Source organism: Henriciella mobilis (genome assembly GCF_003576285.1).
Taxonomy (GTDB): domain Bacteria; phylum Pseudomonadota; class Alphaproteobacteria; order Caulobacterales; family Hyphomonadaceae; genus Henriciella; species Henriciella mobilis.
The window spans coordinates 568048-674042 of sequence record NZ_QWFX01000016.1; the positions used below are offsets into that span (position 1 = coordinate 568048).

Annotated in this window: 104 protein-coding genes (1 of these 104 running past the window's edge); 52 read left to right on the top strand and 52 right to left on the bottom strand. The window is 62.4% G+C overall.

The window, feature by feature from the left end:
• The 3 genes in view from D1223_RS18170 to D1223_RS18180 are tightly spaced (at most 60 nt apart) and all read right to left on the bottom strand, a layout consistent with a single transcriptional unit that may run on beyond the window.
• On the bottom strand, positions 1–721 hold the 5' portion of the coding sequence (locus D1223_RS18170; RefSeq protein WP_119377753.1) for a sugar kinase. The gene continues 278 nt to the left of window position 1, outside the view; the window shows 721 of its 999 coding nt (coding positions 1–721); the start codon lies at positions 719–721; its stop codon lies off the left edge, out of view.
• 60 nt (positions 722–781) lie between these two features.
• Positions 782–1438 (bottom strand): dethiobiotin synthase, encoded by a 657-nt coding sequence (gene bioD, locus D1223_RS18175; RefSeq protein ID WP_119377754.1) that lies wholly within the window; start codon positions 1436–1438, stop codon positions 782–784.
• Positions 1435–2556, bottom strand: a complete 1122-nt coding sequence (locus tag D1223_RS18180) for an aminotransferase class I/II-fold pyridoxal phosphate-dependent enzyme (protein ID WP_119377755.1) — start codon at positions 2554–2556, stop codon at positions 1435–1437. The genes bioD and D1223_RS18180 overlap by 4 nt, the downstream gene beginning before the upstream one ends.
• Before the next feature lie 89 nt (positions 2557–2645).
• Between D1223_RS18180 and D1223_RS18185 the strand changes: the two genes are divergently transcribed.
• The gene (locus tag D1223_RS18185; RefSeq protein WP_119377885.1) at positions 2646–3914 is read left to right on the top strand and encodes an adenosylmethionine--8-amino-7-oxononanoate transaminase; all 1269 of its coding nucleotides are present in this window, start codon (positions 2646–2648) and stop codon (positions 3912–3914) included.
• Between the two features lie 101 nt (positions 3915–4015).
• On the top strand, positions 4016–6931 hold the full coding sequence (locus D1223_RS18190) for a M16 family metallopeptidase (RefSeq protein ID WP_119377756.1): 2916 nt from the start codon (positions 4016–4018) through the stop codon (positions 6929–6931).
• 26 nt (positions 6932–6957) lie between these two features.
• On the opposite strand, the gene D1223_RS18195 is transcribed toward D1223_RS18190, so the two are convergent.
• The gene (locus D1223_RS18195) at positions 6958–10125 is read right to left on the bottom strand and encodes an efflux RND transporter permease subunit (RefSeq protein ID WP_233353229.1); all 3168 of its coding nucleotides are present in this window, start codon (positions 10123–10125) and stop codon (positions 6958–6960) included.
• Entirely contained in the window at positions 10122–11315 is a 1194-nt protein-coding gene (locus D1223_RS18200) for an efflux RND transporter periplasmic adaptor subunit (RefSeq protein WP_119377757.1), read from the bottom strand. Before D1223_RS18200 ends, D1223_RS18195 begins: the two co-directional genes overlap by 4 nt.
• Before the next feature lie 100 nt (positions 11316–11415).
• Between D1223_RS18200 and D1223_RS18205 the strand changes: the two genes are divergently transcribed.
• Positions 11416–12849, top strand: coding sequence for an efflux transporter outer membrane subunit (locus D1223_RS18205; protein WP_267896329.1), 1434 nt, complete (start codon positions 11416–11418; stop codon positions 12847–12849).
• A gap of 9 nt (positions 12850–12858) precedes the next feature.
• On the opposite strand, the gene D1223_RS18210 is transcribed toward D1223_RS18205, so the two are convergent.
• Together D1223_RS18210 and D1223_RS18215 are read right to left on the bottom strand one after the other, a co-directional pair.
• A complete protein-coding gene (locus D1223_RS18210) occupies positions 12859–13350 on the bottom strand; it encodes a flavin reductase family protein (RefSeq protein ID WP_119377759.1) in 492 nt (163 codons plus the stop codon).
• 119 nt (positions 13351–13469) lie between these two features.
• Positions 13470–14273, bottom strand: a complete 804-nt coding sequence (locus D1223_RS18215; protein ID WP_158586523.1) for a polysaccharide deacetylase family protein — start codon at positions 14271–14273, stop codon at positions 13470–13472.
• A 14-nt stretch (positions 14274–14287) separates the two neighbouring features.
• Between D1223_RS18215 and D1223_RS18220 the strand changes: the two genes are divergently transcribed.
• Positions 14288–15367 carry a GNAT family N-acetyltransferase gene (locus tag D1223_RS18220; protein WP_119377761.1) on the top strand — a complete coding sequence of 360 codons (1080 nt, stop codon included), beginning with the start codon at positions 14288–14290 and terminating at the stop codon, positions 15365–15367.
• Between the two features lie 119 nt (positions 15368–15486).
• Complete coding sequence (locus D1223_RS18225; protein ID WP_119377762.1) at positions 15487–16572, top strand: GGDEF domain-containing protein; 1086 nt, start codon at positions 15487–15489, stop codon at positions 16570–16572.
• Positions 16573–16581: 9 nt separating this feature from the next.
• Here D1223_RS18225 and D1223_RS18230 read toward each other — a convergent pair whose 3' ends face one another.
• The 8 genes from D1223_RS18230 to D1223_RS18265 are packed head-to-tail and all read right to left on the bottom strand — an operon-like array spanning position 16582 to position 22181.
• Positions 16582–16911 (bottom strand): hypothetical protein, encoded by a 330-nt coding sequence (locus D1223_RS18230; protein ID WP_119377763.1) that lies wholly within the window; start codon positions 16909–16911, stop codon positions 16582–16584.
• 2 nt (positions 16912–16913) lie between these two features.
• A complete protein-coding gene (locus D1223_RS18235) occupies positions 16914–17987 on the bottom strand; it encodes an EscU/YscU/HrcU family type III secretion system export apparatus switch protein (protein ID WP_119377764.1) in 1074 nt (357 codons plus the stop codon).
• Between the two features lie 9 nt (positions 17988–17996).
• Complete coding sequence (locus tag D1223_RS18240; RefSeq protein WP_119377765.1) at positions 17997–18752, bottom strand: flagellar biosynthetic protein FliR; 756 nt, start codon at positions 18750–18752, stop codon at positions 17997–17999.
• A complete protein-coding gene (locus tag D1223_RS18245) occupies positions 18752–20830 on the bottom strand; it encodes a flagellar biosynthesis protein FlhA (RefSeq protein ID WP_119377766.1) in 2079 nt (692 codons plus the stop codon). Before D1223_RS18245 ends, D1223_RS18240 begins: the two co-directional genes overlap by 1 nt.
• Positions 20831–20845: 15 nt before the next feature.
• Positions 20846–21109, bottom strand: coding sequence for a flagellar biosynthetic protein FliQ (locus D1223_RS18250; protein WP_119377767.1), 264 nt, complete (start codon positions 21107–21109; stop codon positions 20846–20848).
• 9 nt (positions 21110–21118) lie between these two features.
• Complete coding sequence (locus tag D1223_RS18255; protein WP_119377768.1) at positions 21119–21415, bottom strand: flagellar hook-basal body complex protein FliE; 297 nt, start codon at positions 21413–21415, stop codon at positions 21119–21121.
• A gap of 9 nt (positions 21416–21424) precedes the next feature.
• The gene (locus D1223_RS18260; protein ID WP_119377769.1) at positions 21425–21808 is read right to left on the bottom strand and encodes a flagellar basal body rod C-terminal domain-containing protein; all 384 of its coding nucleotides are present in this window, start codon (positions 21806–21808) and stop codon (positions 21425–21427) included.
• Positions 21809–21821: 13 nt separating this feature from the next.
• The gene (locus tag D1223_RS18265) at positions 21822–22181 is read right to left on the bottom strand and encodes a FlgB family protein (protein ID WP_233349533.1); all 360 of its coding nucleotides are present in this window, start codon (positions 22179–22181) and stop codon (positions 21822–21824) included.
• Positions 22182–22266: 85 nt separating this feature from the next.
• Between D1223_RS18265 and fliI the strand changes: the two genes are divergently transcribed.
• On the top strand, positions 22267–23655 hold the full coding sequence (fliI, locus tag D1223_RS18270; protein WP_119377771.1) for a flagellum-specific ATP synthase FliI: 1389 nt from the start codon (positions 22267–22269) through the stop codon (positions 23653–23655).
• Here the strand turns inward: fliI and D1223_RS18275 are convergent.
• The 6 genes from D1223_RS18275 to D1223_RS18300 all read right to left on the bottom strand — a co-directional run bounded on the left by D1223_RS18275 (position 23585) and on the right by D1223_RS18300 (position 27385).
• On the bottom strand, positions 23585–24418 hold the full coding sequence (locus tag D1223_RS18275; RefSeq protein WP_119377772.1) for a DUF1217 domain-containing protein: 834 nt from the start codon (positions 24416–24418) through the stop codon (positions 23585–23587). The two genes, fliI and D1223_RS18275, sit on opposite strands and share 71 nt — an antisense overlap.
• Before the next feature lie 5 nt (positions 24419–24423).
• Complete coding sequence (locus D1223_RS18280) at positions 24424–24846, bottom strand: flagellar biosynthesis repressor FlbT (protein WP_119377773.1); 423 nt, start codon at positions 24844–24846, stop codon at positions 24424–24426.
• The gene (flaF, locus tag D1223_RS18285) at positions 24846–25235 is read right to left on the bottom strand and encodes a flagellar biosynthesis regulator FlaF (protein WP_119377774.1); all 390 of its coding nucleotides are present in this window, start codon (positions 25233–25235) and stop codon (positions 24846–24848) included. The genes D1223_RS18280 and flaF overlap by 1 nt, the downstream gene beginning before the upstream one ends.
• 62 nt (positions 25236–25297) lie before the next feature.
• Positions 25298–26545 (bottom strand): flagellin, encoded by a 1248-nt coding sequence (locus tag D1223_RS18290; RefSeq protein WP_119377775.1) that lies wholly within the window; start codon positions 26543–26545, stop codon positions 25298–25300.
• Between the two features lie 140 nt (positions 26546–26685).
• Complete coding sequence (locus tag D1223_RS18295) at positions 26686–27066, bottom strand: hypothetical protein (RefSeq protein WP_119377776.1); 381 nt, start codon at positions 27064–27066, stop codon at positions 26686–26688.
• Entirely contained in the window at positions 27047–27385 is a 339-nt protein-coding gene (locus D1223_RS18300) for a hypothetical protein (protein WP_119377777.1), read from the bottom strand. Before D1223_RS18300 ends, D1223_RS18295 begins: the two co-directional genes overlap by 20 nt.
• A 119-nt stretch (positions 27386–27504) precedes the next feature.
• Here D1223_RS18300 and fliK point away from each other — a divergent pair, with 119 nt between their 5' ends.
• Together fliK and D1223_RS18310 are read left to right on the top strand one after the other, a co-directional pair.
• A complete protein-coding gene (fliK, locus tag D1223_RS18305) occupies positions 27505–29142 on the top strand; it encodes a flagellar hook-length control protein FliK (RefSeq protein WP_119377778.1) in 1638 nt (545 codons plus the stop codon).
• A gap of 12 nt (positions 29143–29154) precedes the next feature.
• Positions 29155–29832, top strand: a complete 678-nt coding sequence (locus tag D1223_RS18310) for a flagellar hook assembly protein FlgD (RefSeq protein WP_119377779.1) — start codon at positions 29155–29157, stop codon at positions 29830–29832.
• Between the two features lie 96 nt (positions 29833–29928).
• Here the strand turns inward: D1223_RS18310 and D1223_RS18315 are convergent, their stop codons facing one another.
• The 8 genes from D1223_RS18315 to D1223_RS18350 all read right to left on the bottom strand — a co-directional run bounded on the left by D1223_RS18315 (position 29929) and on the right by D1223_RS18350 (position 36699).
• Entirely contained in the window at positions 29929–30513 is a 585-nt protein-coding gene (locus D1223_RS18315; protein WP_119377780.1) for a flagellar basal body-associated FliL family protein, read from the bottom strand.
• A gap of 12 nt (positions 30514–30525) precedes the next feature.
• Positions 30526–31230 (bottom strand): flagellar basal body L-ring protein FlgH, encoded by a 705-nt coding sequence (locus tag D1223_RS18320; protein ID WP_233349527.1) that lies wholly within the window; start codon positions 31228–31230, stop codon positions 30526–30528.
• Complete coding sequence (flgA, locus tag D1223_RS18325) at positions 31227–31634, bottom strand: flagellar basal body P-ring formation chaperone FlgA (protein WP_119377782.1); 408 nt, start codon at positions 31632–31634, stop codon at positions 31227–31229. Before flgA ends, D1223_RS18320 begins: the two co-directional genes overlap by 4 nt.
• A 3-nt stretch (positions 31635–31637) precedes the next feature.
• Entirely contained in the window at positions 31638–32423 is a 786-nt protein-coding gene (gene flgG, locus D1223_RS18330) for a flagellar basal-body rod protein FlgG (RefSeq protein WP_119377783.1), read from the bottom strand.
• A 29-nt stretch (positions 32424–32452) separates the two neighbouring features.
• On the bottom strand, positions 32453–33166 hold the full coding sequence (locus D1223_RS18335; protein ID WP_119377784.1) for a flagellar hook-basal body complex protein: 714 nt from the start codon (positions 33164–33166) through the stop codon (positions 32453–32455).
• Entirely contained in the window at positions 33166–34854 is a 1689-nt protein-coding gene (locus D1223_RS18340; protein WP_119377785.1) for a hypothetical protein, read from the bottom strand. Before D1223_RS18340 ends, D1223_RS18335 begins: the two co-directional genes overlap by 1 nt.
• Before the next feature lie 89 nt (positions 34855–34943).
• A complete protein-coding gene (gene motA / locus D1223_RS18345) occupies positions 34944–35810 on the bottom strand; it encodes a flagellar motor stator protein MotA (protein WP_119377786.1) in 867 nt (288 codons plus the stop codon).
• Between the two features lie 46 nt (positions 35811–35856).
• Positions 35857–36699 carry a FliM/FliN family flagellar motor C-terminal domain-containing protein gene (locus tag D1223_RS18350; RefSeq protein ID WP_158587753.1) on the bottom strand — a complete coding sequence of 281 codons (843 nt, stop codon included), beginning with the start codon at positions 36697–36699 and terminating at the stop codon, positions 35857–35859.
• A gap of 246 nt (positions 36700–36945) precedes the next feature.
• Between D1223_RS18350 and D1223_RS18355 the strand changes: the two genes are divergently transcribed.
• The 5 genes from D1223_RS18355 to D1223_RS18375 all read left to right on the top strand — a co-directional run bounded on the left by D1223_RS18355 (position 36946) and on the right by D1223_RS18375 (position 42741).
• Positions 36946–37800 carry a flagellar motor protein MotB gene (locus D1223_RS18355; RefSeq protein ID WP_119377788.1) on the top strand — a complete coding sequence of 285 codons (855 nt, stop codon included), beginning with the start codon at positions 36946–36948 and terminating at the stop codon, positions 37798–37800.
• A 63-nt stretch (positions 37801–37863) separates the two neighbouring features.
• The gene (locus D1223_RS18360) at positions 37864–39168 is read left to right on the top strand and encodes a flagellar hook protein FlgE (RefSeq protein WP_119377789.1); all 1305 of its coding nucleotides are present in this window, start codon (positions 37864–37866) and stop codon (positions 39166–39168) included.
• 25 nt (positions 39169–39193) lie between these two features.
• Complete coding sequence (flgK, locus tag D1223_RS18365) at positions 39194–40642, top strand: flagellar hook-associated protein FlgK (protein WP_119377790.1); 1449 nt, start codon at positions 39194–39196, stop codon at positions 40640–40642.
• A 1-nt stretch (position 40643) separates the two neighbouring features.
• The gene (locus tag D1223_RS18370) at positions 40644–41624 is read left to right on the top strand and encodes a flagellin (RefSeq protein ID WP_119377791.1); all 981 of its coding nucleotides are present in this window, start codon (positions 40644–40646) and stop codon (positions 41622–41624) included.
• Positions 41625–41643: 19 nt separating this feature from the next.
• Complete coding sequence (locus tag D1223_RS18375; RefSeq protein ID WP_407647010.1) at positions 41644–42741, top strand: flagellar basal body P-ring protein FlgI; 1098 nt, start codon at positions 41644–41646, stop codon at positions 42739–42741.
• 66 nt (positions 42742–42807) lie between these two features.
• Here D1223_RS18375 and D1223_RS18380 read toward each other — a convergent pair whose 3' ends face one another.
• Genes D1223_RS18380 through fliF form a run of 5 tightly spaced genes read right to left on the bottom strand, consistent with a single transcriptional unit; the run spans position 42808 to position 47072 of the window.
• The gene (locus D1223_RS18380; RefSeq protein ID WP_119377792.1) at positions 42808–43905 is read right to left on the bottom strand and encodes a FliG C-terminal domain-containing protein; all 1098 of its coding nucleotides are present in this window, start codon (positions 43903–43905) and stop codon (positions 42808–42810) included.
• Positions 43902–44669 carry a flagellar type III secretion system pore protein FliP gene (gene fliP, locus D1223_RS18385; protein WP_119377793.1) on the bottom strand — a complete coding sequence of 256 codons (768 nt, stop codon included), beginning with the start codon at positions 44667–44669 and terminating at the stop codon, positions 43902–43904. Before fliP ends, D1223_RS18380 begins: the two co-directional genes overlap by 4 nt.
• Complete coding sequence (locus tag D1223_RS18390; protein WP_119377794.1) at positions 44662–44985, bottom strand: FliM/FliN family flagellar motor switch protein; 324 nt, start codon at positions 44983–44985, stop codon at positions 44662–44664. Before D1223_RS18390 ends, fliP begins: the two co-directional genes overlap by 8 nt.
• A 25-nt stretch (positions 44986–45010) precedes the next feature.
• Positions 45011–45550 (bottom strand): hypothetical protein, encoded by a 540-nt coding sequence (locus D1223_RS18395; RefSeq protein WP_119377795.1) that lies wholly within the window; start codon positions 45548–45550, stop codon positions 45011–45013.
• Positions 45543–47072: a flagellar basal-body MS-ring/collar protein FliF gene (gene fliF / locus D1223_RS18400; protein WP_119377796.1), complete on the bottom strand. Its 1530-nt coding sequence runs from the start codon at positions 47070–47072 to the stop codon at positions 45543–45545. Before fliF ends, D1223_RS18395 begins: the two co-directional genes overlap by 8 nt.
• Before the next feature lie 131 nt (positions 47073–47203).
• Here fliF and D1223_RS18405 point away from each other — a divergent pair, with 131 nt between their 5' ends.
• The 3 genes from D1223_RS18405 to D1223_RS18415 are packed head-to-tail and all read left to right on the top strand — an operon-like array spanning position 47204 to position 48849.
• Positions 47204–47713: a flagellar basal body-associated FliL family protein gene (locus D1223_RS18405; RefSeq protein WP_119377797.1), complete on the top strand. Its 510-nt coding sequence runs from the start codon at positions 47204–47206 to the stop codon at positions 47711–47713.
• A 5-nt stretch (positions 47714–47718) separates the two neighbouring features.
• Positions 47719–48222 carry a DUF6468 domain-containing protein gene (locus tag D1223_RS18410; RefSeq protein WP_119377798.1) on the top strand — a complete coding sequence of 168 codons (504 nt, stop codon included), beginning with the start codon at positions 47719–47721 and terminating at the stop codon, positions 48220–48222.
• Between the two features lie 3 nt (positions 48223–48225).
• The gene (locus tag D1223_RS18415; RefSeq protein ID WP_119377799.1) at positions 48226–48849 is read left to right on the top strand and encodes a MotE family protein; all 624 of its coding nucleotides are present in this window, start codon (positions 48226–48228) and stop codon (positions 48847–48849) included.
• On the opposite strand, the gene D1223_RS18420 is transcribed toward D1223_RS18415, so the two are convergent.
• Together D1223_RS18420 and D1223_RS18425 are read right to left on the bottom strand one after the other, a co-directional pair.
• Positions 48803–50050: a polysaccharide pyruvyl transferase family protein gene (locus D1223_RS18420; protein ID WP_119377800.1), complete on the bottom strand. Its 1248-nt coding sequence runs from the start codon at positions 50048–50050 to the stop codon at positions 48803–48805. The two genes, D1223_RS18415 and D1223_RS18420, sit on opposite strands and share 47 nt — an antisense overlap.
• 51 nt (positions 50051–50101) lie before the next feature.
• Positions 50102–50986 carry a glycosyltransferase family 2 protein gene (locus tag D1223_RS18425; protein WP_119377801.1) on the bottom strand — a complete coding sequence of 295 codons (885 nt, stop codon included), beginning with the start codon at positions 50984–50986 and terminating at the stop codon, positions 50102–50104.
• A gap of 140 nt (positions 50987–51126) precedes the next feature.
• Here D1223_RS18425 and D1223_RS18430 point away from each other — a divergent pair, with 140 nt between their 5' ends.
• Both D1223_RS18430 and D1223_RS18435 read left to right on the top strand, forming a co-directional pair.
• Entirely contained in the window at positions 51127–52347 is a 1221-nt protein-coding gene (locus D1223_RS18430; protein WP_119377802.1) for a glycosyltransferase, read from the top strand.
• 125 nt (positions 52348–52472) lie between these two features.
• Complete coding sequence (locus D1223_RS18435; RefSeq protein ID WP_119377803.1) at positions 52473–52847, top strand: hypothetical protein; 375 nt, start codon at positions 52473–52475, stop codon at positions 52845–52847.
• 48 nt (positions 52848–52895) lie between these two features.
• Here the strand turns inward: D1223_RS18435 and D1223_RS18440 are convergent, their stop codons facing one another.
• The 5 genes from D1223_RS18440 to D1223_RS18460 all read right to left on the bottom strand — a co-directional run bounded on the left by D1223_RS18440 (position 52896) and on the right by D1223_RS18460 (position 58859).
• Positions 52896–55136: a GumC family protein gene (locus tag D1223_RS18440; protein ID WP_119377804.1), complete on the bottom strand. Its 2241-nt coding sequence runs from the start codon at positions 55134–55136 to the stop codon at positions 52896–52898.
• 59 nt (positions 55137–55195) lie between these two features.
• Positions 55196–56455, bottom strand: a complete 1260-nt coding sequence (locus D1223_RS18445) for an outer membrane beta-barrel protein (protein WP_119377805.1) — start codon at positions 56453–56455, stop codon at positions 55196–55198.
• A 141-nt stretch (positions 56456–56596) separates the two neighbouring features.
• Entirely contained in the window at positions 56597–57238 is a 642-nt protein-coding gene (locus tag D1223_RS18450; protein ID WP_119377806.1) for a hypothetical protein, read from the bottom strand.
• A 93-nt stretch (positions 57239–57331) separates the two neighbouring features.
• Positions 57332–57808: a polysaccharide biosynthesis/export family protein gene (locus D1223_RS18455; protein WP_233353230.1), complete on the bottom strand. Its 477-nt coding sequence runs from the start codon at positions 57806–57808 to the stop codon at positions 57332–57334.
• Positions 57809–57941: 133 nt separating this feature from the next.
• A complete protein-coding gene (locus D1223_RS18460) occupies positions 57942–58859 on the bottom strand; it encodes a metallophosphoesterase family protein (protein WP_233352881.1) in 918 nt (305 codons plus the stop codon).
• Positions 58860–59314: 455 nt separating this feature from the next.
• Here D1223_RS18460 and D1223_RS18465 point away from each other — a divergent pair, with 455 nt between their 5' ends.
• Positions 59315–59980, top strand: a complete 666-nt coding sequence (locus tag D1223_RS18465; RefSeq protein WP_119377808.1) for a hypothetical protein — start codon at positions 59315–59317, stop codon at positions 59978–59980.
• Here the strand turns inward: D1223_RS18465 and D1223_RS18470 are convergent.
• Positions 59977–61065: a glycosyltransferase gene (locus D1223_RS18470; protein ID WP_119377809.1), complete on the bottom strand. Its 1089-nt coding sequence runs from the start codon at positions 61063–61065 to the stop codon at positions 59977–59979. The genes D1223_RS18465 and D1223_RS18470 overlap by 4 nt on opposite strands.
• Positions 61066–61173: 108 nt before the next feature.
• On the bottom strand, positions 61174–61761 hold the full coding sequence (locus D1223_RS18475) for a sugar transferase (RefSeq protein ID WP_119377810.1): 588 nt from the start codon (positions 61759–61761) through the stop codon (positions 61174–61176).
• A 446-nt stretch (positions 61762–62207) separates the two neighbouring features.
• Here D1223_RS18475 and D1223_RS18480 point away from each other — a divergent pair, with 446 nt between their 5' ends.
• Both D1223_RS18480 and D1223_RS18485 read left to right on the top strand, forming a co-directional pair.
• Positions 62208–63542 (top strand): O-antigen ligase family protein, encoded by a 1335-nt coding sequence (locus D1223_RS18480; RefSeq protein ID WP_119377811.1) that lies wholly within the window; start codon positions 62208–62210, stop codon positions 63540–63542.
• Positions 63543–63588: 46 nt separating this feature from the next.
• Positions 63589–64512, top strand: coding sequence for a ParA family protein (locus D1223_RS18485; RefSeq protein WP_119377812.1), 924 nt, complete (start codon positions 63589–63591; stop codon positions 64510–64512).
• A 24-nt stretch (positions 64513–64536) separates the two neighbouring features.
• Here the strand turns inward: D1223_RS18485 and D1223_RS18490 are convergent, their stop codons facing one another.
• On the bottom strand, positions 64537–65754 hold the full coding sequence (locus tag D1223_RS18490; protein WP_119377813.1) for a hypothetical protein: 1218 nt from the start codon (positions 65752–65754) through the stop codon (positions 64537–64539).
• A gap of 270 nt (positions 65755–66024) precedes the next feature.
• Between D1223_RS18490 and pabB the strand changes: the two genes are divergently transcribed.
• From pabB to D1223_RS18520, 6 genes are all read left to right on the top strand, one after another.
• On the top strand, positions 66025–68139 hold the full coding sequence (gene pabB / locus D1223_RS18495) for an aminodeoxychorismate synthase component I (RefSeq protein WP_233349525.1): 2115 nt from the start codon (positions 66025–66027) through the stop codon (positions 68137–68139).
• Positions 68136–68882, top strand: coding sequence for a chorismate mutase (locus D1223_RS18500; protein WP_119377815.1), 747 nt, complete (start codon positions 68136–68138; stop codon positions 68880–68882). The genes pabB and D1223_RS18500 overlap by 4 nt, the downstream gene beginning before the upstream one ends.
• 16 nt (positions 68883–68898) lie before the next feature.
• Entirely contained in the window at positions 68899–69753 is an 855-nt protein-coding gene (locus D1223_RS18505; protein ID WP_158586525.1) for a prephenate dehydrogenase/arogenate dehydrogenase family protein, read from the top strand.
• A 68-nt stretch (positions 69754–69821) separates the two neighbouring features.
• On the top strand, positions 69822–71594 hold the full coding sequence (locus D1223_RS18510; RefSeq protein WP_199288233.1) for an arylsulfatase: 1773 nt from the start codon (positions 69822–69824) through the stop codon (positions 71592–71594).
• A 1-nt stretch (position 71595) separates the two neighbouring features.
• Complete coding sequence (locus D1223_RS18515; protein ID WP_233353231.1) at positions 71596–72633, top strand: glutathione S-transferase; 1038 nt, start codon at positions 71596–71598, stop codon at positions 72631–72633.
• Positions 72634–72637: 4 nt separating this feature from the next.
• Positions 72638–74296, top strand: coding sequence for a sulfatase (locus D1223_RS18520; protein ID WP_199288234.1), 1659 nt, complete (start codon positions 72638–72640; stop codon positions 74294–74296).
• Here the strand turns inward: D1223_RS18520 and D1223_RS18525 are convergent, their stop codons facing one another.
• The 5 genes from D1223_RS18525 to D1223_RS18545 all read right to left on the bottom strand — a co-directional run bounded on the left by D1223_RS18525 (position 74297) and on the right by D1223_RS18545 (position 79602).
• Positions 74297–74917: a TetR/AcrR family transcriptional regulator gene (locus D1223_RS18525; RefSeq protein WP_119377817.1), complete on the bottom strand. Its 621-nt coding sequence runs from the start codon at positions 74915–74917 to the stop codon at positions 74297–74299.
• Positions 74918–74947: 30 nt separating this feature from the next.
• A complete protein-coding gene (locus D1223_RS18530) occupies positions 74948–76033 on the bottom strand; it encodes an MBL fold metallo-hydrolase (RefSeq protein WP_119377818.1) in 1086 nt (361 codons plus the stop codon).
• Positions 76033–76494 (bottom strand): DUF1330 domain-containing protein, encoded by a 462-nt coding sequence (locus tag D1223_RS18535; protein WP_119377819.1) that lies wholly within the window; start codon positions 76492–76494, stop codon positions 76033–76035. The genes D1223_RS18530 and D1223_RS18535 overlap by 1 nt, the downstream gene beginning before the upstream one ends.
• A 94-nt stretch (positions 76495–76588) precedes the next feature.
• Entirely contained in the window at positions 76589–77758 is a 1170-nt protein-coding gene (locus D1223_RS18540) for a DsbA family protein (RefSeq protein WP_119377820.1), read from the bottom strand.
• A 191-nt stretch (positions 77759–77949) separates the two neighbouring features.
• Entirely contained in the window at positions 77950–79602 is a 1653-nt protein-coding gene (locus tag D1223_RS18545; protein WP_119377821.1) for an acyl-CoA dehydrogenase family protein, read from the bottom strand.
• Positions 79603–79817: 215 nt separating this feature from the next.
• On the opposite strand from D1223_RS18545, the gene D1223_RS18550 reads away from it, so the two are divergent.
• The 18 genes from D1223_RS18550 (at position 79818) to D1223_RS18635 (ending at position 95028) form a co-directional block, all read left to right on the top strand.
• Positions 79818–80279: a (2Fe-2S)-binding protein gene (locus D1223_RS18550; protein WP_119377822.1), complete on the top strand. Its 462-nt coding sequence runs from the start codon at positions 79818–79820 to the stop codon at positions 80277–80279.
• A 2-nt stretch (positions 80280–80281) separates the two neighbouring features.
• Positions 80282–82582 (top strand): xanthine dehydrogenase family protein molybdopterin-binding subunit, encoded by a 2301-nt coding sequence (locus tag D1223_RS18555; protein WP_119377823.1) that lies wholly within the window; start codon positions 80282–80284, stop codon positions 82580–82582.
• Between the two features lie 225 nt (positions 82583–82807).
• Positions 82808–83263 carry a (2Fe-2S)-binding protein gene (locus tag D1223_RS18560; RefSeq protein WP_119377824.1) on the top strand — a complete coding sequence of 152 codons (456 nt, stop codon included), beginning with the start codon at positions 82808–82810 and terminating at the stop codon, positions 83261–83263.
• Positions 83264–83275: 12 nt separating this feature from the next.
• Positions 83276–85474 carry a xanthine dehydrogenase family protein molybdopterin-binding subunit gene (locus D1223_RS18565; protein ID WP_119377825.1) on the top strand — a complete coding sequence of 733 codons (2199 nt, stop codon included), beginning with the start codon at positions 83276–83278 and terminating at the stop codon, positions 85472–85474.
• The gene (locus tag D1223_RS18570) at positions 85471–85821 is read left to right on the top strand and encodes a c-type cytochrome (protein WP_119377826.1); all 351 of its coding nucleotides are present in this window, start codon (positions 85471–85473) and stop codon (positions 85819–85821) included. Before D1223_RS18565 ends, D1223_RS18570 begins: the two co-directional genes overlap by 4 nt.
• Positions 85818–87095 (top strand): NAD(P)/FAD-dependent oxidoreductase, encoded by a 1278-nt coding sequence (locus D1223_RS18575; protein ID WP_119377827.1) that lies wholly within the window; start codon positions 85818–85820, stop codon positions 87093–87095. The genes D1223_RS18570 and D1223_RS18575 overlap by 4 nt, the downstream gene beginning before the upstream one ends.
• Positions 87092–87562, top strand: a complete 471-nt coding sequence (soxX, locus tag D1223_RS18580; protein ID WP_119377828.1) for a sulfur oxidation c-type cytochrome SoxX — start codon at positions 87092–87094, stop codon at positions 87560–87562. The genes D1223_RS18575 and soxX overlap by 4 nt, the downstream gene beginning before the upstream one ends.
• Complete coding sequence (locus D1223_RS18585; protein WP_119377829.1) at positions 87559–88032, top strand: SoxY-related AACIE arm protein; 474 nt, start codon at positions 87559–87561, stop codon at positions 88030–88032. Before soxX ends, D1223_RS18585 begins: the two co-directional genes overlap by 4 nt.
• A gap of 11 nt (positions 88033–88043) precedes the next feature.
• Positions 88044–88361 (top strand): thiosulfate oxidation carrier complex protein SoxZ, encoded by a 318-nt coding sequence (gene soxZ / locus D1223_RS18590; protein ID WP_119377830.1) that lies wholly within the window; start codon positions 88044–88046, stop codon positions 88359–88361.
• The gene (gene soxA, locus D1223_RS18595; RefSeq protein WP_119377831.1) at positions 88358–89152 is read left to right on the top strand and encodes a sulfur oxidation c-type cytochrome SoxA; all 795 of its coding nucleotides are present in this window, start codon (positions 88358–88360) and stop codon (positions 89150–89152) included. Before soxZ ends, soxA begins: the two co-directional genes overlap by 4 nt.
• Entirely contained in the window at positions 89149–89511 is a 363-nt protein-coding gene (locus D1223_RS18600) for a winged helix-turn-helix domain-containing protein (RefSeq protein WP_119377832.1), read from the top strand. The genes soxA and D1223_RS18600 overlap by 4 nt, the downstream gene beginning before the upstream one ends.
• A 34-nt stretch (positions 89512–89545) precedes the next feature.
• Positions 89546–91042, top strand: a complete 1497-nt coding sequence (locus D1223_RS18605) for an NTP transferase domain-containing protein (RefSeq protein WP_119377833.1) — start codon at positions 89546–89548, stop codon at positions 91040–91042.
• Positions 91035–92066 carry a GTP 3',8-cyclase MoaA gene (moaA, locus tag D1223_RS18610; protein ID WP_119377834.1) on the top strand — a complete coding sequence of 344 codons (1032 nt, stop codon included), beginning with the start codon at positions 91035–91037 and terminating at the stop codon, positions 92064–92066. The genes D1223_RS18605 and moaA overlap by 8 nt, the downstream gene beginning before the upstream one ends.
• Positions 92067–92070: 4 nt before the next feature.
• Positions 92071–92319: a molybdopterin converting factor subunit 1 gene (gene moaD, locus D1223_RS18615; protein WP_119377835.1), complete on the top strand. Its 249-nt coding sequence runs from the start codon at positions 92071–92073 to the stop codon at positions 92317–92319.
• A 2-nt stretch (positions 92320–92321) separates the two neighbouring features.
• On the top strand, positions 92322–92774 hold the full coding sequence (locus D1223_RS18620) for a molybdenum cofactor biosynthesis protein MoaE (protein ID WP_119377836.1): 453 nt from the start codon (positions 92322–92324) through the stop codon (positions 92772–92774).
• Between the two features lie 15 nt (positions 92775–92789).
• The gene (moaB, locus tag D1223_RS18625; RefSeq protein WP_119377837.1) at positions 92790–93335 is read left to right on the top strand and encodes a molybdenum cofactor biosynthesis protein B; all 546 of its coding nucleotides are present in this window, start codon (positions 92790–92792) and stop codon (positions 93333–93335) included.
• A complete protein-coding gene (moaC, locus tag D1223_RS18630; protein ID WP_267896330.1) occupies positions 93332–93814 on the top strand; it encodes a cyclic pyranopterin monophosphate synthase MoaC in 483 nt (160 codons plus the stop codon). The genes moaB and moaC overlap by 4 nt, the downstream gene beginning before the upstream one ends.
• On the top strand, positions 93811–95028 hold the full coding sequence (locus tag D1223_RS18635) for a molybdopterin molybdotransferase MoeA (protein ID WP_119377838.1): 1218 nt from the start codon (positions 93811–93813) through the stop codon (positions 95026–95028). The genes moaC and D1223_RS18635 overlap by 4 nt, the downstream gene beginning before the upstream one ends.
• On the opposite strand, the gene D1223_RS18640 is transcribed toward D1223_RS18635, so the two are convergent.
• The 3 genes from D1223_RS18640 to D1223_RS18650 form a co-directional block, all read right to left on the bottom strand.
• The gene (locus tag D1223_RS18640) at positions 95013–95582 is read right to left on the bottom strand and encodes a c-type cytochrome (RefSeq protein ID WP_119377839.1); all 570 of its coding nucleotides are present in this window, start codon (positions 95580–95582) and stop codon (positions 95013–95015) included. The two genes, D1223_RS18635 and D1223_RS18640, sit on opposite strands and share 16 nt — an antisense overlap.
• A gap of 127 nt (positions 95583–95709) precedes the next feature.
• Complete coding sequence (locus D1223_RS18645) at positions 95710–97233, bottom strand: L,D-transpeptidase family protein (protein ID WP_119377840.1); 1524 nt, start codon at positions 97231–97233, stop codon at positions 95710–95712.
• A gap of 75 nt (positions 97234–97308) precedes the next feature.
• Positions 97309–97878, bottom strand: coding sequence for a MarR family winged helix-turn-helix transcriptional regulator (locus tag D1223_RS18650; protein ID WP_119377841.1), 570 nt, complete (start codon positions 97876–97878; stop codon positions 97309–97311).
• Between the two features lie 191 nt (positions 97879–98069).
• On the opposite strand from D1223_RS18650, the gene ectA reads away from it, so the two are divergent.
• The 7 genes from ectA to D1223_RS18685 all read left to right on the top strand — a co-directional run bounded on the left by ectA (position 98070) and on the right by D1223_RS18685 (position 105932).
• The gene (gene ectA, locus D1223_RS18655) at positions 98070–98630 is read left to right on the top strand and encodes a diaminobutyrate acetyltransferase (protein ID WP_233353232.1); all 561 of its coding nucleotides are present in this window, start codon (positions 98070–98072) and stop codon (positions 98628–98630) included.
• A 53-nt stretch (positions 98631–98683) separates the two neighbouring features.
• Entirely contained in the window at positions 98684–99982 is a 1299-nt protein-coding gene (ectB, locus tag D1223_RS18660; RefSeq protein ID WP_199288235.1) for a diaminobutyrate--2-oxoglutarate transaminase, read from the top strand.
• A 6-nt stretch (positions 99983–99988) separates the two neighbouring features.
• Entirely contained in the window at positions 99989–100390 is a 402-nt protein-coding gene (locus tag D1223_RS18665; RefSeq protein WP_119377842.1) for an ectoine synthase, read from the top strand.
• 93 nt (positions 100391–100483) lie between these two features.
• Positions 100484–101935 (top strand): aspartate kinase, encoded by a 1452-nt coding sequence (locus D1223_RS18670; protein ID WP_119377843.1) that lies wholly within the window; start codon positions 100484–100486, stop codon positions 101933–101935.
• A complete protein-coding gene (locus tag D1223_RS18675; RefSeq protein ID WP_233349519.1) occupies positions 101935–103278 on the top strand; it encodes an MFS transporter in 1344 nt (447 codons plus the stop codon). Before D1223_RS18670 ends, D1223_RS18675 begins: the two co-directional genes overlap by 1 nt.
• Positions 103275–104726 (top strand): sodium/proline symporter, encoded by a 1452-nt coding sequence (locus D1223_RS18680; RefSeq protein ID WP_119377844.1) that lies wholly within the window; start codon positions 103275–103277, stop codon positions 104724–104726. The genes D1223_RS18675 and D1223_RS18680 overlap by 4 nt, the downstream gene beginning before the upstream one ends.
• A gap of 67 nt (positions 104727–104793) precedes the next feature.
• A protein-coding gene (locus D1223_RS18685; RefSeq protein WP_119375279.1) for an IS3 family transposase occupies positions 104794–105932 on the top strand; the annotation gives its coding sequence in 2 pieces (ribosomal slippage) (positions 104794–105052 and positions 105052–105932; 1140 coding nt in all).
• Positions 105933–105995: the final 63 nt, after the last annotated feature.

Sequence of the window (105995 nt, forward strand, 5' to 3'; positions counted from 1 at the left end):
TGACCGAGGTCTGGGCCCTCGACGTGCAGGCGATGGCGGAGAGGCTGGGGAATACCTCGAAGGCGCGCGTCATGGCATCTGCGCGGCTGGCTGGCGTCTCACCCAGGATAAGGGCGATGTCGCGCTCATTGATGAAGGCTGCATCGGCATGGCCGAGAATGTCGCGCAGCACGTCCGGACCGTTGCCGCCCCAGGCCGACCAGAGCGCCTCTCGATAATTGCCGTCGAACGCCACGCTGATCCCCATCTCCCGGGCGGTGCGGACCGCATCGCGCGCGGCTTTCGAGGGTTCAGGACCAATAGCTGGCGTGATGCCTGACAGGTGCAGCCAGTCCGCGCCTTCCAGGAGCTTCGGCCAGTCATAGGCCGTGGCCGGTGTATTGGCGAAGACCGAATTTGCGCGGTCATACACGATCCGGGACGGACGGCGGACGGCGCCCGTCTCTAGGAAATAGATCCCCATCCGGCCGTCGCCGCGCGCCACACCCTTCGCATCGACCTGCTGTGCCCGGAGCGCCTCGATCGTGGCCTCACCGAACGGATTGTCCGGCAGGGCGCTCACCATACGGACATCATGTCCGAACCGGGCGAGCGATACGCCGACATTGGCTTCCGCGCCGCCGAAGTGGACGTCGAATTTCGGAGACTGCATCAGGCGCTCATGGCCGGGCGTGGTGAAGCGGAGAAGCAGTTCGCCGAAACAGATGATGCGCCCGGTCATGTTGCCTTGCTCCCAGCGTACGCGCCAGCCACGGCCAGCCGACAGATTGATCCCCCGCACCTAATCAGATGCGTGCCCAGCAAGGAAGCCCGCGCCGTGCCCGGCAAGCGACACCGGCACCTGGCGGAAGCGCAACACTTCCTCGGCCAGCGTGTCCGGGTCGGGGCTGGCCGGGTCTGGCTGCGATATGATGAGCGTCTCGATTTCAAGCCCGCGCGCCTTCAAGGCGTCGATAGCGGTCAGCGTATGGGAGACAGCGCCGAGATAAGGCGCCGCCACGAGGATGACCGGCAGGGCAAGGTCTGCCATGAAGTCGATCTGCAGCCGATCATCGGTCAGCGGTGACATCACGCCCCCGGCCCCTTCAACAATCATCCTGTGGGCACCGGCTTCCTCGATCTGGCGGCGCGTGAAATCGAGAATGGCACCATAGTCCTGCTCGACGCCGGCGCGGCGCATCGCGACATTCGGGGCGAGCGGTGCCTCGAAGCGGTGCAGGCAGATGCCGGAGACACTCTGCGGGCTGACCGTCTCGCCGCAGGCCTGCAGCAACTGGCCGGCATCGGACATGAGGAGGGCATCCTCGCCGAAGCCGCTCATCACAGGTTTGACGGCATGGACCCGGTGGCCTGCCTTGCGCCAGCCTTTCAGCAGGCGCGCGCTGACATAGGTCTTGCCGATCTCGGTTCCGATCGCGGTGACGAAGACAGCGCTCATGACCGGAGCGCCTTTTGCAGGGCGTCGGCCAGGCCGTCGACATCGGCTTGCGAATGACCGGCGCAGAAGGTGATCCGCAGCCGCGAGGTGCCCTGCGGCACGGTGGGCGGGCGGATCGCGGTGACGAGATAACCGGCTTCCTCAAGCTCGGCCGAGATTGCCATGGCGCGGGCTTCCTCGCCGATGATGAGCGGCACGATGACGCTTTCAGGCGCGGGCAGGCCGAGGCGCTTGCAGAAATGCGCCGCATGCGCTTTTGCCCGCCCGGCGCGCTCTGGCTCGGCATCCATGACGTCCAGGGCGCTGAGGGCACTGGCCAGGACCGGCGCCGGCAAGCCCGTCGTGTAGACCAGGCTGCGCGCCCGGCTGGTCAGCATGTCGATCACCGGCGCCGGGCCGCAGACATAGCCGCCATAAGCCCCGGCCGCCTTGGAGAGTGTCCCCATTTGCAGCGGGGCCGGATTGTCCTGTTCGAGCACGCCGAAGCCGTGGGCGTCGTCGGTCATCAGCCAGGCGTCGTGGCGCTCGCAAAGGGCCCCCAGGTCCGCCAGTGGCGCGAGGTCGCCATCCATGGAGAAGACCGTCTCGGTCAGCACCAGAAGCTGCCCCGGCGCATCACCCATCAGCGCTTCGGCATGGGCGAGGTCGTTGTGCCGGAAGATGCGGATCTCGGCTCCGGAGAGGCGCGCACCGGCATGCATGCAGGCATGCGAGAGCGCGTCCATGACGATCGTGTCGCCCTTGCCCACGAGCGCCGGGATCGTGCCGATATTGGCAAGGTAGCCCGAGCCGAAGACGCGGCAGGCCTCCAGCCCTTTCTTCGCCGCCAGCCGTGTCTCCAGCTGTTCGTTGAGCGGGCCGTCGCCGGTGATAAGCCGCGAGGCGCCGGCGCCGACGCCGAATTGCTCTGCCGCCTGCGAGGCCGCCGCGATGAGGCGCGGATCGCAGGACAGCGAAAGATAGTCATTGTCGCAAAAGGAAATGAGGCCGCGTCCGGCGCGCTCGGCACGGCCTTCGGCCATGCGTCGGGTCGGCTTCAGCGTGCGGTGCTGGCCTGCGTCCCGAAGCCGCTCAAGCCGGCCCTCGGCATAACGTGTCAGACTCCCTAAAGACCTCATGCAGACAGGCTTCCTCGAAATTGCTTCGGGCCTGTCCTAGTGAGATGCGCAATTGCCGCAAGCCTTGTCTTTCAATGAAGGGACCGAACATGCCGAACCGTAATGACTGGTTCAGGAAGGGGCTGGACCATATCTGGCTGCCCTATGCCCAGATGAAGACGCTGCCGGACCCGGCACCCATCCGCTCAACGGAGGGTTCACTGCTGCTCATGGAGGACGGACGCACGCTCATCGACGGTGTCGGCAGCTGGTGGACGAGCGTGCATGGCTACAACCACCCGGCCCTCCTGAAAGCCGCCCATGACCAGCTCGACGCGATGCCGCATGTGATGCTGGGCGGGCTCGCGCATGAACAGGCCTACCGTCTCGCCGCCCGCCTGGCGCAGGTGACGCCGGGAACGCTGTCGCGGGTCTTTTTCACCGAGTCCGGATCGGTCGCGGTGGAAGTGGCGATGAAGATCGCGGTGCAATACGCCATGAACCGGACCGGTGCCCGGCGCACGCGCTTTGTGTCCTTCAAGGGCGGCTATCATGGCGACACCTTCGCGACCATGTCCGTCTGCGACCCTGAGGAAGGCATGCACAGCCTGTTCGCCGGTGTCGTGCCGGAACAATATGTCGTCGACCTGCCGGACAGTGATGATCGCGCTGCTGCGCTGGACAGGCTGCTTGCCCAGCATGACGACATCGCCGCGGTCATCGTCGAGCCGCTGATCCAGGGCGCGGGCGGGATGCGGATGCATAGCCCGGCTGTCCTGCAGACGCTGCGCGCGGCCTGCGACCGGCATGGCGTACTGCTGATCTTTGACGAGATCTTCACCGGCTTCGGGCGGACGGGCGAGCTGTTCGCCGCAGACCGTGCCGGGGTGACGCCGGACATCCTCTGTCTCGGCAAGGCATTGACGGGCGGGGTGACGCCGCTCGCCGCCACCATCGCCAGCGATGAGGTCTACGCCGCCTTCCACACCGACTCCGCCGAACACGCGCTGATGCATGGGCCGACCTTCACCGGCCATGCGATCGCCTGCGCGGTCGCGAATGCCGGGCTGGACCTGTTCGAGCGCGAGCCGCGGCTGGCACAGGTGCGCGCGGTGGAAAAGCAGCTGCTCGACGAACTCGATCCGCTGGCCAGCCTTCCCCAGGTCGCCGATGTACGCGTCTGCGGCGCTGTCGCCGCTGTGGAGTTCCGTGAGGATTTCGATGTCGAGGCGGCGCGGCGCTGGTTCATCGAGCAGGGCACCTTCATCCGCCCGCTCGGCCGGGTTGTCTACCTGACGCCTTCCTATGTCATCGAGAGTCGGCAGCTGAGCCGGCTCACCGGCGCCATCGCTGACTTCGCCGGGACGCTGGCAGGGTAAACCACTCCGGGACGTGACATCGAAAAACAATATGCTACACCCATCGCAGATGGGCGTCTGCGAGGGGCGTCCGGTTTTCGTCCAAACCGGCAGGGTTTATCATGAAACTGACAGCATCCACCGCGATCGCCGCGGTGCTCCTTCTTGGCGCGTGCGCCGCGACCACCGAGGCCAGTGCGCCGGACCAACCTGTAGAAACTGCGGACGCCTCCGCCGGTGCAGACGCCGCCAGCGCACCGGAACAGGCCGCTGACTTCGACCTCGAATACGAGAAGTTCACCCTCGAGAACGGCCTCGAAGTGATCCTCCACGTCGACCGATCGGACCCGATCGTCGCCTTCTCGACCGTTGTCCATGTCGGCTCGAACCGCGAGAAACCCGGCCGCACCGGCTTTGCCCACTTTTTCGAGCATATGGCGTTCAATGATTCCGAAAACGTCCCGCGTGGCTGGAACCGCAAGGCCATCCCGGACTGGGGCGGCGAGCGCAATGGCGGCACCTGGTCGGACGGCACGATCTACTACGAGGTCGTGCCCAAGGACGCCTTCGACAAGATCCTCTGGATCGACAGCGACCGGCTCGGCTACATGATCAACACCGTCACCGAGGCCGCGCTGGAGCGCGAGAAGCAGGTGGTGAAGAATGAGAAGCGCGAGCGGGTCGACAACCAGCCCTATGGCTATACGCAGGAAGTCATCCGAACCGCGCTCTATCCCGAAGGCCACCCGTATAGCTGGACGGTGATCGGCCAGCTGCCTGACCTTCAGGCAGCAACGCTGGACGATCTGAAAGAGTTCTACGAGCAGTATTACGGCGCCGGGAATGCGACGCTCTCCATCGTCGGCGATATCGACATCGAGGAAACCAAGGAGAAGGTCCAGCGCTGGTTCGGCGAGATCCGCAAGGGCCCGGATGTCGAAGCGCTCGCCCCCATGCCGGTCAAGCTGGAAGAGACGAAATCGCTCTGGTTCGAGGACAATTTTGCCAAGCTGCCCGAGCTGCGCATGACCTTTCCGACCGTCGAGGCCTATCATGAGGACGAGCAGGCCCTCGACGTGCTGGCCCGCCTGATCGCCGGGACAAAGACCTCCCCGCTCTACCGCGGGATTGTCGAGACCGAGGCGCTGGCCCCGGATGTGTCGGCCTACAACAACTCAATGGAACTGGCCGGCGAGTTCGTCTTCCGCGTCCGCGCCAAGGAGGGTGTCGACCTCGACACTGTTCAGGCCGCCATCGAGGACGCCTTTGCCACGTTCGAGGAAGAAGGCGTCAACGAAACAGACCTGCAGCGCATCAAGGCCGAGCAGGAAACCATTCTCTACAACAATCTCTCGACGGTGCTCGGCAAGGCCAACCAGATGTCGAGCGACAATGAGTTCGCGGGCGATCCGTCCTATGCGATCACCGAAGCCGAACTGCTGCGCGCGGTCACGGCCGAGGACGTGATGCGCGTCTACGAGACCTATATCAAGGACAAGCCGGCCGTGGTCACGAGCTTCGTCCCGCAGGGCGAGGCCGACCTGGCCCTGGAAGGGGCCGAGAAGGCCGAGGTCTGGATCGAGGAAGTCAAAGCCGACGTCGCCGCGGAAGAGGTCAGCCAGGGCGAGGAAGCCGACTACGAGAAGACGCCGAGCCAGTATGACCGCTCCGAGCCGCCTTTTGGCGACCTGCCGCTGATCGAAATGCCCGAGGTCTGGACGGCCGAGCTCGCAAACGGAGCCAGCCTCTTCGGCATCGAGAACAATGAGCTGCCGCTGGTGACCTTCGACATCGTCTTCGATGCCGGCTCCTGGATGGACCCGGACGGCAAGGTCGGCACGGCCAGCCTCGTCGCCGACATGCTGAATGAGGGCACGGCCACGAAAACCGCCGCCGAGCTGGAACAGGCCATCGGCCTGCTCGGCGCCGGCATCAGCGTCAGCGCCGATTCCGACAGCGTCACGATCAGCGCCACGACGCTTGCGCGCAATTTCGAGGAGGTTGCTGCCCTGATCGTGGAAATGCTGACCGAGCCGCGCTGGGATGAGGATTACTTCGCCCGCGAGAAATCAGCGGCCCTGACGACCATCAAGGACCGCGAAGCCAGCCCGCCTTACATCGCGGCCAATGCTTTCGCCAAACTGCTCTATGGCGCCGACCATCCGAAAGGCCGGTTCAGCATCGGTACCGAGGAGAGCGTAAGCGCCATCGAGCTGGATGACCTGAAGGCCTATTTCGACGAGATGCTCGCGACCAATGTGCGCATGCACATCGCCGGGGCCGTCTCTCAGGAACGGGCCGAAGCGGTCTTCGGTGAGATTGCCGGCCTGCTGGACGAGGAAAAGGTCGCCCTGCCCGAATCCGCGATCCCCGAACAGGATGATGAGGGCAAGGTCTACTTCATCGATGTGCCGGGCTCGAAACAGAGTGTGCTGGCCATCGGCAAGCTGACCGTCGCCACCCCGCATCCAGACTACAACAAGATCGTCTTCGCCAATGAGAAGCTCGGCGGCGGGATCAGCGGCGACCTTGCTCAGGTGCTGCGCATTGAGAAGGGCTACACCTATGGCGCCTATTCCTATGTGACGGGCGGCCTGGTGCCCCAGCCCTTCCGCATCGGCACGAGCGTGCGTGCCAATGCGACCGAGCCGTCGCTGGAGGTGATCAGGGACATGCTGGTGCAGTACGGGCCTGACTTTGACGAGGCAGCCGTCGAGCTGACGCGTCAGAAGCTGGTCAAGGAAGACACCCGCGCCTTTGAAAGCCTCAGCGAGAAGCTCGGAACGCTCCGGGAGATCTCCAAGTACGGCAAGAGCCTGACTTTCGTCGAAGACGAACAGCAGGAACTCCTGTCCATGCCGCTGGAGGAATACAAGCGCGTGATCGCCGAATACCTCGCCGAGCCGGACATGACCTGGATCATCATTGGCGATGGCGAGACCCAGCTGGAACCGGTGAAATCCTTCGCCGGCGGCGACGTCACCCTGCTCGACATCTTCGGCGACCCGGTGGAAGCCGGCACGCCGTCAGAGGAGTGATCTACAAACCATGCGGGCGGTGCTGATCAGGCGCTGCCCGCACTGGCCTGCTCACGCGCTGCCTTCTGCCCCGTCGTTCCGAAGATGCGAAGATGCAGCATCAGCAACGCCGGCAGGATGAAGATCAGCATCGCGGTTCCGAACAGGATGCCGAAGCCAAGCGAAATGGCCGTCGGGATCAGGAACTGGGCCTGAAGGCTGGTTTCCATGATGATCGGTGTCACGCCCAGAAAGGTCGTCAGCGTGGTCAGCATGATCGCCCGGAAGCGGTCCAGCATGGCCGCAATAACGGCGTCGTGCGGGTCCTCACCCTGATCGAGACGCTCATTCAGGAAGTCCGTCACCATCAGGGATGTGTTGATGATCACGCCTGACAGGCCGATGATCCCGAAGAAGGACAGGAGGGTCAGGTCGGCGCCCATGATGCCGTGGCCCAGCAGGGCACCGACAAAGCCGAACGGGATGGCCGCCATGATGACGATGGGCTGGCTATAGGAGCGGAAGTTCAGCGCCAGCAGGAAGTAGATCCCGATCATGGCCAGCAGGAAGTTGCGGACGAGGACCGGTTCGGCCTCGGCCTGGTCTTCCTGGTCGCCGGACACGCGCATGGTCAGCCCGTCATATTGCTGCTGCAGGCGCGGCAGGACGACATCGAACATATGGTCGGACACGATATCGGCTGTCGTGACATCCTCGTCCACGAAGGCGCTCAATGAGTAGATACGGCGGCCATTCACGCGGTTAATGGAGGCCGGTGCCGGCGCGATGGAAAGCTCCGCCAGATTGTGCATCGGCACGAAACCATCACCGACTTTCACGCGCAGGCGCTTCAGGGTCTCCAGCGAGTCGCGCTCATTTTCGGGCAGAAGGACCCGGACGGGGATTTCCTCGCGGTCGCGCTGGATGCGCACCGCCTCGGCCCCGAAGAAGGCCGCGCGCACTTCGCGGGCAAGGTCGTTCTGGGTGATGCCGTAATTACGCGCCAGAGGCTTCAGGCGGATCTGCACTTCCTCGGTCGTGCGGAAGCGGTCATCGCGCACGTCATAGACGCCGGGACGGGATTCCAGCTCGCGGCGAAGGTCGAGAACGGCATCGCGGGTCTGCTCGTCGGTCCTGGCCGAGATCTGCAGCTGGATCGGCGCACCGGGGCTGACGAGGTCCGAGGTGAAGGTCAGCTTCTCCGCGCCGGGGATATTGCCGACAGCCTGGCGCCATTCGCGCTCGAAACTGCCGGCGCCGAAATCCCGGCTGGCGGACTCCTTGAGCTTGGCGACAACATAGGCGCGGTTGCCGGACGATCCGGGTCCGCCGCCGCCTTCAAGGGGATTGCCGCCCCCGCCGCCGATTGGCGAGCCGATCTGGTACAGCACGCCTTCAAGCGCGCCCTCGTCGGACGAGACATTTTTCGCTGCGACACTGGCCGCCTCGGAAATCGTTCCGGCAAAGCGCTGGGTCTGAACCTCGGACGTGCCTTCCGACAGCTCCAGCTCAGCGGTGACATAGTCGCCCTCAACGGCCGGGAAGAAGATGAATTTGAGATAGCCGCTCGATGTCAGCGACTGGGCTGCGAAGAAGATACCGACGCCAATCAGCACGATCATGGCCGGGCGCAGGACGACAAACTCCATCACGCGGCGAAGTGGGCCGTCTGTAAAACTGCGCAGGCGCGCGGCGACCCGGTCGCGCACCGGATCGGCAATCCGCCGGGGTGACCAGCGGCCCGGCTTCTTCTCTTCAAGATGCGAGAGGTGGCGCGGCAGGATGAAGAAACTCTCCACCAGCGAGATCACCAGCAGGATGATGACCACCGCAGAGACCTGTCCGAGGAACTGGCCGAACAGGCCGGGCACCAGGAGGATGGGCACGAAGGCGGTAATCGTGGTCGAGACGGAAAACAGGACCGGCCGGGCAACCCGCAACACGCCGAGGCGCGCGGCTTCCATTGGCGCATGCCCGCGCCGCCAGTTGGCGTGGATGTTCTCACCCACGACGATGGCGTCATCCACGATGATACCGATGGCCAGGATAAAGCCGAACAGGGAGAGCTGGTTGATCGTCACCCCGAAGAGGAACATCGGGAAGAAGGCCGCAACGAAGCTGACCCCAACCCCCAGCGCCACCCAGAAGGCGATGCGCAGGTCGAGGAAAAGCAGGAGCAGCAACGTCACAAGGACGAGGCCGAGAATGGCATTGCGCACCAGCAGGTCGATCCGCGAGCGCAAATTGACGGATTCATCGCGCCAGAGCTCGTGTGAAATGCCAGCCGGCAAGGCATCCCAGATCTCCGTATCGAGGTAATCCCGGACAATATCGGCATTATCCAGCGTCTTCTCGCTGCCGACCCTGAAGACCGAAACGATCGAGGCGGGCTGTCCCTTGAACACCGCTTCGATCGGATCGTCGGAGAGGTCATCGGTGATCGTCGCGATATCGCCCAGATAGATCGGCCGGCCATTGCTTCCCGCACCGACGACAATGTTGGCAAACTCGGCGCCGCTCCGTCGTTCGCCGACGGCCCGCACGCGAAGCAGCTGGCGGTCGTCCTCGATCTCGCCGGCCGACAGGTCGATGCTTTGCTGGCCGATCGCCTGCGCAATCGCGGTAAGGCTGATATTGCGGGCGCGAAGCTCCTGCTCGGGTATGGCAATCCGGATCAGGTAATCGGGCACGCCGCCGATCTCGACGAGCGACAGCCCGTCCTTGGCGGCGAGATCCCGGCGCACGCGGTCGGCCGCCTGCTTCAGCAGCCGCCGGTCGGCATCACCATAAAGGATGATCTGGGCGACCAGCTCATCCGGCTCCACCTCTGTGACCTGCGGTGACTCGGAATTCTGCGGGAACACGGTAATCCGGCCGAGCTCGTTCTTCACCTCGTCGAGCATGTCGGCCATGCTCTCGCTCTCGGGAATATCGACGATGACATTGCCGACGCCCGACGCAGCAAGGCCAGTGACCTTGTCGACGCCTTCCAGGCCTTCAAGCCGCTCTTCGATCGGCCGGACGATGGAGGTTTCGACATCTTCCGGCGTTGCGCCCGGATAGGGCACGGTGATAGAGATCTGGTTGGTCTCGATGGGCGGGAAGACGCGCACATTCAGCGCCGACAGCGACGCCACGCCGGCAATCACCAGGAAGACCATGAGGAGATTGGCAGCAACCCGGTTTGCGAGAACGCCTTCGATCCAGCGGTTCACGAGCCGGACTCCATGACGTGGACCCGCATGCCTTCGATTTCTTCCGACAGCACGGTCGTCATGACGCGCTCATCGCCTGTGAGGTCCGGGGCATGCACGAGAATGGCATCATCGGACTGGTCGATCGGGTCGACACTGACGCGGCGGGCCTGTTCGTCCTCATCGATCACCCAGATATAGGAATCCTGGCGAACCGCGCCCTTCGGCAGGCTCCAGACAGGGGTCTCGGAGACGCCCTGGACAACAATGTCCATGAAATCGTCGGTGAAGACTTCGCCTTCATTCTCGGGGATGAACGCGTCCGGAAAAACCGCGATCACGGTGGCCGTGCGCGAGCCCTGGTCGATGACGGGCGAGAATTCAGCGAGGTAGCCATCCAGCGTCTTGCTGCCGAGCGAACTGCCATTCGGCACGGCGCGAACCGGCAGGCGCCCATCCTCCGCCGCGCGCATGGCCGCCCGGACCGCCGCAATATCCTCAGCCGGCAAGCCGGCCTGGATTTCACCGGCACCGGCGCTGATCAGTGTGGCGAGAGGCTGGCCGGGCGCGACGAATGTGCCCGGCGCGACAGACTCGCTGGTCACGATGGCATCGAAGGGCGCAGTGATGACGGCCTTGTTCAGCGTGCGCTGTGCCACGACGAGTTGCGCTTCGGCCTGCTGGACGGCGGCCTGCGCATCTTCATAAGCCGCCAGCGCCTGCTCTGCTGCCTTTTCGGGGGATGCCCCAATCTCCGACAGCCTCTGCTGGCGGTTCTTCTCGGCCTCTGCCTGCTGCAGGCGGGCCTTCGCCGTGGAGAGCTGCGCCCTGGCGCGGGCCAGGTCGGCGCGGAAGTCGCCATCATCGATCTTGAGGATGGTTTCGCCCTTGGCGATACGGCCGCCGACTTCCAGGGCCGGGTTGAGCGCCGTCACCTTGCCGGAAACCTCGCCGACAAGGCTGAGGGAGTCGCGCGCCTGAAGACGTCCGGGCGCCGACACGTCATATGTCCGCCCGGCGGACTCGACGCTGGCCGTCTCGACATAGGGAATACTGTCTTCACGGGCCGTGGCGGTTTCGTTGACCCCGGACCGGGCGCCCGCAACCGTCATGATCGCGAAGCCGACAGCCGCGACAAGCAGCCCGGCCAGAATCCACACGCGGCTCGGTTTTTCTGCACGGCTCTTCTGCGAGCCCGTTTCGGACGTCATAACAGTTCCCAACACACCCTGGGGCAAATATCCGACTGGACCTCACCCTCTATGATTGTACATGGTGCCACCGACCCGTTTTGCCAGCAGACCCGTTTTGATGACCTTCCATCCCACAAAAGTATCAATCTTTGCTTTATGCGCTTTAACGATGACAGGCTGCCTGTCCGTCGGGCCGGACTATGAGCCACCCGCTCTCGACACCTATCAGGACGCATGGATCGCCGGAGAGAGCGATGTGCTGGCACCCGGTGCGGTTGCAGAAGCCGACTGGTGGCAGGCCTTCAACGACGCCCACATGACGCGCCTGGTCGAGGATGCGGCCAGCAGCAATCTCGATCTCATGGAGGCGAATGCCAATATCGAAGCGGCCCGTGCTGCTGTAAATGCAGCACGCGCGAGCCGGTTCCCGATGGGACAGCTGTCCGGCAGCGTTACCCGGCAGAAGCAATCCAGCGGTACCTTTGGCGCGGACCTGCCTTTCGAGTTCACAGCCCAGACCCAGTATTCGGCTGGTGCCGATGCGAGCTGGGAAGCGGACCTGTTCGGCCGCATCGCCAACAGTATCGGCCAGGCCGAGGCGGCGCTTGGCGGGCGCGAGGCGGTTGCAGCCGACGTCGCGCGGGCCGTTACCGCGCAGACTGCGACGACTTATCTCACCCTTCGCGAACTCGATGCCCGGATCAGCGTGAACACTGAAAGCCTCGCGCGCCAGGAGGAGGTACTCGACCTGACACGCCAGCTCAGGGATGCCGGCGAGATCGCCGACATGGATGTCGAACGCCAGAGCAATCTGGTGGAATCGACCCGCGCAGGCATCGTCGCGCTGAAGTCCGCGCGGTCCGAAACGCTGGCCGGGCTGGCGCGGCTGACGGGCAAGACCGTACCGGATTTCCTCACCACCTATCCGGACCTCGAATCCTATCAGACCGACAGGCTGCCGCCGGTCGAGGCATTCCAGCCGATTGCCATCGCTGCCCCTGTCGACCTGTTGCGCCGCCGGCCCGATATCCGCGCGGCCGAGCGCCAGCTTGCCGCAGCGAACTATGTCGTGGGCGCGGAAATGGCCGACCTCTACCCCCGCCTGACCCTGTCCGGACAGGCCGCATTCACCGCCAATGAACCCGGCAACCTCTTTTCCGACGAAGCGCTCGGTTACAGTTTCGGCCCGCGTCTCAGCTGGGGCATCTTCAACCTGCCGCTGACACGCGCCCAGATCGAGCAGGCCGAAGCCGAAGCCAGGGCCGCCGAAGCCAGTTTCGAAGGCGCCGTCATCCAGGCCCTCACGGAAACGGATGCGGCACTGGAAGCCTATAATTTCGCGGTCGAGGAGGCCGCGCTGCGGGTCAAGGCGCTGGGATCGGCCGAGCGGGCGCTCGACCTTGTCGAGCTTCGCTACCAGGAAGGCGCCGACAGCCTGCTCAGCCTGATCGATGCCCAGCGCCAGACCCTGTCGGCGAGCGATGCCGAAGTGCAGGCCCGGCATGAGGCGCTGCGCCGGCGGGTCACGGTGTATCGTGCCTTCGGCGGCTAGGTCCTGGCCTCAGCCGAACCCTTCGATCTTGTGGTAGGCGCGCCCCTGATAGATCAGGCAGGTGGTCGCCTGGCTGACCGAAATGTCGAGCGCCTTGCAGAAGAAGACCGTGTGGGTGCCGTATTCGACCGCCTTGTCGACCTCGCAATCGAAATAGGCCGCCGTTTCCGCAAGCACGGGATTGCCAATGGGGCTGTCCTGCCACTCGCCCGTATCGAAGCGCCTGGCCGGGACAACGGACGGATTTGAGAACGCCGCACTGACGGTTTCCTGGTCGCAGGACAGGACGTTCACGCACAACCGGCCATTGGTCTTGATCGCGGCGTTCGCGCCGGAATTGCGGTTCACGCACACGATCAGCGAGGGCGGATCGTCCGACACCGCGGTCACAGCCGAGGCCGTGATGCCGTAGCGCCCGGCGGGGCCGCCGGTCGACAGGATGCACACAGCTGAGCCGAGTTGGGCCATGGCGGCCCGGAATGACTGGCTGTCATTCGTCATGAAAGGTTTCGCTCCAGGCGATCTTTGAGGGTCTTGCTAGAACTTATTCACGATTTGCCGGATTTCGAGCGAAAAGCCGCAATTCACTGTCTTGAAGCCCATGAGTGCCCCAGCCGGCGTCAGCGTGCGCGCTTCATCCGCTCGAGCATGCCGGAAACGGGCACGACGTCTGCGCCCGACGCCTCGATGGCATCCAGCAGCTGCTCGAAAGCCCGCGGCGTGCAGCCCCAGCGGCTTGGATTGTCGGCGATATCGTGGGTGAAGATGATCAGCCAGTCGCGATCGCCCTTCATGCTGGCAAGCTGGTCCAGCGCGAGCGCCGTGCCGCCATTATGGTCTTCGATGCCGGTCGCCTTGAGCAGGCCGAGATCGGCGGCGTCATTGTGAACGCCGGGGCGCACACCGCGCAGGGCCGGCATCCGCCGCATCAGGAGACGCTTGGCCGAGACATCCAGACGGCCATAGGGAAAGGCAAAGCTCTTCGCGCGCGGCAGGTGGTGCTTGCGGAAGAAGGCGTGGTTGCGGCCAAGGTCGCGCAGCACTGCCTCGTCGCTCGCTGGCGCGCAGTCCATATGGCTGAACGTATGGCAGCCAATATCGTGCTTCTCGCGCTTGAGGCGCTGCAGGTCGCCCGCGTCGAACATGCGTCCGTGAATGTGATGGTCTGTGCCCATCATGCCGCCAGCGGCATACCAGGTCGCCTTCCAGCCGCGGCGGGTCAGCGCCGGCAGAGCCTCGGTCACCGCGGACTTCGGGAAGTCGTCGAAACAGATCGAGACATGGCGTCCACGCGGCAGCAGCCGCTTGTCAGTCGCGACAAACGCGGCGCAGCTTCGCGAATTTTCTGGACCGGCTTTTGTAAATAGTAACCGAGAGCAGTCATATTGCCTCCTGGGGACATGGAGTTGCCCCGGGCCATGCAAGTTCTTCGCCAGTCATGAGAAAAACCGCGACATGTCTGCCGATCGCCGCGCTGTCCACCGATGACAGGGCCGCCTGGACATCCATGCGCGCGCAGGACGACGCCCTGGCGAGCCCCTACTTCTCGCTCGATTACCTCACGGCGCTGGACAGCGTCTATCCGGGGGTCGAGGTGATCAGGGTCACCGAGGCGGGTGCGCCCCTCGCCTTCCTGCCCTTCCGGCGCGACATGATCGGCACGGGCCGTGCGCCCGATGGCCTGCTCGGGGATCTGCACGGAGTGATCGCAGCGCCGAACACAAGCATCGACCTGCCGGCCACGCTGCGCCAGTGCGGGCTCGGCGGCTATGCCTTCTCTGCGGTTCCCTACCAGCAGGCCCGCCATGGGCTCGCCGGCGCCGCAGGCGAAGGCAATCAGGTCATGGACCTCACCGGCGGGTATGCAGGCTATCTTGCCGAACGCTACGAGGCCAGCAGCTCATTCCGCCGCACCCACCGCAAGATCGAGAAACTGCTCGACAGCGGTGAGGTTCAGATCACCCATGACACGTTCGACGAAACCGCCTTCCGCCGGCTGATCGAGCTGAAGCAGGACGGCTATGCCAGCGCCGGACATTTCGACGTGTTCTCGCTCGGCTGGCCCGAAGCGCTGCTGCGCCGGCTCGCCGGATCGTCCACCGGCGATGTGAGCGGCGTCTTCTCGATCATGAAAATCGGCGGAGACTTCGCTGCGGCCTGCTTCTGCATGCGATCGCAATCGGTGCTCCACTACTGGTTCCCCGGTTATGAAAAAGCCTTCTCGGAGAGCAAGCCGGGCCATGCCATGCTGTTCAGCCTCGCCGAGTGGGCCGCAAGCCAGGGCATTCGCGAGTTTCATCTCGGCCTCGGCAATGTGCAGTACAAACGGCAGATGGCCAGCTACGCAGCCCCAGTGCGTGCCGGGGCGGTTGCTGTCGGCGCACCGCAGAAACTGGTCGCCGGCTTTCACGCCTGGAGCAGCCGTCGCGAAGCCCGCCGGCAGCGGCTTGGCCCGCTGTCGGCAAAGCTGGCGAGAAAGCTGGAGCGGGTCTCCATCGTAGGCCGTCTCGGCGCCTGAGACATTCTGTCCCGCAATCGCGTGACTTTCCGGCACGGCAAGTGTCTTTTGTTAACCAAATATCGAAGGTCTTCACTCATAAGCTCAAGCTATTGATTTTTCGGGGCGGAGACTTGGTCATGGACGCGAAAAGCAAAAAGGCTGTGGGGGCCGGAGAGGAGACGGGCGTACGCAAGTCTCACAAGGACGTATACGATCTGGCCGGTCAGGCCTTCCAGATGATAGACCGGTACGAAACACCGCCCTATCCCAGCACCTACGCCCTCTGGTACGCTTATGTCTCGCGCTCGAACGAGAAACTGGTCTCGACCGTCGAGGAGATGCTGGAGCGCGGCGGCGCTCTCAGCGCCTACGAAATCGACGAGGTCTGCAAGACTCACCTGTCGGACTCCGACGCACAGGCTGCGCAGCAGAATATCGGCCGGCAATTCGAGACGCAGCTCTCCGCCGTGCTCACCATGATCCAGAAGAGCGTCAGCGACAATGAGAGCTTCGCCGAAGTCCTCGACAAGATCGAGGAAGACCTGCCGCAATCGGTCACGGCCGACCATATCGACACCATCCTTCAAAGCCTGATGGTGGAAAACCGCCGGATGGCCGAACAGAGCCAGGCGCTGAATGACGGCCTTCGCCAGTCGCAGCGCCAGATCGAACAGCTCAACCGGGAGCTTGAGGAAGTCCGCAGCCAAAGCATGCGCGACCCGCTGACCGGTATCGCCAATCGCAGGGCCTTCGATGCCCGCCTCGCCGCGGAACTGAATTCAAGTTCGGAGGATAACAGCCAGCTTTGCCTGGCGCTGGCCGACATCGACCACTTCAAGAAAGTGAACGATACTTACGGCCACAGGGTGGGCGATGAAGTGCTGAAAGTCTTCGCCACGATCGTCAGCGAAAACATCAAGGGCCAGGACATGGTTGCGCGCTATGGCGGTGAGGAATTCGCCATCATCCTGCCGCGCACCGATGTACGCAGCGCCTTCAACCTGATCGACAAGATCCGCCAGCAATTCGCCAAGACGAACCTGATCTTCAAACAGTCCCGCCAGGGGCTCGGCCAGATCACCTGTTCCTTCGGCATTGCGAGCTACCGTCCGGGTGTCGATGCCAAGACCTTTGTCGAGCAGGCTGACCGCAAGCTCTATCTCGCCAAGGACCTTGGCCGGAACCAGGTCCAGGCTGACGGCCTCACACAGGCTGCGGCCTAGGCCGGGGGCTTAACCGGAGGCGAGCTGGCCTTCGGAATGGATTGCCTTCTTCAGCGCCTCGCGCGCCTCCTGCAGCGCCTGTTTCTTGCGCCCGATCACCTCACGCACCGCATCGGCCTGCTTCTTCAGGAAGGCCGCGCGGCCAAATTTCATGGCCAGCACGAAATCGGCATAATCGCCCTGTCCAGGATCCAGCGCGGACATCTCGGCTTCAAGTGCCGCCAGCCGGCGCTCCTCGGCGCGCAGTTCGGCGATGGCGAGTGCATGAACCTGCTCGGCCCGCTGGCGTTTCAGCGACACCAGCTTCTTCAGCGTCCTGTCAGCCTGGGGCCCGGCCATGCTCACAAATGCTCCTTGAGGCGTTCGGCGAAGCTGATCGCGGCGGCGACGGCGGCGAAGTGTTCAGGATGGATTTCCTCGTCAATCTCGACAAGGCGGTAGATCGAGCGTGTCGCGGGCGGATCGCGGTGGATCGGGATGTTGTTGTCCAGCGCGATCTCGCGGATCTTGGCGGCGAGATGGTCGACGCCCTTGGCGACACAGATCGGCGCGCGGCTGTCGTCCGGGTCCCATTTCAGAGCAACGGCATAGTGTTCCGGGTTGACCATGACGACCGTGGCATCCTTCACATTGCCGAGCATCTCGCTGCGGGAGATCTTGGTCGCCTTCTCGCGGCGCTGCTGCTTGAGCTGCGGGTCGCCTTCGGACTGCTTGACCTCCTTCTTGATTTCTTCGCGGGTCATTTTCAGCCGGTTGGCATGGAGCTGCTTCTGGAGCGGCAGGTCGATAGCGGCGAGCACGAAATAGAACGCGGCAAACAGGGTGAAGAGCAGCATCACCTGCGCGAAGGTGAACTCGAACATCTGGCCCTTCTGCACGGCGCTTGAGCCGTAATAGCTCTGCACGAAATGCCAGAGGAAGATGGCCGCGATCAGTCCCGCGAACAGCATCTTCGCGGTGTCCTTGAGGAAGTCGAGCAGGCCCTTGGGGCCGTATTTCTTCTTCAGGTTCTCGGCGGGCATCAGCTTCTTCATATCCGGCTTGATCTTCTTGGCCGAGAAGGCAATCGCCCGCTGTACGACAAGCGCGGCAAGAATGAAGGCGAAGACCAGGATGAAAAGCGGCGCGAAGCTCATCAGCACGCCGATGAGCCAGCCCTGCGCAGCCTGTCCGCCGCCAGCGAAAATGTCATTGGAGTAGCTGTCGGCATGATAGAACAGCGATGACATCTTGGAGAAGGCATCATTGGCGAAGGTCGCGCTGTAGGCGAAGGCTGCCAGGATGATCCCGGCGAGCAGCGCGAAGGCATTGGCCTCCTTGGACTGCGGCACATCCCCTTCCCGGCGCGCCTCGCGCAGGCGCTGCTCGGTGGCCTCAAACTCCTTTTCACCGCTCTGTTCGTTGTCTTCGGCCATCGCCTCCCCCTACAGCCAGCCGACAAGTCCGGGCACACGTTCCATCCAGACCGTGAGCATGGTGACAAGCGAGATTGTGAGCAGGATGAGACCCGCCCCGATCATGAAGGGCGCGCCGACAAAGGCGACCATCAGCGAAGGCAGCGCCTTGTTTATGAAGCCCAGGCAGATGTTGTATAGCAGGTTGATCGCAACGAATGGCCAGGCGAGCAGGATCGCGAAATTGAACGCGTTGAAGCTGCTGTTGATGAGGAATGTCACGTCGATCCCGGACAGCGCCCCGGCCGGTATCTCGGCATACATCTCGGCCAGCCTCGCAAACACGCTGAGATGGTAGTCGGCCGACAGCAGCAGCGCCGTCCCGGCCATGGACAGCATGTTGGCGGTCAGCGTCTGCGCCTCGGTCTCCAGCGCGATGCCCAGCATCTGCGACAGGCCGATGACCTGCGCGATGATGGTCCCGGCAATTGACAGCATCCAGATCGACAGGCGCAGCGCGACCCCGAGGAAGAGGCCGATAATGGCTTCGCTGAACAGCAGGCTGAAATAGTCCGAAAAGCCGTCCAGCTGCGGGCGCGGGATAACACCGGCAGCGGCAAAGGCGGTCGATATGGCCAGCAGCACAGCCACGCGCGCCCGCATCGGCACGACCTGCTCGCCAATGCCCGGCATCAGGAAGACAACAAAGCCCAGCCGCGCGACGATCGTCATGAAAAGCGCGATCCAGGCGGTGAATTCAGCGGTGAGATAGCCGCTATCTGGCATCAGACCACGCCGACAATGTACGGCTTGCTCTTCGACCCGATCTCTTCATAGGCGAGCACCGAATTGCGGATGCCCTTGCTGGCCAGCACGGTCTGCAGGAAGCGGCGCCGGCGCGAGGAGGTCGCGACCGCAGCGACGACGCCCTTCTGCGCGGCTTCGTTGAGCTTGGACTGCACCGAATTGGTCAGCTCACCGAACAGTTCCGGCGGCAGGGCGATGTCGGAATGGCCGTCATCGCGGTTGATCTCATGCTCGGCAAAGCGCTGCTCCCAGTTGGCGCCGAGCTGCAGCAGCGGCAGGCGCCCCTGCGTGTCCTGCAGGCGGTCGACGATCTGGAAGCCAAGGCGCTGGCGGACCATCTCCACGATGCGCTGGGGATTGTTCGACTGCGATTTTACCTCGGCCACGGTCTCGATGATCAGGAACAGGTTGCGGATGGCGACGCGCTCCTCGAGCAGAAGGCGCAGCACGCTGAGCAGGAGTTCCGGCGAGACCTTGCCCGGGATGTATTCGTCGAGGAAGCGCTGGTTGGCGGCGGCGCGCTCGCTGTCGCTGATCCGGGTCAGCGCGTCGAGCGTGTCGAGCATCACCATACGGGTGAAGACCAGCGAGAAATTGTTCTGGATGACTTCCAGCATGTGCGTGGCGAGCACTTCGGTCGCCTCGATGGCGGGCACACCGGCGGCGGCCAGTTCCTGCTTCTTGCTGTTGGGCAGCCAGCGGGCATCGGCCTTGTAGACCGGCTCCTTCACCTTCTCGCCGGAGAGATGCGGCAGCTGGCTGTCTTCCATCAGCGCCAGCACCGAGCCGGGGCGCAGCGTACCGCCATCGACCTTCACCCCCTGGATGCGGATCCGGTAGTCGTTCTTCTTCAGCGTCGGATTGTCTGTCATGCGGATCGAGGGCAGGACGAAGCCATATTCCTCGGCGATATAGCGGCGGATCTTCTCGATCCGGCTCTCGAAGCCGCCGGCCCCCTGCAGGGCCATGCTGACCAGGTCCGGGGCGACTTCCAGGTGGATTTCATCGGCATAGATGGCATCGCCGATCTGGGCAGCCTTGGGTGTTTCGGCCTCTTCCGGCTCTTCGGCTTCATTGGCCTTGGCGTCGGCATGCTGGCGGATCATCCAGGACGCCGCACCAAACCCGCCGGCGGCGAGCATGAAAGGCACAAAGGGCAGGCCAGGCAGCAGGGCGAAGGCCGCCAGGATGCCCGCAACGATCATCAGCGCCGTCGCATTACCGGCGAGCTGCTTGCCGAGCGCCTCGTCGATCGCGCCATCGTCGCGGCCCTTGGACAGCAGCATCGCGGCCGACACCGAAACGATCACCGACGGGATCTGCGAGACCAGGCCGTCACCGACGGTCAGGATGGAATAGTTGTTCAGCGCCTCGGTGAAGGAGAGCTGGTGGCTGAACATGCCGAAGCCGATCCCGGCCACAAGGTTCAGCGCGGTGATCAGCAGACCCGCAATCGCGTCACCCTTCACGAATTTCGACGCACCGTCCAGCGAGCCGAGGAAGGCGGCTTCTTCCTGTTCCTTCTGGCGGCGCTGCTTGGCTTCTTCGTGGCTGATCGCGCCGACGGCAAGGTCACTGTCGATGGCGAGCTGTTTGCCGGGCATCGCGTCGAGGGCAAAGCGCGCCCCGACTTCCGCCATCCGGCCTGCACCCTTGGTAATGACCATGAAGTTCACGATCACCAGCACGCCGAACACGACGAGGCCGACAAACAGATTGCCGCCCATGATGAACATGGCGAAGCCCTCGATGACCCCGCCGGCCGCATCGGTGCCGGTATGGCCTTCGCTGATGATCAGCTTGGTCGATGACACGTTGAGCGCCAGCCTCAGGATCAGCGAGGCCAGCAGCACGCTGGGAAAGGATGAGAAGTCGAGCGGCTTCTCGATGAAGATCGAGGTCGTGAAGATCAGGATGGCGAAGGCGAAGGATATGGTCAGGCCGATATCCATGACCCAGGCCGGAACGGGCAGCACCATCACCAGGATGATCAGCATCAGGCCGATGGCGAGAAACGCGGTCGGCTTTGACAGATCAAAGAGTTTGCTCTTCGGCATGGTGCGCCCTTGGCCCTAGCTGCCGACCAGCGGCAGGATGGAATTGTTGAACAGGTCGAGCGCGATGCGCGTCATGTAGCCGAGCGTCAGGAACAGGACGACGACCACCGCGAAGATCTTCGGCACGAAGGTCAGCGTCATTTCCTGGATCGAGGTCAGCGCCTGCAACAGGCCGACCACGAAACCGAGCACCAGCGTGACCGACAGGATCGGCAGGCTCATCAGCACCGCCGCCCAGAGCGCACTCCTGAGAACCTCGAAGATGGCAAGTTCAGTCATGCCGCCCCGTCAGACCGGCATCCGCAGGAGTTCCTGATAGGCCTCGACCACCTTGTCGCGGATCGTCACCGCGGCATCGAGGACAAGTTCGGCATTCGCCAGGGCTTCCACCATGGCGTGCGGATCGGCGCCGGAGACGGCCGTATCGATGGCCGCCTTCTCGGCGCCCTGCACGGCGTCCTTGAAGTTGGCGAAGGTCTCGGCGACCTCGTTCTTTCCGGCGTCCTGCTGCGGCGCGGCCGCTTTGGTCTGCGCCGATTTGACGGAATTCAGTGCGGCGTAAGCACTGAAACTGACATCAGCCATCTAGCCCTCCTAGCGTCTGAGAATGTCGAGCAGGGAGCGGTACATCGACCGGGCCTGCTGGAATGAGTTGAGGTTGGCCTCATAGCTGCGGTTGGCTTCGCGCATGTCGGCCATTTCGGTGACGACCTGGACGTTGGACATCTCGATATATCCATTCTCGTCGGCCATCGGGTGGGTCGGGTCGAGGCGGGTTTCGCCCTCGGACTGGTCAAGTTCGACACGCGCGGCCCGGAAGGCGTCGGCGCCGGTCGAAAGCTCGTCGAGGACGAGGAATTTCCGCTTGTAGCCGGGCGTATCCACGTTCGAGATGTTCTGCGAGGTCACATCGAGACGCTTGGTCTGCAGGTCCATGCCGGCGAGCGCCTGCATCATTGTAGCCCTGAGTGGATTCATGGTTCAGCCCTCTCTAGATCTTCCGGCCGAGCGCGGCGCGCAGCAGGTCGAGTGACTTGGTGTAAACGGTCAGCGCAAGCTCGTGCTGGCCGACGGCGTCGACAGCCTTGAACACTTCCTGCTCGATATTCACGGTGTTGCCGTTGGGCGATGCGCCGGTCTCGACGTCGAACGTCTTGAACCGGGTCGCCTCGCCGCCCGCAGCCTCGGTCGAGCTGGTGCGCGTGAGATAATCCTGGAAGGATTCAATCTCGCTCGCCTTGTAGCCGGGCTCGTCGGCATGCGCGATGTTCGTCGCCGCCACTTTCTGGCTTTCGGCGGAGTGCCGGGCCATTGCGCTGTAGACTTTGAAGATGTCGAGATTCGAAATCACGGCCGGAATCATCCTGGTTAACTGTTTGGAAAAACTGCCTGTCTAATTTGAACAAAAAGTTAATGAATCTGCGGGATTTGTTTACGTGTTGCATTTGACGTCACAGACCAGAGACAGCCTGTTCCAGCTTTGGGGGACAGTAACGGACGTGTCGCCGGGCATCATCCGCATTGCGGGCATCAGCCAGTCGGCGGGCATCGGCAATGAAGTGTCGCTGATGACGCCGGACGGGCCGGTGCATGGCGAAATCCTGAATGTAAGCGACAATCGGGCAACCGCCCTGCTTTTTCGCGATTCAGATGCGATCCGCATCGGTGACCGGGTCAATATCGAGCGCGATGCGCGGGTCACGCCGGGCGATCACTGGCTTGGACGGATCGTCAATTATCGCGGCGAAGTGGTCGGCGACGACCAGCCCCTGCCCCCGCCCGGCCTGAAGAGCCGGCGCCTGCATGCCGCCGCACCGTCCGCCCATGCGCGAAAGGGCCTTGGCGAGCGCCTGAATACGGGCTGGATGATCACCGATACCGTGCTTCCGATCTGCCGCGGCCAGCGGCTCGGCCTGTTTGCCGGCTCCGGCATCGGCAAGTCGACCTTCCTGGGCGGGCTCGCTTGCGGGCTGCAGGCTGACCGGGTCGTCGTCGGCCTGATCGGCGAGCGCTCACGCGAGGTCGGCGAGTTCTTCAACCGCACGCTCACCCCCGAGGCGCGCGAGCGCACCGTGATTGTCGCGGCGACGGCGAGCGAGCCGCCCGGCGCAAAGAAACGCGCCGCCTATTGCGCCATGGCGGCGGCCGAACATTTCCGCGACGAAGGCCACCAGGTCCTGCTGCTGTTCGACTCGATCACGCGCTTTGCCGAAGCCCATCGCGAGACCGCGCTGACGGCCGGCGAAACGCCTGCACTCAACGCCTTCCCGCCATCGACGGTGCGCACCATCGCCGAGCTGGCCGAACGGGCCGGCCCCGGCACGGATGCGCAGGGCGACATCACGGCGATCTTTTCGGTGCTGGTGGCGGGCTCCGACATGGAAGAGCCGGTCGCGGACATGGTGCGCGGCATCCTCGACGGGCACATCATCATGGACCGGCGCATCGCCGACCGCGGCCGCTACCCGGCCATCGACATATTGCGCAGCGTGTCGCGCTCCCTGCCGGGCGCGGCGACGGACGATGAGAATGCCCTGCTGCGCGACTACAGGCGCTACCTGTCGCTCTATGAGGAGATCGCGCCGATGCTGCGGGCCAATCTCTATGAACGCGGCCACGATGCGCAGGGCGACCGCGCCATCGATCTCTTTCCGCATCTCGACGGCTTCGTTTCGCTGAAGAATGACGGCGACATCCCGCTCGCCTTCGACCTGATGAAGAGCCTGCTGAACGCCGGAAAGCCGGAGCCTGCGCCTAGCGGATCAGGCTCAGAAACAGGTTCTCACTCGCCTGGGCGCCAAATCCTGACCCGCCCAGGAGGGTAAGGGCCGCATAGCCCGGCGTCGTCGCTGACGGACCGTTATTGATGGATTCCATGGCGTGGAAGCGCTGGATGACCTTGTCGATCTTTTCCGGCTCGGCCAGCTGCGAGACATCGGTGATGCCGATCTTCGACTGCAGCTGTTCCTTCAGGATCTCCGCCTGCCGGTCGATATCTAGCTTGGTGAAATCCTTGGGCAGGCCGAGCGCGGTTTCCATCACCGTGCGCATCGGCACATTGCCGAGCAGGCGGTAGAGCTTCGATTGCTCGCTGGAGGAGGTCCCGGCGATGCTCTCGATCCTGTTTTCATAGTTCAGGCTGAGGCGCATGCTCTGATTGACCTCGCCGACCGCTTCGCGGAAGGCCGCGCTCTCGAACTGGTCGGCAAGCGCTTCGGATTCATCGCTGGTCAGCGCGAGCTTGGTGCCGAACAGTTTGAAGGCCTTGGAGAAGTTCGTGTAGTCGGGATTGTTCAGCCGCTGCAGGAAGGTGCTGGCCGGGTCGGCCGCCTCTTCCATGACCTTGCGGATGAAGCCGCCCTTCCACTCCTCGCCGCCAAGATCGAACGCCGTCAGCGAGATACGCAGCAGGCGCTTGTCGGACAGGAAGTCCTCCAGTTCAACAGGCTTGGAGAACTTCTCGAGGAAGTAGGAGCGGTCATTGGCGACCGTCGAGCTTTTCGTGAAGCCTTCGAACTGGCGGTCATAGGTTGCCTGCAGCAGCTTCCAGCCGCCGTAACCGGTCAGGGGTATGGCCGGCTGGTACATCGGCCTCAGGCGACCTTGCGGTGCATCATCAGTTCGCTGTGGTGCAGGAGTTCCGCCTCAAGGGCGATGACCTGCTTCAGGTGGCACAGCGCGGAATAGTAGTTGCCGCGGCCGATCATGTCGCAGAGCGACGGGATGAGGCGGGCATCAATCGTCGAGAAGGCGTCTGCCAGCGCGTCGCACTCCTTCTGCAGGGCCGGAAGGACGTTGTCTTCCTTCAGGTCGCCCGTGATGAGGAGCTGGATGGCGTAGTAGACCTGCTTGACGGGCGTATCGACCTCTTCGGGCCTTAGGGCGTCGCGGCAGCGAAGCACGCGCGCATCACCATCGGTGATCCGCAGGCTGCAGGGTTTGTCACCATTTTCGAGCGTGGCGCCGTTGATCACAACGCGTTCACCCGCTGCAAGTTTAAGCACGAGACCGGACATCAGGCTGCATTCTCCTCCTGGGTTGCATTTGCTTGGGCCTCCAGGCCCAGCATGATTGTCTGATTGATATCGACCAGATCGGCGAGCTCATCGGATCCAGCCAGCACGCGATAACTGATGCGGCGAACGGACTCTGCAAGCACGATCAGGCCGCGCTTGAGGTCTTCGTTGAGCTGGTTTTCCGGGCTTGCCAGGTCGGTCGAGAGAACCGTCCAGAGCTGGAGGTTCCGGTCAATGGCATCGGCCCACTCGGAGGGGGCCGGATCGTCAGTCTGTGAAATTTTCTGGAGCGCCTGAGTGATCTCGCTGAACAGGGCGTATTCGACTTGCTTGTCGCTTGCCGTGCGGTTTGTAACTTCGCCGTACGCCTTGTGTGCCAGTTGCTGCATTTCCACTCACTTCGACTCAAAAAGAGACCCGGGCGCCAGAAGCGCCCGGGCCCATTGTCATACTACCGGAAGAGCGACAGGAGCGACTGCGGTGCCGAGTTGGCAATCGACAGCGCCTGCACGCCGAGCTGTTGTTGGACCTGAAGGGCCTGCAGCTTTGCAGAGGCCGCTTCAATGTCGGAGTCCGTCAGGCCGCCGACACCCGAGGTCAGGGAGTCGATCAGGGTCGAAACGAATTCCGATTGGTCAGCGATACGGCTCTGGGCCGAACCGAAAGCAGCGGCCGCGTCGATGGCGGTGTCGAGCAGGCTTTCGATCGAGGTCAGAGCGGACGTTGCGCCGGCGTCGGTCGTGACGTCGATGCTGGACAGGTTGCCGAGGCCGCCTGCGCTGGTGCCGGCCGTACCGCCCGTTGCAGATTCAGCCGTGATGGTCAGCACGCCGCCAGAGTCGTTCTGGACCGTGATGACATCGTCAGCGTAGGACACCGTGTAGTTGCTGTCGCCGGTTGCATCCAGGAAGGTCTGCATCTGGTTGGCGAGGTTGGCAGCAACCGAGTTCGCGCTGTCGGTGGTACCGGCAACGTATTCGAAGGTGCGCTGGCCAACGCTGTTGGTCGTACCGGAGTCGTCAAGGATGACGCGGTAGGAATTGCCGTCAGCGACGCTGGCGATCGTGATGTCCTGGGACGCCGTGTCGGCGACCGTGTCGGACGTACCGGCAGCCGTGCCGCCATTGTTGATGATCGAGGTGTCGGTAACGCCGGTAGAGCCGAAGGTGGCACCGGTTGCCGTGTTCGAGATCGAGAGATCCTGACGGGCGATGTCGATATAGGACGCCGAAACCGTGCCGGAAGACGAACGGTCGAGCGAAGCCAGGATCGAGACGTCAGCCGTGCTGGAACCGTCAACGAGGTTCAGGCCCGAGAACTGGGCAGCGCCGACCACGGACTGGATCTGGGCAACCTTGGCGTCGATGTCGGTCTGGATTTTCGAACGGTCGACGTTCTGTTCCTGAGCGGACACGATCAGCGACTTGACGTCCTGGACGAGGCTCGTGACGGACTCGGCAGCCTTACGGGCAACGCCAACGGTGGACGAGCCGAGGTTCAGCGAGTCGGAAATCTGCTTGAAGCTTTCCACGTCGGTCGACATGACCGTCGAGATGGCCCAGATGGCTGCGTTGTCTTTTGCCGACGCGACTTTCTTGCCGGTCGAGATTTCGGATTGGACAGCCTCGAGATTGCGGTTAATGCCGCGCAGGGTCTCGAGTGCAACCATTGCGCTATTGTTGGTGATAATACTGGACATCAGTTTTTCCTTATTGCCAGCCCGGACACGTTGCCGGCTGAATTGTTTAAACTCATGTCATCCTGACAGCGGGACAGCCCCGGGAACCCTTCTTGGTTCATCGCTGAATAGTTGAGGCAAGTGTACAAGGAGTTAACCAACTAAACTTTCTTCAGATAACCGCCGGTTGCGTTTCGGAAAGGCGTCTGGCCGCCCGTCGCATTGTAAGCGCCGACATATGCGTTTTCTGTACGTGCGCCGATCCGGTCGATGGCATTGCGAACGCCATTGCGCACAGCCTTGAAGTGTTCGGCATTCTCCTTGGCAAGCGCGATGATCGCCTCGACACGCCGGCGATGGCCGTCCTGAAGACCCGTCGCGGCGCGGTTAAGCACAACATCATCGAAGACTTGCAGGGCCGACATCTTCTCGCCGACCAGAGCGGCAGTCTCACGCGCCTGGCCGCGCATCAGCAGCTCGCGCTCATGCACAAGAACGGTTTCAAGCGTTCCGATGGCATCCTCAATCACGTTCGCCTGCATCGACTGCTGCCTCCGTATTCAATGCTGCATAAGTCTGCCCTGCCCTGGACCCGACCGGGTCGAGCCCGAGCGGGCTGCGCCGGGCGATGTCCTCGGCAATTGATTCGATCATGAACTGTGTGAAGGCCGCCGCAGACTGGCCGCCTGATTGCGTCATCGCCTTTTCAAGGCCGGTATGGCGCAGCATCTCGGCCCAAAGCATCTTCTCGAACCGGATGCCGAGTTCCGAGCGCTCGTCGGCAGGGACCGGTTTCGGCCTTTCGCCGGCCGCCGGCCCGGCGCCTGATTGCACTGCCACTGAATTTATAAAGTCAGCCATGTATCCAACCAGAGTCTGCTGTGCCCGCCGGAGGCCGCCAGAAAAGAGCGCCGCGTTAAGGCATATTTTACTCGACGTGCGGCAGCTTCGGTTAAGAGAGCCCTAACTCAGGATGAGAAATGGCGAATAGCGTACACACCAAGATGCAAGGTCTGATCGACCTCATCTCAAGGCCGAGCCGCCCCCCAAATGCCCCCGCCCAGCAAGGCGACGCGTTCCGCAAATCCATGATGGATCCGGATGGGCCGGCCCCCGAAAAAGCTACGACCGGGATGGCGCCGGCAGGCGAGCAGGCCAGCTCCGGCAAGGCGGCATCGAGCGATCTCAACTGGGTTGAAGGCGATGCTGGCGCCATTGAGGACGCTGCACAGACAGGCAAATCAGACGGCGCTGCGTCTCCCGAAGAAACCGTGAAAGCTGAAGCTGAGGATGCGGCTGCGGCCGCTTCCGCCGACCTGGAGGACACACCGTCCGAGACGGGCGATCGCGATGAAGCCGGTGCGCAGGCCGAAACGGCTGTTGCAGCTGTGTCAGCCCCGGCAACGGCCGCGCAGGCTGAAGGGTCCGCTGACGAGGGCGACGGATCAAAAGAGACAAAGGCGAATCACACGCCACAGTCCGGCACCCCGCTTGTGTCCCCGGACAAGCCATCTGAAGCCGCGCAGGCGATTGAGCCCGCGCAGACGATGGCACCAGCCGACCACGTTCAGGAAGGCGCCCGCGCGCCAGCTGACAGTCAGGTCGCGTCGCCGGCCGCGTCAGCTGCGTCCGGAACAGATGCCAAGCCAGCCCCTGTCGCATCCCCCGTCGCTGATGCCGAAGCGCCGGCTAACGACGTGTCCGCCGGAGCCTCCAGCAAGGGCGAGCAGCAAGCCGCCGCTGACCGCGGCCAACAGCCGGACCGGGCCGCCACTCTTCCTTACGCCGATCGCCCCTCCAGTGGCCCCTTGACCAATGAAACGGCCGCCGCGGCCGCATCGCCGGTCGCCGCCGCAGCCATCCAGAAAGACGCCAGCCGAGGCACACCGCCGCAAGCCAGTGCGCAAGCAGCCGCGGTTCAGCACGCCGCACCGCAACCCGTGCGCGGCGTCGAACAGGGCAAGGATAAGCTCGTCCATCCCGCTGGCGAGCGCCATGCCGACACCCTGACAGGTATCATGTCACCGGCGGCCATGACACCGCCGGAAGAGATGCTCGGCCAGCACGCCCTGTCCGATACGACGGGCAAGCCTGAATCGCTCTTCTCCGTTGCCCAGCCTGCAGCCGGCGCACCAGGACCTGCGATCAATGTCGCCAATGGCATCGTCCTTCAGGGCATGCAGACAAACGCGGCGATGATCGCCACGCCGCCTGAAGTGGTCGATATCGTCCGGGCCAAGCTCGCCGGGACGGATGGCAGCGACCGGATTACCGTGCAGCTCGACCCGCCGGAACTCGGCCGCGTCTCGATCGATTTCAAATTCGACGCACAACAGGGCCTGCAGCACATCACCGTGACGGGCGATACGCCCGAAGCCATGCGCCAGCTCCGCCAGCTGCACTTCCAGCTGGCGCAGGCGCTGGAACAGCACGGCCTGTCATCGCAGGACATGACCTTCCGCCAGAATTCCTCGCAGCAGGACCAGCAGCCTTCCGGCCGCCTCGCAGGCGGGCCCCTTTCCTTTGCCGAGGATGAGCTGGTGGCCCAGACCCTGACCGCTGCAAACCTTCCCAACCGCGCCCGGACAATCGCTGCGGGCCTGGACATCAAGCTTTAGAAAGTCGGCCCCATGAGCACCGTATCAGCAGCCAGCAATACGCAGGCGACCAGCCAGCAGCAGTCGGGCGTCGCCAAGGAGCCCGTCGTCTCGCCCGAGCGCTTCGGCGAGGAATTCATGAGCTTCATCCAGCTGCTGACCGCCCAGGTCCGCAACCAGGATCCGCTCTCGCCAATGGATTCGACCCAGTTCGTCGAGCAGCTCGCGACTTTCTCCAATCTCGAGCAGCAGGTCGTCGGCAATAAGAGCCTTGAGAGCATTGCGACCATGATCGGCGATCTCCACTCCATGCTCGCCAGCGAATGGCTGGGCCAGCGCGTGTCGGTCGAAACATCCTGGGTGCCCTATTCCGGCGATGCGGTCGATTTCGAGTTCGACCTCCCCGATGGCGTCGACAAGGCCGTCCTCGCCGTTGTGGATACCGATGGCGAAGCGGTGTGGAGCCAGGATCTCGACATGTCGAAGGCTGCTCACAGCTGGAACGGGGAGACCCTGACCGGCCAGAAACCGGCCACCGACACGCTGTTCGAATTCGGCATCTCGCTTTACCAGGACGGCCAGTATCTCGGAACGGTTGCGCCGCGCATTTTCACGGAAGTGACCGACGTCGCCAGCGAGAATGGAACAATGCGGGTCGGTACAACCTCGCGCGTGTCCGCCGATATGTCGGCAGTTCGCAAGGCCGAATAGGCCCGGGCCGCTTCCAGACCGGAATTATACTGGAATCAGACTGGAATTGTACTGAAAATAGACGGAAATCAGACTGTCGCCAGACCTTCTGTCTCCTCAGAGGTCCTGCCGCGCCATGTCGAGGATCAGGACGTTCTCGATCCCGGTCGAAAATGAATTCTGCAAATTGTTCAGGATCATGGAACGGATCGTTTCATAATGCTCGATACTGTTGAGCGAATTGAAGATCTCGTCATCCGCACTCAGCGTGATCAGCGTCGTCATGATGTTGTCGCGCAGCGCTGGCTCCTGCGAGAACAGGCTCTGCGAGGAGGCCGTGTCGATCTGCAGGTTGAGGTTCAGGATGACAAGGCTTTTCACCCGGTCATCCTCGATGATCGGAACGACAAATTCCCGGCTGAACTTGTAATAGGTAGGGGCGCCGGAGGTATCGCCTCCCCCATGCCCGCCCCCGCCGGAACTGGCACCGTGGCTATCCTTCTTGTCCTTCTTGGCGGTCTCTCCATGGTCGCCGCCTTTGGCGCCGTGACCATCATCGCTCCCGCCATGGTCCCCACCGCTCTTGTCCGCTGGCACCGTGTGCGCGGCGTCGGATGACCCGGACTTCAGGTAGACGGCCGCCGCCCCGCCTGCGGCGCCGAAAATGCCGGCTATCAGGGCCGGGGCGATGAGCTTCATCATGGTGGATCTACCTCAGAATGGGATAATGGCGTCGAGCACTTTGGTGCCCGCACGCCGTTCGACGGGTGCTGTCGCTTCCCCGCTGCTGACATAAGCCAGCTGCGCATCCGCGATCTTCTCATAAGACACTGTATTTGTACGAGTAATATCCTGCGAACGGATAACGCCGGACACTGTCAGGACACGAACTTCGTTCGACACCCGGGTCTGCTGGTAGCCCTGGATGACAAGGTTTCCATTCGGCTCGACCCCAACAACCCGGGCCGCCAGCGTGAAGGCAACCTTCTCGGCGCGGTTGATCGTCCCGGCCCCGTTGAGCGATGAGCTGCGGCCATAGTCGATACCCGGCGACAAGGTTGCGCCATTCGGTAGCGCGGCGCCGGCAAGGTTCGGCAGGCCGAACAGGGCGTCGATACTTGCCTCATTATTGGCATCGCGCGAGCGCGACAGGGAGCTCTGCAGGCTGGCCTGGTCGTCCATTTCAACAACAACGGTCAGCAGGTCACCGATCGCTTTGGCCCGGCGCATGCCGAGCAGGGCGGTGGGCGAGGTGGTCCAGAGCGAGTTCTTGTCGCGATAGGACTCCGGTTGCTGCGGCTGTGTGATCACCGGCATGGCTGCTGGCGGCGGCGGCATCACGGCAGCCTGCTGGCTGCCACCGGACGCGCATCCAGCCAGGGCGATTGCGGCAAGGCCGATCGTGGAAATGTGTTTCATTGTGCCAGCACCCATCCGTCTTTTTGAACTACGCCGTGCACCATCTGACGCGACTGGAGGTTCAGCACCGAGACGTCCTGATTGGCCGCGGCTTCGCCCATGGCGCGCCCGGTCATGGTGATTTCGAGGCCACCGCGAATGTACTTGATCGTGACCAGCTGGTTGCGGCTTACGAGGCGCGCGGGCTGGGTGTTGTCCATCGACACGGTCTGGCCCGCATAGACCGTGCGGCGGACTTCCCGGCCGATGACTGGATGATCGGCCGGCGCGGCCTCGCCAGCTTCGGTGGTGATGTTGGTTGGCGAAACCTGCTCGCCTGCGCGGATCACGTCTGTTGCGACGAAAGATGCGGAGGTGTTCAGGATGGCGGCGACACTGGCCGCGAGACTGATGAAGGCACTCATGGCTTAGCGCACCCGTGTCGTTGCGGCGAGCATTTCGTCAGCCGCGGTGATCACTTTGGAATTCAGCTCATAGCCGCGTTGCGCCTCGATGAGGTCCGAGATCTCCTTCACCACATCAACACCGGAATCCTCGATGTAGCCCTGTCGCAATATGCCGACCCCTTCTGAAGAGGGCACTAGCCGGTTCGCGGCGCCGGAGGCTTCGGTTTCGCGGAACATGTTGTCGCCGATGGCCTCCAGGCCTTTCTCGTTGACGAACCGTGTCAGCGAGATGTTGCCGATTGGCTGGCCCTGAACCTCGTTCTCGAAATAGGCAACGACTTCGCCATCAGGGCTGATCGAGATCCGCCGGGCATCGGCTGGAATGATGATCCCGTCGGCCAGCGCGTAGCCGTCCTTGGTCACCAGCTCGCCGTCGGCGCTCCGGTTCAGGTTGCCATCGCGCGTGAAGGCTGACTCGCCCGATGGCAGGCGCACTTCCAGGAAGCCAGTACCGTCGATCGCGAGATCCAGTTCAGCGCCGGTTTCGCGCAGTGAGCCCTGTGTGATCTCCATGGAAACGGAGGAGGGCTTCACGCCAGTCCCGAGCTGGATACCGGCTGGGACGACTGTCCCCACCTGCGAGGTTATCGTCCCGGGCGTGAGATATTGCTGGTACATGAGGTCGGAAAACTCAGCCGTCCTGGGACGGTAGGCCGCGGTACTCATGTTGGCGATATTGTTCGAGATGACATCCACGCGCATTTGCTGCGCGGCCATCCCGGTGGCTGCAATCTGTAGTGACTTCATAGGTTCCTCCTTCGAGCGGGCGTCCAGCCCTAGAGTTGTCGCAGTGTTTCGATGAAGCGGCTTACCCGCTGGTCCTCTGTGTCCATCATTGATTGTCCGGCCTCATAGGCGCGCTGCACTTCGATCATGCGCGCCACTTCAAGCACGGGGGAAACATTCGATTGTTCGAGCGCGCCTTGAACCACACGGGCTCCTTCAACCGGGTCAAAACCTTCCGGGGCTTCGAAACTCGTATTGCCGGCGCGGGTAAGCTGGCCTTCCGGCTGCACGATGCCAACCTGTCCCAGAATGCGGCCATTGGCGGAAATCGTGCCGTCCCCTGCAATCGAAACATCGCCCACGCCCTGGGGAATGAGAAGCGCGCCGCCGGCCGGGTTCAGGACCGGGCTGCCTTGCGCATCAACGAGCCGGCCCTCCGCGGAAAGCTGGAAATGACCCGCCCTTGTGAGTCGCGGACCATCCGGCGTGTCGAGGACGAAAAATCCATCACCCTGGATCGCAAGATCGAACTGGCCGCCGGTGAATTTGAGGCCGCCCTGCTCCAGGTCGAACTGGTGACCGGCCAGGCCACCCATCGAAATATGTTCGATATCCTCACCATTGCCTGCGAGGAACTCAGCGAACACGGCGCGGTCGGCCTTGTACCCAGTCGTGCTGGCGTTTGCGAGATTGTTCGCCACGACCTGCAATTCATTCGTAAGGCCAGTCTGGCGCGTGATGGCAGCATAAACGGCATTCGACATCAGTGAACCTCCATTTCGTCTGGTTCGAGTGAGGTGCGGATTCGCTTCAGGGCCGATCCAATATCGGCGACGCCGTACTCCGGTGACGGTTGCGGGGCGCCAAGCTGGCTACGCAGCAGTTCGACCCGCTCCACGCGCGCCTTATGTTCTTCGTCGCCGAGAGCTCGGGCCGTCCCGTAAATGTATTCGGGCACAATCCAGCGACCGCTGGCGGCATCCATCTCGATCAGGGAAACCACCGTCCTCGCATCGCGCCGCAGCCTCGGCTCCACAGCGGCCAGCAAGGCTTCGTCGCCAGATCTCACTGCGCTCAGGGCGGCCAGGAGGGTGATTTCTGCATTCTCAGGATAAAGGTCGGTGAAGGACTTCAGGGCGTCATGGTCCGCCATGCGGAAGGCCAGGGATGCGCGCGCCTCGACCAGTTCTTCCGGATCGGATGAACGCGAAGCAAACGTCGCAGCAAGATTCTGGAACCCCAGCTTCAACGCCAGCTGGCTGGCATTTGTGTACAAATTGTCCAGTTCGTCGTGTTCCGAGAGCAGATCGGCCGCAGCGAGCAGGGCGTCCATCGCTTCAAGATTCTCGAGCGTGTCGGCACTGGACAAGCCGTCCTCAGCCAGCGAGACGAAGTGCGAAACGATGCGGTCATGAGCCTCGGGCCGCTGCGTTGCCGGCATGCTGGCCAGTTGCAGCGTCAGCCCGTATCCGGCGACCTCGTGCAGGTCATTGAGCATCACATCGAGACTGCTCGCGACAGGCCCTGTGGAATCAATACTGCTGATCTTCTCGATCATGCGGTCTGCAACGTCCTTCTGGACTGTCTTCTCTAGTGTCTGACCATGGCGCAGAAGGCTCGCCGCCGCCTCTTCCCTGAACTCGGGATTGTTCAGGTAATTGCGCATCACATCGCGCGCAGCGTCGCCGCCGTTTCGCATATTAATGAGCGCTCTGTTGAATTTCAGGCGCGACGAGGCTGCGATATCTTCCTCATTGAAATTGGCCATCAGCTTGTCGACGATCAGACGCTCGCCAGCAGCATCCAGAGCCGGCACGGCGCGCGCAGCAATCTCGACCCGTAGCTGGAAAGGAAGCCGGCGGAACTCGTTTATCCGCTCATCGAAGCGCCGGGCTGCGGCTTTCCTGTCCTTCTTGAGAAGGGCGAGGGAGTACCAGATGCCTGACACGTCGGGGCAATCGGCCTGCTGGCGGAAAAACTCAAGATCAGGCGCGGCACGATCTTCCATGAGCACCGCCAGGCGCCGCAGGGCAGATGCTTCCGGGCCAACGATTCCGTTCAGCTGCAGCCGGGCTTCTTCGTTGAGGCCGAGGGCGATATACGCCCGTGCGAGCTCGTTCTTGAACTGCTCGGGCTCAGCCGCTTCAGCGGTGCTGCGCCAGGCCAGCAGATCATCATATGTACGAAGCTCGTGATATTCGGTGAAATCGAACGGGTCCTCCTCAGCGCACACATTTGTGGCGGTGGACTGTTTGGGGCGAAGCGACACGCCCGCCTGCGCCCGGTTGCTCCCCTGCCTTTCGATGATCGGAGCGTGCGGGTTCTGCGCGGTATTCGCTGTCGTTGATGAAGGCTGCGACGATGATGGCTCAGATGGCGTCAGCAATCCTTCGTCGATGGCATTCTTCACGAAGCGGTCAAGCGAGCTGGGTAGCTCGCTGTCAGGCTCCACGATTTTTGTCCTGCCATCGGAGTCCTGGGCACAGGCCAACCCTCCCCCAGCAAGGGCGAGGGCGACAGAACAGATGATGCCTCGACGTTTCACGCCGCCTGCTTGAGCCCCCTGACAGCCTGTTCGATTTCATTGAAGGATGGACGAACGCGGGCTGGCGCATGTCGCCGCGCGACCTCGACGCAGATATTGACCGGGTTCTTGTGCAGGTTCGACACGAGCACCTCGCCGATCATCGAGTAGAAGAAATGCTCCTCGGCCCGGATCGAGCGGATGCGCGATGCGAACGGACCGACCACGCCATAGGCCAGGAAAACGCCCAGGAATGTCCCCACCAGCGCGCCGCCAATCATCCCGCCGAGAATTTCCGGCGGCTTGTCGATCGAGGCCATTGTCTTGATAACGCCGAGAACGGCCGCAACGATGCCCAGCGCCGGAAGCGCGTCAGCCATGTTCTGAAGTGCGTGCGACCCATGCTGCTTCTCTTCCAGCAAGCTTTCGAGATGCTTCTCCAGGAGCTCCTCGACCTGGTGCACGTTGTCGAAGTTCATCAGCATCGACCGGATGGTGTCGCAGATCATCTCGATCGCATCGTGATCTTTCAGGATCTTTGGATACTTCTGGAAGATATCCGACGATTGCGGCTCTTCGATATGCGCTTCGATATCGACAGGGTTCTGCTTGAGAACATTCAGCAGTTCGGTCATCAGGCAGAGAAGGTCCTGATAGTCCGTCTTCTTCCACTTCGGCCCGGTGATCGCGGCCATCAGGTCGCCGCCGGTATGCTTGATCGTGTTGAAATCGTTGGACGCGAGGAATGCGCCGATCGCCGCACCACCAATCATCATCCCTTCAAATGGAAGGGCATGCATGATGATTTCCATGTGTCCGCCAGCGAGCAGATAGCCGCCGAACACCATACCGATGGTAACCACCAGTCCCAGAATCGCATTCACGTTCAACCTCCTCCGCGCCCATCCGGACGCAAACCCCTGTCGAGCTTCAGTTCTCCGCGAGTTCGCGCAGGAAGCTCTCAACAACTGGCCCATCGAGCTTCAATGCCCGGTGACCTTTCCAATTTCCCATTTCGCCGGTCGCGATCGCGCCCTGCCCTGTCATGGTTTCAGCGCATAGCGTCAGCTTGCCGTTTTCGACGTCCGGCAAGTCCAGAACGTCGCCAACCTTAAGGCGCGAGCATTCGCCGACCGACAGGACAATACTGCCAAGGACCACATCAAGACGGACTGAAGAGCTGCGCATGCGCGAGCGAAGCATTTCGCGATCGTGTCCACCGCCGAGCGACTTTGGCCTGGACCGTTCACGGAATTCAGCTGCGACGGCTTCAAGCTTGCTGAGGTCAAAGAAGAGGTCGATTTCCGGCGGGTCTTCGCCGCCCTCAAGCAGCCAGCCATCTTCGCCGCCCTCTGCCGCCATTGCGATGGTAATCTGGGCAACACGCACATCAGAATCGATACCGTCCGGCACAGCCGACGCGTCGGTGAGCTCTGCGGGCATACCGGGAAAAGCGTCAGGCTGCAGCGCGCTTTCGACCTGCTGCCAAAGCTCGTTGGCGGGCTGTTCGCACATCAGCTTCAAGAAAAGGTCTGCGGCCTGGAGCAGATTTTCTGTTGGCTGGCGCAGGCGCGTTGCCGCGTAACGTGCCGCGCCGGCCCGGTCGATCGCGACCGCAAGCAGCGGGCCGCCCGACATGATTTGCGGCATGAACGCAAAACGATGCCCGAGTTCGCGCTGGGCGGTCGCGCCGCCAATGATCCGGCTATTGGTCATGCGCCCGGCCAAGTCGGACTTGTAGACCTGTTTGGACCAGTTTTGGGCAGCCGCCATCAGTGCGGCCCAGAGCGGGTCGCATTGCATGAGCTTTTGGGGAAGTCCCCCCGCAGCACTGATTTTCTTCCTCAGTACGATGGACACGGCACACTCGTGGCAACAATAGCTAATCCTGTTACCAACCAGTGAATTTATTTGGTTGACGAATGGTTAGCAGGACCGTTGCAAACCCTTGCCCCGCGTAGAAGCTCTTTTGAGCTATCGCTGTTATTTACCATGACTGCAATTCGAAAGCGGGGCGTCATGGCAGAACAGCCATCTCATTCTTCACAACCAATTATCATCAAGCGAAAAAAGGTTGTTAAAGGCGACGGGCACCATGGCGGCGCCTGGAAAGTGGCCTATGCCGACTTTGTGACGGCCATGATGGCGTTCTTCCTTCTTATGTGGCTGCTCAACGCGACCACCGAAGAACAGCGCAAGGGTATTGCCGACTATTTCAATCCGACCATTCCTGTCAGCCGGATTTCCGGTGGCGGTTCGGACGGCCTTAATGGCTCCTCGATGTTTACGGAGCAGACCTACGCCCGGATGGGCACGGGCGCGACGCGGAACAATACAGTCGAATATCCCAAGCCGAAGCGTGAGAAAGAAAAGACGCCGCAGCAGGCCTCGCAGAGCGAAGTCAGCGAAAACCTGAAGTCGATGCAGTCAGAACTGAGTGAGAAATCCACCCAGCTTTCAGAACACCTTCTGGTAAAGATGTCCCCTGAAGGCATTGTTCTGGAAATCGTCGAGTCCGACAGCGCGCCTCTGTTCGAAATCGGCCAGAGCGCACCAACCGGGCTGCTAGAGGAACTCCTGGTCGTGGTGAACAACTCGCTTGGATCCTTCCAGAACGACATCAAGATCGTTGGCCATACAGACAGCCGCCCTTATCGCGGCGGCGCGCGCTACGATAACTGGAACCTCTCGGCCGACCGGGCCAACACGGCCCGCCAGATGCTGATCGAAGCCGGTCTCGACCCCGACCGCCTCAGGGAAGTGTCTGGCCGCGCCGATACAGACCCGCTGCTGCCGGAAGATCCGAGCGCAGCCCCGAACCGGCGTATATCTATCACCATCCTTACAGATAGCGTGGGCTCGCCCAAAAGCTGATTATCCCGATGTTAACCAAAGACCGCGACTCTTTAACCGCAACATTCGGTAGGAGTCCGTCTTATGAGTATCTCGTCTTCCCTCAACGCTGGCGTTATGGGCTTGAATTCCAATGCCAGCCGCCTTTCCACGATTTCCGACAACATCGCCAACTCGTCGACCTACGGCTACAAGCGTAGCCAAGTCGACTTTTCGAGCATGGTGCTGCAGCAGCGCTCTTCGGCCTATTCCGCAGGCGGTGTGCGTGTCGACACCTTCAAGGACATTGCAGCCACCGGCTCCCTGATCTCGACAGGTAACGCGACCGACCTCGCCGTCGCTGGCCGCGGCCTACTGCCCGTGACCGACCAGGTCGGCGTAAGCGCCATTGCGTCGGAACGGAACATGATGATGACGCCGACCGGCTCCTTCTATGCCGACCAGAACGGCAACCTGCGCACGCAGAGCGGTCTTTTTCTCCTCGGATGGCCTGCCAACACGGATGGCGAAATTGGCAATGTCAGCCGCAACAGCGGTATCGACCTTGCCCCGGTGAACATCGCCGCGTCGCAATATACCGCATCGCCGACAACGAGCATCGAACTTGGCATCAACCTGCCAGCCGATGCCACCGAGTCTATTGGAACCGGGAACTCCTTCCCGCTTCCGATCGAATATTTCGACAATCTTGGTCGTGCCCAGACGCTGACGCTGGAATTCACCCCGGTGATCCCGGCGTCCGGTCACTCCAACAGCTGGACTGTTGAAGTCTTCGATAGCGCTGGCGATCCCAACACCTCGATCGGTGGAATGGATATCACCTTTGCCGATACGCCAACCAATGGCGGCCGGATTCTGAGTGCTACGGCAAATGGCGGGATCAGCTACGATTCCTCAACAGGTGAGATCGCACTCAGCCTGCCGCACGGCCCGGTCAACGTGTTTATCGGCCGCCCGAACGACAGCGTTGGTATCACGCAGCTGTCTGCTCCTTTCTCGCCAACAGCCGTTACGAAGGACGGTGCGCCGATTGGTGACCTTCAGTCGGTGGAAGTTGACGAAAACGGCTATCTGCAGGCGATCTACAATACCGGCTTCCGCCGCACCCTGTATCAGATCCCAGTGGGCGACGTTCCGAACATGAACGGCCTCAAGGCTCTGGACTCTCAGGCTTACCAGGTCTCCGCTGAAAGCGGTAACCTTTACCTTTGGGATGCGTCCGCTGGCCCTGTTGGTTCTGTTGCAGGCTACTCTCTGATGGAATCGACGACGGACATCGCTGCCGAGCTGACCGACCTCATCGAGACGCAGCGGGCTTATACGTCCAACGCCAAGATCGTTCAGACCGTGGACGAGATGCTTCAGGAAACGACTAACCTGAAACGTTAGTCGGCGGCTGAAAGGTAGCTGAACCTTGAGCGTCTCACACGCCATAAACGCCGCGCGATCCGGCCTTCAAGTCAGTGGACTGAGGGCCGACATCGTCGCGACGAACGTCGCAAACGCTACAACGCCGGGCTATGTCCGGCGTTCTGCATTGCTGGCCGAAACCACGCTGGGCTCAACTACGCACGGCGTGCGGGTGGCCGGCATCGACCGGGCGCGCGACGATGGCCTGACCGGCCAGCGGATGCTGCTGACCAGTGACCTGTCGCAGGCGAGCCTGCGGTCCAGCACCTGGCAAACAATTGCCGCCCGCATCGGCAATTCGACCGATGGCCCGGGCCTATTCAATTCCCTGAACAGTTTCGAGTCCGCGCTGAAAGCAGCCGCGGCAACTCCCGAATCCGAAGCGACCGCAAATTCCGTGCTGAATGCGGCCCGCTCACTCGTCAATCAGCTTCACGGCCTGTCGCGGATGGTCGAAACCCAGCGCGCCGAGGCTGATCGCGAAATTGCGGACGGCGTGACGATCGTCAACAAGGCGCTGAAGGAAATCGAACAGCTGAACGTAGAGATTTCCAGCAATGAAGAGGCCTCCGTCCAGGTGGCCGCATTGAAGGATGAACGCCAGCGCCTGCTGGATACGATCTCCGAGTATATTCCGATTGAAACCGTCCAGCGCGATCGCGGCTCCGTGGACGTGGTGACAAAAGAAGGCGTCTTCCTGATTGCAGGCAAGGCGCAGACAATCGAGTTCTCGCCTTCTAACTCCTTCGTCGCATCGCAGACCGTCGAAAACGGCCAGCTCTCCGGGCTAAGCGTAAATGGAACGGACCTGACGCCTGGCGCATCGGCCTGGTCCGCCGTTTCCAGCGGCCTGTTCGGCGCCCTCTTCACGCTTCGTGACAATGACCTTCCGGAACTCAGCCGACAGCTCGACTCGGTCGCTGGCGATCTCATTGCGCGCCTGTCGGCCGATGGGATCGATCCGACCACAGCCAGCGGCGCGCCAGGCCTGTTTATCGACAACAATCCGGGCGCAGGCGATGGTCTGGCCTCACGGATCGAGATCAATGCCGCTGTTGATCCGGCCGCGGGCGGCCAGCTGTGGCGTCTGAGAGACGGTTTGGCGGCAACGGCTGAAGGTCCGCCCGGAAACAACTCGATCCTGTCGGCCATGGTCGATGCGCTGACCGAAATCCGCTCGATCAACGAGAACGGTATCCAGGGAAGCTTCACAGCGACGCAGCTGTCGGCACGCCTGTCATCCATGGTCGGCCAGACGCGCATCGCGCATGACTCGGTCCTGGCATCGACAACGGCGCAGCACACAATCGCGTTCGAGGCAGAGCAGTCGCTGACGGCCGTCGACGTCGACGCGCAGATGCAGGAACTGCTTCTCATCGAACAGGCTTATGCGGCGAATGCCCGTGTCATTCAGGTCGCAAGCCAGATGATTCAACGGCTAATGGACCTCTGACATGGAAAAAATGTCCATCTCCTATTCGCTCATCAACGCCAAGCTTTCAAAGAATGTGGCGCAGCTGCGTGAGCAGATAAACGACGTCTCATCTGAAGCTGTGACAGGCAAGCGGGCGGATCTCTCGAAGTTTCTGTCCGGCCGCATCGGCGAAGCGATGCTGAGCCAGAAGGCGCTTGAGGATATCCAGGTGGATCGCGGCGCCTTGCAACTGCGCGATGCACGGATCGACATTGCACAGCGCAGCCTGCAGAGCGCGCAGGAAGGCGCTGAAGGCCTGCCTGCCCGGATGCTCGCGGCACTGGGTGTCGACAACAAGTCGGACATCAAGATCATTGGCCGCGATGCGGTCAGCGCCCTCGAAAAGCTGTTCTCTTCGCTGAACAACCGCCATGGCCAACGTTTTCTATTCGCGGGCGATGCAACATCGACGCAGCCATTCGAAGATCCCAGCCAGCTTATCAGCGATGTGCGGCAGATGGCTGTCACCGCGACAGATGCGGCAGACCTCCAGACCCAGCTCGACACCTATTTCAATACGCCCACGGGCGGCTGGCAGGCCAATATCTATCAGGGCTCCGCGAGCATTACCGACCCTGACGCGGTGAACGGGATCGATCCCGCCATAACCGAGCTCGTCAGAGGGCTGGCCGTCATGGCCGTGGCCGGAGACGACGCTCCGCCCGCCCTGCTGACGCAGGACAATGCCTCGCTCAGGATCGCCGCCGATACGGTCGCTTCCGGCCAGATCAACATGATCCAGCTGCGCTCGAAGCTCGGCGTCATCCAGGAACGGCTGACCGAGGGCCTGGACGCGCTGAACTCAGAAGAACTGATACTGACCGAAGCTTTCACCAACATGACGATGAGAGATCAGTATGAAGCGGCCACCATCCTGAAGGAACTCGAGAACAATCTCGAAGCCTCCTACATGCTGACCGCCCGCCTCTCTGGTCTTTCCCTGCTCAACTATCTGAAGTGATCCGATGATGCGCCTCCTCCTGCTTCTCGCCGCAACCGTCCTGCTCCAGGTCTCAGCGCCTGTCGGCACCGCCGATGCCCAGACCCGGATCCGGGATATCGTCGATGTCGAGGGTGTCCGGCAGAACGATCTGATTGGCTACGGCATCGTGGTCGGCCTGAACGGGACAGGCGACACAGCCCGCAATTCGCCGTTCACCGAGGATTCCCTGACTTACATGCTCGAGCGCCTCGGCGTGAATGTGCAGGGCGAGGACATCAAGCCGGACAATGTCGCCGCCGTTCTGGTTACGGCGGCTTTGCCCGCCTTTGCGCGAAACGGCTCGACGGTCGATGTGTCGGTCTCCTCCATCGGCGACGCAAAAAGCCTCGAAGGCGGCACGCTGATCCTGACCCCGCTCAAGGGCGCCGATGGCGAAGTCTACGCTGTCGCGCAGGGCAGCATCGTGGTCTCGGGCCTGGATGTGCAGGCTGAGGGCGCACGGCAGCGCCAGGGCGTGACGACGGCCGGCGCAATTCCCAATGGCGCGCGCGTGGAGCGCGAGACCGGATTCGAATTCAACCAGCGCGATTCAATCGTGCTGGCGCTGCGCGATCCGGATTTCACGACTGCCGCCCGGGTCGAGGAAACGATCAATACGGCGATCGGTACCCCCATCGCCTACATGCGCGATCCGGGTACGGTCGACCTTGACCTTCGCTCGATGAGCGGCTCACCGTCGCGCCTCCTGGCCAATATCGAGAACCTGCCGATCAAGGTCGCGGTGCCTGCCCGCATCGTCATTGACGAACAGTCGGGAACCATCGTGCTCGGCGAGGACGTGACGATTTCCAAGGTTGCGATCGCGCAGGGGAATATTTCGATCAAGGTGACCGAAACACCCGTGGTCTCGCAGCCGAACCCCTTCTCGAAAGGCGAGTCGATTGTGCTGCCACGTTCCGAAATCGATATCCAGCAGACCGGTACCGACAGCATCGCCCTGCTGAATCCGAATGTGACCTTGTCCCAGCTGATCGACGGGCTGAATACCCTCGGCGTGTCGCCAGGCGAGATGGCGGATATCATCCGGACCATGAAGGCTGCAGGCGCAATCCACGCGGACCTGATCATCCGCTAGGCAGGATGGCGCCATAAATGTGGCCGCGAGCCGTCATGCAATGGCGCTGCGGCCACGCAGCCCGGATTACATGCTGATGGTGCCTTGCCGCTTCATTGCCATAAGAGCCGTGAAGAACTCCCGCTGGATGGCTTCTGCCTGCTCGGGCGATCCGATGAAGACATCACCGAGCTGATCGCGGTACTGGTCTGCCAGACGCGAGGAAATGTTGCCAAGCAGGTATTCCTGGACCGGCGCACTGTCGCCCGTCAGCGTCGCCAGCAGGCGCACAATCGTCATCTCGTCCAGCTCCCGGAAAACGACCGGAACGGCATTGCGCGGCAGAATGTCGGGCAGGCTTTCAATGGTGAACATTTGCCGTTCGATGCTCGAGAACTTGCCCTCATACTGGCTCTTGAGGAAAGCAAGCATCCGGTCGCGTTTGTCGCTGGGAACGAGGCTTAGCATTTCGCCGATCGCGGCGAGATGGCTTTCATCACCACCGAAATCGCCGCCAAACCCTCCATCGCCAAAATTGTCGAGGAACTCCATCTTGACCATCTTGGCGACGACCGCATCGATATCTTCATCGACATGATCGGTTTCGACCATGGACCCGATGGTCGGGTCGAGCTTGTCATCCTCGAGATAGGTCACGATTTCCGAAGCGACGGCGACGTCCAGCTTTCGAAGAATGATTGCAACCAGGTTGGGCGTCAGACCATTGAGGTACTCGGCGATCCGCCCGGGATCTTCCTGCTCGAGGCGTATCCAAGTGTCGTCAAAGCCCGGCGAGAAATCGAGCTCCTGGAAGGGTTCGCCGAAGATGTTTTCGAAGCGCGCTTCGCCTATTGCGCCCTCGACAATTTCCCGCGCCCGCTCTGGCCCGCCCCGGAAGGCGCCATTCTGACCGTGAAGATGTTGCAGAAAGTCGACCACGATCTCCACCAGCTCCTCTCGGCCCAGGTAGCGGATGTTCTGGATCTCCTGCGAAACCTGCTCCAGTGCACGGTCGTCCAGTTTGTCGACAATCGGTTTCGCAGCCGACTTGCCCAGCATGGCGATCACCACGGCAGCCCGCTGCGCGCGGCTGATGGAACCGATACGCGACGCAGAACCCGCCCCCTGGACGGGTGTCAGATTGCCCCGGCCGGCGCCGGCAGACGGCTTCATCGGCGTATTCATCCCGTGTACCCTCGCAGAAGTGCCTCGGTGATTTTCAGCCACCCATCGGCAAGGACGAAGAAACCGACCTTGAATGGCAGCGACACCACGGTCGGCGGAACCATCATCATGCCCACGGCCATCAGGACCGAGGCGACAACAAGATCAATCACGAGGAACGGTAAAAAGATTACGAAGCCGATCTGGAAGGCATGCTTTATTTCAGACAGCATGAAAGCCGTTGAAAGCAGCGAGAATGATGGCGCCTGTCCGTCTGGCACAGGCCGGTTCAGCGCTTCGCTAAGCACCGGGATCGCTTCCGGATCGGTCCGTGCGGTCATGAACATCCGGAACGGTTCCGTCGCGGCCGTCCAGGCCTGCTCCTCGGCAATCTGCCCCTGTGTGTAAGGCTGGATGCCGTTCGCCCATGCCTCGGCAAATGTCGGCTCCATGATGAAGAAGGTCAGGAAAATGGCGAGTGCCATGAGCATCATGTTGGGTGGTGCCTGTTGCACACCCAGGGCCTGACGGATGAACGAGAAGACAATGACCAGAAAAGGCAGACACGTGACCATCATCGCCAGCCCCGGAACGAGGCTCAGCAACGTCACCATCACGAACAGGATGATGACGGTCCCGCTGAGACCGCCCTCACCGCCCGTATTCAGCAATCCTTGCAGGGACGGATTGTTTGCGGCTTCCTGCGCCGATGCTCCAAGCGCGACAAAGCCCGTGAGCAAAAGGAGAAGGAAGGCAGCGCGATATCCGGCTACCGGACTATTCATTCCCCTCTTCGCCTTCCTCGACGATCTCGGTGATCTTCACGCCGAGCCCGCCCTCTTCAATCTCGATTAGCTCACCGCGCGCGATCAACTTGTTGTCGACCGACAGGCTGACGGGGTCTTCGATGCGCGAAGACAGCGCAACAACCGAATCCGGTCCAAGCTCAAGGATTTCGGACACGCTCATCCGCTTCTGCCCGATCGATACCGTCACGGTGACGGGAACGTTGAATATGGACCGGCGAAACTTGTTGGCCGCCGACGAATCGCGCCGGTCAATCTCGCCGGGATCCGTTTGAATCTGCTCCGGATTGGCCATGAAACTACCCCTTCTTCGTATAGGCTCAGGCCGCTTTCAGCCGTCCGAGACAGGCCTCAAGCAAACCCTCAAAGTCAAAGTCCACACCGCCATCACGCCATGAAATCGTGGCACGATTCGCACCGGGCGCCTCGTCCTCGATCACAGAGCAGCACCCGGCCAGCTGGCTGGAGCCATCGATCAGTGCCGTCAGCGCCGCGGCGAGTTCCGGCTCCGCGCGAATCTCAACATCGGCGACGGACGCTGGCAGCAGATCTGGCAAGTGCCGGGCGATCTCTTCAGCGAGGAAGGATTCGCCCAGTTTTGGAAAAAGCTTTTCCGCAAGCGCCGTCATCTGGGACTCCGCGCGCTGTCGCATCTCCTGCTGCAACTGCTCCGTAATACTGGCCAGTGAAGCAAGCGTCTGTTCGACTGCCTGCATCTGTTCCTGCAGGGCGCTGTTGGCCTCGGCGGGCGCCGACATTTCTTCGGCATCCATCACATTGCCCGACTCGCTCAGGGAAACAGTGCAGTCGTGATCCCCGCGGTCGAAGCGCGGCAGGTTAGCCAGGAAGGACTCACTCATTCACGGCGACCTTTTGATCGTCTTCCAGCCAGGCCTGAAGCAAGGCAGCCGTCTCGTCCTGCCGCTCCTTGGTATAGTCCTTCAGGAACTCGAACGGATCGGTCGGCGCAGCGGCCGATGCGCTGCCGTCACTACCGATGAGCTGCGGTGAGTTCAGCTCGCCACCGCGTTGCCCGGCTGGAGGCTGCTTGAACAGCGGCCGTATGACACCAAAGGCCAGCGCCAGAACGATCAGGCCAAGAAGCCCCGCTTGAGCCGCTGGCCAAGAATAGCGTTCGATCATGGTCTCGACCATGCTCGGCGCCTCAAGCATTTCAGGAACCTCGATTTCCTGAAACGGCATCAGCTCCACTGTAAGAGAATCGCCGCGCTGGGTATCGAGGCCGGCTGCGGCCAGGATAAGGTTTTCGAAATCGTCGACGACCTGCTGTGAAAGCGCGGTGGAATTTGCGGCCGTCGGGTCGATGTTCAGCGCCTGCTGGTTCAGCAGAACAGCCACCGAAATTCGCTGGACGTCGCCCGGCAGCATCTCTGTTTCGATGCGCCGTTCATTCATCTCGTAGACGACGCTTTCGGTACTGTTACGAACAGAGCTGGACCGGCCGCCGCCATTGTTGGCCTGCGGCAGGTTGCTGGCAACTGTCACGCCGCCACCGGCATTCGACCCATTCGTCTCGCTAACATCATTGCTGGTGCGGTTTCGGATGACGCGGGACTGAGGATCATAGGTGACTTCCGAGACGCGCTGGCGCTCACGGTTCACGTCAACGCTGACCGAAACCCTCGCATTGCCGGACCCGACGCGCGCCTCAAGAAGGCGGAGAATCTTCTGTTCCAGGGTGTTGGACTGGGTATCGGCAAGGATGGAGGGCTGCTCCGACTTCGCAACATTCGGGCCCGCAATCATACCCTTTTGCGGGTCGATCACAGCAACGTCGGCAGGCTTGAGTCCCGACACAGCAAGCGCGACCATGTACTGGATCGCTTCGGCCTGCCGCGGCGTGACGCCTTGGGCAGACTGCAAGGTCACTGAGGCGGTCTGCGGCGGGCCCGAACGGGCAAAACCAGACCGCAGGCTGGCGCCGATATGCACACGGGCCGACTGCACACCCGGGATCGACAGGATCGTGCGGGTCAGCTCGCCCTCCTTGGCGCGCCAGTAGTTGGCGTTGTACATTTCCGACGTCGTCGAGAAACCGTTCACATCGTCAAGCAGCTCGTAGCCGCGCACGGATTGCTGCGGCAAGCCCTCACGCGCGAGCGAGTATCGCACGCTGTCGCGCTGGCTTTGCGGAATGAAGATCGCCTCCCCGCGGATTTCATAGTCGACACCGCGCTTGTCCAGCTCCTCAATGACCTCGCCGGCATTGACTGGCTCAAGACCGGAATAAAGCAGCGCCATCGGCTCCTGCACGGCGCCGCGAACCATGAATGTCATGGCCAGAATGACACCCAGCACCGCCCCGGCCAATGATAGTTGCCTTCCCAAGGACAGGTTCTTGAGAGTCTCTACAAACTGCATGGATGAGGTGCCCCGCTCCAGAAACTATCCCACACGTAATGGTTAACATCTCCCGCGAATTCCTTAACGCTTCCTTTACCCAGCGTTGATTACAGCAGACGAGAGACAGACCGTTACGGTGAAGGGGCTGCATGGCTGACAACTCGGAAAAGGAACCGGCCGGGTCAGGCGATTCGTCAGGCGGCGGCATGATGGCATTTGTCGTCATTGCGCTTGTGTCTGCGGCCGCTTCGTTTGGAGCGGTATTCTTCCTGGCACCTTCGGGCAGCTCGGAAGTCGCGGCCATCTGCACGCCGGATGGACAAACGGTGAGCTTCACCCCCGATCCGCTTGCACGCGAGGACCACGCCTATGTCGAACTCGACGACATCCTGATCACCGTGGGCAACGAGCCAGCCAGCCGCTATGTGAAGATCAAGACGGCCATTGTCACAGACAAGGATGATGCGGCGGCCGTCAAGAAGGCGCAGCCGATGCTGACCGACGCCTTCATCAGTTATCTGCGATCCATAGAACTGTCCGACTTCGAATCAGCCGCATTCTATCCGCGGCTGCGTGAGCAACTTTCGAGGCGGGCAGAGGTCGTCCTCGGCGGTGATGTTTCGCGCGGCGTCCTTGTGACCGAATTCCTGTTGAGGTGACGCGTATGGATCAGATGATTGTTCAACCGACCGACCTGGCCCTTTTCCTCGTATCCTTCGCGGCCTGCATCTACTGCTTCATCCTAAGCCGGCGCCTGAAGGCGCTGCAAGACACGCGCGACGGCCTGGGCGCGACCATCATGGCGCTGACGAAGTCGGTCTCCGCCGTATCGTCCGCCACCAGCGAGACCCGTTCGCAGGCCGGTGAACTGGCAACCCGCCTGTCTTCGCTGATGAAGGATGCCGACCAGATGTGTCATCGGCTGTCAGCCCTCACCGACGAACTCGAGAAAACTCACAAGACAGCAAGCGAAAGCGCTACGGCCGCGCAGGGCGAGCTCAAGATGGCGCTCGGCGACCTGCTGGACCAGTCGCAAGACAGCATGACGGAGATGCGCCGGTTGCTTCGCCAGATGCGGACACTCACCGGCGTCGCGGCGACAACGATCCGTGATTCGGATTTTCTCTTCGACGATGAAGACGCGGACCTGGTGGAGAGGACCCTGTAAGGCATGGCCACCGGCAACACCCGCACCCACGTTCTCATCACCCTTGGCGTCCTGTTCACGATCGGCGGCGCGTCACGCATTCTGCCGCATGCCTTTGCAGCGGCAGAAAACACTGCTCCGGCCGAGCATGGTGAGGGAGCCCCCGAAAAGGGCGAGATCATTTCGGCCGGATATGATCTCGACAGCCTTGAGGACGATACGCCTGGCCGGGTCTGCTTTACAGGCGAAGCCGCTGCAGCCCTCGAAAAAGACCAGGAAGCGATAGACCGGCGCGCAGAGGCCATTCAGGAACAGGAACTTGAGCTCCAGGCCCGGCAGATTGACCTCGATCGCAAAGCCCAGGAGTTGCAGGCCCTGCAGGCAACTCTGGAGGACCGCTGGCGTCAGATGTCCGCCGAAGCCGACCAGGATGTCGAACACCTGGCGCAGATGTACGCCGCCATGAAGGCCGATCAGGCCGCGCCAATCTTTGACCAGATGGACCCCGGTTTTGCCGCCGGTTTCCTGCGCCTGATGCCAAGTGATCAGGCCGGCGGAATTCTCGCCAGTATGGATACCAGCAAGGCCTATGTGGTGAGTGTCAAGCTGGCGAGCCTGAACGATGATATCCGGGCTGCGCAGGATTAGCCGCCAGGTCTGATCGTACAAATGCGGTCAGGCGTGAACCCAGATCCTCGATCTGCAGTCTTGTGGCATCAATTGTTTTCAGGCGCTCCGCGCGGCTGATGCCTTCGGCAAGACCTCGCTCGAGCAGGTCAACCATATCGCCGATTTTCGGCTCGGTATCGGCAAGCATGTAAGCCTGTCGGCCAACCGACCCGAAAAAACTTTCCAGCTTGTGATCCCAGCCAAGACCGACATGCGGCACGCCATAGGAATAGGCTGCAATGCAGGCGTGTAGCCTGTGCGCAATAAGACCATCGAGACTGGCGATCAGGTGCGCCAGTTCGGATGGCCGGTGCAGTACGGGGGCTGCCAGAACCTCGTCGGCAGCCCGCAGCTTCGCGCAGACTGATCCATACACTGTCTCAGCGAAACTCAGGTCGTCGCGGGCGCCATTGGTGAATAGCTGAACCTTGTAACCACGCTGCACGAGTTCCTCAGACAGGGACGCAAGAAGCTGGCGCCAACGCGCATGATCAAGACCGGGCCGATCTGCGTGCAGATTGAGCGTGCTGGGGTTCGTAACACCGACACCAATCGTGGCGCGCCCGTTTTGCACCAGGCCGCCACTCGGCCAAATGACACTCGCAAGCAGGCCGGGATCGTTGACGACCGTCCCGCTTGGCGGTGCGAACACGTCATTCCAGCGCTGCAGGGACCGTTTATCGCGAAGCCAGGCCGCAAAAACCTTCGAAGACAGTGCGCCCTGGAAGAGCTTCATTCCGGCGGGGCTGCATTGCGTTCCCACACCGGCCGCAAATATGCCCAGGGGTATATCGAGGTCGCTGGCCACTCCGGCGACAGCAGCAATCTTGAGCGGGAAATTGAGATCCGAGTCAGCAATGATCTGACCACCGCCAAGCAAAGCGACATCGGCGCCGTTCATGCTGCGCCTGTAATGGCGCTGCAGCCTGAGCTGGACGACGGGTTTGAGACAGGAGGCGACGATTGTGCGGCGAAGACCAGCTGGCAAGCGCTCAAGCAAGGCCAGCAGGAAGGCGCGCGAACGGTTGATGCCCTGCCCGTAATCCGTCCGGCCAGCAATGTCGCACGTGACAATGGAAATTCCCGGATGGCTCGCCTGCAGAACGCCTTCCATGCATTCCGCGATGATGCCATCACCCAGGTTGGGCGAGAATTTCAGATTCAGCAGGACAAGTTTCAAGGCATGCGGCCCTTGAGTCTGGAGCTGGCTAGTGGTGTCGACCGCCTCGGCTCAGAGCCGGGTGATGTATTCCGGTGAAAGCTTTCCCGACACCAGGTGACCGAAGGCCAGCCAGTTGCCTTTGACCCGACCCCAACGGTCGACCCATGGTTCGGGACGGAACGTCAGGACGTGATTGGCCAGCAGGTTGCGGCTCATCAGCGTGTACGCCTTGCTGCGGCGCATCGATCCCTTGCGTACCAGGTAGAGCGGGTTCGCGATCTGCGAGTAGCCAAGCCGCACGCCCGGAGAGCGGGCCGACTTCACGCCGCAATGCACGCCCGAGAAGGCGTTTGTGTGGACCAGCCGGCCATGCTTTTTCAGCCGGTTCGAAAAGTCGACATCTTCGAGCCAGCCATAGTATGGCAGCGCCTCATCAAAGCGGTTGTCCCCGATGGCGTTCGCGCGATAGGCCATGTTGCAGCCATAGAGATCGTCGACCTCCTTCAGGACGCGCGGCTTGGGGCGCGGATTCTTGTCGAATGCTTCAACAATCTTCGTGGCATTCTCATAGGTCATGCCCGGCCCCTTGATGTCGTCATGCAGAACATGGCCGGTCATGCCGACGATATCGGGATTGGCATCGAAGAAGTTGACCATGCCTTCGAGCGCGAATTTCGACGGGACGTAGTCGTCGTCGAAGAAGACAATGTAATCAGCCTTGCCTTCCAGCGCGTTGAGCGCGCGGTTGCGCTGGGCGCAAAGCCCCTTCGTTCCCTCAATGACAATCACGTGGTCTTCAAGGTCATCCGGCACATCTTCAGGTCCAGTCACCGACAGCAGGATGATATCGGCCGGCCGTGTCTGCCGGCTGAGCGCGTCAAGATTTTCCCTGACCGTCTCAGGCCGTCCCAAGGTCGCAATGGCAACCGCCAGTCGGGATTTCGATGGCGTCATGAATTTTGTCCCTTGCCGATAAATTACAGTCCGCTTCGCCTCGCGTCGATGCAATTCTTTTGCCAGCCATTCATGATGTATGGTGCAATCATTGCAGGTTAGGAGCAGCCGGGCCCGGGGAGTTTCTTGGCGTGTCGTCCATGAACCATATCGTGATCATCCATGACAGCGTTGAAGCGCGCGGCGGCGCGACAGGACTCGCGCGGCTGTCTGCGCTCGAATACCGAAAGCGCGGCTTCAGGGTGAGTTATCTGACCGGCGAATCTGGCGACGACGAACTCGCTGAGGCGGGCATCGACGTGCACGGCCTTGGCCAGTCAAAGCTGAAGAAAGCGGGCACGTTCGCCGCCATGACCAAAGGCTTTCACAACGCTGAAGCAAAATGCCTCGTTGCAGACTGGATCGCACAGAACGATACGCCATCCACCGTTTACCACCTGCACAACTGGGCGCAGATCCTGTCACCCGGCGTGTTCGCGGCGCTGAAGCCCGTCGAGGCAAGAACGGTCGTCTCCTGCCATGACTTTTTCAATGTCTGCCCGAATGGCGGCCTGCTCAACTTCCAGACAGGTGAGATCTGCAAGCTAAAGCCCATGTCGGCCGCCTGCTGGGTAAGCCAGTGCGACCGGCGCAACTCTGCCCACAAATACTGGCGCATGGCCCGGCAGTTGCGGCTGAATTCGTTGGCTGGCTTCGCGCAATCGCAGATGACCTTTGTCTGTCTCAATGCCGGTATGGAACAGGTGATGCGCGCGGCAGGGTTCCGGGCGCCGAATCTTGTGAACATTCCGAATCCGGCAAATGGTTACACCACCGACCGGGTCGAAGCCGAGCAGAATGAAGCCTTCCTGTTCGTCGGCCGCCTGAATGCGGAAAAAGGCGCGGACATCGCCGCTCGAGCGTCGAGGCTTGCAAGCGTTCCGATGATCATGGTCGGCGAAGGCGAGATGATGGATCGTCTTGTGGCGGGCTATCCCGAAATCGAATTTCCAGGCTTCTGCACGCGCGAGGAAATTGCGCAGCTGGTCGGCCGCTCGCGCGCGCTAGTCGTCCCCGGCCGCTGGCGTGAACCGTTCGGCTTGGTTATTGCCGAGTGCGCCCGCAGTGGCTTGCCTATACTGAGTTCCGAGCCGAGTACCTTGTCTGCTGAGATCGCCCATCTCGATATGGGGCGCACCTTCCCGGCAAATTCTCCTGACATCCTGGCCGCAGTGCTTAGGGAGGCCGCAGCGGACGATGCACTGATCAGTAAACTGAGCAGGAACGCCTTCTCAAAGGCCGAGAATATCTGCTCAACGACAGCGGAATGGACAGAACGGTTCCTTGGCCTTTTCGAACAGAAGACCGCCGGACGGGCCTGATATTTCGGCACAGCCCGACGCGCAGCACTTTCCATGCCCCCCGAAACCCTTGTAAGCAAAGCACGTTGCGCGTCATGGTGCGCGCTTGCGCGGCCATTGAGCCGGCATCAAAGGGGAGACAGGCTATGAGTGGTCAGGACAGCTCGGATTCCAAGGATGTTCTCGAAGCGCTGGATCGGGTTCTCGAGGAGCTTCGCCGCGAATTCGCCGCCAACCCCGAATTCGCGCATCGCGTTGTGCGTGCGCTCGGCGCGAATGTCGTTTTCGATCCCAAGCTCGCCGCCAAGCTCATCAATCCCATCGAACTGGTCGCCCGGGAAACGCCTGAAAAAGTTGCAGAGCAACTTGGCGGACTGTCTGCCGCCGATCTCAAGAAGATGGCCAAGGATTCGAAACTGGCGTCTCCGAGCGATGTCGCTGGCAAGTCGAAGGAAGCGGTGATCGAACTGATCCAGCGGCGCGCCACCCTGCGCATAGAGTCCCGGCGCTCCGACGTCTGACCCTCTCGGATCAGGCACGCCGGAACGCCGGTCTCAATCGTCTTAGTCTTACCCGCTGGTGTAGTACTTCGCGTACGACTTGTAGCCGGAGTGGCCGTAGCCCTGGCGGTGATACTTGCTGGTATCCACCCGGTTGATCACGACGCCAGCCACGCGGGCGCGGAAGTCACGCAGGATGGACAGGGTCTGCTTGAGGGCAGCCCGGTTTGTCTTGAGCCAGCGCGATACGATCACAACCTGGTCCACCTTGCTCGTCAGGACGCGGGTCTCTGCGAGCAGGAGCAGCGGGCCTGTATCGATGATGATGAACTCATAGATGTCCTGCAGCTGTTCCATGAGCTGGTCGAAGGCCTTCGAACCAAACACATCGCGGGGCGTGTGACGCGACGGCGTCAGCGGCAGGATGTGGAGATTGCTCGCCTCATCGATCTGCACAGCTTCTTCAATCGTGCACTCTCCGAACAGGCATTCCAGGAAGCCGCGCTCAGGCGGTTCGCTCATGACCACGTCGGAAAGCCGCTTGCGGCGGAAGTCACCATCGATGATCAGCGTCCGCGTTCCGGACATGGCAGACATCAGGCCGAGGCCGTGGGTCATGGTCGTCTTGCCTTCGTCCGGCTGCGAGGACGTGATCGCGACCGTCTTCACCGGCGAGTCCAGGTCGGCAAACATGATCGACGCCCTGAGGTTCCGGAAACTCTCGGCATAGGCTGATGTCGGGTTTTCCAGCAGATAGGTCCGCGCATCGCGCTTGGCCGAACCGGTCAGGCGCGGGAAGTTGCCGAGGAATGGCACGCGGAAGTGCTCCTCGATCTCCTCGCCGCTGCTGATCTGGCTGTTCAGTGCTTCGGCAGCTACCACGGCGCCGACGCCCAGCATCAGGCCAAAGACGAGGCCGACAGCAAGGTTCAGCGACGTCTTCGGGAAAGACGGCGTACGCGGAACCGGCGCGGACGAAAGGAGGCGTGCATCGGGTTCTGCAAGACCTTCGGATTCGTTGGTCTGCTTGAAGCGCGCCAGGAAGGCTTCATAGATTGAGCGAGAGGCTTCGGCATTACGCTCCAGTTCACGCAGGCGCACGGCGGCCTGATTGTTCTGGGCCAGCGTGTTGCGCATCGAGTTGAGATTGGTCTCGAGGCTCTGCACGCGCTTGCGGGCGATGGCCACGTCACCTTCGATGTTTGATACAATGCGGCGCAGCTCAACCTGGATCTGGTCGCGGATATTGGCTTCTTCGTTATTGATGCCCTGAATGTCCGGGTGTTTTGGCCCGTAACGGTTCTGCAGGTCGGCGCGGCGGCGCAGGATTTCAGCCTGCTGGCGGCGAAGTTCGGAAATGACCGGCGAATTCAGGGCCTCGCCGCTGACTTCAGCAGAGATACCGCGCTGCGCCATTTCGCGAACCGTGACAAGACGCGCCTCGGCGGTCGCCAGCTCGGCACGCTGGACGATGAGCTGGGCATTGAGGTCCGCCATTTGCTGCTCGTTGAGCGTCGTCGCACCGGCGCTGATCAGGCCCGAGCTGGCACGGTAGGATTCCACCGCATTCTCGGCCTGGTTCACTTCCTCACGCAGTTCGGCGAGGCGCTCCTCGAGCCAGGAGTTTGCCCGGCGGGTCGCATCGAACTTGGCGTCCAGCTGCTCGACAAAGTACTGATCGACGATCTGGTTTGCGATGGCAGCAGCCAGTTCCGGGTCGTGGCTATCGGCGAAGATTTCGATGCCATAGGTCGTTCCGATGCGGCGCGCAGATGTCTGCGAGAGCAGCGAGTTGACGACCAGTTCCATCTCTTTCTTCTGGGATGCCGCTTCGGATTCCTCGGCGACATTGCTCGAACCGCCGCCCAGCCAGCTCTTGATTTGGGATTTGACCTGATCGGACATGCTCGCCTCGCGCAGCAGCGGATTGAATTCCGGATAGCTGGTCAGGTCGAGCTGGCGGACCACTTTTTCGGCCAGAGACCGCGAGCGGATGATCTCCACTTCAGTATCGACTACGGTGGATTCAGGCGGAAGGCCTGACAGGACCGACCCGATGTCGACCACCGTCTTGTCACGCGAGTCGATGATGACTGAGGCGCTGGTCGAATAGACAGGCGTCGCCTGAAAGGTGAACAGGGCCACGGTCACGAATACCGAAATCACGACCAGGAGGAACAGGGCCAGCCGGCGGCGAAGCGCACGCAGGGCCTGTTTCGGATCAGTGATCTTCTCGTCCGACGCGTTCCCTTCGGGCGCGTAGTAGGGACGATTGGCATAACGCGTATCGATTGGAATCTGGCTGTTCACTGGTCTGTTTCCGTCTGGTTATGCGTTTCATTCAAGGTGAGGGGCAGGCGATCGACCGGTTAGGGCGTCAGGATCAGCGTCGCCATCACGCGATTGTCAGTGAAAGACCGGACATTGGAATCCTGGTCTGCAAACCGGTAGCTCAGCCGTGCCGATGCATTGCGATTGAACTTCCACAGTGAGCCGACCTCGAATTCGATGCGGTCATCGCTACGATCGACGTTCTCGAAATCGAAATTCGTGAAATCGATACCAGCATTGACCAGCCAGTTGCGGCGAAGCTCATGGTCCACATTTACTCCGAGCGCGGTCTGCGTCGCGGCGGCCGTGGACTGGATGCCTGGGTCGATAACGCGCCGGGACGCACTGGCCGATACCGTGGTGAGCTGTGTGACAAACCAGTTCGCATTGCCCTCGACCGAAAGGCCGGAAACATCCTCAGCGGTAGGATCGTCATATTCGAACTGGTGATATCCAACGGCGATGTCGCCGCGAAGCAGGATCGGAAGTTCGAAATTCGTGCCGACGCGGACAATCGTACCCTCGGAGTCGCGGGTGCGCTGGCCGGGGCTCGTTGGCGCGTCATAGTCCCGGGACGTGACACTGCCTTCGGCGAAAACCGACCAGTCCCGTTGCGGGGCATACGAAACCCGGACGGACCCTGTCATCTCGTCACGGTCACGGAAGTCCTGGTCCAATGTGCCGCCACCATTCAGGCTGACATCGCTGAAATTGTAGGTATCGGCGGACAGGCGGCCACGCAGGCGCACGCGGCCCTGTTCGTAGTTGATCCCGGCTTCGCCGCCAACACGATCAACTTCGACCGGCTCTGCAGCTGCCGGATCGCTCGCTACGGAGGCCCGCGGTTCATTCGTATGTTCGGCCAGCACCGCGCCGACGAGACCGAAGCTGCTGGTTACATCAAGACCGCCGAATGCCCGGGCAAACAGGTCTGTGGCCGATTCTGAACCGGTATCGACATACTCGGTATGCTCTGCTGCCAGCGACGCTCCAAACTCATGGCGAGACCAGGTCGACACCAGGTCAACAGACGGTGCGATGACGCCAAAGGAGTCTCCGGTTTCGTCAGTGGTCGAAGCGAACAGGTTGCTGCGATAGCCCGCACCCACGCGAAGGCGGGGCTGAGCCTCGAAGGCGCCTAGGCGAACCGGCACCGGATCGAATTCCGGCTGCGGGCGCTCTGTGACCGAGACGTATCTATTTCGATCAAAGAAGCTGTCCTGAGCCTGCGCCGTAAACGCAGAAGCCGAAATGGCAGCGACCGAAGCCGCGGTTACAAAGTGTGCTGTCTTGATCATGTCTAGTGTCCCCAAACGTCACGCTACGGGTCACCTAAGCAATGACGATACCAGTTCGTGTACCTTTCGAAGCTTTCTATCCCCTGAAAGCAATCCGGCCCGGAACAGCCGTGTGTCCCGGGCCGGAAAATTAAGCAGCCATTAGGTCGGCCGGTAGTCCGAGGTGGACTGGACGCCGGAGCTTGCCGGCGGCGCTGATCCTGGCTTCAGCAAGTCAAAGGCTTCCTGCGCCGGACCGAGTGCATGGCCGAACCGAGGCCGCAAATGAACGCCCGAAGGATTGTTCCATTGCGGCGAGAGCGTTTCAGGCGATTGTGCCTCGGCAAAAGAGGCCGGAATCGATGGTGCACTGTCCAGCTTCTGGCCAACCGTTTCACCACAAGCGGCGTAGGCCGACAGATCATGCAGTGAACCGCCAGGCAGTTCGCCTGCAATCTCAACGATGTCAGCTTGGCCTGCGCAAGCATTCAATGCTTCCAGGGTAAGGCCATTCAGGTCGACGGGCTGGGCCACGCCAACCGGCACGTCATCACCCGGCCGGGTTGCGAATGACAGCTTGTTCATGCTGGCAATCCTGGTCGGACGGATCATTTCGCCATCATTGGCCGGCGCAGCAATAGCTGGCACTTCGCCAGCCTCATTCTGAACGTTTGCAACAAGGGCATCCACGACCTTGTCGTTATCGTCTTGTGCAGTGAAGAACGCGGTATCGCCGTGCATGAACACTGCGCCTGCCGCTGCAATGGCCGCTGCGAGGCCCATTGCGATGGCCATGTGTTTCATTTTTGTCCCCTTCTGGCTTCGTCCCTGAAGCCAGTCGTTACGATATCGCAACGGTGCAAGAAATACACCCTTTTTTGCGGTGCAAGGTGAGCCCTAGAAAAAGCGCTCGACCACGCGGATCGTGTCACCGGGCTGCACCTTCAGCGTCGGCTTCAACTCGACGCGGATTTCTTCATCCACTTCAGCGCCCTTGATCAAGACGAAGCGCTTGTTGGCTCGGTAGGTGAACCCCTCGGCCGTCGCGATGGCGTTCATGACGGTCAGGCCATTTGTGTATGGATACTCGCCCGGCCGGGCGACTTCGCCCAGGATATAGAATGGGCGGTAATTGACGACCTCCGCGCTCACGCGCGGTTCGCGCAGGTAGCCGTCACCAAAACGTTCTTCAGCCAGACGCTGGAACTCGCGGACGGTCATCCCTTCGACATTCACGTCACCAATCAACGGCAACGATAGAAAACCCTGTCCGTCCACGACGAACTCGCCAGACAGTTCGGGCTCACCGAAAACGGTCACGCGCAGACGATCTGCATTGCTGAGACGGTACTCCGTCACGACCCGGTCTGTCATGACATCTGCGTCCGGTGTGCCATTTCTGTCCGCCTGTACGGGGGCCGTCTCGCAAGCTGCCAGGAACACCGAGGCCAGGAAGACTGCGCAAAGCGCGCGAAAACAGGAAATCATCATGGGTTTGCGCGTAGCCTTATCGTGTCTTGAGAAAACTGATCTGGTCCTTTTCGAGGCGAACAGCCGTGAGGCGCCCGCTGAAATAGGCCCCTGTGTCGACATTGATGCGCCGGAAGTCACTATAGGCATCATCTGCTGGCGTATGTCCATGAACCACGACGACATCATCTCGCTCACCTGCTTTCAGAAACTCGTCCCGGATCCAAAGCAAGTCATGTTCCTCTTGTTCGTCAAAGGCCCGGCCAGGCCGTGTCCCGGCGTGAACGAATCCGTAGTCACCCAGTCGGACGGACACGTCCAGCGCGCGCATGAAGTGCAAATGCGACTCGGGAAATTTCTCCTGGAACTGCTGATGAGCCGAAAGCCATTCGTCGTTCATCGTCAGGCTCCGAGGCGGTCGCACGCCGTAAGAGACAAGCGTCTCGCGACCACCATAATTTGCCCATTCAGGACCATGCTCGGGTTGTTCCAGAAAGCGCAGCAGCGCCTCTTCATGATTGCCCTTCAGGAAGAACGTCTCAAACCGGGACACCTGGTCGCTCATCAGGAAGTCAATCACCTGGCGTGACTGGAACCCGCGGTCGACATAATCGCCCAGCATAATGAGGTGAGGCGTTGCTTCACTCTCGCGTGCGTCTTCCTCGATGCGCTTGAAGAGGGCCTGCAACAGGTCGGCGCGGCCGTGCACATCGCCTACTGCGTAGACAAGAATCCCGTCGGGAAGCTCTGCCGGCGCGGCTTGCGGCGCCGCATCGGCAATGGCTGCGGCTGCGACAGGCATTGAGGCGAGGCCAGGCTGATCTGTAATTGCAGCACGGCGCGATATCACCCTGCTGCGTTCCAGAACCGGGAAACGTTCCTTGAGCCAGCCGGCCATGGATGCCAGACCGGATCGCGCGAGGGCGACCGGCCTGTGCCATAGGCGCCGCAGCAAGCTAGCCGCGGTCTCTTTTGCTGACTGACGAGCCAATCTGTCCCCCTCGACGTCGCTCGAAGTTCCAACTTTACATATATTCTATAGCAAGAAGTGTGCGCGAGTCACTGTTTCTGCAATTAGTTCAGGGCCTTCGGCCTCTAAATTGCAGTAAAAATGACCAGAAAGATGGCGCCCCAGGCGAGCGTGCAGAAAACGAGAATGAAAAGATAGGTCTTCCAGAGTGGCCATTTCTCGGCGCGACGACGTTCGCGCTTGCGCGCAGGCGCATGCACAGTTGCAGAAGAAGGCGTCGAAGTGGAAGTTGGTGTTGGCATGTACTTTGGCTATCGTTTGACCTTGTCCCGAACGCGGAACAACGTGTTTAGTTCACCAAGGATTGAATTTCCTGAACAAATACTCAACAACTCGCTTAGTTCTCTGAATTGTGCTTGTGCACATGGAGGCAAGGGCTGATGTCAAAACTATGGCATGATGTGCAAGCTGTCCGGGTGCAGCCTCTGGAATTACCCGTCGGGCGCCTGAAGCAAATCGGCCTGATCATTGCCACAGCGGTCACGGCGGCCCTGTGTATTCAGGGCCTCATCTTGAATCACGAGTCCAGAAAACTGACGCAATCCCGGATATCGCTCAGTCAGGCTGAAACCCTGCTGACTTCCGGCGCCGGGCCGCAAGTCATGCTGTCCGCGGCCGAAGCACTGGAACTGACCTCGCCGGAAGCTGCCCGGCTTGCGATTTCGCTGACGCATGCCAGCCTGTCCCAACAGCCTCAACAGCCCTATGCATGGGCCGAACTGGCCTACTATCAGAGTCGGCTCAAGGGCCACGTCGACAGAACTGCGCTAAGCGCGTTCCAGACATCGATTGATCAATGCGGCTACTGCGACCAGGACCTGTTGCGCTGGCGTCTGGGCTTTGCACTGGATCACTGGGAGGACATGCCAGAAGAGGTACGCCTCGATGTATTTCGGGGGGCCGAGTTCCTACGCTGGTGGCACATGGACGGCGCATTCCTGGCAGAAGCCAGGGAACGGGCAACGGCGCTCGGCATCGATTTTCGCGACTATCAGCGCAAAGTGGTGTCAGATATTCGCCCGCATGAAATCCTGCCAGCGAACTAGCTGATCCCGTTCTGGGCCAGGATCTGACGGACCTTCTGCTTGAAGGGTTCACGGCCGAACGTCTCGGCGTGGGCCCGGATCCGCTGAGGGTCGAAGTCCTCATCCTTGAAACTGCCGATCGCCTCGACGAACGCCTCGACAGTCTGCTCCTTCACGAACAGGCCACTCAAACCATCAACCACGGTGTCGAGCGCGCCACCTCGCGCATAGGCGATGACCGGGCGGCCTGACGCCATGACTTCAACCGGAATCATGCCGAAGTCTTCTTCGCCGGGAAAGACCAGGGCCTTGCAGCGGGCAAAATGATGTTTCAGCTCGCTGAACGGTACACGACCGAGAAACTCGATATTGTCGCCGGCCTTCCGCTCAAGCGCCTTTCGCTCCTCGCCGTCGCCGATGACCTTGAGCTTCAGGCCGAGCTCGTTGAAGGCGTCGATCGCCAGATCGAACCGCTTGTAGCGAACGAACTCGCCAGCCGCGAGGAAATAGTCACCGCGTTCCGACTCGTCGGCAATCTTGAAGTCCTCCGTCGCCACGGGCGGGAAGACGACCTCCGACGACCGGCGATAATATTTCTCGATCCGCTTTGCGACGAAACTGGAATTGGCCAGGAACTGGTCGACGCGCGCGGCGCTTGTGACGTCCCAGGTCCGCAGCCGATGAGCGATACCCGGAAAGGCGATCTTTGCCAGCCTGCCGGCAGATGCCTGGTACTGCGGATAGAGGTCCCAGATATAGCGCATCGGCGAGTGCGTGTAGCACATGTGAAAGGCGTCCGGACGCGGAATCACACCCTTGGCCGGACCTGACTCCGAAGAGATGACAAGGTCGTATTCGGAAAGGTTCAGTTCCTCCAGCGCTCGCGGCATGAAGGGCAGGTACTTCTGGTACTGCGACCGCGCGAACGGCATCTTCGAAATGAAGGTCGTCTTGATGTCGTGCTGGTTCAGCTTTGAGGAAAGCCTCTTGCGGTCACAGACATGCGTAAAGATGTCGGCATCGGGAAAAAGATCACAAAAGGCTTCGAGCACACGCTCTCCGCCTCTCATTCCGTTAAGCCAGTAGTGTATCAGGGCAACACGCATCAGACATATTCCTCGCAATCTGCCCTGAATAAAGCAGATATTGCGCCAGCCCGGACGGAGCGGGTTTACGCTCTGCCCGGGCTGGGAATTTGGCTGGAGTAAGGTGTCCTAGCGGGCGCCCTTGGAGAACAGCACCGCAGGCACTGTCATCGCCATGATCTTGATGTCGCCCGTTACGGTCCAGTCGCGGACATAGGTCACATCAAGTTCGACGCGTTCGTCATAGGAGGTATCGCTGCGACCACTGATCTGCCACAGGCCCGTCAGTCCCGGCCGCGTGCTCAGATAGAAGTCATACTTGTCGCCATAACGGGCCGCTTCGTTCCGGACGATCGGGCGCGGGCCAACGATCGACATCTCACCCTTGAGAATGTTGAACAGTTGCGGAAGCTCATCGAGTGACGAGCGGCGAAGGAAGTCGCCGAGCGGCGTGATCCGCGGGTCGTCCGTCAGTTTCTGGGTCGCGCGCCATTCCTGAGCGGCAACCGGATTTGTCGCCAGAAGCGCCTCAAGACGCTCTTGCGCATCCACCACCATTGTACGGAACTTCAGGCAGCGGAATTCCTTGCCATCGCGGCCAATCCGGTTCTGCGCGAAGAAGATCGGACCGGGGTCCTTGATCTTCATCAGTACCGCAATGCAAAGAAGCAGCGGCGAAATGAATACCAGAGCCGCGGCGGACAATACAATGTCCATCCCGCGTTTCAGGACGCTGCTTCCCGCCTTGGAAAATTTTTCAGCGGGCCCCTGCCGAGTTTGTTGCCTGGCCGTCTTGTTCGCGTCTTCAAACGCGACGTTCGAATAATCGTTGAAAGGCACCGATTCCCCCAAATACACTACCGAAGCCGTTTCGAATCTTGGTCCCTATTCGACCCGGCTATTGATTTTCCCTGCTGGCGACGTCCCTTCGCCAACTTCACTTTGCGCGAAACAATTTGTTTACACAATGTTAATCAATGCAATGCGCGAGCCAGCCCGGACTTTCAAGCATATTCCCCTGAGGCGCGAACCGGCCCCCGCACAATCGGGCAGCTGCCGAAGAACGCGCCAGTTTGGCACATTTCTCGCTCAAGCTTCATGCAAAATGCCGAGCTTCTGGACAAAAAACCGGATTTGGGCTCAGCATCGAGAAGGGGGAAGCGATGTCTATTACCAATGCGGGACAGTTTGTCCGACATGATACAAAGCTGCGGGTGGCCGCCTGCTTCCTTGTCCCGGCAACACTGCTGATTGCGCATTTCTCCCACGGTGCCGACACAATGGCGGCCTCAGCCTGGGTCGGCGTGCTGGCGTGTTGTGGGCTTGGATGCATCATTATGATGCGTCCACACACAGATTCTCCTCCGCTGACCCTGTTTCTTTTTGGGTTGCTCGCGCTTTTCGTTGCCCTCGGATGGACCGGAAACTGGCATCAGGCCCGTACCGAAGTGATGCAGCTGGCGATCGCCATCGTGTTCTGGACCTCAGGGGCCATGATTGGCCGGTCACGCCAAATGCTGATGACCAGCTGGACAGTCTTGTCAGGCAGTTTTGCTTTCATCGCCGGACTTGCCCTGCTCAGCTATCCGATGATGTCGGCAGAGCTGGCAACCGGAACGGGCGCCGACCGGTACTTCCGGCTCAGTTTTAGCTTCCATTCGCCCAACACGCTCGGCTCTCTCATGGGCCTCGGCGTGATCGTATCGTCGATGCACCTTGCCTATATCATGCGCTCACGCGTGGCGACGGGCATCCCGATCCTTGCGAAGTTCAGCTACATTCCACGAGAGGGCTATGTCTCTATTGTGGCGCTGGTCCTTTGCGCAGGGTGTCTGCTGCTGTCGCTGTCTCGAGCGGCCATTTTCCTGACCCTTGCATTCCTCGCCGCAACTGCGGCCATCGAAGTCTTCGTTCGCCGCAATTCCGAGACGTTTAATCTCGCCAGACACCGCTATACGGTCATCGGCCTCATTGCTCTGGCCTTCGCGCTAACACTGGCCTTCGCGCTGACGGTCGGCGATATCAGCGAGCGCGCTGGAGACCTTCATATCGACGGGGCCGGGCGCTGGGCCCTGCTCTCGGAATACTGGCAAGAGTGGCAGACAAAACCGATATTTGGCCACGGCCTCGGCAGCTTCAACCGGATTAACGAATCCATGACGACGATGGACAATGCCGCCATGCTGGTCTTGCTGGGTGCCGCGCATAACGTGATCCTTCAATGGCTCCTGCAGGGCGGCATTGTCGGCCTGCTCGCCATTGCAACCGTGCAGGCCATCTTCCACTCCAGGATCGTGCGCGGCGCCAGCCAGGGTTCTTACCGCACGCGATCCTATCTCTGCCGCATGGCGCTTGCCGCTTCCATCTTCCTCTTCCTGCATAACATGGTCGACTTCCCGCTCGAGATCCCGAGCATCATGTGGACGTACGCCTTTATTCTTGGACTTGCCTGTGGCATGCCTGAAAAGACGAGACTTGGGGGCAGTAAGTCGCGTTGACGGCTAAGGTCTGCAGAATCGCAGGCAGGGACGGGAGCAGTATTCATTGTCAGCTTCATTTGTGGCTGTGGCGAACCTGAAGGGCGGTGTCGGTAAATCGACCACGACCCTGATGCTCGCAGACGGCTTGGCGTATTATTTCGGGGCCAATGTTCTGGTCGTGGATTTCGACCCGCAGGCGAACAGTAGTCAGATGATGCTGACAGAACGTGGCCTGCAAATGGCGTATGAGCAGGGCAAGAGCGTTATCAGCCTGCTGAACCAGTTTGCTTCGGGTGCAACACCGAACCTGGCCGATCTCATCCTGCCAAATGCGGTCACCCTTGAAGAGCTGCATCAGGCCGAACAGCGCGATCAGCGGCGCGGCTGGATTTCGATCCTGCCATCGCATCCGAGCCTTCGCTTCGCGGAGATGGAGGTCGAGGAGCGGCTTTATGGGCAAGGAACCCGTCCAAGCGAACTCGCGCGCAAGCTTCACAAGCATTTCTCAGAGGCGCTCGAACCGGTACATTCGATCTATGACGTCGTGATCATCGATACCCCGCCCTACCTCTCCCCGCTCGCGCGCGCCGGCCTTATGCTCGCGGAGACGTTTGTGACGCCAACGCTGGCGGACCCTGTCTCGATCTGGGGCACGAAACAGTTCTCCGACTGGATGACAGCCAATATCGCAGCCGACATCGCCCAGCGGAATTTCGTCGTGATCACGCGCTTCAAGAATACCCGCTACGCGCGCGAAGCCGAGCATGAACTGCGCAACATTTACCTGAAGAACCGGCAGTTTGGCCCGACGATCCCGGAATCCGTCCAGGCCCTGGCGGCCATGGACCGCGCCGATATCGACAGCTACCACACCATGCGCGGCAAGTATGGCAATCTGCGCAACGACGTCCGGCGCCTGTCAGAGAGCTTTGCAGGCTTCCTTGCTTCGCGCCTTGGCGCCGAGCAGCCGGAACTGGTCAGGTCCTGAGGCGGGCTACTCAGCCGCCCGCCATCAAAGGCTGCGCCTGAGCCCCAACGCCTGATAGACGCCGCGGCGAAAGGCCTTCAGCGCCGGCTTCATCCAGATGATCGAGCGGAACCGCTGGCGAAGGTAGAATTCCCAGCGCGTCAGGAAAAGGAACTTCTCCGAGCCGCTCAGCATGCGGTCGATCGTGCGGACGATATCACCGCGTCCGAGTTCGATCGCCTTGTTACGCACGTCATGCATGGAGTTGAACTCGTTCTTCGAGCGCAGGTGAAGCGCCGAAATACGGTCCAGATCATACAGGCTCCAGTCGAAGGTCGTCGCCTGCGACCTGTCTACGCCAGCCAGGTCCATCATCATCATCGAGCGCGTGCACTTCTGGCATTTCGAGCAGTTTGGATAGGGCGGCGGCAGTTTTCCGCTTGCGCAGACATTCAGCACCGACAGCGACAGTGGATCGCGCACCAGGTCGACCGTCTTGTCCCAGCGCTCCCAGTCCGCCCCGAAATGGTTTACGTCAAGGCTGGCCGAGGAGAGGCGCTTGTCGATCTCTGGGTGCGAGCCCCAGGGCATCAGCTGGAAATAAGGCGCCGATGAGGAGATGTGGATACGCCGCAACTCGCCCGAAAGCGCATGCGCAATCGATGAAAACGCCGCGCCGTGACTGAGATACGACCAGGCATCGAAATATTCCGGAACCGCCGTCATGACGTTCGACGCGGCTGGTATGAAGACACGCCCGGTCGCTCTGGCGAACTTTTCGTATTCGGACACTTCATCGATCTCGCTGCGCACTTTGGCCGGATCGAAGCGCTCCACATGCACAACGGTGACGAGTGCCTCGATGGCCGGGCCAAGCTTGTGCGCGGTGAACAGGGAGTCGATGCCCGCCGTAAAGAAACAGGCCTCCTTCGCGGCGGGTCGTCCGCCGGAACCGAGATCAGGGGAAACGGGCGCACGGATCGCGATCTTTCGCTTGTACGGGTGCCAGTCATGCCAGATGCTCAGCACGTCATCGACATTGCGCGCCGTTGTCTCCGTCACGGGGATGTCCTGCGTATAATCTTCGCCAAGCACGAACGCGATCGACGCGCCGAGCACAAAGGCCTGGTCAGCACTGACGGGGTCGCTGACCCAGTCGGGAAGTGCGACGAAGATTGAATGCCGCTTTCCACCGCGCGTTTCGTAATCAAACGCCTGTACAAAGTACTCGCCGCGTTCGGCGCTCATGCCTGCGAGCCGCATGACCCTTGTCTCCACATCGTCCGGAGGCTTTCCGGATGAGGCATTTCTCGCATGAACCGTACCAGACCACGCCGCTGACAAATACTGCGTGTACCCTTGCCGGGAGCCAATCGGCACAGATATGTCAAAGGGAATGAACACGGTTGCTACGGACCTGCGTCCGGGATCCATTTGCCAACGCTCCGCCGTCACTGGTCAGGCTCGCGAAAGCGGCATGATCATTGCTCTGACTTGTGGATGCATCGACGCCAGGAAGGGGGGCTGTTGGCAATGAAAGTGCTCATAATCGATAACTATGACAGCTTCACCTATAATCTGGCTCAGCTCGTTGCCGCCGCATCCGGCAGCGACCCGATCGTCCTTTACAATGACGCCATCTCTGAATCCGAACTCCGTTCAATGGATTTCGATGCCGTAATCCTCTCGCCCGGACCGGGCCGGCCTGACCGGCAACGCGATTTCGGCCTTTGCGAAACCATACTGAGAGATTTTCGCAAGCCTGTCCTGGGCGTCTGTCTCGGCCACCAGGGGATTGCGCATTTCGCCGGCGGGCTTGTGACGCATGCCCCCGAGCCGATGCATGGACGCCTCAGCAAGATCCACCATAATGGCCAGCAGCTGTTCAAGGGCATTCTCTCGCCCTTCAACGCCGTTCGATATCACTCGCTGGTTGTCAGCGAATTGCCCGATTGTCTCGAGGTTGATGCGAAGACCGAGGACGGGCTGGTCATGGGCCTGCATCACAAGGCACTGCCGCTCTGGGGCGTCCAGTTTCATCCGGAATCAATTGCCACAGAATACGGCGACAAGGTCATCGCGAACTTTCTTGAGCTGGCGGATACATTCCTGCGCGCGGAATATCCCGGCGAGGAGGTCGATGTCGCTTCCGACCAGCCGGCTAGCCAGACGAACCGCCTGAAACCGGTGCTGCGCGAGCTCACGACAGATCTCTCATCGGATGCATGTTTCGAGATCCTGTACGGCAAGTCTACCGATGCCTTCTGGCTGGACTCCAGTGCCCACGCCAAGCAACAGGGGCGCTTTTCCTTCATGGGCGATGGTGCCGGCCCTCGCGCAGAAACGCTCAGCTATGACGTGAGCAGTAACCGCGTGGACGTCACGACGTCGGCCGGAACCGAGGTGTTCGAAGAGAGTGTCTTCGACTACATTTCCCGTCGCATGCAGGCCACTGTGTTCGTCGACGACATGGACATGCCTGTACCCTTCAAGGGCGGTTATGTCGGCTATCTCGGCTATGAATTAAAAGCGCTCAGCGGCGGCAAGAATGCCCATAAGAGCCCGCAAGCCGACGCAAAAATGATCTTCGCCGATCGCTTCATCGCCTTCGATCACAAATTCAAGCAGGCCTGGATGGTCTGCCTTGTCGAACCCGGTAAGGAAGGCGAAGCGAAGGACTGGTTCACGACGGTTGAGACCAGCCTGCAGAACAGCTGCCTGATATCGAAGCCGGCGTTTGATGCCGTCCTTCGCGAGACCGAACCGGAAGACCCGTGGATCAAACGGCATTCCCGCGATGCCTATATCGAGCGCATCAATGCTTCGCTCGACAAGATCCGCGATGGCGAATCCTATGAGATCTGCCTCTGCAACGAGTGGACGAAAACTTACGAGAAGAGTCCGCTCGGCACCTACCAGCATCTGCGCGCCATGAATCCGGCGCCCTATTCGGCCTTCCTGCGATTTGACGAGTTGAGCGTGCTCAGCTGTTCGCCCGAACGCATGGTGAAGATTTCAAAAGACGGCCATGTCAACTGCAAGCCGATCAAGGGAACGATCGCCCGCGGCAGGACGCGGCCGCAGGATGAGGCCCTCAAGCAGCAGCTTTATACCAGCGAGAAGGACCGGGCCGAGAACCTGATGATCGTCGACCTGATCCGCAACGATCTCAACCGCGTGTGCCGCACCGGGACGGTCACCGTTCCGAAACTGTGCGCAATCGAGAGCTTTGCAACGGTTCACCAGATGGTCAGCACTGTGGTTGGCGAGCTGCGCAAGAGCGAGACGTCCGTGTCCTGTGTACAGTCGCTTTTTCCGGGTGGCTCGATGACTGGCGCCCCGAAGATCCGCACGATGGAGATCATCGACGATCTGGAAGCCGGGCCGCGCGGTATCTATTCCGGCGCCATCGGCTACTTCTCCCTCGATGGCGCGGTCGACCTCAACATCGTGATCCGCACCGTCGTGCTGAACGGGACCCGCGCGTCCATCGGCGCGGGCGGTGCCATCGTCGCGCTGTCCGATCCGGTCGCCGAGTTTGACGAAACCATGTTGAAAGGCGAACTGCTCCGCAACGCCTTGCTGACGCTCGACCCGGCCGATGTCGAAGTCGTCACCCACAACGAACAGCAGGCGCCGGCAGAATGACCAGCGTCATGGCCATCGATCATCTTGAAATGCTTCGCAGCCGCCTGGACCTGATCGACAGCGAGCTGATCAGCCTGCTCGGCCAGCGGTTCGACACAATTCGCGACGTCGCCGAATACAAGCGCGACACCGGCATTGCGGTGATGCAGCCGACGCGCATCGGTGAGGTGTTTACCACGCGCAGGCAGCGGGCCGTCCAGGCAGGCCTTGACCCCAAGCTCGTCGAGCGGCTCTGGACCACAATCATTTCCCATGCCTGTCAGGTCGAAAACGATGTGGCCAAGACACCGGGCGGCGAGCTGGCTTTCCAGGGTATCGGGTTCGACCACGGACTCATTGAGGTCGACGACCTGGATACCGCCTGCGGCATGATCTGCTCGCGGCTCTCCTTCAAAAAGGTCGACGTCGCCGGCGGAAGCCCATCCGAAGGCCGGACCGCTGTTCTCAGGGGCGGCAATGTCACAGTGGTCGCCAAGGAAAGAAACGAACCGGCAGGCGAGGCAGGGTCGCCAGCTTACCTGGCCATTGAGGTGCATTCGCTGGACGCGACCACCTATGAGCTGAAGCGGCGGGGTAACAAGGTCTCCGACATACAGGAAACCGATGCCGGCATCCGGATCGCCACCGTTCACCTTGGATCACCAGTCCATCTGGTCGTGCGCTATGTCGAACGACTGTTCAGGACATCGCTGGGAGCGTCGGACATTGGAGCGCCAGCGACTGTGTGCCGGGACAGGGCCTGACGGACGGGAGACCGGCATGCCGTTCTGCAACCGCGCAATCGTTTTCGGCGCCGCCGGCGGCATGGGCCGGATGTTTCGTGACCGGCTTGATGCTGCCGGCTTCGAGACGCTCGCGGTGGATATCACACCCGGCGCCGGTCTTGTCAGCGCGGACCTGACTGCGCTCTCGCGAGACATGCGGATCGCGCTCAAGGCCGCCGACCTGGTGATACTTGCCGTTCCTGATGCCATTGCCTGCAAGGCCGCCGCGCAAGTCGCAGGCGCCATGTCCGAAGATGCCACACTGGTGGACTGCACATCCGTGAAGGCGCCATATGTCGCGGCCCTGGGCAATGCCGGAAGATGCGGCCTGGTTTCAATCAATCCGCTCTTCGGCCCGGGCCTCGACTGGACCGGCCGGTCCATTGTCGTCACCGAGCTGCGTCGCCCCGCCTATCCGGAGGACCTGACAGGATTTCTCGAACGCTTTGGCCTGAACATCATCAGGCTTGATAGCGAACAGCATGACCGCCTCGCTGCCGAGGCGCAGGCGCAACTTCATGCGGCCCTGATGGCGTTTATCGCTTCAGTCAGTGCGGACGGGGCCTTGTTTGATACGCCGCCCAACCGGGTCATGCGTATGCTGTCAGCACGCATCCTATCCGGCGAGGCCCATGTCTACTGGAAGATACAAGCGTCCAACCCGTTTGCGAGCGCCGCCCGGCAAAAGCTGATCGACGCTTTGAAGACGCTCGATGATATCTGCGAGGCGGACGACGCAACTGCCTTCTCCGGGTTTCTGGAAAAAGCCAGAACCAATCTCGGGGCCCCGGCAACAGCGCTATCCGAAGATTGCGTCCAGCTTTTCAGCAGGCTGGACAGCGCCCGCTAGAAATCTCTTCTTTCTAAGTCCGCTCACTTATGGCACCAATAATGCCAAAAAGTCCCGGGAGGACACGCATGAGAGGACTTCGCCGCCTTTGGGCCGGCATGCTCGGCGCCATGGCCCTGATCGCGCCAGAAGCGACGGCGCAGGTGTCGACCGACAAGCCGAACTTCGTCATCCTGCTGATCGACGACGCGGCCTTCATGGACCTCGGCGTCTATGGCGGAGAGGCAGCTACGCCCAATATCGATGCGCTTGCCCGGCAGGGCGTGATGTTCACCCGCTACTACACCTCACCTCTCTGCGCGCCCTCGCGGGCGATGCTGCTGACAGGGATCGATAATCACCGCACCGGCGTTGCGACCATCCCCGAAGTCCTCCCGAAGGAGCATGTCGGCAAGCCCGGCTATACCATGCGCCTGGAACCAGGCGTCGAGACGATCGCGACCCGCCTGAAACCGCTGGGCTACCGCACGCTTCTGACCGGCAAGTGGCATCTTGGCAGCGATGAAGGCGCCCTGCCCTCGGCGCATGGCTTCGACAGGTCCTTCGCGCTCGATGCGTCCGGCGCAGACAACTGGGAAGACAAGTCGTACATGCCGTACTACCGGGAAGCGCCCTGGTATGAGGATGGCGAACCGGCCAGCCTGCCGGATGATTTCTATTCCTCGCGCTTCATCGTCGATCAGATGATCGACTATCTTGGCGAAACAGACAGCGCGCAGCCGTTCCTGGCCTATCTCGGTTTCCAGGCCATCCATATCCCGGTTCAGGCGCCTGCGGAGATCACGGCGAAGTATCGCGAGACCTACACCGACGGCTGGCAGGCTTTGCGCGAACGCCGCTGGCAGCGGGCCAAGGAGATCGGCCTCATCCCCGCCAATGCCCCGCTGGAACCCCTTCGACCCGGGATGCGGGCCTGGGAGTCGCTCAGCGAAGACGAGCGGGCCCTCTATGCTGCCCGCATGGCCGTCAACGCCGCCATGCTCGAAGCGATGGACCTTCATATCGGCCGCCTTGTCGACCACCTGAAGGAACAGGGGCTCTACGAGAATACGGTGTTCGTTATCACGTCGGACAACGGGCCCGAGCCGTCGCGCGGTGACAATGACTGGCGTCTGAAGCTCTGGATGCGATTCAATGGCTACCATCTCGGCCTCGACGGGATTGGCGAGAAGGGCAGCTGGGGCTTCATCGGCCCGGAATGGGCCATGGCGGCGTCCTCTCCAGGCGACCTGTTCAAGTTTCACAGCTCCGAAGGCGGTATCCATGTTCCGATGATCATGGCGGGCCCAGGCATCGAGCGGGGCATTCGCGAGGACGCTGTCGCGCAGGTCACCGACATCGCGCCGACCCTGCTCGAAATGGCAGGAGCCAGCGGTCAGACTGCCGGCGTACCGATCACAGGACGAAGCCTCGTCCCGCTGCTGTCAGGCGCCGCTGATGCCATCTACGGGCCCGACGAGCCGATCGCCATGGAAGTCTCCGGCAACTCCGCCCTTATCCTCGGCGACTACAAGATTACCCGAAACCAGAAGCCATGGGGCGATGCGCGCTGGCGGCTCTACAACATCAAGACCGACCCGGGCGAAACCACCGATCTTGCCGCCGCGGCCCCGGACATCATGCAGGCCCTGCTCACCGCCTACGACACATATGCCGCCGATATGGGCGTCCTGCCCGTCCCTGATGGGTATGACAGCCAAAAGGTGCTGACCCGCAACACGCAGATGCGCCAGCTGAAATCCTACTGGTGGATTGGCGTGATCGGGCTAGGCCTCATCCTTGTTGCTGTCTGGGGCGTCTGGCGCCTTGGCAGCACCTTGTTGAAATCGGGAGGACACTGAATTGGACAGGCTGAAACTGCTCGGAGCGCCGGGCTCGCCCTATACGCGCAAGATGCTGGCGTTGCTGCGCTACCGGCATATTCCCTATGAGATGATCTGGGGCGGTCACCAGAATCCGCCCGCTGGCCTGCCGCAGCCCAAGGTGAAGCTGCTGCCGACATTCTACTTCCCGACTGACGGCGGCGCGCTCGAAGCCGTCGTCGACTCAACACCCATTATCCGCCGGCTGGAGGCGGACTATTCGGGACGCTCTGTCATTCCTGCAGACCCTGCCCTCGCCTTCATTGATGCCCTGATCGAGGACTATGCTGATGAGTGGCTGACCAAGGCGATGTTTCATTATCGCTGGGCGCGCGAAGTCGACTGCCGCAATGCGGGCCCGCTTCTGGTCTACTGGTCGATGCCCACCATCGATGCCGACCAGGCGAAGCAGGCCGCCGACCAGTTCACGAAACGCCAGGTCGACCGGCTCTATGTCGTTGGATCGAATGAGACGACCGCAGAAACCATCGAGGCGAGCTACAAACGCCTCCTGTCCATTCTCGACAGCCTTATCGCGCAGCAAGGCTATGTCATGGGCGCCCGGCCCGGCGCATCGGACTTCGCCATCTACGGCCAGCTGACCCAGCTTGCCGTGATCGAGCCGACATCAGCCGGTGTTACCAGCGAGACTTCGCAGCGCGTAAGGGCATGGATCGACAGGATGGAAGACCTGTCCGGCCTCGACCCCCAGGATGGCGACTGGATCGCCGCTGATAAAGCTGGGGCGCGGCTGAAGCCACTCCTGGACGAGATTGGCCGGGTCTATGTCCCCTTTCTCATCGCCAATGCCAGGGCCGCCATGGCCGGGTCCAGCGAGGTTTCGGGCGAAGTCGATGGCCGTCCGTGGACACAACCGGTCTTCCCTTATCAGGCCAAGTGCCTCGAGAATCTGCGCACGGCGCATGCCAGTCTTGACGATGCCGCACGAAAGACCGTCGATGAAACCTTGTCCGGGACTGGCTGCGAAGCATTGTTCACGACCAGCATGAAAGCCTGACCCTATGCTGAAAAAGCTCGTTCTGGGAATCCTCGTCGTCGCTATTGCCGGTGCGGCGCTCGCCTGGCTCAACCGAAAGTCGCTGATCCTGTTCATCGCCTCGAATACGGGCAAAGTCGAGGTGGCGTCCAATCGTGTGATCAACTGGCAACAAGGCCCGAAAACCGCAGACATGCCGGCCTTCAAGCGCCCGCCCAACATCGTCTTTATCCTCGCCGATGACCTTGGCTACAATGACATTTCGACCTTCGGCGGCGGCGTTGCGGGCGGCGCTGTGAAAACACCGAACATCGACCGGCTGGCTCGTCAGGGGGCGATCTTCACCAACGCCTATTCCGGGACTGCGAGCTGTGCCCCCTCGCGCGCCATGCTTATGACCGGTCGCTATCCCACGCGGACCGGCTTCGAGTTCACGCCCACGCCGGACAATATGGGCCGTATTCTCTCACTGATTTCACAGGACCACCCGAGCGGTCTGCCGCCTGTCGAATGGAACCAGGACGCGGCTGAGGCCTCGCCGCCGTTTTCAGAGCAGGGCCTGCCGGGTTCCGAGGTCACCATGGCCGAGGTGCTGAAGGACGCCGGCTACCACACGGCGCATATCGGCAAGTGGCATCTTGGGCGTGGCAACGAATTCGGCCCCAATGCGCAGGGCTTCGACGAAAGCCTGCTGATGGCGAGCGGGCTTTACCTGCCGGAAAACGATCCGGACGTCGTCAACGCCAAGATCGACTTCGATCCAGTCGACAAGTTCCTTTGGGCGCGAATGCAATACGCGGCGAGTTTCAATGGTGGAGACTGGTTCGAGCCGGGCGGCTATCTGACGGATTACTGGACAGACGAGGCGCAAAAGGTCATTCGCGCCAATCGCAACCAGCCATTCTTCCTCTACCTCGCCCATTGGGGTGTTCACACGCCGCTGCAGGCAACCCGGGAGGATTATGACGCCGTCGGCGATCTCGAACCGCACCGCCTTCGCGTTTACGCGGCCATGATCCGCGCACTCGACCGCAGCGTCGGTGACATCCTCGACACGCTGGAAGAAGAGGGTCTTGCGGAGAATACGATCGTTATTTTCTCCAGCGACAATGGTGGGCCGGGCTATATCGGCCTGCCTGAAATTAATGACCCTTACCGTGGCTGGAAGCTGACCCTGTTTGAAGGCGGCATCCGCGTGCCGCTGTTCATCCGCTGGCCAGCCAGGATTCCCGCCGGCCAGGAAGTAGCCTCCCCGGCCGGGCACATCGATCTTTTGCCGACGCTCGCGTCGGCCTGCGGAGCAGCCCAGCCGGACGGAGTTGAAATCGACGGGCGGAACCTGCTGCCGCTCGCAACCGGTGAGGCAAGCGCGCTGGGCGACGATACCATCTTCTGGCAGAGCGCCTACAATCAAGTGGTTCGCAAGGGAGACTGGAAGCTGCAGGTCAGCCAGCGGCCGGACAAGGTCTGGCTGTACAATCTCGCGGACGATCCGACGGAACAGGTCAATCTTGCCGAGGAAGAGCCCGAGCTTGTGGTCCTGATGTCGGCCATGCTGGAGCAGCATCAGAAGGGCGCGCGCGAACCGCTTTATCCATACACTGTTGAAGGGCCGGTCGCCGTGGACAAGACATTGGCCGATACGATCGAACCCGGAGACGAAGTCATCTACTGGCCGAACTGATCAGCCCCGCTCAATATCCGCGAGCAGCGCATCGACCGTCCGCAGAAGCATCGCTTCAGCCTCCTGCGGATCGAGGCCCTGATCCTGACGAATCCGCCGCCAGGTCTGAAATCCTGTTACCATTTCAAGTGCCGCTGACAGGCCTTTGTCGGCCAGGACCTCATCCGGCAGGATGCCGTGAAGGCCGCTGCGTTCCATTCTCAGGAAGCGCTGATAATCATGCATCAGCCAGTCGGACTGGTAGCGGCGGAGGTTTGCCGCGACCTTGAAAGGCATGATGCGCTCGTAGATCCCGGCCCGGCGAGAGACGAGTTCGTGCAGGCGCGCACGCCAGTCCGCCGATGACCAAGGCTTCATGACGATGGGGAGTATTTCGGCCTCAAGTCGGGCTGTCAGCTCACGATAGAGCGAATCCATGTCCTCGAAATGTCGGAAGACCGTTCGAAGACCGACGGCAGCTTCCTCGGCAACGCTGGCGGCGCTCGGATCCAGGTTTCCGTCCAGGATCAGGCGGAACAAGGCGTCCACGATCTGCAGCTTGCTGCGTTCGCTGCGGGCGCGACGTCCATCCGACTCCGGAGATTCGGCAGGAACGACGCGGAGGGGTGGCTTTTCGCTCATACCGTCAGTTTGCGCCCTGCCTCTCTGCGGTCAATTGAGCAGCTGCCGTAGCGACTGCGTTTGCTTGTTGGCTGGCAGGCTGACCATCATGCCGTCTTCACCAACGACCACGTCGCCCGAAAAACGGTCTGGCGCCTCGCCCAGGAAGGCGGGGTAGAGGAACCGGCTTGGCAAGGGCGGGACGATATGGGTCAATACCAGCATGCCGGCCCCGGCACTTTCGGCGACCTCAGCGGCTTCAGCCGGTGAAGCGTGATAGTCCAGGATGTCCGAGAAGATCTTGGATAAACTACTGTTTCCATTGTTTTTTGCCGCATCCGCCATGAGCAGGACCATGTCCCGGTTCAGCGCCTCATGCACCAGAAGGTCAGTGTCGCGCGCCATCAGGATTACGGTATCGTCCTTGATCGTATCGCCGCTGATCGTCACTGACCGGCCTGCATAATCCACCCTGTATCCGAGCGCCGGCTCGACCGGCTCATGGTTGACCAGGAACGCGGTTATGGTGACGCCGCCTGCCTCATAGACCACTTTCTGGCGGCGGCCCTCTTCGAACTCAATCTCTTCCGCAGCCAGGCCAAAGCCTTGAGGATTCGCGACTTTTTCTCCGTGGTGGGCGACCCGATACTGGCTGTCGATCTGATAGGCGGAAACAAAACTCCCGCTGACCTGCTGCGTGCCCACCGGGCCATAAATCGGGAGTGGGGTAGACCTGCTGCCGACGATCCAGGCTTGCAGCATCATCTCGCCGAGGCCGTCGATGTGATCTGAGTGGAGATGGGTCAGGAAGGCCGCCTTGGTCTGGCCCATGGGGAAACCCATCCGCGCCAGTTTCCGCATGCTTCCTGAGCCGGTATCGAAGATAAAGGCAGACTGTCCCGCAAGAATCCCCAGGCACGGACCGGCCCGCGACGGGTCGGGCAGGGGCGAGCCGGTTCCGCAGAGGTAGACATGCAGGCCGTTTTCCAGCGCCGCGCTCGCATCCGTCCCGACAATTTCCTTCGCCTGGCGCTCAAAAAGCGTCATGCCAATATCGGCCTGGAGCAGCCGAAGTGCGCCCCAACCTGCAATAATCACAACAGCGACAATGCCGCCCCCCCAAAGCCACTTGCGCATTATCCGGTTCCTTCCAGGAGGCGTTTTGCCCACGCACTATCCCTCATGTCCGGGGGGATTGTACACTCAATGTTGAGCTGGCCCTCCAGTCCGGCGGTCCGGTGGATGGATATCGCCTGCCAGGCCTCAGACATCGACATCGCAATCATCGCCTTGCGGTCTGGATATTGCGCAATCGCGACCTCGTCCCAGAGGGATTCCACCTTGCCGATGGCGAGGAAATTCACGTCCATGGCGAGGATGGCCCGCCCGCCGAACTGTTCGAGCACCCCGGCGACGGCGCGGCCATAGATTTCATAGGCCTCGCGCCCCGTCATGGACGTTTCGCGGCCATCCTCATACTCTGCTTTTTCCTTGAATTTCAATAGATTGAGCATGTAGATCGGCCCATCCGGACCCGCCTGCATCAATGCTTCGACCTGTTTGGGGTCGGTTGGCAGCAGTTCATTGACGACTTGCATTCCGTTATCCTTTTTTCCGCGCTGCGGCCGGGTCTTGCGAGAGTCTGATTTCCGTATGATTCCAGTACAATTCCGGTACAATTCCAGTCTGATTTCAGGCCAGGCCCCGTTCGCTCTGCAGAGCCTCCTCGATCAGCCAGAGCCGGTCCTGCCCCCAGGCCGAAACATCCCCCACCCGGAAGCTTGGCACACCCCAGATTCCAAGGCCCATCATTTCCGCGCGGTTGGCCTCGGCAATCGGTTTCCAGTCCTCGTTCCCGATGAGCGGTTTCGCCGTCTTCCAGTCGAGGCCCGCGCGTTCGACGATCGTCTTCAGCCCGCTATCGGACCCGGCGTCGATGCCTTCGGCCCAGACCCCGTTCAGGAAGCTCTCGGCATAGGCGAACCCCTTGCCCTCTTCCATCGCCCAGGGGAGCAGGGAATAGCCGCGCTCGACCGGCTCGCCGACCGGGTCGGCAACCTTGCCGAACGGAATGCCGAGCCGCTGCGCCTCGCGGGCGGTATCCTTGAGGATGTAGATGCCCTTGGTGCGGGGCACCTGCATGCCGCGCATCACCATGGGCAGGACGTAGCGCAGCTTCAGCTCGGCGCCATAGGCGTCCGCGAGCGCCTTGACCCGGCTGGCGGCGATGCAGGTGTAGGGACTGCGGAAGGAGAGATAATAGTGAAGCTCCGGCGCCTGTCCCGGCGCGGCGGGCGGATTGGCCAGCAGTGGTGGCGGCGCGAAGATGGGCGTATCCGGCGCCCCCGGCTTTCGCAGCCCGGCCGCCGCAAGCCGGGCTTCGAGATAGTGCAGCCGGTCGATGCCCCAGAACCATTCGCCGTCGAGATGGAAGGTGCCGGCCAGATAGTGGCCGAGTTCGTCGCGTTTCGCATCGCCTTCCTGCTTGACCGCGCCCGCATCGCCGCCGGCTTCCGGGATCTGGCCTTCGCCGGTCCAGAGCCATACCCCGATGCCGGCAGCGTCCTGGAAAAAAGTCCCCGCACTGATGGCTTTTGCCAGCGCCGCCTCGGCAATCTGCGTCCGTCCGGATGGGGGCTGCTCGCCCGGATCCTTGAAGCCCAGCCCTGCCCTGGCCGCCAGCCTTTCGGCGTCGAGCCTGGAATAGCTGACCAGCTTCTGACGGTCCGGCGCGGCCCAGTCTGGCGGCGGGGAAACGAGATGCGGCACAAGCTCGATGTCGTAGCGGGCCACGAGCTGCGGCAGGACTTGCGCGACCAAGTGTGAATACGGGTCGGATGCATCGTGAAAATAGTCGACCATACACGCCTCCCCGCGTTTCTGCCGCCTGCGATCAGCCTTCTGTCGCCGTGCTGTCAGGCGCTCCGGACTGGTCAGGCGGCGGGTGACCCTCGATGCAATGAACGTCTTCAGTGACATGCAGCGAAAAGCCCCCTCTATAGGCTGGCAGATTAGCTATTGGCACACATTGTGTCAATTTAAACCACGCGACCTCAACCCGGCATGGCCCGCTCGATAATCGCATCCTGATCGACGCTGCTGTCAACGTCACCATAGAGGAAGCCGCGCCGCCCGCTGGAAAGGCGCTGGGCACAGAACCCATGGAAGACGAAATCCGGCGCGGTCTGCTTCAGCGCAGCGGCCTGCAGGGCGAGCGCCATGGCCTGCGCAAAGGCGCGCGCCGAGCCCTCGTGCAGGGCGCCCGACTCGGTGAAATCAGCCAGGCTGGCGCAATGACGGTCATAAATATCATTAACACCCAGCGCGGTTTCCAGCTCGGCCTCGACCGCCTTCAGGCTTTCCGGCTCACGCGAGAGGGCGCGCAGGATATCGAGCGCGATGACATTGCCGGAGCCTTCCCAGATCGCGTTCAGGGGTGACTGGCGGAAGAGGCGCGGCATCGGCCCTTCTTCGACGAAGCCTGCCCCGCCATGACATTCCAGCGCCTCATACACGAAACCCGGCTGGCGCTTGCAGACCCAGTATTTCGCAATCGGCGTGGCAAGCCGCATGAAGGCGGCCTCGTCCGGATCGGTCCTTGCCCGGTCGAGGCTCGCCCCGATCCGCAGCGCAACCGCCGTGGCCGCCTCGCTCTCAAGGGCGAGGTCCGCCAGCACCGCGCGCATGGCCGGCTGGTCGATCAGGGCTTTCTGGAAGGCCCGGCGCTGCGAGGTGTGCCAGAGCGCCTGGGCGAGCGCAGCCCGCATCCCGCCCGCCGAGCCCAGGGTGCAGTCGTAGCGGGTATGCTGGACCATATCGATGATGGTGCGCACGCCCCGGCCTTCTTCGCCCAGCCGTTCGGCCCAGGCGCCATGATATTCGATCTCCGAGGAGGCGTTGGACTTGTCGCCCATCTTGTCCTTCAGGCGCATGATGTGGATCGCATTGCGTGTCCCGTCCGGGCGCCAGCGCGGAACAAGGAAGCAGGTCATCCCGCCCTCGGCATAGGCCAGCGTCAGGAAGGCGTCCGACATCGGCGCCGAGCAGAACCATTTGTGCCCGGTCAGGATGTAGCCGCCATCGCCGGACGGTTCGGCCCGCGTGGTGTTGGCGCGGACATCCGAGCCGCCCTGCTTCTCCGTCATCGCCATGCCGATGGTGACGCCGGTTTTCTTGTCAGCCGGGATGAAACGCGGATCGTAGGATTGCGCCGTCACGCGCGGCGACCAGGTGCTGGCAATCTGCTCATCGGCCCCGAGTGCGGCGACGCAGGCATAGGTCATCGACATCGGGCAGGTCACGCCCGCATCGGCCTGCATCATCATGATCATCATGGCCCCGTGCAGGACGTGCCCGGCCTCGCCCACCTGCCATGGCGCGCCGGAAATGCCGTGATCGAGGCCAAGCGCCATCAGCTGGTGATAGGCCGGGTGGAACTCGACCTCATCCAGCCTGTGGCCATAGCGGTCGAAGGATTTGAGCCTTGGCGGGTTCTCGTTCGCCTGGCGGCCCCACTGGATCGCCTCGGCGCTGCCGCAGGCCTTGCCGAATTCGCCGAGCCGTCCGGCATGGACATCGCCGCCAAAGGCCGACACCGCACTGCGCAGGGCCCGGTCTCCGCCGAAGAGATTGGTATCCTCGAGCGGCTGCGGCTGGTTGGTGACGGTATGGGTTTCCAGCTCCGCGATCGGGGCGTGGTGGGTCATGGCGTGTCCTCCTGTCAGCCGGCTGTCCGGTCTTCTGCCGAGTGTAGGACAGGCGAGCGCGCGCAGGAATGGTGCGTGCTGCGCCGCGCGGAAATTTTGCCGCCCGGCTGGTCTCATGCTCCTGCGAGGACTATCATCCCCGGCAGAGACACCGCCGAACGGCTCGCGAGAAAGCCTTGTCCGGTGTCACGAGCCAGCCAGAGAGGACAACGCAGATGGCGGAACTCAAGATCAATGGAAAATCGGTTCAGGTGGATGCGGACAATGATACCCCGCTCCTCTGGGTCATCCGGGACGAGGCCAATCTCACCGGTACCAAGTTCGGGTGCGGGATCGGCCAGTGCGGGGCGTGTACCGTCCATATCAATGGCGAGGCGCGGCGATCCTGTATCACCCCGCTCGAAGCGGCCATCGGCGCCGAGATCACCACGATTGAAGGGCTCGACCCGGCCGCCGACCATCCGGTCCAGAAAGCCTGGCGCGAGCTGCAGGTGCCGCAATGCGGTTACTGCCAGTCCGGCCAGATCATGACCGCTGCGGCGGCGCTCAATCAGGACCCGAACGTCAATGATGGCGACATCGATGCGATCATGACCGGCAATCTCTGCCGCTGCATGACCTACAATCGCATCCGCAAGGCCGTGCGCAAAGCCGCCGACGAAATGAAGGGGGCCTGATCATGACCCGTCTGAAGGATCCAAGAGCACCGAAATCACCAGCCATGTCGCGCCGGGGCTTCCTCGTCTCGACCGTCGGGACGACCGTCGCATTCAGCTTCCTGGCCGCCTGCTCGCCCGGCAGCGGAGAGGCTGAAAGTGATGGTGAGGCGACCTCCGCGCCGGACGTCACCTATGAGCCGATCAAATGGTTCACCATCGACAGCGCCGGCATCGTCACCATCAACATTATCCGCGCCGAGATGGGCCAGCACGTCGGCACCGCGCTCGCGCGCATCCTCGCCGATGAGCTGGAGGCCGACTGGGCGGATGTGCGCATCAACCATGTCGACTCCGACCCGAAATGGGGCCTGATGGTCACCGGCGGCAGCTGGTCGGTCTGGCAGACCTTCCCGCTCTACTCGCAGGCCGGGGCCGCTGGCCGCCAGGCGCTGATCGAAGCGGGCGCCGCGAAGATGGGCGTTGCACCGGGCGACTGTACCGCCCGCGCCGGCGAGGTCATCTGCGGCGACCAGAAAGTCAGCTATGGCGACCTCGTCGCGGGCGGCATCGAGAAGACCTTCACCGAAGAGGAGATCGGCTCGATCGCCATCAAGCCGGCCAGCGAACGCCGCCTGATCGGTGAACCCGTCCAGGCGCGCGACATCGCCGGCAAGGTCGACGGCACCGCGATGTTCGGCATCGACGCCAAGGTGGACGGGATGGTCTATGCCCGCCCCGTCATGCCGCCAACGCGCCACGGCTCGAAGGTGAATTCCGTCGACGACAGCGCGGCAACCGAGATCAAGGGCTACCGCCAGGCGATCGCGATCGACGATCCGTCGGGCACGACGTCGGGCTGGGTGCTGGCCATCGCCGACACCTACCCTGCCGCGATCAAGGCCGCCGACGCCATCAAGGTCGACTGGACGCCGGGGCCCGGCGCCGATGTGTCGGAAGAGGACATCCTCGACCGCGCCCGCACGCTGATCAGCGATGACAGCGCCGGCTCGATCCTCGACACGGGCGACGTGGAAACCGCCGCCGCCTTTGAGGCCGCCGCCCAGACCGTCGACCAGACCTATACCTGCAACACGGTGCTGCACATGCAGCTGGAGCCGGTCAACGCGCTCGCCGTGATGAATGGCGACACGATGGAGATCCATACCGGCAATCAGTGGCAAAGCCTCGTCCTGCCCTGGCTGTCGCAGGCGCTCGACATGCCGGAAGAGAAGATCGTGCTGAAGACCTACCGTCTCGGCGGCGGCTTCGGACGCCGGCTGAACGGCGACTATGCCGTTCCGGCGGCCATCGCGGCCAAGCAGCTCGGCAAGCCGGTGAAGATGGTGCTGACGCGCGAGGATGACTCCCTGCTCGACAGCCCCCGCTCACCGGCCGTCCAGCGCGTGCGCCTCGCCGCCGATGGCGAGGGCAAGGTCACCGGCATGGAGCAGCATGTCGCTGCCGGCTGGCCGACCAAGGCGATGGCGCCCTTCTTCATGCCGAATGGCGTGAACGGCGCGCCCTTCGACCCGTTCGCGATCAACGGCGCCAATCACTGGTACGCGGTCGGCCCGCACAGGGTGCGCGCCATCGAGAACACGCTCGCCAACGAGACCTTCCGGCCTGGCTGGCTGCGGTCGGTCGGACCGGGCTTCACCAACTGGGCGCTGGAAAGCTTCATGGACGAAGCCGCCCACGCGCTCGGCAAGGACCCGGTCGAATTCCGCCTGTCCCTGCTGACCGGCGAGGGCCGCAATGCGGGCAGCGCGCCGAATTCTGTCGGCGGCGCAAGACGCCAGCATGAAGTGGTCCGCCGCGCCGCCGAGAAAGCCGGCTGGGGCAGCGAGCTGCCCGCCGATACCGGCCTCGGCATCGCGACCAGCTTCGGCCAGGAACGCGACATGCCGACCTGGGTTGCCTGTGTCGCACGGGTGAAGGTCGACCGGGAGAGCGGTCAGGTGACGGCTGAAAAGCTGACGCTGGTCGCCGACGCCGGAACGGTGGTCGATCCGGATGGCGCCATGGCACAGATGGAAGGCGCCTCGCTCTGGGGCCTGTCCATGGCCCTGCATGAAGGCACCGCCTTCGAGAAGGGCCGGGTCAAGGACGTCAACCTCAACACCTATTCGCCGCTGCGCTTCGGGCAGGCGCCGGAGCTGGATATCAGCTTCGTCGACAGCACCGAAGTGCCGGTCGGGCTGGGCGAGCCGGCGACCACCGTTGTAGCGCCAGCCATCGCGAATGCGATCTATGATGCCGTGGGCGTGCGCCTGCGCCACATCCCGATCCGGGCAGACGCCGTGAAGGCCGCGCTCGGCTAGTCTCCAGGTAGGGGGCCGGCCGGGGACGCCCCGGCCGGCCGCGCCGCCGGACGCGCGAAAATATTTTTTACGATGACGCTGGTCTCTGCCGGAACCGCGATCTAGGATATTGGCAACAGTCCAGGCCAAGCCGTCCCGAGAAGGTCAGGGCAACACCTTTGTTGCACTTAAACCGCTTCCTTCCGATCCGTCTTGGCGCCCGCCAGACCGAGAAGGAGTACGGCCATGGCAGAACTCAAGGTAAACGGAAAAAAAGTCACCGTGGATGCGGACGAAACGACGCCGCTCCTCTGGGTGTTGAGGGAAGACCTCGGCCTGACGGGGACGAAATATGGCTGCGGCATCGCCCAGTGCGGCACGTGCACAGTCCATATCGACGGCCAGCCGGTTCGCTCCTGCACCTATCCGGTCGGTGCCCTGTCCGGCGAGGAAGAGATCACCACGATTGAGGGCCTCTCGGAAGATGGCTCCCACCCGGTCCAGCAGGCCTGGGTCGAAATGGACATCCCCCAGTGCGGCTACTGCCAGCCGGGCATGATCATGGCGGTCGCCGGCCTGCTCAACAACACGCCGGACCCGACCGACGAGGATATCGACCAGCAGGTCACCAATATCTGCCGCTGCGGGACGCTCGCGCGGGTGCGCAAGGGCATCCATCTCGCCAAGACGAAAAAAGCCTAGGGGGGCAGGAACATGGCTGACACGATCAATCTTTCCCGCCGAGGCTTCATTATCGGCACCGGCGCGACCGGCCTGACCATCGGCATCCTGGCGGCCTGTTCGCCGGGCGCCGGCGAAGACGGCGAGACGGCCGCAAATGCAGAGCCCAATCCGGAAGTGAATGCCTGGGTGCTGATCAATAATGACGATACGGTCGTCATCCGCATCGCCCGGTCTGAAATGGGCCAGGGCACGCTGACCGGCCTCGCCCAGCTCGTCGCCGAGGAACTCGAATGCGACTGGGACAAGGTCACGACCGAATATCCGACACCCGGCGAGAACCTCGCCCGCGACCGCGTCTGGCGCGACTTCTCCACCGGCGGCTCACGCGGCATCCGCGGCAGCCACGACTATGTCCGCGAAGGCGGCGCTGCAGCCCGCATGATGCTTATCCAGGCCGCCGCCAATCGCTGGGACGTGCCGGTCAGTGAGTGTGCCGTCGAGAAGGGCGTGATCACGCATGGCCCGTCGGGCAATTCCTACACCTATGGCGAGCTCGCCGCCGAGGCAGCGGAGCTCGACGTGCCGACTGATATCACGTTGAAGGACCCGTCGGAGTGGAAGATCATCGGCCAGCCGGTGAAGCGCCTCGACACAGCAGACAAGGTCACCGGCAAGCAGGTCTATGGCGCCGACATCAAGCTGGACGGCATGCTGAACGCAGCGATCAAGGCGTCGCCAAAGCGTGGCGGCACGGTTGCGTCCTTTGACGCCAGCGCTGCTGAATCCATGCCGGGCGTGAAGAAGGTCCTGCAGGTCGGTGACAATGCGGTCGCCGTCGTTGCCGACAAATGGTGGCAGGCCAAGAAAGCGCTCGATGCGGTCCAGATCGAATGGCAGGCAGGCGAGGGGTCCGACTTTTCCTCCGCCGCCTTCGAAGCTGATCTCGACGCCGGCCTGACAGCCGATGAAGCTTTCGTCGGCAACCAGGCAGGCGATGTCGACGGCGCTTTTGCGGGCGCCGCGCAGGTGATCGAGGCGACCTATAACGCCCCGCACCAGAACCATGCCTGCATGGAGCCGATGAACGCCACCGCCGTCTGGACCGAGGAGAAATGCGAAGTCTGGTGTGGCACGCAGAATGGCGAAGCGGCCCTGGCCGCAGCAGCCGAGGCGTCTGGCCTGCCCATCGAGCAGTGCGATGTCTACAAGCAGCTGCTTGGCGGCGGTTTCGGCCGGCGCGGCGCGAGCGACTTCGTTACCCAGGCGGTGACCATCGCCAAGGAAATGCCGGGCACACCGATCAAGCTGCTCTGGACCCGCGAAGAGGACATGGAGCAGGGCTTCTTCCACCCGACGACCAAGGCCCGTTGCCAGGGCGCCCTCGATGCCGATGGCAACCTCACCGGGTTGAAAATCCGCCTTTCCGGCCAGTCCATCTTCGCCGGCCTGATGCCGCAGGCGCTCCAGGACGGCATGGACTTCCTCGCCTTCCAGGGCCTGCTGCCCTCGGGTGTCGATCCGCGTGTCGAAGACCAGACGCTGAAATACACCTTCCCGGCCTTCCTCGCCGAGCATGCGATGCGCAACCCGCCCGTGCGGCCGGGCTTCTGGCGGGGGGTGAATGCCAACCAGAACGCCATCTACCTTGAATGCTTCATGGACGAACTGGCGCACGCCGCCGGGCGCGACCCGCTGGAATTCCGCCTCGCCCATACCCAGGACAGCCCGGAACTGGCAGCCGTCCTGCAGGCGGTCGCCGACAAGTCCGGCTGGGGCAATGATGACGGGCTTTCGCGCGGCCTGTGCGCCTTCTATTCCTTCGGGGCCTACACCGCCGCCTGCGCGGAGGTGACAGTCAGCGATGAAGGCGAGCTCAGGATCCACCGTATCGTGGCTGCCACGGACCCCGGCTATGCCGTCAATCCGCAGCAGATCGATGCGCAGGTGGCCGGCTCCTTCGTCTATGGCCTGTCGGCCGCGCTCTATGGCGAGATCACCTTCGAGAATGGCGAGACGGTGCAGAAGAATTTCGACACCTATCCGTCGATGAAACTTGCGGCGATGCCGGAAGTCGAGACGATCGTGATGCCGTCCGGCGGCTTCTGGGGCGGGGTTGGCGAGCCGACCATCGCCGTGGCCGCCCCGGCGGTCCTCAACGCGATCTATGCGGCGACGGGCAAGCGTATCCGCCAGCTGCCGCTGAAGGACCAGCCGCTGAGGGACGCTTGACCAGACAGGCCGGACGATGGCTTGCCGCAGCGCTCCTGTCTGCTGTGGCGGGCCTGTCCGCCTGCGCGCCTGATGCCGCTGCGCCATCAGGGGAGACCAGCGCCGACGCGCTGGCCGTGCCCGGGCGCACGGCGCAGCTCGCGCTTGCCTGTTCGGGCTGTCACGGCCCGTCCGGCGGGGCCATCGTCGCGCTGGATGGCTATTCGAAAGCCGAGCTGTCGACGGCGCTCACGCTCTACAAATCCGATGAGGATGGCACGACGGTGATGAACCGGCTGATGCGCGGCTACAGCGCCGAGGATATTGAGGCGATCAGCGCTTACCTTGCTGAGGAAGGGCCGCGATGACCGGGATTGCGCTCGACCGCCGCACCGTGCTGACGGGGCTTGGCGCCGCCGCGGCCATGACTGGGCTGTCGCCTGCCGCGCTCGGCCAGACCAAGGCAAACCTTGTCGTCATCGGCGGCGGCTTTGGCGGGGCGACGGCGGCGAAGTTCCTGAAACTGTTCCTGCCGTCATCCTCGGTCACGCTGATCGAGCCGAACGAGACCTATTATGCCTGCCCGTTCAGCAACCTCGTCATCGGCGGCGGGCGGGCGATGTCGGCGCAGGCCTTCACGCTGGATGGGCTGAAGGCCTATGGCGTCGATATCATCCGGGCGAGGGCCGAGACTGTCGACGGCGCGGCGCGGACCGTGACCCTGTCGGATGACAGTACGCTGCCCTGGGACCGGCTGGTGATGTCGCCCGGCATCGATATGCGCTGGGGCGCGCTGGATGGCTATGACGAAGCGGCCACCGAGGCCATGCCGCATGCCTGGAAGGCCGGGGCGCAGACCACGCTGCTGCGCCGTCAGCTGGAAGCGATGGAGGATGGCGGCCTTGTCGTGATGTCGGCGCCGGCCGCCCCCTTCCGCTGCCCGCCCGGCCCCTATGAGCGCGCCAGCCTGATCGCGAATTACCTCAAGACACACAAGCCGAACTCGAAACTGCTGGTGCTCGATGCCAAGGACAGCTTCTCCAAGCAGCCGCTGTTCGAACAGGCCTGGGCCGAGCGCTATCCGGACCACCTCGAATGGCGCGGCGCGAGCGATTTCGGCCGGGTGGTCCGCGTCGATCCTGAGGCGATGACGGTGTTCACCGAGTTCGATGAGATCCAGGCGAATGTGGCCAACATCATCCCGCCGCAGAAGGCTGGCGCCATCGCAGACGCGGCAGGCGTCGCCGACCAGACCGGCTGGTGCCCGATTGACGGGCTTGCCTTCGAGTCGACGCTGGTGCACGGCATCCACGTCCTCGGCGATGCGACGATTGCCGCGCCGATGCCGAAGTCGGCCTTCTCGGCAAACCTGCAGGCCAAGGTCTGCGCGGCGCAGATTGCGCGCCTCATGGCCGGGCGCGAGCCGCAGGCCTCGGTGCTGGCCAATACCTGCTACTCCTACATTGCCGACGATGCGGCCGTCTCGATCACCGGTGTCTACACCAATGATGGCGGCGCGCTGACCAGCGTCGACGGCGCCGGCGGCCTCAGCCCGATGGATGGCGGACCTGCCGTGCGCGAAGCCGAGGCCGCGCAGGCGGCTGCCTGGTTCCGCACGATTACCGCCGAGGCGTTTGGATGAGAGCCGTCTCATGGGCGATGGCCGCCGGACTGCTGCTCGCCGCCGCCTGCGGCAATGAGGGCAGCCAGCGCCTGGCCGAACCGGTCACCATCGAAGGCGACGCCATCCTGACCCCGCTCGGCGGCGAGACCGGAGACGCATCGCGCGGCAAGGCCGTCTTCACGGACCGTGAGCAGGGCCACTGCGTCCTCTGCCATGCCGTGGCAGGACTTGAGGCCGAATTCCAGGGCAATGTCGGCCCGCCGCTGACAGGGCTCGGCGACCGGCTTTCACCTGGCCAGATCCGGCTGCGCATTGCCGACGCGCAAAGGATTTGGCCGCAGACGGTAATGCCCTCATATTACCGGACAGGCGGCCTCAACCAGGTGGGCGAGGCCTATCGCGGCGAGCCAGCCCTGAGCGCCCGCCAGATCGAGGACCTTGTCGCCTGGCTATCGACGCTGAAGACGCAGGACGGTGAAGAATGAAGAACGACCGGACAGATGAATTCACACTCAGCCGCCGGCTGGTGCTCACGGGCCTCGGCGCCGGCATGCTGTCGAGCGCCCTGCCCTTCGCAGCGCTCGGCGAGCCGGAAGACGCCGATGCGGCCATTCGCGACATCTTCGGCGATGGCGCGCTGAAGGAGGGCAAGGTGACGGTGAAGCTGCCGCCGATTGCCGAGAACGGCAATTCGGTCGCGATTACCGTCTCTGTCGACAGCCCGATGACCGAGGACAACCATGTCCGCCGCATGGCCATCATCTCGCCGCGCAACCCGATTGCGGAGATTGCCGTCTTCGAACTCGGCCCGCGCGCCGGCAAGGCAGAGGTTTCCACCCGCATCCGCATGGCCGGGACGCAGCGCATCCGCGCCGTCGCCGAGATGAGCGATGGCAGCCTCTGGGTCGGCTCGGCCAGCACAGTCGTCACCCTCGCCGCCTGCGTGATCGGATAGGAGACGCTGACATGACCATCCGAATTTCTGCCCCCGACACCGCTAGCAAGGGCGAGGTGATCGAACTCAAGGCCATGATCCAGCACAAGATGGAGACCGGCTACCGGCGTGATTCCCGCGGCGATGTGGTCGCGCGCGACATCATCACCCGTTTCGAATGCCGCTATAATGGCGAGCTGGTCTTCGCCTCGGATTTCCATCCAGGCGTCGCCGCCAATCCCTTTCTGAGCTTCCATACCCGCGCCACCGAGTCCGGTACGCTGGACTTCACCTGGACCGACCAGGACGGGCAGAGCTGGTCTGAGACGCATGAACTGACCGTGGAATGATCCGGGCCGGCCTCATTGCCTGCCTGGTGTTTGCCGCCTGCTCGGCCCCGCCGGAGGAGAACGGGGCACCGGTGCGTGAGCCGCTGCCGGACGACATAAAGCGCTCCGGCACCGCTTTCCTCCAGCCCGACACGCGCGCCCTGCAGGCCGACGATTTCGCCAATCCCGGATTCCTCTGGATCGACCGGGGCGAAGCGCTGTTCCGGGCAGGCGTCGATGGGTCAAAAGCCTGCGCCGCCTGCCATGGCGAGGATGGCGCGGACCTCGCTGGTGCGGCCGCTCACTATCCGCTGGTCGACGCGGCTTCAGGCGAGTTGCTCAATATCGAGGGCCGGATCAACCAGTGCCGCGAGCAGCACCAGTCCCTCCCGCCGCTGGAGTATGAGAGTGACAACCTGCTGGCGCTGACCGCCTATGTCGCGCACCTCTCGCGCGGCGAACCGGTTTCCGTCGACGTGACCGGCCCTGCCGCCCAATATTACGAGATGGGCCGCGAATATTTCTTCACCCGGCGCGGCCAGCTGAACCTCGCCTGCAGCCAGTGCCACAATGAGCATTGGGGCGAGAAGCTGCGCGGCGACACGATCAGCCAGGGCCATGGCAATGCCTTCCCCGCCTACCGGCTGGAATGGCAGACGCTCGGCTCCCTGCACCGGCGCCTCAATGATTGCGATGAAGGCGTGCGCGCCGAGCCGATGCCGCTTGGCTCTGAGACCTATAAGGCCGTCGAACTCTACCTCGCCAAGCGGGCCGAGGGCCTGCCCATCGAAACACCGGGGGTGCGGCGATGACCGAGCGCGAAGCCGCCAGTCTCAGCATCCGGATCAACCTCGCCAATGGCGGGCGGTTCGGGCCGGGCAAGGCCGCGCTCTTGCGCGCCATTGCGTCTGGCGGATCGATCCGGGCAGCGGCGAACACCCTCGCCATGTCCTATCCAAGGGCCCTGAAACTGATCGAGGAGATGAATGCCGATTTCCGCGAGCCGCTGGTCGCATCGAGCGTTGGCGGTTCGGACCGGGGCGGCTCTGTCCTCTCGGCGACGGGCGAAGCCGTGCTCGCGGCCTATGACAGGGCTTGCCGGGAGGCTGAAGCAGCCGCCTCGGACACGCTGCATGAGATAACTTCCTACCAGGATCTGGATTCGCCCTAGCCTCGTTCTAAATCACCGTTTACAACGGAAGGCGATGAGCCCGGTGCAGACCTATCTTGAGCATCCCCAGGACGTCCTGGCCCAATGGCTGGACTGGAAGGCCGCAGGTGGCGCGGCCCTTGTCGTGATCACGGCGACCGAAGGCGGGGCCGTCCGCGAGACCGGCGCGCTGATGGCGGTCGCCCGGGATGGACAGGCGGCCGGCTATATTTCCGGCGGCTGTATCGATGCCGATGTCATCCTGCAGGCCCAGGCCGCGCTGAAATCCGGCGAGACAAAGCAGCTGCGCTATGGCGCGGGCTCGCCCTTTGTCGACCTGCCGCTGCCATGCGGCGGGGCCATCGAGGTCGCCATCATTCCGGACGCCGACCCGGCCGCGCTGAAGACCGCCCATGACCGGCTGGCCGCGCGCCAGCCCGCCCGGCTTGCCATACAAGGTACCGGCATCAAGACCCGCTATGTCCCGAAACTCCGCGTCCGGATTGCCGGGCGCGGCGCCGATCCGCTGGCGCTTGCCCGCCTTGCCCGAGCCAGCGGGCTCGAAACCGTCCTGCAGCTGCGCGATGGCGAGGATGTCGAGGCTGCAATGGCCGAGGGCTTCACAAAGGTTAGCGCGCTGGACACGCCGGGCGACCTGCCCGCCATGAGCGACGACCCGTGGACGGCCTTTATCCTAATGTTCCATGACGGTGACTGGGAAGGTCCGCTGCTGCGCCAGGCGCTGGATGGCACAGCCTTCTATGTCGGCGCTGTCGGCTCCCGGCGCACCCATGCGCGCCGCTGCGAAGCCCTGCGGGAGGCTGGCGTCGCCGAATCCGAGATTGCCCGCATACACGGCCCCGTCGGGCTGATCCCGTCGATGCGCGATGCCTCCATGCTGGCGGTCTCGACGCTGGGCGAGATCGTCGCGGCCTATCACCAGACGGCCAAGGCACCGTTTGCCCGCACCGGCCTTGTCCTGCTGGCCGCTGGCGGGTCGACGCGATTTGAAGACGGGGACAAGCTGCTCGCGGCCTATAAGGGCCAGCCAGTCATTGCCCATGCCGCCGGGCTGCTCAGCGATGAGAAAGCGGCCGCGCGCATCGCCGTCATCCGCAGCGACGATGCCCGGCGTGCCTCGCTGCTCGGCGCAGGCTGGACGATCATCGCCAACCCGGATGCCGACACCGGCCAGGCCAGTTCGCTTGTCGCCGGGCTCGCCGCGCTGAAGGCTGAAGACAAGGCCGAGCAGGCGCTGATCCTGCTCGCCGACATGCCGGATATTCCCGCCGCCCATTTGCGCCGGCTGCAGGCGGTGCTGGACGCTGGCGCAAGCGCCGTGATGACCGAAAGCGGCGGCAAGCTGATGCCGCCGGCCCTGTTCCGGCGCGAGACCTTCGACCGGCTGATGGCGGTCGAGGGCGACCGCGGCGCCAAAGGCGTTTTCGAGACGCTGGAGAACACAGCCAGCGTGCCGCTCGATCCGGCCCTCGCCTTCGATATCGACACCACCCATGATCTCAAGTCTGCCGAGGAGGCCCTTCATGGCTGATGGCCAGAGCCCACTCGCCCCGCCCCCGCTCACCGACGCGTTCGGGCGGACAGTCTCCTATCTTCGCCTGTCGGTGACGGACCGCTGCGACCTGCGCTGCACCTATTGCATGGCCGAGCACATGACCTTCCTGCCGAAGAAGGACCTGTTGAGCCTCGAAGAGCTGGAGACAGTGGCCGCCGCCTTCATCCGGCGGGGCGTGCGCAAGATCCGCATCACGGGCGGCGAACCGCTTGTGCGCAAGGATATCGGTGAGCTGTTCGACCGGCTCGGCCGCTATATGGGTGCCGGGCTGGACGAGCTGACGCTGACCACGAATGCGACGCTGCTGGCCGCCCATGCCGAGCGGCTTTACAAGGCTGGCGTGCGCCGAGTGAACGTCTCGCTCGACACCCTGGATCCGGCCATGTTCCGCGAGATCACGCGGCTGGGTGACCTGCAGAAGTCGCTCGATGGCATCGAGGCGGCAAAGCAGGCCGGCCTCAAGGTTAAGATCAACACGGTCGCGCTGAAGCACCAGAATGCCGGGGAAATCCCGTCCATGGTCGAATGGGCGCACGGGCAGGGCTTCGACATGACGCTGATCGAGGTGATGCCGCTGGGCCTGACCGGCGAGGATCGCGTCGACCAGTATGTCCCGCTCTTCGAGATCCGCGACCAGCTGGAGCAGCGCTGGACGCTGACGGATGAGGCCGCCAACGATGCGCAGGCCGGGCCGTCGCGCTATGTCCGGATCGCAGAGACGGGCGGGCGCCTCGGCTTCATCACGCCGCTGACCAATAATTTCTGCGCCGGCTGCAACCGGGTCCGCGTGACCTGTACGGGCCGTATCTATATGTGCCTCGGCCAGGACGACCATGTCGACCTGCGCGCCGCCCTGCGCGACAGCATGGTGCCGGAATTTGCGCTGGATGAAGCGCTCGACAAGGCGTTGCTGCGCAAGCCCGAGCGCCACGAATTCGCCATCCGCAAGCGCGGCGAAGCTCCGGCCCTGCCGCGCCACATGTCGACGACGGGAGGCTGAGACCATGGCCCAGCTGCTCTATTTCGGGCGTCTGATGGATACGCTCGGCCGGCCGGAAGAAACGCTCACCCTGCCGGCCTCCGTTCGGGACACCTCGGCCCTGCGCGAATGGCTCGACAGGGATCGCGGCCTCGATGGCGCCTTGCTGGAAAAGACCATCCGCCTCGCGGTGAACAGCGAGATCGTGGCCGACCCGCACCCCGTCAGCGATGGCGACGAGATCGCCTTCATGCCCCCGGTGGGAGGCGGCTGATCATGCTGCGGATCAGCAACGAGCCGTTTGACGCCGGGCGCGAGCTGTCCGCCTTTGAGGCCGAGGCGACAGGCGCCGGCGGCATTGTCAGCTTCACCGGCCTTGTGCGCGATCACGCCTCCAGCGGCGCGGTGCGCGCGCTCACCCTGCAGGCCTATTCCCCGATGACCGAACGCGGCATCGAGACAGCCATGGCCGAGGCGCGCGAACGCTGGCCGCTCATGGCCCTCAAGGTCATCCACCGGACCGGCGAGATGGCCCCCGGCGAGGCGATTGTCTTCGTGGCGGCCGCCTCCATACACCGGCGCGCCGCGTTCGAGGCCGCCGATTTCCTGATGGACTATCTCAAGACCGAAGCCGTCTTCTGGAAAAAGGAAGCCACGGCGACCGGCGAACACTGGATCGAGCCCCGCTCGCAGGATTATCAAGACCGCGCCCGCTGGGCCAAGGTTTGAGGAGACACACCCCACATGCATGGCATCAATGAAAGCCTTCCCTTTCACCCGGTCCGTATCGCGGTCCTGGTGATGAGCGACACGCGCACGCTGGAGACCGACACCTCCGGCAAGGTGCTGGCCGACCGTATCGAGGCGGCGGGCCATATCCTCGCCGACCGCAAGCTGGTGCGCGACGACAAGGCCGCCATCCGAGCGCAGGTCTCGGCCTGGATCGCCAATCCGGAGGTCGATGTCGTGATCACGTCCGGCGGCACGGGCCTGACCGGTTTCGATGTGACGCCAGAAGCGATCACCCCGCTTTTCGACAAGGTGATTGACGGCTTCTCAGTGATCTTCCACCAGGTCAGCTATCAGAGTGTCGGGCTGTCCACGCTGCAGTCGCGCGCGATTGCCGGCGTGGCGAGCGGCACGTTCATCTTCTGCCTGCCCGGCTCGAACGGGGCGGTGAAAGATGGTTGGGACAAGGTCATATCGTTGCAGCTCGACAGCCGCCACAAGCCCTGCAACCTGGTCGAGATCATGCCCCGCCTGATGGAGCATATGGAGCACGATCATTGAGCGGTGAGCTGACGCATATCGGCCCGGACGGCCGCGCGCGCATGGTCGATGTTTCGGCCAAGGCCACCACGGCGCGCGAAGCCGTCGCGCAAGGCACCGTCCGCATGGCGCCGGAGACGCTGAAACTCGCCCTGTCGCGCGATACCAAAAAGGGCGACCCGCTGGGCGTGGCTGAACTTGCCGGCATCATGGGCGCGAAGAAGACCGCCGACCTCATCCCGCTTTGCCATCCGCTGCCACTGACCGGCGTGAAGGTGGAGATTGCCCCGCACGAGACCGAAACAGCGCTGACCGTGACCGCGCGGGTCAAGACGGCCGGCCAGACCGGCGTCGAGATGGAAGCGCTGACGGCCGTCTCCACCGCCTGCCTGACGCTGTACGACATGCTGAAAGCGGTCGACAAGGCGATGGTGATCGGCGGCATCGAACTAATCGAGAAGACCGGCGGAAAGTCCGGCGACTACCGGAAAAACTCATGAGCGATCTGATATCTGTCGATGAAGCCCACAGGCGGCTGGGCGAGCATGCCCTGTTGCCGCAGACCGAAACCATCAGCGTCGCGGACGCACAAGGGCGCGTGCTCGCCGAGGCGATCACGGCGCGCGTGTCGCGCCCGCCCGCTGCCGTCTCTGCGATGGACGGCTATGCCGTGCGCCTTGACGATGTCCGGGAGGCTGGCGCCCGATTGGCCGTGATTGGCGAGGCGCCCGCCGGTGCGCCGTTCGAGCGGCCTGTCGGGACAGGCCAGGCCGTGCGCATCTTCACCGGCGGCGAAATGCCGGCCGGGACCAATCATATCGTCATCCAGGAAGACACAGACCGCGACGGCGATACGGTCATCTGCCGGGACGCCTATGACCATTCGGAATTCGTGCGGCCCGCCGGGCTGGACTTTGCCGCAGGCGACACGCTGCTCACCCCCGGAACCCGGCTCTGCGCGGGTGAACTCGCCCTCGCGGCAGCGGCCAATCACGCCACGCTGCCCGTCCAAAGGAAGCTGCGTGTCGGCATACTTGCCAATGGCAACGAGCTGAAACCGCCGGGCAGCGATCTTGCCCCGGGCGAGATCGTCAATTCCAATCCGGCTGGCCTTGCGGCCCTCATCCGCGACTGGGGCGGTGAGCCGGTCGATCTCGGGATTGCCGCCGACACGATCGATGCGATCCGGTCGGCCATTGCCGGCGCGCCGGACATTGACATCTTCCTGCCGGTTGGCGGGGCGTCGGTCGGCGATCATGACCTGATGCGTCCGGCCTTTGCCGCAGAAGGCTTTGAGCCGGTTTTCGAGAAAGTGGCCGTGCGCCCAGGAAAACCGACCTGGTTTTCAAGGACAGCCAGCAAGCGTGTGCTGGGGCTGCCCGGTAATCCGGCCTCGGCGCTCGTCTGTGCCCACCTCTTCCTGCAGCCACTTCTGACGGGCGCGCCGCTCCCCCTCGTGAAGGCCCGGCTGGCCGCCCCCCTGCCGGCGAACGGTCCGCGTGAGCAATATATGCGCGCGGCCATCAGCCTGACCGATGGCGGCGTTGTCATGGCCCATGCCGCGGCCAATCAGGACAGCTCGCTGATCACGCCCTTCATCCGTTCGGCCGGCCTCATAAGAAGACTGCCCGGCGCTCCTGGAATGGAGACCGGGCAGGTCGTGGACTGTATTCTGATACGCGCGCCGCGATGGACCGATCAGGACGGCTCGTAACCGGTCTGCGACATCACATAGGCGATGACTGCGTGGCGGTCGTCCTCGCGGCGAACACCGGCAAAGCTCATATTGTTGCCCGGCAGGAAGCTGCGCGGATTTTCCAGCCATTGCTCAAGCTGTTCCGGCGTCCACTCAAAATCGGCTTCCTGCAGCGCGCTGGAATAGGAGAAGCCTTCGCCCTCACCCACCTTGCGGGAGAACAGGCCGTACAGGTTCGGGCCGAGCACGGCCGCGCCGCCTTCTTCCAGCGTGTGACAGGACTGGCACTGCAGGAAGACCCGGCGGCCGCGATCATAATCGGCTGACGCATAGGGTTCAGGGAAACCGGCAAATTGCGATGCCGGCTCGGGCGCGGCGTCTGCCGTCTCATCCGGGGCCGCTGCCTCGGTCGTATCGGCCTCGTCCGCACCGGAGGTGTCCGCTGCCGGTGTCTCGCTCTCAGCAGGCGGCGTCGGCGCGGCTTCCGCCGGCTCGTCGCTGGCCCCGCCACACGCCGTCGCCAGGACAAGCCCGAAGGCGACAGCAGCCGCATGTCCGCGTTTGATCGTCATATCCAGTCTCCTGAAAGAATCTCTGTTAACATGGTGGAACCTAGTGGCGTCCTTGGCAGCGGGCAAACCGAATCCCCTTATTCCGGCAGACTTTCTGTTGCGCTGGCGCAGGGCGGCCAGGACTGCCCTATTGCGGCAGCTTGTCGAGCCCGCTCAGCACGGCATCGTCGCGCTGGTAGAAGTCATCGAGGTAACGGATACCGCCCGCGCCGTCGTTCACAGCGGTGAAGTAAAGGATATGCACGGGTATCGGCTGAACGAGGTCCGCCCGCGTTTCCTTGCCTGAGGCGACCGCCTTGTCGATGGCCGCACGGTCCCAGCCCGGCGTGTCCGTGAGCAGCCATTCCGACAGGTCGATCGGGTATTGGGTCCGCAGGCAGCCCGACGAGAACGCCCGCTGGCGCTCGGCAAAGAGGCCCCGCGTCGGCGTGTCGTGCAGGTACACATTGTGCGGATTGGGGAACATGATCTTGACCTGGCCGAGCGCATTCTGGGGCCCCGGGGCCTGGCGCAGCCTGTAGGGGAAGTTCGCGGCCGAGACCGTTTTCCAGTCGATGGTCGCCGGATCGACAATGTGGCCCGAACGGTCCAGCACCTGGAAGCCGAGGCGCGCGACGGCGCCCGGATCCTTCTGGAACAGCGGCAGCTTGTCAGCGCGGGCGAGACTGGCCGGGGTCTCCCACCATGGATTGAACACGATGTATTCGATCCGGTCGGAGAAGACGGGTGTGCGCCGGTAGGTCTTGCCGACAATGGTCAGGTGCGTGCGCTGGGGCTCGCCATGGTCATAGGCCGTGACTTCGAAGGCGGCGACATTGGCGCGCAAATGCTTCTGGCCGAGATCGCCCGGCAGCCAGCGCCAGCGTTCCATATTGACGCGCACCTGTTCGATGCGCTCGGCAACACCGTGATTGAGGGCGCGCAGCGTCGACGCGCCGGCCACGCCGTCCGGATCGAGGCCATGGGCGGCCTGGAAGGTTTCAAGTGCCTCGACCGTGGGGGCGTCCATCTGCTGGGCCATGGCGGCACCGGCTTCCAGCAGGCCGAGCTCGATCAGGCGGGCCTGCAGCTCGCCAATGCGCGGCCCGCTCATGCCGGGCTTCAGGGCCGGACCTTCGCTGACGCGCGTGATCGTCCCGCGCTCCTGCAGGCGCAGCGCGGCCAGCTCGGCCTTCAGGAGGCGATAGCCGGGCTGGATGGGGGCCAGCTGGTCGAGGCTGGTCGGGACGGTTCCGCTTTCCAGCGCATAGGCCAGCACGGCGGCGAGATCGCCCTCGCGGCGCGCGGCGGTCCAGTCGGGCTCGACCGAGACAGGATCGAGCTTGCCATAGAGCATGTGGGCCGCCGCCGACATCCACGCATCGGTGGCGAGACGGTCGCGTTCGGCGAGGTCGGTGCGCGACGCCTCAAGCGCGGCGAGGTGATAATGGGACGGCTCGAGGCCGTGATCGGCCAGGCCTTGGAGGGCACCGATGAGGGCGTCATAGGACGCGTCATTCCAGACCTGCGCGGTCTCGGCGTCATCGATGAACTCTTCGGTGGCAACCGGGGCCAGCATGACCTCGCCGCCCGGCTCGGCCATGGCAGAAGGCGCAAGGGCTGCGGCCAGAAAGGCGCCCGCAAAAAACCGGTGCACGGTTTGGATGGTCATGGCCGGCTCGTGCTCCTCGTCGTCATGTGTGGAGACAGGGTAGAGCGCGCCCGATGGACCGGCAAACTATTCCGGTCAGCGAGGGCCGGTACTTGAGGGCAGGTCGTTGATCGGGCCGACATCGAGCAGCGGCGAGGCCTCGATCTGCTCGGCATCCAGAAGAGAGACAACCCGAAGCAGGGCCGCCACGAGGCTGGCCTGTTCCCACTCGGCAAGATCGCGGAAGCGGGCCCGGAAGGTTTCCTGCAGCAGGTCCGGCGCGTCTTCCAGCATCTTGACGCCGGCATCGGTGATCCGCACCCAGACGCGGCGCCGGTCGGTCTCGCCGCGCTTGCGGTCAACCAGGCCGCGCTCCTGCAGCTTGTCGAGCAGGATGGAAATGGTCGCCTGTTTCAGGTCGACAGCCTTGGCAAGGTTCCCGGTCAGCGTTTCGCCGCGCGTCTTCAGCACCTGCAGGACGAGCAGCTGCGATGCGGTCAGCCCGGTCTTGTGGGCGACTGTGCGGACGTTGCTGGCCGTGGCCTTCAGGATCCGGCGCAACGCAACCAGCGCCGTTTCGGTTTGATCCTGCATATGCTCACTCCACATGTCGGCGTTCACTGAGGACAGGCGGACGGCCTCGAAACCCTCTGATAGTTGGGCCATTTTTAGGCTATTTCCTTTGCGCAATAAAATATTTTTTCATCTAAGCATTATCGGAACAATTAGGGAGACAACGCGTTTCTTCAATAGATCGGATACGCGCGTGTGCGCTATCCACAGGGAATGGCTTGAACCATTCGCGATTCTAATTAAATAGATCGTCAAACAAAATATTGATTGAGAGAGAAAAGAATATGGCATCGACCCAAGCGGCTGAAAAAAGCCGGGAAATGCCTCAAAAGGAGGCAGAGGACCCTTCCAGTCTTCGCATCAGCCCGCCCCTCAGCGAGGATGGCGCAGCGGTGCATGACCTGATTGCGGCCTGTCCGCCTCTGGACACCAATTCTCTTTACATGAACCTGATCCAGACGACGCACTTTGCCGACACGTGCGCGCTCGCGCGCGAGGATGGCGACGTCATTGGCTGGGTTTCGGGACATATCCCGCCGAGGGAACCGGACGTGTTCTTCCTCTGGCAGGTTGCCGTTGGCGAAAAGGCTCGCGGCAAGAAGATTCCCAAACGCCTCGTCGCCGACATCTTCTCGCGCGAAGCGTGCCGGAATGTGAAGTATCTTAAGACGACGATCACACCAGACAATGAAGCGTCCTGGGGTCTTTTCAGAAGTATCGCGCGTTGGCTCGGCGCGCCACTCAATGAAAGCGAGTTTTTCGACAAGGAGCGCCACTTCAAGGGGCGCCACGACAGCGAAATCCTCGTGACAATCGGGCCATTCGAGCTGCCGGCCAGTCTCTAGCACACCTGGCCGCCTCACCCCTGACAAAACCAGACCATCAAGGAGTAGAACGCATGCCGTTCACAGACATCAAGGAAGACATTTTTGAAAGGCGCGAGTCGAAAGTGCGCAGCTATTGCCGCAACTTCGATACGCTTTTCGTAAGGGCCACGGGTTCGGAAATGACCGACGCCGATGGCAAGACCTATATCGATTTTCTCGCCGGCTGTTCGACGCTGAACTACGGCCATAACGATCCGGACATGAAAGCCGCGCTGATCGAGCATATCGAGCGCGACGGCGTTGCCCACGGTCTCGACATGTATACTGACGCCAAGGCCGAATGGCTGAAGGCGTTCGAGCAATACATTCTCGAGCCGCGTGGCATGGACGACTACAAGATCATGATGACCGGCCCGACCGGCACGAATGCCGTCGAAGCCGCCGTGAAGCTGGCCCGCAAGGTGACCGGCCGCACGAATGTCGTCGCCTTCACCAACGGTTTCCACGGCATGACGATGGGCGCCCTGTCGCTCACCGGTAATGCCGGCAAGCGCCGCGGCGCCGGGACCGGCAGCGTCGGCCTGACCGGCACGACCCACCTGCCCTATGACGGCGCCTTCGGCGACGATGTCGACACGCTGGAACAGATCGAGATGATGCTCGACAATCCGTCTTCAGGTGTCGATGCCCCCGCAGCCTTCATCTTCGAGCCCATTCAGGGCGAAGGCGGCCTCAACGCTGCCTCGAAAGAATGGATGCAGGGCATTGCCCGCCTCGCCAAGAAGCTTGGTGCGCTGTTGATCGTCGACGACATCCAGTCGGGCTGCGGCCGCTCGGGCAAGTATTTCGCCTTCGAGGAAGCCGGTATCGAGCCGGACATCATTACCCAGGCGAAGTCGCTTTCGGGTATGGGCCTTCCCTTTGCCTGTGTGCTGCTCAAGAAGGAGCACGACATCTGGAAGCCGGCCGAGCACAACGGCACCTTCCGCGGTAACAACCACGCCTTTGTGACCGCAAAGGTCACGCTGGAGAAGTTCTGGAAGGACGATACGTTCCAGAAGCAAGTCCGCGAAAAGGCCGTCATCCTGACCGAAGGCCTGCAGAAGATCGCTGACATCATTCCCGGCGCGAAACTCAAGGGCCGCGGCATGATGCAGGGCGTTGACGTCGGCACGGGCGATCTCGCCAGCGACATCTGTGCCCGCGCTTTCGAGAAGGGCCTGATCATCGAGACCTCTGGCGCCGACGATGAAGTCGTCAAGGTCCTCGCCCCGCTCACCACGCCCGTCGAGATGTTCCAGAAGGGCCTCGACATCCTGCTCGACAGCGCCCGCGAGGCGGTGTCCAGCAACCAGATGGCAGCGGAGTAAACGATAATGATTGTTCGCGACCTGAATGACATGAAAGGCACGGATCGTGCCGTCTCCGATGCGCAGTGGACGTCCTACCGGATGCTGCTGGCTGGCGACAAGATGGGCTTCAGCTTCCACATCACGGTGCTGGAAGCGGGCTCAGAGCACACCTTTCATTACAAGAACCATTTCGAGAGCGTCTATTGCATGAAGGGCAAGGGGTCGATCACCGACCTCGGCACCGGCGAGACGCATGAAATCCGGCCGGGCGTGATGTACGCGCTGAACCTGCACGACAAGCATATCCTGCGTGCCGAGGAAGAGCTGCACATGGCCTGCTGCTTCAATCCGCCGGTGACCGGTACCGAAGTCCACCAGGCCGACGGCTCCTACGCCGCACCTGAGGATGCCGAAGCCACCAGCTAGACAGCTCCGGCCAGAATGGATGGCCCTGCCGGACTTGCACAATCCGGCAGGCGCCCGTCCGTCCAAACCAGACCACAAGGAAGGGTTCACCCCATGACCCATACTGTTGAGAAGATCGGCGGCACATCGATCGCCAACACCCCTGTTATCCTCGACAATGTCCTGATCGGCGACCGCAAGCCGAAGGACATGTACAACCGCATCGTCGTCGTGTCGGCCTATGCCGGCATGACCAACATGCTGCTGGAGCACAAGAAGTCCGGCAAGCCGGGCGTCTATGCGCTCTTCGCCAGCGCCGAGAACAAGTGGCAGTGGAGCGAAGCGCTCACCGAACTGTCGCAGGCGATGCGCGAGAAGAATCAGGAAATCTTCGGCGACCATCCCGACCGCAAGGTGGCGGACAATTTCGTCCTCGAGCGGATCGAGGGCGTGCGCAACTGCCTGATCGACCTGCACCGCCTGTGCTCCTACGGCCAGTTCCGCCTCGACGAGCACCTGATGACGGTCCGCGAGATGCTGGCGGCCCTCGGTGAGGCGCACTCGGCGCACAACACTTCGCTGCTCCTGCGCCAGAAAGACATCAACTCGGTCTTCGTCGACCTCACCGGCTGGCGCGACGAGGAGAAACTGACCCTGGACGAGCGGATCGAAAGTTCCTTCCGCGGCATCGATTTCTCCAAGGAACTGCCAATCGTGACCGGCTATGCATCCTGCCTGGAAGGCATGGTGAAGCTGTATGACCGTGGCTACACGGAGGTGACGTTCTCGCGCATTGGTGCCCTCACCAAGGCGAAGGAAGCCATCATTCACAAGGAATTCCACCTTTCCAGCGCCGACCCGAAACTGGTTGGCGACGACAAGGTGCGCAAGATCGGCCAGACCAATTACGACGTGGCCGACCAGCTCTCGAATATGGGCATGGAAGCGGTCCACCCGAAAGCGGCCAAGGGCCTGCGCCAGGCGGGTATCCCGCTTCGCGTCAAGAACACGTTCGACCCGGCCGATGCTGGCACGATCATCACCGATGATTTCATGCCGGAAACGCCGCGCGCGGAAATCGTGACGGGTATCCAGAGCCTCTATGCCTTCGAACTGTTCGAACAGGACATGGTCGGCGTGAAAGGCTATGACGCCGAGGCACTGAAGGCGCTGACGCGGCACAAGCTGTGGATCGTGACCAAATGCTCGAATGCCAACACGATCACCCACTATGTCAGCGGACCGCGCAAGGCGATCAACAAGGCTGCGGCTGATCTCGAAGCCTGCTTCGAGAATGCCGAGGTCACGCTGCGCAAGGTGGCCATCGTCTCCGTGATCGGCGCCAATCTGGATGTCGACGGGCTGACCGCCCGCGCCGCGACGGCCATCCATGAAGGCGGCATCAAGCTGCTCGGCCTGCACCAGCTGACCCGCAACACCGACCTCCAGACCATTGTCGCGGAGGAAGACTATGACCAGACGGTCAAGGTGCTGCACAAGGCGCTCGTCGAGACTGGCGACGTCGCCGGTGCCAAATCCGATGCGGATATCGCTGCTGCCGCCTGATGCCCTATTCGGCGCCAGCACATGAAACGACTTCGGACTGGCGGGTAACGCTCGGGCTATACCGCAACGTACTCGCCATTGTCTGCGCCCTGACCGTGCTTCAGGGCGCAACGGCAGCCCTATCCGTGATGATCGCGCTGAGCTTGCAGGCAGCCGGTGCCTCAAACGCTGCCCTTGGTCTGGTGGCGGCTTGTTACGCCGGCGGCTTCCTGACGGGAGCCATCGCCTCACCCAAGCAGATCACACGGATAGGGCACATCCGTTCCTTTTCCTTCTTCGCCGCACTGGCGATCATTGCGACGCTCAGTTTCACACTGGGCGTCAGCATTATTGGCTGGGCGCTGGTCCAGACGGTCATCGGCGCAAGCACGGCGGCCCTGCTGACGGCGGGCGACAGCTGGATCACCGACAGTGCCCCGTCCAACCGGCGCGGCGCCATTCTCGGCTTCTACCATGTGGTGGCAAAGCTCGGCGCGATTGCCGGACCGTTCGCCATCGTCGCCGGGGCCAATGGCCTGGCCGGCTTCATGATGGTGGCCGCCCTGTTCGCGCTGACCATCATGCCGATCACAGCGACGCGGAAAGCGCAGCCCGAAATCTCGACGGGGACGCCCTTCGGGCCGAGCAAGATCCTGAAATACGCACCGGCTGCTGCGTTTGCGGCGCTCTGTGCCGGGGCCGTCAACAATGCCGTGGCCCAGCTCTACCCGGTCTATGCCCAGTCCATCATGCCGGACGGCGCGGCCGGGTTTGCCGCGAACTTCAATGCCGCGCTGCTGGCCGGCGCCATGATCGGCCTGTGGCCAGCGGGCATGATCTCCGACCGGCTCGACCGGCGCACGGTGATTGCCGGGACCGGCGTCATCGCATCTGCGGCCGGCCTCGGGCTTGCGCTGTTCAGCACGGTCGCCTCACCGGCGCTGATCCTGGTCCTCGCCTTCGTCTTCGGCATCGGCGCCCTGTCCTATTATGCCGTCGCGGTCGCGCATGCGGCCGACCGGGCAAGGCCCGACCAGGCGACCTCCATGATGGCGGGCATCCTCGTGATCTGGGGCATCGGTTCGGTTGCCGGACCGCTCATTGCAGGCTTCGTCATGTCGACACCGCTCGGCGCACCCGGCCTGTTCGCCTTTGCAAGCGCCAGCCTTGCGCTACTGGCCGCGACCATGTTTACCCGTACCGTCAACAAGGCGCCCGTTCCCGACGAGGAGAAGGCGCCGTTCAACGCCACCCAGACGACCAGCCTTGCGCTGTCGGAGCTCGACCCCCGGGGCGAGCATGAGACGAACGAGCAGTTCGACCTTTTCCTCGCCTGGATGGCCTCAACAGAGACTGACGAATGATCATTGCAAGCTTCCTGGTAATCCTCGCCATCTTCCTGGTTGTCGGCCTCGCCTCGGCGCGGGTCGCGACCGGCGAACGCAAGGACTACTACATTGCCGGCCAGACCGTTTCGCCATGGCTCACCGGGCTTTCCGCCGTCGCCACGAACAATTCCGGTTACCTGTTCATCGGTGTGATCGGCTACACCTATGCGACGGGCCTGTCGGCTGTCTGGCTGATGTTTGGCTGGATCATTGGTGACTATCTCGGCTCGCTCTTTGTTCACCGGAAACTTCGTCACGCCACGGGTGAGACCGGGGAAGCCTCATTTGCATCCGTCATGTCGCGCTGGCATGGCGAGGAGTTCGCCTATTGGCGCCGGATTGCCGCCATTGTGATGGTGGTATTCCTTGGCGCCTATGCCGCCGCGCAGATTTCGGCTGGCGGCAAGGCGCTGGAAGGCGTGCTGAACCTCGATCCGCGCATCGGCGCGGTGGCGGTAGCGGGCATGATCGTCGCCTATTCCATTGCCGGCGGCATCCGCGCCTCGATCTGGACCGACGCTGTCCAGTCCCTGTCCATGCTGGTCGCGCTCAGCATCCTTTGCGTCGTGGCCTTCTACCATGAAGGCGGCCTCGGCCCGGCTTTTGCCTCGATGATGCCGCTAGATGACGGGCGCTACATGAACCTCTGGCCGGAAAGCGGCGAGCTGGTCGGGACAGGCGCCATGGCGATTGGCTTCTTCATCCTGGGGTGGCTCGCCGCCGGCTTTTCCGTCGTCGGCCAGCCGCACATCATGGTCCGCTTCATGGCGCTGGACGATGAGAAGAACATGCAGCGCACCCGCGCCTGGTACTATGGCTTCTTCATCCTCTTCTACATCCTGGCGGCCGGGCTTGGCCTGCTGTCGCGGCTCTACCTGCCTGAGCTGGCATCTGGCGATACCGAACTTGCCCTGCCGCGCATGGCGCTGCAGCTGCTGCCGGACATCTTTGTCGGCCTGATCCTCGCCGGGATCTTCGCGGCCACCATGTCGACCGCCGACTCCGTCGTGCTGTCCTGTTCGGCTGCGATCACGCACGATTTGACACCCTCACGCATGGAGCATCCGCTGCTGCTGAAAGCGGCGACGGCCGGGACAACGCTGGTCGCGCTCATCCTTGCCCTGTCGGGCAGCCAGAGCGTCTTCAGCCTCGTCATCCTGGCCTGGTCGACCCTGGCGGCGGCCTTTGCGCCCCTGCTCGTGCTCTATGCGCTGGACCGCAAGACCAGCGAACCGGCGGCCATCTTCCTGATGGTCCTCGGCATCGCCATCGCCCTGTTCTGGCGCTACGGCCTCGGCTGGCATGGCGGCATCTATGAAGGCCTGCCGGGTATGGCCATACCGTTCGTGATCGGCTGGTTCCTGTCACGGCCGGCCACGCATGAAGAGATCAAGGCGAGCCCCGTCGAAACACCGGCGGAATAGGTGGTCTGCTCCCTGAAAAGTGGTCCATTATTTGAGTTAGTTCCGGCTTCAGATATGGAGCTGAGACATGGGCAAGAGATCTACGCCTGAAGAGATTATTGCGAAGCTGCGGGAGGTGGAGGTGCGCCTTGCTCGCGGTGAGACGACGGGTCAGGCCGTGCGTTCGATCGGCGTGACGGAGCAGACCTACTACCGGTGGCGCAAGGAGTATGGCGGGCTGCAGGTTGGCCAGGCCAAGCGGATGAAGGAGATCGAGAAGGAGAATGCGCGGCTTCGCCGGGCGATCTCCGATCTGACCCTCGACAACCAGATCCTTCAGGAAGTCATCAAGGGAAAGTTCTAAGCCCTTCACGCAAACGCGAAGCGGTCGATCATGTGGTTGAGACACTCGGCGCAACCGAGCGCCGGGCCTGCCGTGTGATCGGCCAGCACCGTTCCACTCAGCGCAAGCCGCGCGTGCCGCGTCAGGACGAGGATGTGCTGACAGCAGCCATCATCGCCCTGGCGGAACGGTTCGGCCGGTATGGCTACCGCCGGATCACGGCCCTGCTGAGACGGGATGGCTGGCATGTGAACGAGAAGCGCGTCTATCGCATCTGGCGGCGTGAGGGGCTGAAAGTGCCAATGAAACAACCGAAACGTGGACGCCTCTGGCTGAATGACGGTTCGTGCGTAAGACTTCGGCCAGCGCACAAGGGCCATGTCTGGTCATATGACTTCGTGCAGGACCGCACCCATGACGGCAAGGTGTTCCGCATGCTGTGCGTCATAGATGAGTTCACCCGCGAATGTCTCGCCATCCGCGTCGAACGCAAGCTCAACTCGCGTGATGTGCTCGACACGCTGGGCGAGCTGTTCGTGCATCATGGCCCGCCGGAGCATATCCGCTCCGATAATGGCCCCGAGTTCATCGCCACAGCTCTACGGGACTGGCTGGCACGTATCGGCGTGAAGACGCTCTATATCGAACCGGGAAGCCCATGGGAAAACGGATACTGCGAAAGCTTCAACTCCAAGCTCAGGGACGAGTTGCTGGCGAGGGAGATCTTCTATGATCTCAGGGAGGCCAAAGTCCTGATCGAAACCTGGCGGCGGCACTACAACACCGCGCGCCCACACTCTTCTCTGGGCTACCGGCCACCCGCTCCACAAACCATCTTGCCCGCGGCGTTCATACCGCCTTACTGTGACGAGGTAGCGGCATGAACGCCGCTACGTGGAAACCGCCGGACTAACATTACCGGTGGACCACCCCTGTGGGGCAGAGCA

What these genes read in the sequence shown, in the direction of transcription:
- bioD (WP_119377754.1), bottom strand. Translation starts at nt 1,438, where the DNA reads ATGAGCGCTGTCTTCGTCACCGCGATCGGAACCGAGATCGGCAAGACC.
- D1223_RS18180 (WP_119377755.1), bottom strand. Translation starts at nt 2,556, where the DNA reads ATGAGGTCTTTAGGGAGTCTGACACGTTATGCCGAGGGCCGGCTTGAG.
- D1223_RS18185 (WP_119377885.1), top strand. Translation starts at nt 2,646, where the DNA reads ATGCCGAACCGTAATGACTGGTTCAGGAAGGGGCTGGACCATATCTGG.
- D1223_RS18190 (WP_119377756.1), top strand. Translation starts at nt 4,016, where the DNA reads ATGAAACTGACAGCATCCACCGCGATCGCCGCGGTGCTCCTTCTTGGC.
- D1223_RS18200 (WP_119377757.1), bottom strand. Translation starts at nt 11,315, where the DNA reads ATGACGTCCGAAACGGGCTCGCAGAAGAGCCGTGCAGAAAAACCGAGC.
- D1223_RS18205 (WP_267896329.1), top strand. Translation starts at nt 11,416, where the DNA reads ATGACCTTCCATCCCACAAAAGTATCAATCTTTGCTTTATGCGCTTTA.
- D1223_RS18210 (WP_119377759.1), bottom strand. Translation starts at nt 13,350, where the DNA reads ATGACGAATGACAGCCAGTCATTCCGGGCCGCCATGGCCCAACTCGGC.
- D1223_RS18220 (WP_119377761.1), top strand. Translation starts at nt 14,288, where the DNA reads ATGAGAAAAACCGCGACATGTCTGCCGATCGCCGCGCTGTCCACCGAT.
- D1223_RS18225 (WP_119377762.1), top strand. Translation starts at nt 15,487, where the DNA reads ATGGACGCGAAAAGCAAAAAGGCTGTGGGGGCCGGAGAGGAGACGGGC.
- D1223_RS18230 (WP_119377763.1), bottom strand. Translation starts at nt 16,911, where the DNA reads ATGGCCGGGCCCCAGGCTGACAGGACGCTGAAGAAGCTGGTGTCGCTG.
- D1223_RS18235 (WP_119377764.1), bottom strand. Translation starts at nt 17,987, where the DNA reads ATGGCCGAAGACAACGAACAGAGCGGTGAAAAGGAGTTTGAGGCCACC.
- D1223_RS18240 (WP_119377765.1), bottom strand. Translation starts at nt 18,752, where the DNA reads ATGCCAGATAGCGGCTATCTCACCGCTGAATTCACCGCCTGGATCGCG.
- D1223_RS18245 (WP_119377766.1), bottom strand. Translation starts at nt 20,830, where the DNA reads ATGCCGAAGAGCAAACTCTTTGATCTGTCAAAGCCGACCGCGTTTCTC.
- D1223_RS18250 (WP_119377767.1), bottom strand. Translation starts at nt 21,109, where the DNA reads ATGACTGAACTTGCCATCTTCGAGGTTCTCAGGAGTGCGCTCTGGGCG.
- D1223_RS18255 (WP_119377768.1), bottom strand. Translation starts at nt 21,415, where the DNA reads ATGGCTGATGTCAGTTTCAGTGCTTACGCCGCACTGAATTCCGTCAAA.
- D1223_RS18260 (WP_119377769.1), bottom strand. Translation starts at nt 21,808, where the DNA reads ATGAATCCACTCAGGGCTACAATGATGCAGGCGCTCGCCGGCATGGAC.
- D1223_RS18275 (WP_119377772.1), bottom strand. Translation starts at nt 24,418, where the DNA reads ATGTACCAGCCGGCCATACCCCTGACCGGTTACGGCGGCTGGAAGCTG.
- D1223_RS18280 (WP_119377773.1), bottom strand. Translation starts at nt 24,846, where the DNA reads ATGTCCGGTCTCGTGCTTAAACTTGCAGCGGGTGAACGCGTTGTGATC.
- flaF (WP_119377774.1), bottom strand. Translation starts at nt 25,235, where the DNA reads ATGCAGCAACTGGCACACAAGGCGTACGGCGAAGTTACAAACCGCACG.
- D1223_RS18290 (WP_119377775.1), bottom strand. Translation starts at nt 26,545, where the DNA reads ATGTCCAGTATTATCACCAACAATAGCGCAATGGTTGCACTCGAGACC.
- D1223_RS18295 (WP_119377776.1), bottom strand. Translation starts at nt 27,066, where the DNA reads ATGCAGGCGAACGTGATTGAGGATGCCATCGGAACGCTTGAAACCGTT.
- D1223_RS18300 (WP_119377777.1), bottom strand. Translation starts at nt 27,385, where the DNA reads ATGGCTGACTTTATAAATTCAGTGGCAGTGCAATCAGGCGCCGGGCCG.
- fliK (WP_119377778.1), top strand. Translation starts at nt 27,505, where the DNA reads ATGGCGAATAGCGTACACACCAAGATGCAAGGTCTGATCGACCTCATC.
- D1223_RS18310 (WP_119377779.1), top strand. Translation starts at nt 29,155, where the DNA reads ATGAGCACCGTATCAGCAGCCAGCAATACGCAGGCGACCAGCCAGCAG.
- D1223_RS18315 (WP_119377780.1), bottom strand. Translation starts at nt 30,513, where the DNA reads ATGATGAAGCTCATCGCCCCGGCCCTGATAGCCGGCATTTTCGGCGCC.
- D1223_RS18320 (WP_233349527.1), bottom strand. Translation starts at nt 31,230, where the DNA reads ATGAAACACATTTCCACGATCGGCCTTGCCGCAATCGCCCTGGCTGGA.
- flgA (WP_119377782.1), bottom strand. Translation starts at nt 31,634, where the DNA reads ATGAGTGCCTTCATCAGTCTCGCGGCCAGTGTCGCCGCCATCCTGAAC.
- flgG (WP_119377783.1), bottom strand. Translation starts at nt 32,423, where the DNA reads ATGAAGTCACTACAGATTGCAGCCACCGGGATGGCCGCGCAGCAAATG.
- D1223_RS18335 (WP_119377784.1), bottom strand. Translation starts at nt 33,166, where the DNA reads ATGTCGAATGCCGTTTATGCTGCCATCACGCGCCAGACTGGCCTTACG.
- D1223_RS18350 (WP_158587753.1), bottom strand. Translation starts at nt 36,699, where the DNA reads ATGGCGGCTGCCCAAAACTGGTCCAAACAGGTCTACAAGTCCGACTTG.
- D1223_RS18355 (WP_119377788.1), top strand. Translation starts at nt 36,946, where the DNA reads ATGGCAGAACAGCCATCTCATTCTTCACAACCAATTATCATCAAGCGA.
- D1223_RS18360 (WP_119377789.1), top strand. Translation starts at nt 37,864, where the DNA reads ATGAGTATCTCGTCTTCCCTCAACGCTGGCGTTATGGGCTTGAATTCC.
- D1223_RS18370 (WP_119377791.1), top strand. Translation starts at nt 40,644, where the DNA reads ATGGAAAAAATGTCCATCTCCTATTCGCTCATCAACGCCAAGCTTTCA.
- D1223_RS18380 (WP_119377792.1), bottom strand. Translation starts at nt 43,905, where the DNA reads ATGAATACGCCGATGAAGCCGTCTGCCGGCGCCGGCCGGGGCAATCTG.
- fliP (WP_119377793.1), bottom strand. Translation starts at nt 44,669, where the DNA reads ATGAATAGTCCGGTAGCCGGATATCGCGCTGCCTTCCTTCTCCTTTTG.
- D1223_RS18390 (WP_119377794.1), bottom strand. Translation starts at nt 44,985, where the DNA reads ATGGCCAATCCGGAGCAGATTCAAACGGATCCCGGCGAGATTGACCGG.
- D1223_RS18395 (WP_119377795.1), bottom strand. Translation starts at nt 45,550, where the DNA reads ATGAGTGAGTCCTTCCTGGCTAACCTGCCGCGCTTCGACCGCGGGGAT.
- fliF (WP_119377796.1), bottom strand. Translation starts at nt 47,072, where the DNA reads ATGCAGTTTGTAGAGACTCTCAAGAACCTGTCCTTGGGAAGGCAACTA.
- D1223_RS18405 (WP_119377797.1), top strand. Translation starts at nt 47,204, where the DNA reads ATGGCTGACAACTCGGAAAAGGAACCGGCCGGGTCAGGCGATTCGTCA.
- D1223_RS18410 (WP_119377798.1), top strand. Translation starts at nt 47,719, where the DNA reads ATGGATCAGATGATTGTTCAACCGACCGACCTGGCCCTTTTCCTCGTA.
- D1223_RS18415 (WP_119377799.1), top strand. Translation starts at nt 48,226, where the DNA reads ATGGCCACCGGCAACACCCGCACCCACGTTCTCATCACCCTTGGCGTC.
- D1223_RS18425 (WP_119377801.1), bottom strand. Translation starts at nt 50,986, where the DNA reads ATGACGCCATCGAAATCCCGACTGGCGGTTGCCATTGCGACCTTGGGA.
- D1223_RS18430 (WP_119377802.1), top strand. Translation starts at nt 51,127, where the DNA reads ATGAACCATATCGTGATCATCCATGACAGCGTTGAAGCGCGCGGCGGC.
- D1223_RS18435 (WP_119377803.1), top strand. Translation starts at nt 52,473, where the DNA reads ATGAGTGGTCAGGACAGCTCGGATTCCAAGGATGTTCTCGAAGCGCTG.
- D1223_RS18445 (WP_119377805.1), bottom strand. Translation starts at nt 56,455, where the DNA reads ATGATCAAGACAGCACACTTTGTAACCGCGGCTTCGGTCGCTGCCATT.
- D1223_RS18450 (WP_119377806.1), bottom strand. Translation starts at nt 57,238, where the DNA reads ATGAAACACATGGCCATCGCAATGGGCCTCGCAGCGGCCATTGCAGCG.
- D1223_RS18455 (WP_233353230.1), bottom strand. Translation starts at nt 57,808, where the DNA reads ATGACAGACCGGGTCGTGACGGAGTACCGTCTCAGCAATGCAGATCGT.
- D1223_RS18465 (WP_119377808.1), top strand. Translation starts at nt 59,315, where the DNA reads ATGTCAAAACTATGGCATGATGTGCAAGCTGTCCGGGTGCAGCCTCTG.
- D1223_RS18470 (WP_119377809.1), bottom strand. Translation starts at nt 61,065, where the DNA reads ATGCGTGTTGCCCTGATACACTACTGGCTTAACGGAATGAGAGGCGGA.
- D1223_RS18475 (WP_119377810.1), bottom strand. Translation starts at nt 61,761, where the DNA reads ATGGACATTGTATTGTCCGCCGCGGCTCTGGTATTCATTTCGCCGCTG.
- D1223_RS18480 (WP_119377811.1), top strand. Translation starts at nt 62,208, where the DNA reads ATGTCTATTACCAATGCGGGACAGTTTGTCCGACATGATACAAAGCTG.
- D1223_RS18490 (WP_119377813.1), bottom strand. Translation starts at nt 65,754, where the DNA reads ATGCGGCTCGCAGGCATGAGCGCCGAACGCGGCGAGTACTTTGTACAG.
- pabB (WP_233349525.1), top strand. Translation starts at nt 66,025, where the DNA reads ATGAAAGTGCTCATAATCGATAACTATGACAGCTTCACCTATAATCTG.
- D1223_RS18500 (WP_119377815.1), top strand. Translation starts at nt 68,136, where the DNA reads ATGACCAGCGTCATGGCCATCGATCATCTTGAAATGCTTCGCAGCCGC.
- D1223_RS18505 (WP_158586525.1), top strand. Translation starts at nt 68,899, where the DNA reads ATGCCGTTCTGCAACCGCGCAATCGTTTTCGGCGCCGCCGGCGGCATG.
- D1223_RS18510 (WP_199288233.1), top strand. Translation starts at nt 69,822, where the DNA reads ATGAGAGGACTTCGCCGCCTTTGGGCCGGCATGCTCGGCGCCATGGCC.
- D1223_RS18520 (WP_199288234.1), top strand. Translation starts at nt 72,638, where the DNA reads ATGCTGAAAAAGCTCGTTCTGGGAATCCTCGTCGTCGCTATTGCCGGT.
- D1223_RS18525 (WP_119377817.1), bottom strand. Translation starts at nt 74,917, where the DNA reads ATGAGCGAAAAGCCACCCCTCCGCGTCGTTCCTGCCGAATCTCCGGAG.
- D1223_RS18530 (WP_119377818.1), bottom strand. Translation starts at nt 76,033, where the DNA reads ATGCGCAAGTGGCTTTGGGGGGGCGGCATTGTCGCTGTTGTGATTATT.
- D1223_RS18535 (WP_119377819.1), bottom strand. Translation starts at nt 76,494, where the DNA reads ATGCAAGTCGTCAATGAACTGCTGCCAACCGACCCCAAACAGGTCGAA.
- D1223_RS18540 (WP_119377820.1), bottom strand. Translation starts at nt 77,758, where the DNA reads ATGGTCGACTATTTTCACGATGCATCCGACCCGTATTCACACTTGGTC.
- D1223_RS18545 (WP_119377821.1), bottom strand. Translation starts at nt 79,602, where the DNA reads ATGACCCACCACGCCCCGATCGCGGAGCTGGAAACCCATACCGTCACC.
- D1223_RS18550 (WP_119377822.1), top strand. Translation starts at nt 79,818, where the DNA reads ATGGCGGAACTCAAGATCAATGGAAAATCGGTTCAGGTGGATGCGGAC.
- D1223_RS18555 (WP_119377823.1), top strand. Translation starts at nt 80,282, where the DNA reads ATGACCCGTCTGAAGGATCCAAGAGCACCGAAATCACCAGCCATGTCG.
- D1223_RS18560 (WP_119377824.1), top strand. Translation starts at nt 82,808, where the DNA reads ATGGCAGAACTCAAGGTAAACGGAAAAAAAGTCACCGTGGATGCGGAC.
- D1223_RS18565 (WP_119377825.1), top strand. Translation starts at nt 83,276, where the DNA reads ATGGCTGACACGATCAATCTTTCCCGCCGAGGCTTCATTATCGGCACC.
- D1223_RS18575 (WP_119377827.1), top strand. Translation starts at nt 85,818, where the DNA reads ATGACCGGGATTGCGCTCGACCGCCGCACCGTGCTGACGGGGCTTGGC.
- soxX (WP_119377828.1), top strand. Translation starts at nt 87,092, where the DNA reads ATGAGAGCCGTCTCATGGGCGATGGCCGCCGGACTGCTGCTCGCCGCC.
- D1223_RS18585 (WP_119377829.1), top strand. Translation starts at nt 87,559, where the DNA reads ATGAAGAACGACCGGACAGATGAATTCACACTCAGCCGCCGGCTGGTG.
- soxZ (WP_119377830.1), top strand. Translation starts at nt 88,044, where the DNA reads ATGACCATCCGAATTTCTGCCCCCGACACCGCTAGCAAGGGCGAGGTG.
- soxA (WP_119377831.1), top strand. Translation starts at nt 88,358, where the DNA reads ATGATCCGGGCCGGCCTCATTGCCTGCCTGGTGTTTGCCGCCTGCTCG.
- D1223_RS18600 (WP_119377832.1), top strand. Translation starts at nt 89,149, where the DNA reads ATGACCGAGCGCGAAGCCGCCAGTCTCAGCATCCGGATCAACCTCGCC.
- D1223_RS18605 (WP_119377833.1), top strand. Translation starts at nt 89,546, where the DNA reads ATGAGCCCGGTGCAGACCTATCTTGAGCATCCCCAGGACGTCCTGGCC.
- moaA (WP_119377834.1), top strand. Translation starts at nt 91,035, where the DNA reads ATGGCTGATGGCCAGAGCCCACTCGCCCCGCCCCCGCTCACCGACGCG.
- moaD (WP_119377835.1), top strand. Translation starts at nt 92,071, where the DNA reads ATGGCCCAGCTGCTCTATTTCGGGCGTCTGATGGATACGCTCGGCCGG.
- D1223_RS18620 (WP_119377836.1), top strand. Translation starts at nt 92,322, where the DNA reads ATGCTGCGGATCAGCAACGAGCCGTTTGACGCCGGGCGCGAGCTGTCC.
- moaB (WP_119377837.1), top strand. Translation starts at nt 92,790, where the DNA reads ATGCATGGCATCAATGAAAGCCTTCCCTTTCACCCGGTCCGTATCGCG.
- D1223_RS18635 (WP_119377838.1), top strand. Translation starts at nt 93,811, where the DNA reads ATGAGCGATCTGATATCTGTCGATGAAGCCCACAGGCGGCTGGGCGAG.
- D1223_RS18640 (WP_119377839.1), bottom strand. Translation starts at nt 95,582, where the DNA reads ATGACGATCAAACGCGGACATGCGGCTGCTGTCGCCTTCGGGCTTGTC.
- D1223_RS18645 (WP_119377840.1), bottom strand. Translation starts at nt 97,233, where the DNA reads ATGACCATCCAAACCGTGCACCGGTTTTTTGCGGGCGCCTTTCTGGCC.
- D1223_RS18650 (WP_119377841.1), bottom strand. Translation starts at nt 97,878, where the DNA reads ATGGCCCAACTATCAGAGGGTTTCGAGGCCGTCCGCCTGTCCTCAGTG.
- ectA (WP_233353232.1), top strand. Translation starts at nt 98,070, where the DNA reads ATGGCATCGACCCAAGCGGCTGAAAAAAGCCGGGAAATGCCTCAAAAG.
- ectB (WP_199288235.1), top strand. Translation starts at nt 98,684, where the DNA reads ATGCCGTTCACAGACATCAAGGAAGACATTTTTGAAAGGCGCGAGTCG.
- D1223_RS18665 (WP_119377842.1), top strand. Translation starts at nt 99,989, where the DNA reads ATGATTGTTCGCGACCTGAATGACATGAAAGGCACGGATCGTGCCGTC.
- D1223_RS18670 (WP_119377843.1), top strand. Translation starts at nt 100,484, where the DNA reads ATGACCCATACTGTTGAGAAGATCGGCGGCACATCGATCGCCAACACC.
- D1223_RS18675 (WP_233349519.1), top strand. Translation starts at nt 101,935, where the DNA reads ATGCCCTATTCGGCGCCAGCACATGAAACGACTTCGGACTGGCGGGTA.
- D1223_RS18680 (WP_119377844.1), top strand. Translation starts at nt 103,275, where the DNA reads ATGATCATTGCAAGCTTCCTGGTAATCCTCGCCATCTTCCTGGTTGTC.